The 109,350-nt window shown below is 68.0% G+C and carries 108 protein-coding genes and 3 pseudogenes (2 of these 111 only partly in view); 47 read left to right on the top strand and 64 right to left on the bottom strand.

Annotated elements, in window-relative coordinates:
- Positions 1–123, bottom strand: the 5' portion of a protein-coding gene (locus J8I82_RS08000) for a BON domain-containing protein (protein WP_209756049.1). The gene continues 999 nt to the left of window position 1, outside the view; the window shows 123 of its 1,122 coding nt (coding positions 1–123); it begins with the start codon at positions 121–123; the stop codon falls past the left edge of the window.
- Between the two features lie 331 nt (positions 124–454).
- Between J8I82_RS08000 and J8I82_RS07995 the strand changes: the two genes are divergently transcribed.
- The 3 genes from J8I82_RS07995 to J8I82_RS07985 all read left to right on the top strand — a co-directional run bounded on the left by J8I82_RS07995 (position 455) and on the right by J8I82_RS07985 (position 2,631).
- A complete protein-coding gene (locus J8I82_RS07995; RefSeq protein ID WP_209756047.1) occupies positions 455–1,312 on the top strand; it encodes an SDR family oxidoreductase in 858 nt (285 codons plus the stop codon).
- A gap of 196 nt (positions 1,313–1,508) precedes the next feature.
- Positions 1,509–1,970, top strand: a complete 462-nt coding sequence (locus tag J8I82_RS07990) for a hypothetical protein (RefSeq protein ID WP_209756045.1) — start codon at positions 1,509–1,511, stop codon at positions 1,968–1,970.
- Positions 1,963–2,631, top strand: a complete 669-nt coding sequence (locus tag J8I82_RS07985) for a ParB/Srx family N-terminal domain-containing protein (protein WP_209756043.1) — start codon at positions 1,963–1,965, stop codon at positions 2,629–2,631. The genes J8I82_RS07990 and J8I82_RS07985 overlap by 8 nt, the downstream gene beginning before the upstream one ends.
- 61 nt (positions 2,632–2,692) lie before the next feature.
- Here the strand turns inward: J8I82_RS07985 and J8I82_RS07980 are convergent, their stop codons facing one another.
- The 4 genes from J8I82_RS07980 to J8I82_RS07965 all read right to left on the bottom strand — a co-directional run bounded on the left by J8I82_RS07980 (position 2,693) and on the right by J8I82_RS07965 (position 6,049).
- The gene (locus tag J8I82_RS07980) at positions 2,693–2,881 is read right to left on the bottom strand and encodes a DUF3008 family protein (protein WP_209756041.1); all 189 of its coding nucleotides are present in this window, start codon (positions 2,879–2,881) and stop codon (positions 2,693–2,695) included.
- Between the two features lie 138 nt (positions 2,882–3,019).
- The gene (locus J8I82_RS07975) at positions 3,020–3,178 is read right to left on the bottom strand and encodes a DUF3309 family protein (RefSeq protein WP_133095985.1); all 159 of its coding nucleotides are present in this window, start codon (positions 3,176–3,178) and stop codon (positions 3,020–3,022) included.
- A gap of 229 nt (positions 3,179–3,407) precedes the next feature.
- Positions 3,408–4,064, bottom strand: coding sequence for a response regulator (locus J8I82_RS07970; RefSeq protein ID WP_063237447.1), 657 nt, complete (start codon positions 4,062–4,064; stop codon positions 3,408–3,410).
- Positions 4,061–6,049: a type IV pili methyl-accepting chemotaxis transducer N-terminal domain-containing protein gene (locus J8I82_RS07965; protein ID WP_209756038.1), complete on the bottom strand. Its 1,989-nt coding sequence runs from the start codon at positions 6,047–6,049 to the stop codon at positions 4,061–4,063. The genes J8I82_RS07970 and J8I82_RS07965 overlap by 4 nt, the downstream gene beginning before the upstream one ends.
- A 336-nt stretch (positions 6,050–6,385) precedes the next feature.
- Here J8I82_RS07965 and J8I82_RS07960 point away from each other — a divergent pair, with 336 nt between their 5' ends.
- From J8I82_RS07960 to J8I82_RS07950, 3 genes are read left to right on the top strand one after another with little or no spacing between them, the layout of a single operon-like run.
- Positions 6,386–6,811, top strand: a complete 426-nt coding sequence (locus J8I82_RS07960) for a hemerythrin domain-containing protein (RefSeq protein ID WP_209756036.1) — start codon at positions 6,386–6,388, stop codon at positions 6,809–6,811.
- A gap of 24 nt (positions 6,812–6,835) precedes the next feature.
- Complete coding sequence (locus J8I82_RS07955; protein ID WP_209756034.1) at positions 6,836–8,179, top strand: hypothetical protein; 1,344 nt, start codon at positions 6,836–6,838, stop codon at positions 8,177–8,179.
- The gene (locus tag J8I82_RS07950) at positions 8,151–8,864 is read left to right on the top strand and encodes a Crp/Fnr family transcriptional regulator (RefSeq protein ID WP_245179529.1); all 714 of its coding nucleotides are present in this window, start codon (positions 8,151–8,153) and stop codon (positions 8,862–8,864) included. Before J8I82_RS07955 ends, J8I82_RS07950 begins: the two co-directional genes overlap by 29 nt.
- A gap of 70 nt (positions 8,865–8,934) precedes the next feature.
- Here the strand turns inward: J8I82_RS07950 and J8I82_RS07945 are convergent, their stop codons facing one another.
- Entirely contained in the window at positions 8,935–10,110 is a 1,176-nt protein-coding gene (locus J8I82_RS07945) for an NAD(P)H-dependent flavin oxidoreductase (protein ID WP_209756032.1), read from the bottom strand.
- A 273-nt stretch (positions 10,111–10,383) separates the two neighbouring features.
- On the opposite strand from J8I82_RS07945, the gene ubiU reads away from it, so the two are divergent.
- From ubiU to ubiT, 3 genes are read left to right on the top strand one after another with little or no spacing between them, the layout of a single operon-like run.
- A complete protein-coding gene (gene ubiU / locus J8I82_RS07940; protein WP_245179527.1) occupies positions 10,384–11,442 on the top strand; it encodes a ubiquinone anaerobic biosynthesis protein UbiU in 1,059 nt (352 codons plus the stop codon).
- Positions 11,443–11,501: 59 nt separating this feature from the next.
- Positions 11,502–12,443 carry a U32 family peptidase gene (locus tag J8I82_RS07935; protein WP_209756225.1) on the top strand — a complete coding sequence of 314 codons (942 nt, stop codon included), beginning with the start codon at positions 11,502–11,504 and terminating at the stop codon, positions 12,441–12,443.
- Between the two features lie 8 nt (positions 12,444–12,451).
- Complete coding sequence (ubiT, locus tag J8I82_RS07930) at positions 12,452–12,910, top strand: ubiquinone anaerobic biosynthesis accessory factor UbiT (RefSeq protein WP_209756223.1); 459 nt, start codon at positions 12,452–12,454, stop codon at positions 12,908–12,910.
- A gap of 27 nt (positions 12,911–12,937) precedes the next feature.
- Here ubiT and J8I82_RS07925 read toward each other — a convergent pair whose 3' ends face one another.
- The 3 genes from J8I82_RS07925 to norR all read right to left on the bottom strand — a co-directional run bounded on the left by J8I82_RS07925 (position 12,938) and on the right by norR (position 16,841).
- Complete coding sequence (locus J8I82_RS07925; protein WP_209756030.1) at positions 12,938–14,515, bottom strand: histidine kinase N-terminal 7TM domain-containing protein; 1,578 nt, start codon at positions 14,513–14,515, stop codon at positions 12,938–12,940.
- A gap of 179 nt (positions 14,516–14,694) precedes the next feature.
- A complete protein-coding gene (locus J8I82_RS07920) occupies positions 14,695–15,129 on the bottom strand; it encodes a phasin family protein (protein ID WP_245179526.1) in 435 nt (144 codons plus the stop codon).
- 155 nt (positions 15,130–15,284) lie between these two features.
- Positions 15,285–16,841: a nitric oxide reductase transcriptional regulator NorR gene (gene norR / locus J8I82_RS07915; RefSeq protein WP_209756028.1), complete on the bottom strand. Its 1,557-nt coding sequence runs from the start codon at positions 16,839–16,841 to the stop codon at positions 15,285–15,287.
- Between the two features lie 153 nt (positions 16,842–16,994).
- Between norR and ytfE the strand changes: the two genes are divergently transcribed.
- Both ytfE and J8I82_RS07905 read left to right on the top strand, forming a co-directional pair.
- Positions 16,995–17,711, top strand: a complete 717-nt coding sequence (gene ytfE / locus J8I82_RS07910) for an iron-sulfur cluster repair protein YtfE (RefSeq protein WP_209756026.1) — start codon at positions 16,995–16,997, stop codon at positions 17,709–17,711.
- Positions 17,712–17,748: 37 nt separating this feature from the next.
- Positions 17,749–20,037, top strand: coding sequence for a nitric-oxide reductase large subunit (locus J8I82_RS07905; RefSeq protein ID WP_209756024.1), 2,289 nt, complete (start codon positions 17,749–17,751; stop codon positions 20,035–20,037).
- A gap of 75 nt (positions 20,038–20,112) precedes the next feature.
- Here J8I82_RS07905 and J8I82_RS07900 read toward each other — a convergent pair whose 3' ends face one another.
- Both J8I82_RS07900 and J8I82_RS07895 read right to left on the bottom strand, forming a co-directional pair.
- A complete protein-coding gene (locus tag J8I82_RS07900; protein WP_209756023.1) occupies positions 20,113–20,289 on the bottom strand; it encodes a hypothetical protein in 177 nt (58 codons plus the stop codon).
- Between the two features lie 40 nt (positions 20,290–20,329).
- Positions 20,330–21,643 (bottom strand): DUF3422 family protein, encoded by a 1,314-nt coding sequence (locus J8I82_RS07895; RefSeq protein WP_209756020.1) that lies wholly within the window; start codon positions 21,641–21,643, stop codon positions 20,330–20,332.
- Between the two features lie 152 nt (positions 21,644–21,795).
- Between J8I82_RS07895 and J8I82_RS07890 the strand changes: the two genes are divergently transcribed.
- Complete coding sequence (locus tag J8I82_RS07890) at positions 21,796–22,662, top strand: LysR family transcriptional regulator (RefSeq protein WP_209756017.1); 867 nt, start codon at positions 21,796–21,798, stop codon at positions 22,660–22,662.
- 145 nt (positions 22,663–22,807) lie between these two features.
- The gene (locus J8I82_RS07885) at positions 22,808–23,302 is read left to right on the top strand and encodes a DUF4440 domain-containing protein (protein ID WP_209756015.1); all 495 of its coding nucleotides are present in this window, start codon (positions 22,808–22,810) and stop codon (positions 23,300–23,302) included.
- 13 nt (positions 23,303–23,315) lie between these two features.
- On the opposite strand, the pseudogene J8I82_RS07880 reads toward J8I82_RS07885, so the two are convergent.
- Both J8I82_RS07880 and J8I82_RS07875 read right to left on the bottom strand, forming a co-directional pair.
- Positions 23,316–24,138 (bottom strand): annotated as a pseudogene (locus tag J8I82_RS07880) (c-type cytochrome).
- A gap of 125 nt (positions 24,139–24,263) precedes the next feature.
- Positions 24,264–25,178, bottom strand: coding sequence for a sterol desaturase family protein (locus tag J8I82_RS07875; RefSeq protein ID WP_209756013.1), 915 nt, complete (start codon positions 25,176–25,178; stop codon positions 24,264–24,266).
- Between the two features lie 254 nt (positions 25,179–25,432).
- Between J8I82_RS07875 and J8I82_RS07870 the strand changes: the two genes are divergently transcribed.
- The 3 genes from J8I82_RS07870 to J8I82_RS07860 all read left to right on the top strand — a co-directional run bounded on the left by J8I82_RS07870 (position 25,433) and on the right by J8I82_RS07860 (position 27,254).
- Positions 25,433–25,717 (top strand): hypothetical protein, encoded by a 285-nt coding sequence (locus tag J8I82_RS07870; RefSeq protein WP_209756012.1) that lies wholly within the window; start codon positions 25,433–25,435, stop codon positions 25,715–25,717.
- 96 nt (positions 25,718–25,813) lie between these two features.
- On the top strand, positions 25,814–26,113 hold the full coding sequence (locus tag J8I82_RS07865) for an EF-hand domain-containing protein (protein WP_209756220.1): 300 nt from the start codon (positions 25,814–25,816) through the stop codon (positions 26,111–26,113).
- 214 nt (positions 26,114–26,327) lie between these two features.
- On the top strand, positions 26,328–27,254 hold the full coding sequence (locus J8I82_RS07860; RefSeq protein WP_209756010.1) for an MBL fold metallo-hydrolase: 927 nt from the start codon (positions 26,328–26,330) through the stop codon (positions 27,252–27,254).
- A gap of 73 nt (positions 27,255–27,327) precedes the next feature.
- On the opposite strand, the pseudogene J8I82_RS07855 reads toward J8I82_RS07860, so the two are convergent.
- Positions 27,328–28,206: pseudogene (locus J8I82_RS07855) on the bottom strand (porin).
- A 417-nt stretch (positions 28,207–28,623) separates the two neighbouring features.
- On the opposite strand from J8I82_RS07855, the gene J8I82_RS07850 reads away from it, so the two are divergent.
- Positions 28,624–29,325 carry a TetR/AcrR family transcriptional regulator gene (locus tag J8I82_RS07850; RefSeq protein WP_245179525.1) on the top strand — a complete coding sequence of 234 codons (702 nt, stop codon included), beginning with the start codon at positions 28,624–28,626 and terminating at the stop codon, positions 29,323–29,325.
- On the opposite strand, the gene J8I82_RS07845 is transcribed toward J8I82_RS07850, so the two are convergent.
- From J8I82_RS07845 to J8I82_RS38250, 3 genes and pseudogenes are all read right to left on the bottom strand, one after another.
- The gene (locus tag J8I82_RS07845; RefSeq protein WP_284183040.1) at positions 29,322–30,461 is read right to left on the bottom strand and encodes a flavin monoamine oxidase family protein; all 1,140 of its coding nucleotides are present in this window, start codon (positions 30,459–30,461) and stop codon (positions 29,322–29,324) included. The two genes, J8I82_RS07850 and J8I82_RS07845, sit on opposite strands and share 4 nt — an antisense overlap.
- Positions 30,462–30,501: 40 nt before the next feature.
- The gene (locus tag J8I82_RS07840) at positions 30,502–30,792 is read right to left on the bottom strand and encodes a hypothetical protein (RefSeq protein ID WP_245179524.1); all 291 of its coding nucleotides are present in this window, start codon (positions 30,790–30,792) and stop codon (positions 30,502–30,504) included.
- Between the two features lie 124 nt (positions 30,793–30,916).
- Positions 30,917–31,099 (bottom strand): annotated as a pseudogene (locus tag J8I82_RS38250) (phytanoyl-CoA dioxygenase family protein); the annotation flags it as partial.
- A gap of 229 nt (positions 31,100–31,328) precedes the next feature.
- Between J8I82_RS38250 and J8I82_RS07835 the strand changes: the two are divergent.
- Positions 31,329–32,471 carry a 3-deoxy-7-phosphoheptulonate synthase gene (locus tag J8I82_RS07835; RefSeq protein ID WP_245179523.1) on the top strand — a complete coding sequence of 381 codons (1,143 nt, stop codon included), beginning with the start codon at positions 31,329–31,331 and terminating at the stop codon, positions 32,469–32,471.
- Between the two features lie 59 nt (positions 32,472–32,530).
- Here the strand turns inward: J8I82_RS07835 and J8I82_RS07830 are convergent, their stop codons facing one another.
- Positions 32,531–33,190, bottom strand: coding sequence for a DsbA family oxidoreductase (locus tag J8I82_RS07830; RefSeq protein WP_209756008.1), 660 nt, complete (start codon positions 33,188–33,190; stop codon positions 32,531–32,533).
- Positions 33,191–33,310: 120 nt separating this feature from the next.
- Positions 33,311–33,706 (bottom strand): hypothetical protein, encoded by a 396-nt coding sequence (locus J8I82_RS07825; protein ID WP_209756006.1) that lies wholly within the window; start codon positions 33,704–33,706, stop codon positions 33,311–33,313.
- A 157-nt stretch (positions 33,707–33,863) separates the two neighbouring features.
- Here J8I82_RS07825 and J8I82_RS07820 point away from each other — a divergent pair, with 157 nt between their 5' ends.
- Entirely contained in the window at positions 33,864–34,253 is a 390-nt protein-coding gene (locus tag J8I82_RS07820) for a c-type cytochrome (RefSeq protein WP_209756004.1), read from the top strand.
- Positions 34,254–34,277: 24 nt separating this feature from the next.
- Here the strand turns inward: J8I82_RS07820 and soxR are convergent, their stop codons facing one another.
- Positions 34,278–34,793, bottom strand: coding sequence for a redox-sensitive transcriptional activator SoxR (gene soxR, locus J8I82_RS07815; protein ID WP_245179522.1), 516 nt, complete (start codon positions 34,791–34,793; stop codon positions 34,278–34,280).
- 136 nt (positions 34,794–34,929) lie between these two features.
- On the opposite strand from soxR, the gene J8I82_RS07810 reads away from it, so the two are divergent.
- Positions 34,930–35,358, top strand: coding sequence for a RidA family protein (locus J8I82_RS07810; RefSeq protein WP_209756002.1), 429 nt, complete (start codon positions 34,930–34,932; stop codon positions 35,356–35,358).
- 25 nt (positions 35,359–35,383) lie between these two features.
- On the opposite strand, the gene J8I82_RS07805 is transcribed toward J8I82_RS07810, so the two are convergent.
- Together J8I82_RS07805 and J8I82_RS07800 are read right to left on the bottom strand one after the other, a co-directional pair.
- Entirely contained in the window at positions 35,384–35,779 is a 396-nt protein-coding gene (locus tag J8I82_RS07805) for a nuclear transport factor 2 family protein (RefSeq protein ID WP_209756000.1), read from the bottom strand.
- 107 nt (positions 35,780–35,886) lie between these two features.
- Positions 35,887–36,780, bottom strand: coding sequence for a LysR family transcriptional regulator (locus J8I82_RS07800; protein ID WP_209755998.1), 894 nt, complete (start codon positions 36,778–36,780; stop codon positions 35,887–35,889).
- 97 nt (positions 36,781–36,877) lie between these two features.
- On the opposite strand from J8I82_RS07800, the gene J8I82_RS07795 reads away from it, so the two are divergent.
- Entirely contained in the window at positions 36,878–37,654 is a 777-nt protein-coding gene (locus J8I82_RS07795; protein WP_209755996.1) for an NAD(P)H-dependent oxidoreductase, read from the top strand.
- A gap of 37 nt (positions 37,655–37,691) precedes the next feature.
- On the opposite strand, the gene J8I82_RS07790 is transcribed toward J8I82_RS07795, so the two are convergent.
- Positions 37,692–38,678, bottom strand: a complete 987-nt coding sequence (locus tag J8I82_RS07790) for a Bug family tripartite tricarboxylate transporter substrate binding protein (protein ID WP_209755994.1) — start codon at positions 38,676–38,678, stop codon at positions 37,692–37,694.
- A gap of 103 nt (positions 38,679–38,781) precedes the next feature.
- Positions 38,782–40,269, bottom strand: coding sequence for an amidase (locus J8I82_RS07785; RefSeq protein WP_431831533.1), 1,488 nt, complete (start codon positions 40,267–40,269; stop codon positions 38,782–38,784).
- 142 nt (positions 40,270–40,411) lie between these two features.
- Between J8I82_RS07785 and J8I82_RS07780 the strand changes: the two genes are divergently transcribed.
- Positions 40,412–41,335 (top strand): LysR substrate-binding domain-containing protein, encoded by a 924-nt coding sequence (locus J8I82_RS07780; protein ID WP_209755992.1) that lies wholly within the window; start codon positions 40,412–40,414, stop codon positions 41,333–41,335.
- A gap of 13 nt (positions 41,336–41,348) precedes the next feature.
- On the opposite strand, the gene xth is transcribed toward J8I82_RS07780, so the two are convergent.
- From xth to J8I82_RS07750, 6 genes are all read right to left on the bottom strand, one after another.
- Positions 41,349–42,158 (bottom strand): exodeoxyribonuclease III, encoded by an 810-nt coding sequence (gene xth / locus J8I82_RS07775; protein WP_209755989.1) that lies wholly within the window; start codon positions 42,156–42,158, stop codon positions 41,349–41,351.
- A gap of 98 nt (positions 42,159–42,256) precedes the next feature.
- A complete protein-coding gene (locus J8I82_RS07770; RefSeq protein ID WP_209755987.1) occupies positions 42,257–43,387 on the bottom strand; it encodes a BON domain-containing protein in 1,131 nt (376 codons plus the stop codon).
- Positions 43,388–43,614: 227 nt separating this feature from the next.
- Entirely contained in the window at positions 43,615–45,006 is a 1,392-nt protein-coding gene (locus J8I82_RS07765; RefSeq protein WP_209755985.1) for a COG3014 family protein, read from the bottom strand.
- Positions 45,007–45,014: 8 nt separating this feature from the next.
- Positions 45,015–45,809: a hypothetical protein gene (locus J8I82_RS07760; protein ID WP_209755983.1), complete on the bottom strand. Its 795-nt coding sequence runs from the start codon at positions 45,807–45,809 to the stop codon at positions 45,015–45,017.
- 48 nt (positions 45,810–45,857) lie between these two features.
- Positions 45,858–46,370 (bottom strand): hypothetical protein, encoded by a 513-nt coding sequence (locus tag J8I82_RS07755; RefSeq protein WP_209755981.1) that lies wholly within the window; start codon positions 46,368–46,370, stop codon positions 45,858–45,860.
- Entirely contained in the window at positions 46,351–47,109 is a 759-nt protein-coding gene (locus J8I82_RS07750) for a penicillin-binding protein activator LpoB (protein WP_284183039.1), read from the bottom strand. The genes J8I82_RS07755 and J8I82_RS07750 overlap by 20 nt, the downstream gene beginning before the upstream one ends.
- Before the next feature lie 286 nt (positions 47,110–47,395).
- Between J8I82_RS07750 and J8I82_RS07745 the strand changes: the two genes are divergently transcribed.
- Complete coding sequence (locus tag J8I82_RS07745) at positions 47,396–48,079, top strand: response regulator (protein WP_209755979.1); 684 nt, start codon at positions 47,396–47,398, stop codon at positions 48,077–48,079.
- 11 nt (positions 48,080–48,090) lie between these two features.
- Positions 48,091–50,004, top strand: a complete 1,914-nt coding sequence (locus J8I82_RS07740; RefSeq protein WP_245179521.1) for a sensor histidine kinase — start codon at positions 48,091–48,093, stop codon at positions 50,002–50,004.
- 68 nt (positions 50,005–50,072) lie between these two features.
- On the opposite strand, the gene J8I82_RS07735 is transcribed toward J8I82_RS07740, so the two are convergent.
- A complete protein-coding gene (locus J8I82_RS07735) occupies positions 50,073–51,404 on the bottom strand; it encodes an MFS transporter (protein WP_209755977.1) in 1,332 nt (443 codons plus the stop codon).
- 151 nt (positions 51,405–51,555) lie between these two features.
- On the opposite strand from J8I82_RS07735, the gene J8I82_RS07730 reads away from it, so the two are divergent.
- Entirely contained in the window at positions 51,556–52,596 is a 1,041-nt protein-coding gene (locus J8I82_RS07730) for a LysR family transcriptional regulator (protein WP_209755975.1), read from the top strand.
- 235 nt (positions 52,597–52,831) lie between these two features.
- A complete protein-coding gene (locus tag J8I82_RS07725; protein WP_209755973.1) occupies positions 52,832–54,784 on the top strand; it encodes a methyl-accepting chemotaxis protein in 1,953 nt (650 codons plus the stop codon).
- A 15-nt stretch (positions 54,785–54,799) separates the two neighbouring features.
- Here the strand turns inward: J8I82_RS07725 and J8I82_RS07720 are convergent, their stop codons facing one another.
- Entirely contained in the window at positions 54,800–55,009 is a 210-nt protein-coding gene (locus J8I82_RS07720) for a DUF2905 domain-containing protein (protein WP_116341694.1), read from the bottom strand.
- Between the two features lie 453 nt (positions 55,010–55,462).
- Between J8I82_RS07720 and J8I82_RS07715 the strand changes: the two genes are divergently transcribed.
- Positions 55,463–56,842 carry an MFS transporter gene (locus tag J8I82_RS07715; protein WP_209755971.1) on the top strand — a complete coding sequence of 460 codons (1,380 nt, stop codon included), beginning with the start codon at positions 55,463–55,465 and terminating at the stop codon, positions 56,840–56,842.
- 4 nt (positions 56,843–56,846) lie between these two features.
- Here J8I82_RS07715 and J8I82_RS07710 read toward each other — a convergent pair whose 3' ends face one another.
- A complete protein-coding gene (locus tag J8I82_RS07710; RefSeq protein ID WP_209755969.1) occupies positions 56,847–57,809 on the bottom strand; it encodes a LysR substrate-binding domain-containing protein in 963 nt (320 codons plus the stop codon).
- A 95-nt stretch (positions 57,810–57,904) separates the two neighbouring features.
- Between J8I82_RS07710 and pcaH the strand changes: the two genes are divergently transcribed.
- The 4 genes from pcaH (at position 57,905) to pcaDC (ending at position 61,876) form a co-directional block, all read left to right on the top strand.
- A complete protein-coding gene (gene pcaH, locus J8I82_RS07705; RefSeq protein ID WP_209755967.1) occupies positions 57,905–58,606 on the top strand; it encodes a protocatechuate 3,4-dioxygenase subunit beta in 702 nt (233 codons plus the stop codon).
- A 4-nt stretch (positions 58,607–58,610) separates the two neighbouring features.
- Positions 58,611–59,180 (top strand): protocatechuate 3,4-dioxygenase subunit alpha, encoded by a 570-nt coding sequence (gene pcaG / locus J8I82_RS07700; protein WP_209755964.1) that lies wholly within the window; start codon positions 58,611–58,613, stop codon positions 59,178–59,180.
- A 94-nt stretch (positions 59,181–59,274) separates the two neighbouring features.
- Positions 59,275–60,663: a 3-carboxy-cis,cis-muconate cycloisomerase gene (locus tag J8I82_RS07695; RefSeq protein ID WP_209755962.1), complete on the top strand. Its 1,389-nt coding sequence runs from the start codon at positions 59,275–59,277 to the stop codon at positions 60,661–60,663.
- A 28-nt stretch (positions 60,664–60,691) separates the two neighbouring features.
- Positions 60,692–61,876: a bifunctional 3-oxoadipate enol-lactonase/4-carboxymuconolactone decarboxylase PcaDC gene (gene pcaDC, locus J8I82_RS07690; protein WP_209755960.1), complete on the top strand. Its 1,185-nt coding sequence runs from the start codon at positions 60,692–60,694 to the stop codon at positions 61,874–61,876.
- Between the two features lie 4 nt (positions 61,877–61,880).
- Here pcaDC and J8I82_RS07685 read toward each other — a convergent pair whose 3' ends face one another.
- Positions 61,881–62,768, bottom strand: a complete 888-nt coding sequence (locus tag J8I82_RS07685) for a helix-turn-helix domain-containing protein (protein ID WP_209755958.1) — start codon at positions 62,766–62,768, stop codon at positions 61,881–61,883.
- A 127-nt stretch (positions 62,769–62,895) separates the two neighbouring features.
- Here J8I82_RS07685 and pobA point away from each other — a divergent pair, with 127 nt between their 5' ends.
- The gene (gene pobA / locus J8I82_RS07680) at positions 62,896–64,065 is read left to right on the top strand and encodes a 4-hydroxybenzoate 3-monooxygenase (RefSeq protein WP_209755956.1); all 1,170 of its coding nucleotides are present in this window, start codon (positions 62,896–62,898) and stop codon (positions 64,063–64,065) included.
- Between the two features lie 95 nt (positions 64,066–64,160).
- On the opposite strand, the gene J8I82_RS07675 is transcribed toward pobA, so the two are convergent.
- On the bottom strand, positions 64,161–65,075 hold the full coding sequence (locus J8I82_RS07675; protein ID WP_209755954.1) for a sterol desaturase family protein: 915 nt from the start codon (positions 65,073–65,075) through the stop codon (positions 64,161–64,163).
- Between the two features lie 251 nt (positions 65,076–65,326).
- Between J8I82_RS07675 and J8I82_RS07670 the strand changes: the two genes are divergently transcribed.
- The 5 genes from J8I82_RS07670 (at position 65,327) to J8I82_RS07650 (ending at position 69,862) form a co-directional block, all read left to right on the top strand.
- Positions 65,327–66,331, top strand: a complete 1,005-nt coding sequence (locus J8I82_RS07670; RefSeq protein WP_245179520.1) for a hypothetical protein — start codon at positions 65,327–65,329, stop codon at positions 66,329–66,331.
- Positions 66,332–66,403: 72 nt separating this feature from the next.
- On the top strand, positions 66,404–66,706 hold the full coding sequence (locus tag J8I82_RS07665; RefSeq protein WP_209755953.1) for an EF-hand domain-containing protein: 303 nt from the start codon (positions 66,404–66,406) through the stop codon (positions 66,704–66,706).
- Between the two features lie 77 nt (positions 66,707–66,783).
- Entirely contained in the window at positions 66,784–67,497 is a 714-nt protein-coding gene (locus J8I82_RS07660; RefSeq protein WP_209755951.1) for a response regulator, read from the top strand.
- A 14-nt stretch (positions 67,498–67,511) separates the two neighbouring features.
- Positions 67,512–68,864 (top strand): ATP-binding protein, encoded by a 1,353-nt coding sequence (locus tag J8I82_RS07655; RefSeq protein WP_209756201.1) that lies wholly within the window; start codon positions 67,512–67,514, stop codon positions 68,862–68,864.
- Positions 68,865–69,097: 233 nt separating this feature from the next.
- Positions 69,098–69,862 carry a DUF4410 domain-containing protein gene (locus J8I82_RS07650; RefSeq protein ID WP_209755949.1) on the top strand — a complete coding sequence of 255 codons (765 nt, stop codon included), beginning with the start codon at positions 69,098–69,100 and terminating at the stop codon, positions 69,860–69,862.
- A gap of 49 nt (positions 69,863–69,911) precedes the next feature.
- On the opposite strand, the gene J8I82_RS07645 is transcribed toward J8I82_RS07650, so the two are convergent.
- On the bottom strand, positions 69,912–70,373 hold the full coding sequence (locus J8I82_RS07645) for a potassium channel family protein (RefSeq protein WP_209755947.1): 462 nt from the start codon (positions 70,371–70,373) through the stop codon (positions 69,912–69,914).
- A 195-nt stretch (positions 70,374–70,568) separates the two neighbouring features.
- Here J8I82_RS07645 and J8I82_RS07640 point away from each other — a divergent pair, with 195 nt between their 5' ends.
- From J8I82_RS07640 to J8I82_RS07630, 3 genes are read left to right on the top strand one after another with little or no spacing between them, the layout of a single operon-like run.
- The gene (locus J8I82_RS07640) at positions 70,569–71,555 is read left to right on the top strand and encodes a Bug family tripartite tricarboxylate transporter substrate binding protein (RefSeq protein WP_209755944.1); all 987 of its coding nucleotides are present in this window, start codon (positions 70,569–70,571) and stop codon (positions 71,553–71,555) included.
- Entirely contained in the window at positions 71,548–72,453 is a 906-nt protein-coding gene (locus J8I82_RS07635; RefSeq protein WP_209755942.1) for a PhzF family phenazine biosynthesis protein, read from the top strand. The genes J8I82_RS07640 and J8I82_RS07635 overlap by 8 nt, the downstream gene beginning before the upstream one ends.
- Positions 72,450–72,917, top strand: a complete 468-nt coding sequence (locus tag J8I82_RS07630) for a RidA family protein (RefSeq protein ID WP_209755940.1) — start codon at positions 72,450–72,452, stop codon at positions 72,915–72,917. The genes J8I82_RS07635 and J8I82_RS07630 overlap by 4 nt, the downstream gene beginning before the upstream one ends.
- A gap of 28 nt (positions 72,918–72,945) precedes the next feature.
- Here the strand turns inward: J8I82_RS07630 and J8I82_RS07625 are convergent, their stop codons facing one another.
- From J8I82_RS07625 to J8I82_RS07575, 11 genes are all read right to left on the bottom strand, one after another.
- On the bottom strand, positions 72,946–73,719 hold the full coding sequence (locus J8I82_RS07625; RefSeq protein WP_209755938.1) for an AraC family transcriptional regulator: 774 nt from the start codon (positions 73,717–73,719) through the stop codon (positions 72,946–72,948).
- A gap of 95 nt (positions 73,720–73,814) precedes the next feature.
- Positions 73,815–74,576: a uroporphyrinogen-III C-methyltransferase gene (cobA, locus tag J8I82_RS07620; RefSeq protein ID WP_209755936.1), complete on the bottom strand. Its 762-nt coding sequence runs from the start codon at positions 74,574–74,576 to the stop codon at positions 73,815–73,817.
- 33 nt (positions 74,577–74,609) lie between these two features.
- A complete protein-coding gene (locus tag J8I82_RS07615; protein WP_209755934.1) occupies positions 74,610–76,109 on the bottom strand; it encodes a nitrite reductase in 1,500 nt (499 codons plus the stop codon).
- Entirely contained in the window at positions 76,106–77,269 is a 1,164-nt protein-coding gene (gene nirJ, locus J8I82_RS07610; protein WP_209755932.1) for a heme d1 biosynthesis radical SAM protein NirJ, read from the bottom strand. The genes J8I82_RS07615 and nirJ overlap by 4 nt, the downstream gene beginning before the upstream one ends.
- The gene (gene ahbB, locus J8I82_RS07605) at positions 77,269–77,784 is read right to left on the bottom strand and encodes a siroheme decarboxylase subunit beta (RefSeq protein ID WP_209756199.1); all 516 of its coding nucleotides are present in this window, start codon (positions 77,782–77,784) and stop codon (positions 77,269–77,271) included. Before ahbB (J8I82_RS07605) ends, nirJ begins: the two co-directional genes overlap by 1 nt.
- A 10-nt stretch (positions 77,785–77,794) precedes the next feature.
- Positions 77,795–78,286 (bottom strand): Lrp/AsnC family transcriptional regulator, encoded by a 492-nt coding sequence (locus J8I82_RS07600; protein WP_209756196.1) that lies wholly within the window; start codon positions 78,284–78,286, stop codon positions 77,795–77,797.
- A gap of 2 nt (positions 78,287–78,288) precedes the next feature.
- A complete protein-coding gene (gene ahbB, locus J8I82_RS07595; protein ID WP_209755930.1) occupies positions 78,289–79,275 on the bottom strand; it encodes a siroheme decarboxylase subunit beta in 987 nt (328 codons plus the stop codon).
- Between the two features lie 9 nt (positions 79,276–79,284).
- On the bottom strand, positions 79,285–80,526 hold the full coding sequence (locus J8I82_RS07590; protein ID WP_280906214.1) for a cytochrome D1 domain-containing protein: 1,242 nt from the start codon (positions 80,524–80,526) through the stop codon (positions 79,285–79,287).
- The gene (locus tag J8I82_RS07585; RefSeq protein WP_209755928.1) at positions 80,454–80,852 is read right to left on the bottom strand and encodes a c-type cytochrome; all 399 of its coding nucleotides are present in this window, start codon (positions 80,850–80,852) and stop codon (positions 80,454–80,456) included. The genes J8I82_RS07590 and J8I82_RS07585 overlap by 73 nt, the downstream gene beginning before the upstream one ends.
- Entirely contained in the window at positions 80,834–81,175 is a 342-nt protein-coding gene (locus J8I82_RS07580; protein WP_209755926.1) for a c-type cytochrome, read from the bottom strand. The genes J8I82_RS07585 and J8I82_RS07580 overlap by 19 nt, the downstream gene beginning before the upstream one ends.
- Before the next feature lie 68 nt (positions 81,176–81,243).
- Positions 81,244–82,929 carry a nitrite reductase gene (locus J8I82_RS07575; protein WP_209755924.1) on the bottom strand — a complete coding sequence of 562 codons (1,686 nt, stop codon included), beginning with the start codon at positions 82,927–82,929 and terminating at the stop codon, positions 81,244–81,246.
- Between J8I82_RS07575 and J8I82_RS07570 the strand changes: the two genes are divergently transcribed.
- Positions 82,928–83,191, top strand: coding sequence for a hypothetical protein (locus J8I82_RS07570; RefSeq protein WP_209755922.1), 264 nt, complete (start codon positions 82,928–82,930; stop codon positions 83,189–83,191). The two genes, J8I82_RS07575 and J8I82_RS07570, sit on opposite strands and share 2 nt — an antisense overlap.
- Positions 83,192–83,207: 16 nt before the next feature.
- On the opposite strand, the gene J8I82_RS07565 is transcribed toward J8I82_RS07570, so the two are convergent.
- The 12 genes from J8I82_RS07565 to J8I82_RS07510 form a co-directional block, all read right to left on the bottom strand.
- Positions 83,208–83,633, bottom strand: coding sequence for a universal stress protein (locus J8I82_RS07565; RefSeq protein ID WP_209755919.1), 426 nt, complete (start codon positions 83,631–83,633; stop codon positions 83,208–83,210).
- A gap of 10 nt (positions 83,634–83,643) precedes the next feature.
- Positions 83,644–84,660, bottom strand: a complete 1,017-nt coding sequence (locus J8I82_RS07560; RefSeq protein WP_209755917.1) for a TerC family protein — start codon at positions 84,658–84,660, stop codon at positions 83,644–83,646.
- Positions 84,661–84,711: 51 nt separating this feature from the next.
- Positions 84,712–87,600 (bottom strand): AMP-binding protein, encoded by a 2,889-nt coding sequence (locus J8I82_RS07555; protein ID WP_209755915.1) that lies wholly within the window; start codon positions 87,598–87,600, stop codon positions 84,712–84,714.
- Between the two features lie 230 nt (positions 87,601–87,830).
- A complete protein-coding gene (gene mobB, locus J8I82_RS07550) occupies positions 87,831–88,388 on the bottom strand; it encodes a molybdopterin-guanine dinucleotide biosynthesis protein B (protein WP_209755913.1) in 558 nt (185 codons plus the stop codon).
- Positions 88,385–89,092, bottom strand: coding sequence for a carbonic anhydrase (locus J8I82_RS07545; protein WP_209755912.1), 708 nt, complete (start codon positions 89,090–89,092; stop codon positions 88,385–88,387). Before J8I82_RS07545 ends, mobB begins: the two co-directional genes overlap by 4 nt.
- A 29-nt stretch (positions 89,093–89,121) precedes the next feature.
- On the bottom strand, positions 89,122–89,874 hold the full coding sequence (locus J8I82_RS07540) for a peptidylprolyl isomerase (protein ID WP_209755910.1): 753 nt from the start codon (positions 89,872–89,874) through the stop codon (positions 89,122–89,124).
- Positions 89,875–89,900: 26 nt separating this feature from the next.
- Positions 89,901–90,584: a respiratory nitrate reductase subunit gamma gene (gene narI, locus J8I82_RS07535; RefSeq protein ID WP_209755908.1), complete on the bottom strand. Its 684-nt coding sequence runs from the start codon at positions 90,582–90,584 to the stop codon at positions 89,901–89,903.
- A gap of 227 nt (positions 90,585–90,811) precedes the next feature.
- Entirely contained in the window at positions 90,812–91,477 is a 666-nt protein-coding gene (narJ, locus tag J8I82_RS07530) for a nitrate reductase molybdenum cofactor assembly chaperone (protein ID WP_209755906.1), read from the bottom strand.
- A 27-nt stretch (positions 91,478–91,504) separates the two neighbouring features.
- A complete protein-coding gene (narH, locus tag J8I82_RS07525) occupies positions 91,505–93,055 on the bottom strand; it encodes a nitrate reductase subunit beta (protein ID WP_209755904.1) in 1,551 nt (516 codons plus the stop codon).
- Complete coding sequence (locus tag J8I82_RS07520; RefSeq protein ID WP_209755902.1) at positions 93,052–96,813, bottom strand: nitrate reductase subunit alpha; 3,762 nt, start codon at positions 96,811–96,813, stop codon at positions 93,052–93,054. The genes narH and J8I82_RS07520 overlap by 4 nt, the downstream gene beginning before the upstream one ends.
- 187 nt (positions 96,814–97,000) lie before the next feature.
- On the bottom strand, positions 97,001–98,386 hold the full coding sequence (locus J8I82_RS07515; protein ID WP_209755900.1) for a NarK family nitrate/nitrite MFS transporter: 1,386 nt from the start codon (positions 98,384–98,386) through the stop codon (positions 97,001–97,003).
- A 53-nt stretch (positions 98,387–98,439) separates the two neighbouring features.
- Positions 98,440–99,720, bottom strand: a complete 1,281-nt coding sequence (locus tag J8I82_RS07510) for an MFS transporter (RefSeq protein WP_209755898.1) — start codon at positions 99,718–99,720, stop codon at positions 98,440–98,442.
- Between the two features lie 275 nt (positions 99,721–99,995).
- Between J8I82_RS07510 and J8I82_RS07505 the strand changes: the two genes are divergently transcribed.
- On the top strand, positions 99,996–101,219 hold the full coding sequence (locus J8I82_RS07505) for an NnrS family protein (RefSeq protein WP_209755896.1): 1,224 nt from the start codon (positions 99,996–99,998) through the stop codon (positions 101,217–101,219).
- Positions 101,220–101,228: 9 nt separating this feature from the next.
- On the opposite strand, the gene J8I82_RS07500 is transcribed toward J8I82_RS07505, so the two are convergent.
- Positions 101,229–102,470, bottom strand: a complete 1,242-nt coding sequence (locus tag J8I82_RS07500) for an MFS transporter (RefSeq protein ID WP_209755894.1) — start codon at positions 102,468–102,470, stop codon at positions 101,229–101,231.
- A 110-nt stretch (positions 102,471–102,580) separates the two neighbouring features.
- Between J8I82_RS07500 and J8I82_RS07495 the strand changes: the two genes are divergently transcribed.
- Entirely contained in the window at positions 102,581–103,501 is a 921-nt protein-coding gene (locus tag J8I82_RS07495) for a LysR family transcriptional regulator (protein WP_209755892.1), read from the top strand.
- A gap of 34 nt (positions 103,502–103,535) precedes the next feature.
- Here the strand turns inward: J8I82_RS07495 and J8I82_RS07490 are convergent, their stop codons facing one another.
- Complete coding sequence (locus J8I82_RS07490) at positions 103,536–104,546, bottom strand: AraC family transcriptional regulator (protein ID WP_209755889.1); 1,011 nt, start codon at positions 104,544–104,546, stop codon at positions 103,536–103,538.
- Positions 104,547–105,060: 514 nt separating this feature from the next.
- On the opposite strand from J8I82_RS07490, the gene J8I82_RS07485 reads away from it, so the two are divergent.
- Positions 105,061–105,666, top strand: a complete 606-nt coding sequence (locus J8I82_RS07485) for a hypothetical protein (protein WP_245179518.1) — start codon at positions 105,061–105,063, stop codon at positions 105,664–105,666.
- 66 nt (positions 105,667–105,732) lie between these two features.
- Here J8I82_RS07485 and J8I82_RS07480 read toward each other — a convergent pair whose 3' ends face one another.
- On the bottom strand, positions 105,733–106,047 hold the full coding sequence (locus J8I82_RS07480; RefSeq protein ID WP_209755887.1) for an H-NS histone family protein: 315 nt from the start codon (positions 106,045–106,047) through the stop codon (positions 105,733–105,735).
- Here J8I82_RS07480 and J8I82_RS07475 point away from each other — a divergent pair.
- On the top strand, positions 106,034–106,288 hold the full coding sequence (locus J8I82_RS07475; RefSeq protein WP_209755885.1) for a hypothetical protein: 255 nt from the start codon (positions 106,034–106,036) through the stop codon (positions 106,286–106,288). The genes J8I82_RS07480 and J8I82_RS07475 overlap by 14 nt on opposite strands.
- A gap of 39 nt (positions 106,289–106,327) precedes the next feature.
- Positions 106,328–106,738: a VOC family protein gene (locus tag J8I82_RS07470; protein WP_209755883.1), complete on the top strand. Its 411-nt coding sequence runs from the start codon at positions 106,328–106,330 to the stop codon at positions 106,736–106,738.
- Positions 106,739–106,862: 124 nt separating this feature from the next.
- Here the strand turns inward: J8I82_RS07470 and J8I82_RS07465 are convergent, their stop codons facing one another.
- On the bottom strand, positions 106,863–108,257 hold the full coding sequence (locus J8I82_RS07465; protein ID WP_209755880.1) for an NCS2 family permease: 1,395 nt from the start codon (positions 108,255–108,257) through the stop codon (positions 106,863–106,865).
- A 478-nt stretch (positions 108,258–108,735) separates the two neighbouring features.
- Between J8I82_RS07465 and J8I82_RS07460 the strand changes: the two genes are divergently transcribed.
- Positions 108,736–108,957: a hypothetical protein gene (locus J8I82_RS07460; RefSeq protein WP_209755878.1), complete on the top strand. Its 222-nt coding sequence runs from the start codon at positions 108,736–108,738 to the stop codon at positions 108,955–108,957.
- Positions 108,958–108,983: 26 nt separating this feature from the next.
- Here the strand turns inward: J8I82_RS07460 and J8I82_RS07455 are convergent, their stop codons facing one another.
- On the bottom strand, positions 108,984–109,350 hold the 3' portion of the coding sequence (locus J8I82_RS07455; protein WP_209755876.1) for an N-acetyltransferase. It continues 266 nt past the right edge of the window; only the last 367 of its 633 coding nucleotides appear in the window; the start codon falls outside the window, past its right edge; it ends in the stop codon at positions 108,984–108,986.

The following is a 109,350-nucleotide window of genomic DNA, read 5'->3' as shown; positions in this document are numbered from 1 at the left end:
TTCGCCCCATTCCTGGCCCCAGTCTTCCGAGCCGCTGCCCCGGCTCTCGTCGCGCCGGCCCGCTTGCTGGCGCTGGCCCTGATTTCCGCCGCGGCTGCCGCGGTCGTTGCGGAAGTTGAACATTGCTTGCCTCCTGGCTGAATGGTCCGGCTTTGCCGTCGCCTGCACAAAGGCTGGCGGCGGCACCGGGCCGTTGAAGTGCGTGGCTTCCGCAGAGGAAAGCCGCACAGCAAAGCCGCAAAATCCGTGCCCCTTCGCTACCGTGCCCGCACACCGCTACGCGTGCTGCGGCGCTGTAAGGATTGCCGGGCGATGTAAGGGTTACGGGCGGCTGCCACGTCACCGCAGTTGGCGCGGCGCATCGCCGAGGCAGCATGCCGAATGCAATCCAGCGGCATGGAACTTGCGCGGCACGCGCATGGGCCAGCGCGCCCTCCACCGACAGGAGTCAGCCATGTCCACGCCGAAGAGCGTCCCCCCCCAGCACCAGGATCGCCAACCCGGGCTGGAAGCACCCATGCGGCCGCAGCCGGACAGCGGCGCGGACGACTACGTCGGCAGCGGCCGCCTGCAAGGGCGCGTGGCGCTGATCACCGGCGGCGACAGCGGCATCGGCCGCGCCATCGCGGTGGCCTTCGCGCGCGAAGGCGCCGACGTTGCCATTGCCTACCTCGACGAGCATGCCGACGCCCGCGAAACCGTCGAACTGGTCGAAGCCTCCGGACGCAAGTGCCTAGCCGTCGCAGGCGATCTTGCCGACTGCAGCCATGCCGAAGGGGTTGCCCGCCAGACGCTGCAGCAATACGGCAAGCTCGATATCCTGGTCAACAACGCTGCCGAACAGCATCCCGAAAAGTCCCTGGAAGACGTCGACGAAAGCCAGGTCGAGGCCACCTTCCGTACCAATGTCTTTGCCATGTTCCACCTGACGCGCGCGGTGCTGCCGCACATGAAGGCGGGCGCGTCGATCCTGAACACCACGTCGGTGACCGCGTATCGCGGCAGCAAGCATCTGCTCGACTACTCGGCGACCAAGGGCGCGATCGTGTCGTTCACGCGATCGCTCGCGCTGCAGGTGGTCGAACGCGGCATCCGCGTCAATGGCGTTGCGCCCGGCCCGATCTGGACCCCGTTGATCCCGTCTACCTTTACCGCGGAGGAAGTCGCCGAGTTCGGCAAGAAGACGCCGATGGGCCGGCCGGGGCAGCCTTTCGAAGTGGCGGCGGGCTTCGTGTTCCTGGCCTCGGATGCGGCCAGCTATATCACGGGACAGATACTGCACATCAACGGGGGCGAGGTCGTCAATGGCTGAGTCGTTGACCTGGCCCGCGCACGCCGCTGGCGTCGTGCCCCACGCGCATGCCGCGCATGTAGTTCGGGTGCGGCGCTTGCAAATATTGCACGTGCCGCGCGCCCTCAGGACCGCTCCCCGGCAGAATCGGCGTGGGCGTGGCTCTTGCAAGCGGCGTGGGGAAGTACCGCATCCATTCTTCGATACAGGAGCCGCCATGTCACCGATCGTAGCGGGTCGCTTCGAATCCATCGCCAGCGCCGAAGAAGCGGCGCGGATCTTGTTCGCACGGGGTTTTTCGGTCTGGGACGTTTCCATCACGTCGGTACGGCCGCAAGGCGAGGCGCGGGCCGGGACGCAAGCCGAGGCCGACACCGGCAAGAGCGCCGGCAGCGTGATGCTGGCGGCCTGCGTCGGCAATGGCCTGTCGTCGGTCGTGGTCGACGTGCTGCGCGAAGCCGGCGCCAGCCACCTGGAGCGCGCGCAAGGCTGCTGGGAATGTGGCCAGTGGACCGACTTCGACCCGAACGTGCGCGGCGAGCCCGTGCAGGACGTCGAGGGCGAATACTGGCCGCGGCCGCTGGCACGGGAATCGGTGGCCGAGCAGTCCACGGGCAACGAGGACCCCGGCAGCGAGTTGGAGCATTTCGTCAACCAGAAGCGTGTCGAACATGACTGAGGAGCGCGACCGCGCCCGCCGCCGAAACGGCAATGCCATTGCCGAACTGGCGCGGCTGCGTCCCACGCAACTTACGCTGGGCTATGCCCACGTCCGCCACAAGAAGGAAGTCACGCAGCGCCACGCGGACCGCAACGACCGTGCGGCGCTGCGGCGCTTCATGCGCAGGCACCGAATCAAGACTGTGACGGGCCCCGGCGGCAGCCTCTATATCGTCGACCACCATCACTGGGTGCGCGCTTGGATGGAATTGGGATACCAGTGGGGACCGGTGCGGATTCTGCGCGACCTCAGCGCACTGAGTCCTCGAGCCTTCTGGAAGCGCATGCGCCGGCTCGGCCACGTCCATCCGTATGATGAGCACGGCAAGCTCCGGGCGCCGAAGGCGCTGCCGCCCACGGTGATGGGCATGTGCGACGACCCGTATCGCAGCCTGGCTGCATTTGCGCGCGCCGCCGGCGCCTATCGCAAGCCGGACGGTCCCTATGGGGACTTCTGCTGGGCCGGTTTCCTGCGCGATCGGGTAGTGCAGGATCTCGACAGCATCGCCGGCTTCGGGCTGGCGCTGTCCGAATCGATCAAGCTGGCGCGCAGCAGTAAGGCCAGGCGCTTGCCGGGATTTTGCGGCGGGCTGGGAGAGTGCGAGGAAGGAAAGAATTAAATTGGCGCACTGCGTTGCAGCCGTTCCCGCGGGAGCGGGAACGGCGCGAAGCGTGAACGCGTCAGCGCTCCGCTTTGTGCTTTGGCAGCTTCTTGGTCTTTGTCGATGCCATCTTGTCGAGTTCCTTCTCGCTCATCGACTTGTACATCGAGCGCGAAGCGCCCTTCAGCGATCCGGCCTTCTTGTCCCCGCGCTTGGCGGAGAGCGCCGCTCCCGCGGCTTGCTGTTGCGCCTTCGATTTGGCTGGCATGTCAGTCTCCTTGGGACAGGGTGGCTTAGTAAAACCGGGCGATGCGGCAGCAGGACCCCGGCATGGTCGGCAACGCCGCAGCGATGCCGCTCACGCGGGGGCCTGCCGGCCGCGGTCGCCCGCTGGACGGCCGGAACGCTATATCCGGCCGAGGACCACGAGCAACAGCACGATCAGGACGATCAGGCCCAGGCCGCCGCTTGGCCAGTAGCCCCAGCCGGAACTGTACGGCCAGGCCGGCAGGGCACCGACCAGCAGCAGGACAAGAATGATCAGAAGAATAGTGCCGATTCCCATGGCGTGCTCCTTGTTCGTGGATCGGGGAAGCCGGAGGCTTCCGTACCGAAGCGGCCCGCGCATCTGAAAGGCCACTGCTCAAGGTTCAGCCTAGGTCAAGGCCCGGCCGCATCCCTCCGGGCAGGGGCTGATAACGGTGTAGGAATCGGACGACGCCGTACGCAACGAGCCCCTTTGGCGCGCTGCACAACGCCTCGCGCGGCACATTGGTGCCGTGCTGGCGGCGCGCTCAGCCGGCCTCGGTCAGGCCATGCTCGACCGCGTACACCGCGACCTGCACGCGGCTGGCGAGGTTGAGCTTCTTCAGGATGTTCTGCACGTGGATCTTCACGGTACTTTCGGCTACGCCGAGATCGCGCGCGATTTCCTTGTTGCTCTCGCCGCGCGCCAGCCCCTGCACGATCTCGCGCTCGCGCGCGGTCAGGCGCGGCGCGTCGTCGTGGCGCGGCGCGGCGGCGGGCGCCGGCGTGCGGAACTGCGCCACCAGCTTGGCCGTCATGCTGTCGGAGATCACCGGCTCGCCCGCGGCGGCGCGGCGGATGCCGGCGATCAGCGCCTCGGTCTCGATGTTCTTGATCAGGTAGCCGCGCGCGCCACTGCGCAGCGCAGCGGCCAGTTCCTCGGCTTCCTCGGACACCGTCAGCACGATCACCGCCGTCTGCGGCAGGTCTTCCACCAGCAGCTGCAGCGCCTCCAGGCCCGACAGGCCGGGCATGTTGAGGTCCAGCAGGATCACGTCGGGGCGATGCTGCTTGGCGCGCTTGATGCCCTCCACGCCGTCGGCGGCTTCGTCGACGATCTCGAAATCGGTCTGGCGCTGCAGCAGCGCGCGGATGCCGGAGCGGAACAGGGTATGGTCGTCGATCAGCAGGATGCGAATGGTCATGGCTGGGTCTCGATGTTCTGTGGGGCGTGGCGCGGCAGCAGCAGTTCGATGCGCACGCCGCGGCCGGGGGCTGCCTGCACGTGCAGCTGCGCGCCCAGGCGCGCGGCGCGCTCGCGCATGATGTTCAGGCCGATATGCGCGTCGGCGCGCGTGGCGAGCTCGGCGGGATCGAAGCCTTCGCCGTCGTCCTCCACCACCAGGCGGAAGTCGCGGCCGTGGCTGAGCGCCACCGTCACGTGCGCGGCCAGCGCATGCTTGCGCACGTTGGAGAGCGCTTCCTGCAGGATGAAAAGGACCTGCAGCTGCTGTTCCGGCGCCAGCGGCCGGCCGGCGGCGCCATTGCCGTCGGCATGCTCGTCGATGGTGAGCGTGGCTTCGGTGCGGCACTGGCGGCGGAAGCGCGCCACGGTGTCTTCCACTGCCGGGCGCAGCTCGCCGCTGCCCAGGCGCGAGCGGAAATTGTTGAGCAGCTCGCGCACGTCCTGGTAGCTCTCTTCCACGCCGTGGCGCAGCATCGGCACGATCTCGCGGGTCTCTGCGAGGTCGTCGCGCGCGACCGCGTCGTCGAGCAGCTGCACCTGCAGGTTCAGGTAGTTCAGGCCCTGCGCGATGCTGTCGTGCAGGCCCTGTGCCACCAGGTTGCGTTCTTCCACCACTGCAAGCTGGCGCGCCGTCGCCGACAGGCGCAGGTGTTCCAGCGCCGTGCCGAGATGCTGGCCCAGCGTTTCGAGCAGTTGCCGGTCGGAGGCGGGCAGCGCGCGCGGGGCACGGAAATGCAGCGCGAACACACCGGTGGCGCCGCGCTGGCTTCCGATGCGGAAGGCCGCCAGCGCGCGGAAACCGTTGTGCGCGCACGGCGTGCCGTCCTGCATGGCCGCGGCGCCTTGCCCGCCGCGCAGGTCGGTGATGGTAATCACGGCCTCGCGCGTCGCATCGCCGCAGTGGCAGGCATCGGCGGCAGCACACGACGCGGCCTCGGCCAGCGCCGCGGGCAGGCCCGCGCTGGCCAGCAGGTGCATGCGGCCGTGGCGCGGGTCGAGCACGCGCACGCTGCCGCCCTCGGCGTCGAACTGCCGCATCACGCGCGCCAGGAATCCGCGCGCCATGGTGTCGGCGTCGCGGGCCTGGTTCAGGAACGCCGCCATGTCGTATAGCTCCTCCAGGTCGCGGTTCTGGCGCTCCAGTTCGGCGGTCTTCTGCGCCACGCGCGCTTCCAGGTCGTGATACAGGCTCTGCAACTCGCCGGCCATGCGGTTGAAGCCTTCGCTGAGGGTGCCGAACTCGTCGCGGGTCTCCACCGGCAGGCGCAGCGAGAACTCGCGCGCGGCCATGCGCCGCAGGCCGTCCTGCAGCCGCAGCACCGGGAGGATGATCCACAGGTAGAGCAGGTAGATCACGGCGACGGTGCCCACGCAGGCCATCAGCGCCAGCGCCGTCTGCGACAGGCGCAGCAGGTCGGTCTTGCGCGCGCTGTCGTGCTCGATCATGCCGACCAGCTTGTCGGCCTGCGCCACGAAGCCCGGCAGCGCGGCGATATAGCGCGCCGGCGCGGTGCTGTCGGCGCCGGCCATGGCGATCGGGCGCAGCTGCGTGTGCCAGTCCTGCGTCACGCGCGCGAGCTGGGCGTGGATGGCGGGTTCGTCGGGCAGGAACAGCGGGCGTGACGGGTTGCCGCGGCGCAGCTGCGCCAGCGTGCCGTCCAGCGCCTGCACCTGCATCGCCAGTGCGTTGCCGCGCTGCGCGTGCGCCAGCGCAAGTTCGATCGCGACACGGTTGGCGCGCATGCGCAGGCTGCCGGCGTCATTGATGGCGGCGCCCGCGCCTTCGAGCTTCCATGACAGCCACAGCGTGCCGGAAATCATGCCGAGCACCACCAGCAGCACGGCCAGCGACAGCGAGATGATGCGCGTGGAAAGGCGATGGCGCAGCGGGGTGGCGGCCTGCGCTTCGGCCGGGGGATCGGCCGGTAGATCGGTGTAAGGCATGGTTCGGTATCGGGGGCTACCTGTCAGGGAACGCCGGCGTGCTGTCGGTCGCGCGCGGGTCTCGAAGGCAATTCTCCGCGTGACAGGTGCCGCACTACCTGCGCCAGATCAATAAAACGCGATGTCGGCGGGTTTGCATGTGCGCGCGGCACCTCATTGTCCGGCCCGGTCAAGTCTGATGGGGATAAATGCGACACTCTTGACATATCACGTTGTGATATATCGACACGGCGATCCCCTTACACCGGCTATTGGCGCCCGACTTATTCCCGATCAAATCCCCACGCCGGGCCGCGCCCTAGCATCCGGTCAATACCGGTCCGGAGAATCCACACCATGTCTGATGGCATCGACACCCTGGTGCAGCAGCACCGCAGTTGCGACGCCGCGCTGGCACGCCTGGAAGGCGCGCTGCGCGAAGCTGACTGGACACAGGCCGCCGCGGCGTTCGCCGAGCTGGAGGCAGCGCTTGACGGCAACTTCGGCGCTGAAGAAGCCCGGCTGTTCCCGGCCTTCGAGCAGGCCACCGGCATGGTCGGCGGACCAACCGCCGTAATGCGCCATGAACACGACGAAGTGCGCGCGCTGATGGACAACGTGCGCGAATGGCTGTCGCTGTGCGACGTCAATGCGCTCGCGGCCGAGACCGACACGCTGGTTGTGCTGCTGCGGCAGCACAACATCAAGGAGGAGAACGTGCTGTTCCCGATGTGCCGCGCGCATGTGCCGGGTCTCGATGCCGTGCTAGACGGCATCGCATAGCGCTGGCGAGGCAGGGCAACCGACATGAAGGCCGCCAATCTCGACTACGAGCGCGCGCCGCGTCCCGCGGTGGTGTTCGGTTGCCTGGTACCGGCGCCATGGCTGGGCGCGGCGGCAGGTCTGCTGCTCGCGGCGGGGCCCGCCGACGGCTTGCCGGACCGCTTTGCGCCGTTGGCGCTGGTGGCGGTCCATGTGCTGGCGCTGGGCATGCTGATGCCGGTGATGGTGGGCGCGTTGTTCCAGATGCTGCCGGTGGTGGCGGGCGTGGCCGTGCCGGGTGCCGGAGTACTGGCACCGTTTGTCGCCGTCTGCGGTGCCGGCGTGGCCGCCGGACTGGGCTTCGGGCTGCTCGGCGGCATGCCGGAAGGCATGCAGGCCGCCGCCGCGGCGGGCGTGCTGCTGTTGCTTGCCGGCGCCGTGCTGCTCACCGCGGGACGGCGCGTAGTCGCGGTCGATGCCACCACGCGCACGCTGGCCGGCATCGGGGCACCGCTGCTGGCCGCGGCGCTGTGCGGCATCGCACTGGCCGGCACCTTCGGCGGCTGGTGGCAGGTGCCGGTGGCGCCGGTGCTCGGCATGCATATGGCCTGGGCGCTGGGCGGCTGGCTGGCGGCACTGGTGACCGGCGTGGCCACCACCGTGTTGCCGATGTTCTGGCAGACGCGCCGCCTGCCCGCGGCACTGGCGCGCGGCCTGCCGATGGCGCACTGGGTGCCGCTGGCGCTGTTCAGCGGCGCAACCCTGCTGTGGCCCGGGCAGCCTGCCCTGGGCCAGGCGGTGCTGCTGGCGTGGCTGGCGTTCGTCGCCATGGTGGCCGCCTTCGGGCTGGCCGGCACGCTGCGCGCGCGGCGCCGCCAGGACCCGCTGTGGCTGCTGTGGCCGGTGGCCGGCACCAGCATGCTGGGCGCCGCCATGCTGGGCGCGGCGGCGATCGTGTGGCCCGCATCGGATGCACCGCTGGCGTGGTGGGCCGGCACCATGGCACTCATCGGCACCGGCGTGCTGCCGGTCACGGCGATGCTCGGCAAGATCGTGCCGTTCCTGGTCTGGCTGCATCTGCGCCGGCTGCTGCCGCCGCGCGCGCGGGTGCCGGCCATGCAGGCCATCATCGTACCCGCCCGGCAGCGCCGCCAGGCGTGGCTGCTGCTGGCGGCCTACCTGCTGCTGCTGGCACTGCCGCTGGCGCCTGTGCCGATGGCGCGCGCGGCCGGCCTGCTGCTCGCCGCGGCCAATGCCTGGCTGGGCTGGCAATTGTTGTCCGCGTTGCGCTGCATGCGGGAGATGCGCCGCAGTGGCGGCCTGCCGCCGCGCCAAGCGGCGTGGAATGCTGAAGGCAGTCATGCCGAAGGAGGTCATCACCATGGGTGAAGCCATCAACCTGGAAGCGCTGCCGTTGTTCCGCGGCGTCGATGCGGCCGTGGTGGCGCAGTTGCGCGCCGCGGCAACGCTGCGCTGCCTGCGCAAGGGTGAATACCTGTTCCGCGGCGGCGAGCCGTGCGCCGGCCTCTATATCGTGGCGGAGGGCCTGCTCAAGCTGGCGCTGCAGCCCCGCGCCGGCGACGAAGCCACCGGCGAGCGCGCCATCGAGGTCTTCGGCCCGGGCGCGGCTTTCGGCGAAGACCTGCTCTGCCTGGATGTGCCGGGGCGCATGGCTTGCCAGGCGCAGACGCGCACGCTGGTGCTGCAGATCGGCAAGGCGGCGCTGTGGCAGGCCGTCATGCAGGAGCCGCTGCTGGCGGCGCAGATGCTGCGCAACCTGTCGGGCCGGCTGCACGGGCTGATGCGCGATATCGAGGCGATCAGCCTGCAGACCGCGCTGCAGCGCGTCGCGGGCTTCCTGCGCGAGCAGGCGTTTGCCACGCGGCGCACCTGGCTGGCGTGCACGCAGCGCGTGATTGCGTCAAAGCTGGGAATTACGCCCGAGACCCTGTCGCGGGTGATGCACCGGTTCTGCGCCGAGCAACTGGTGCGGATCGAGCGCGGCAAGATCTACCTGATCGATCCGGATGGGTTGGCGCGCCAGGCGGGCGTGGGGGAACTGGCGGTGGCGTGATTGCCGGCTCGGCAGGCTCTGCAGGCGCGTCAGGCACCGCGTGGCGGCGAACCGGACGCGGCAAGCAGGCTCAGGCCGTGGCGGCCACCCTGGCGGAGGCCAGCGCCGCTGGCTTTTCCCCTGTCATCAGGTAGTGGATCAGTTCGGCCACCGGGCGGATCGCCTCGCCGAACGGCAGTGCGCCCTTGCCGCGGAAGAACAGCCCGCGTTCTACGTCGCCACGCACCGCCTGCGCCAGCTTGAGGTCGATGCAGAACTGGCCGATGCGCGCAATGCCGTCGCGCAGGCCGCACGATTGCAGGCAATCGAAGCCTTCCAGGCACTCGCGTACCTTGGCGCGGCGCTGCAGCCTGGCCTCGCTCGACAGGTAGCGCGACAGCCACGGCGTCAGCACCGCGCGCGCCGGCAGGCCGGCCACGCTGGTGAACTCGCGCAGCGTCTCGGGGCGCGCCGTGGCCAGCACCTGCTTGAAGGCGGGATGCGCGTCACATTCCTCGGTGACGGCAAAGGCGGTGCCGAGCTGCACCGCGGCGGCGCCCTCGTTGAGCCAGTGGCGCACCTTGGCATGGCTGTCGATGCCACCGGCGAGAATCAGCGGGATGCTGTCCCATGCGATGCCCAGCGACTGGAACAGCTCGCGGCATTCGGCCAGCACGCGCGAGAACGAGAAACGCGCCTCGGACAGGTCCTGGATCGTGGCGGCGCCAAGGTGGCCGCCGGCATGGGCCGGGTGTTCGACCACGATGGCATCGGGCAGCCGGCCTTTCTTCATCCAGCGGCGCAGCACCAGGCCGATGCCGCGCGACTCGGACAGGATCGGGATCAGCGCCACCTTGGGGTGGCCAGCGGCCAGCTCGGGCAGGTCCAGCGGCAGCCCGGCGCCCATCACGATGGCATCGGCGCCGCTTTCGCATGCCTGGCGCACCAGCGAGGCGTGCGAGCCCACTGCCTTCATCACGTTGACCGCGATCATCCCCCGGCCTTCCGACAGCGTGCGCGCGGCGCGGATCTCGCGGTCGAGCGCCTCCAGGTTGGCGGCTTCGATGCCCGCCTTGTCGCGCTCGCCGCGGGTGCGCGCCATCAGGTCGGGGTGGTGGTGGCGCAGGTCGATGCTGGCGATGGTGCCCACGCCGTTCTCGCGTGCCACTGCGCCGGCAAGCCGGTGCGCCGAGATGCCGATGCCCATGCCGCCCTGCACGATGGGCAACAGGCGGCGGCCGGTCAGCTTCAGCCAGTGTTCGTTCATAAAAGGAATCTCCGGAAGGTGAATCGCGTGTGGCCGGCAGCCGGCCTGGCGCGGGGGGTGACTGGCGAAGCGTGGCACAGCGGAAAGCCCCTGCGTTTGCCGCAGGTCAAGCCCACGGGCGCTGCCTGCCATCGGCCTACGCCGACCGGCATACGCCCGCGCCGGCCGTGTGCCGTTGGTACCGGTTTGCGCGCGATCAAGCCCCTTCAGCCAGCGCGTGGCTAGCATCAGCCGCTGTTCTTGTCCTGTCTTTCTTGTCTTGCTTCCCACACCATGACAACTGCCTGTACTGGCCCGGATGCGGCCACCGTTGCGCCCGCCTGCGCGCCACGCCGGCCCCAGCTGGTCGCGCCGGCCGGCTCGCTGGCGGCGCTGCGCATGGCGCTTCAGCACGGCGCCGACGCGGTTTACCTGGGCCTGCGCGATGCCACCAATGCGCGCAACTTCGGCGGCCTGAACTTCACCGAGGCCGACATTCGCACCGGCGTCGCGGAAGCCCACGCGCGCGGCGCCGAAGTGCTGTTCGCGATCAACACCTTCGCGCAGATGGGCGCGGTGGCGCGGTGGCACCGCGCCGTCGATGCGGCCGCGGAACTGGGTGCGGACGCGGTCATCATGGCCGACGCCGGGCTGATGGCCTACGCCTGCGAACGCCATCCCGCGCTGCGCCTGCACCTGTCGGTGCAGGGCTCGGCCACCCATGCCGATGCCATCGAGCTGATGCGCGAGCGCTTCAATATCCGCCGCGTGGTACTGCCGCGCGTGCTGTCGCTGGCGCAGATCGGCAAGCTGGCGCGGCAGACCAGCGTCGAACTGGAAGTGTTCGGCTTCGGCAGCCTGTGCGTGATGGCCGAGGGGCGCTGCCTGCTGTCGTCGTACGCGACCGGCGATTCGCCCAACAACAAAGGGGTCTGCTCGCCCGCGCATGCGGTGCGCTGGACCGAGCAGGACGGCACCATGCAGGCGCGCCTGTCGGGCATCCTGATCGACAGCTACGCGCCGGGAGAGCCGGCCGGCTATCCGACGCTGTGCAAGGGCCGCTTCGAGGTGGAAGGCGAGCGCGGCTACGTGCTGGAAGAGCCCACCAGCCTCAACGCGCTGTCGCTGCTGCCCGCGCTGATCGGCATGGGCATCGCCGCGATCAAGATCGAAGGCCGGCAGCGCAGCCCGCGCTATGTCGCCGATGTGGTCGGCGTGCTGCGGGCCGCCATCGACGACGCGTGCGGCGATCCCGCCCGTTTCGCGCCGCGCCAGGAGTGGCAGGCCACGCTGGGCCGCCATGCCGAGGGCGACCAGGTGACCCAGGGCGCCTACGACCGGCCATGGCGGTGATGCGCATGAACGCGACCCGTCCCGATCCCGCCGCCACCCTTGCCACGATGGAACCTGCCATGCCCGACCCCGCCGCGGTGACCGCGCCTCGAGCTGTTTCCCTACCCACTGCACCGCATTTCGGCATTGCCCTTGGCCCGCTGCTGTACTACTGGCCGCGCGAGCGCGTGCTGCAGTTCTACGCCGCCGTCGCCGATGCCCCGGTGGACCGCGTCTACCTCGGCGAGACCGTCTGCACGCGGCGCCACGAACTGCGCCACGCGCAATGGCTGGAGATCGCGCAGATGCTGCGCGATGCCGGCAAGCAGGTGGTGCTGTCCACCCCGGTGCTGGTGGAGTCCGATACCGACATCGCCTGGATGCGCCGCGCCTGCGAGCAACACGGCTACCTGGTCGAGGCCAATGACCTTGGCGCGGTGCGCTGCATGGGCGGGCGGCCTTTCATCGCCGGCCCGCACCTGAACGTCTACCACGCCGACACGCTGGCCTGGCTGTCCGGACTGGGCGCGGCCGGATGCGTCGTGCCGGTGGAAATGGACGGCCGCACGCTGGCCGCGCTCGCCGCGGCGCGGCCGGGCGGCGTTGGCGTGGAAGCCTTTGTCTGGGGCCGCATGCCGCTGGCGTTCTCGGCGCGCTGCTTCACCGCTCGCCACCATCGGCTGCGCAAGGACAGCTGCGAATTCCGCTGCATGGACTACCCCGATGGCCTGGTCGCCGCCACCGGCGAAGGCCAGGCGTTTTTTACGCTCAACGGCGTGCAGACCCAGAGCGCGACCTGCCTGGACCTGTGCGGCGAGGCGCTAGCCATGGCCGCGATGGGCGTGGACATGCTGCGCGTCAGCCCGCACTCGACCGGCACGCTGGAAGTGGTGCAACAACTGGCGGCAATCCGGGCGCGCGAGCGCGCGCCGGCGCCCAGCGGTATCGCCCCGGCGGGGGCGCAGCCCTGCAACGGTTACTGGCGCGGCCACGCCGGCATTGCGTGGGAGGCACGGGCATGAATGCGAACCTGAGCCCATTGCACAAGCTGATGGCCGGCGTGCACCGGCGCATGCCGGCGCGGGCACGCGCGCTGCCGCTGGTGGCGGCGCTGGAGCTGGCGCGCCGCGCCGGCTGGCTCGAGCCGCCGGCCGCGCTGGAAGGCCATGTGTTCCTGCTGACGGTGCAGGACCTGGGGCTGGAAGTGCCGTTCCGCTGCGAAGGCGGGCGCTTCCGCACCGCCAGTGCCGGCAGCGGAGAACCCGCGCTGACACTGCGCGCCGCAGCGGTGGACTACCTGCGGCTGCTCGGGGGCGAGGCCGACACCGACACGCTGTTCTTCCAGCGCAAGCTGGTGATCAGCGGCGACACCGCGCTCGGGCTCGAGGTCAAGTACTGGCTCGATGCGGCGCCGCGGCCGGGGTGGGTCAGCCAGGCCGCGGCGCGGCTGGTGGCGCTGCAGGGCGCGCTGACGGTACGCGCGGGCTAGCCGGCGGCATGGCCAGGCCACGGCCGCTCAGGCCGCTTCGCCATCCAGCATGTAGCGGTTGCGGCCCGCGCGCTTGGCGCGGTACATCGCGCTGTCGGCACGGTGCAGCAGCGGCTCCAGCCGCGGCGACTCGGGCACGGCGCAGACCGCGCCCACGCTGATCGTCACCACGGGCTGCACCGGGGTGCCCCGGTGCGCGATGCCCAGCTCGCGCACCGCCGCGACCATGCGGCGCGCGACGTCGCGGGTCTCTTCGCGCGATGCGCCGGGCAGCACCGCCGCGAATTCCTCGCCGCCCAGCCGCGCGCAGAACTGCTCGCCCGCTACCGTGCCGGCCAGCGCGCAGGCAATCTGGCGCAGGCAGTCGTCGCCCGCCAGGTGGCCGTGCAGGTCGTTGTACTGTTTGAACAGATCGACGTCCAGGATCAGCAGTCCAAGCGCCTGGCCGCGCTCATGCGCGCGGGTCACCGCGGCGAGCGACTCGCGCTGGAAGTAGCGCCGGTTGAAGATGCCGGTGAGCGCATCGACGTCGAGGTCGGCCTGCACCTGCCACAGCTGCTCCTCGGTCTGGCCAAGGCGCGCGGTCAGCGCCAGCTCGCGCGACTGGAAGCGGCTGATGTCGCGCATGAACACCAGGCTGCCGATCTGCCTGCCATCCAGGCGCGCGACGCTTTCGACTGCCAGCTCGAACGGGGCGCCGGGCGGCACGAACGGCATGGCCGGTGCGAGGCCGGGCGCGGCCTGCGTCGATTCCAGTGCCGTCTCCCATCCCGCCGGCACCGGGCTGCCGCGATGCAGTTGCGGCCACAACTGGGCCGCAGCGGGGTTGAATTCCACGACCGAGCCCTTGGCGTCGACGATCACGCAGCCCTCGCGCAGCGCGTCGAACACGCGCAGCCGGGCGTAGTGGCCGATATCGTCGAGATGCGTGCGCAGCGCGCAGAACCACACCAGTACCGCCATCAGCGAAAACGTGGCCGGGGTCAGGTCGCCGCCCAGCGGCCCGGTCCAGCGGTTCAGGTAAGCGACATGGGCAATCAGCGGCAGGGCCAGGCCGCCGGCGAGGATGACGCGGCCGCGGCGCGACAGGGCGTCGTTGGGCACTTCGGCCGTCATAAGGAAATACCAGCTCAGCGCCAGCAGCGAGTAAGACCAGAACGCCACCACGACGTAGCCCGCGCCATGCTCGAACACCGCGCCGGGCGCGACCCCCGGCGGCATCAGCGTAATGCGCGTCCAGACCAGGTGGTGCCGCTCGTTGGTGAAGACCAGCACTACCGTCACCACTGCCGCGAGCACCGGCAGCCACAGCCGCGACCATGGCACCACATAGCGGGGGCGGCTCAGGTGCACCATCGCCACCAGCCAGCCGATCGGCACCGCGACGATGCCGATGTACTGGATCTTGGCCCACAGGATGCGCCCGGGCAGGTCGGTCGAACTGATCTCAAGCAGGCGTCCGCCGCTCCAGACCACCGCGCCGAAGGCCAGCACCAGGAACGCCTGGACGGTCGGGTCGTCGCGCCGGGGCCAGGTGGCAATGGCCATGCCGATGCAGCAGACGACGGCGACGGTGAGCAGCAGGACCAGGGGATATGAGGGCATGAACCAGGGCGCGTCCTGAACCAGTCCTGTGTGGAGATCCGCCAGCCGGGACGGCAGGGGTGGCGGATCGGGGTGTCATGATTTGCATGATACCGGCGCGCGCGCGTTGTCATGGCAAGGGACGAAGGAAAAATTGGCCGCGGCGTGCCGGCACGCAACGCCACGGCGCTTGTGCCTGCTCAGTTCGCGGGCTGACGCGGGGTCTCGCGGACCAGCCAGCCAGGAATGTCGGTGACAACCTTCGCGCCCGCGGTCCAGTCCGTCAGCGGGCCCTGCATGAACAGGTGGCCCCAGCCATCGATCCATTTCTGCTGGGCGCGCGCCAGCAGTTCCAGCATGGCGGAGGCATAGTGCAGCGGCCCGCCCAGCAGCGGCAGCTCGCTGGCGATCTCGCGCGCGTACAGGGTCTCGGGATCCTGCTCCACCAGCAGGCCCACGGCGTCGAAGCGCAGTTCCTCGGCCATGCTGCGGGCAAATTCCAGGTTCAGCTCGGCTATGCGGCGCCAGTTCTCGGCCAGGTCTGCCTGCATGGACTGGCACTGTTGCAGGCTGGCAAAGCCTGCCGTGAAGACGGCAGGGAAAGGCCAGAAGGCTTGCATTGCGGTCATCATCATGGGCATCTCCGGTACGGGTCGGGGCGGGTCGGGGGCTTGGTCAGCGCGCGCTGGCGGCAAGGTGGTGATGGCACCACATGTTGCACTGCAAACGACGCCTGACTAGCTTAGGCAGACCCGGCGAGCTTTGCCATCGCCGATGCCGCCCAGGCCCCTCACTTGCAGCCCAGGCGCCTGGCCAGCTTGTGCAGGTTGCTGGCATCGACCCCGAGCTGCCGCGCCGCCTGCGCCCAGTTCCCGCCGTGCGCCTGCAGGGCCTGCTCGATGCAGGCGCGCTGGATCTGGTCGACAGCCTCGCGCAGGCTGGTGCCTGGGACGATCGCGGGCAGCGAGGCGCGAGCGGCCTCGGGCAGCGCAGGCGGTGCCGCGTCGAGTCCGTCCAGGTCGAGCAGCTCCGTCTCCAGCGTGACGATGTCGTTGCGGCCGGCGCCCCGGCTGACCGCGCGCAGCGCGGCGCGGCTGAGCACGTGCTCGAGCTCGCGCACGTTGCCAGGCCAGCGATAGCGCCGCAGCGCATCCTGTGCCGCCGGTGACAGGCGCAGGCTGCGCAGGCCCAGCCGGGCGCGGTTCAGTTCCAGGAAGCGCCCCGCCAGCAGCAGCACATCGTTGCCGCGCTCGCGCAGCGGCGGGATGGGGATCGGGTAGACCGAGAGCCGGTGGTACAGATCGGCGCGGAACGAGCCGTCGCGCACATGTTCGCGCAGGTTGCGGTTGGTGGCGGCGATCACGCGCACGTTGACGCGGCGTGGCCGGTCCGAACCCAGCCGCTGGATCTCGCCATTCTGCAGCGTGCGCAGCAGCTTGGCCTGGATCGACAGCGGCAGCTCGCCGACTTCATCGAGAAACAGCGTGCCGCCGTCGGCGGCCTCGAAGCGGCCCGGGCGTTCGCCGGTGGCGCCGGAGAAGGCGCCGCGGGCATGGCCGAACAGCTCGCTCTCTGCCAGGGACTCAGGCAACGCCGCGCAGTTGACGTGCACCAGCGGCTGCGCGCGCCGGCGCGACTGCCGGTGCAGCCGGTGCGCGAACAGCTCCTTGCCGACCCCGGTCTCGCCCAGCAGCAGCACCGGCAGTTCGGTATCGGCAACCACTTCCAGCTCGTGCAGCAGGTTGGCGATGGCCTCGCTCTGGCCGACGATTTCGCCGGTGATATCGCCGTTGCCGGTGATGCCCTCGTCGGCAACGGGTTTGCCCCGTGCCACCTGCAGCGCCAGGATCTCGGCCTCGAGCCGGGTGGTGCGGATCGCCGCCTCCACCACCACGGTGAGCCGCTGCAGCTCGGCCTGCGCGGCGGCGTCGAAGGTTCCCACGGCGAGCGCATCGAGGGTGAGCACGCCCCAGGGCTGCCCTTCGACCTCCAGGCTGGTGCCCATGCAGTCGTGCACCGGCAGCGGCTCGCCCACGCGCTCGTCGATCAGGCCGTCGTACGGGTCGGGCAACACGCTGTCATGGTGGAAGCAGGTCACGCCGCGCCGCGCCAGGATCGCCGCCAGGCGCGGATGCAGGCCGACGGCGAAGCGCCGGCCCAGCGCGTCGCCAACCAGGCCGTCCACCGCCATCGGGCGCAGGTGGTCTTCTTCCAGCCGCAGCAGCGCCACGGCGCCGCAGCGGAAATGGGCCCGCAGGCCGCTGACCAGGCGCTGCAAGCGCACGGCGTGGGGCAGGTCGGCCACCAGGTCGGCCAGCAGCTCGCTAACGATCGCGGACATTGTCATGGTGAAAAACACCAGTTAGGGTTATTAGTACCACGAGAAGTTTAGGGTATTTAAGACCGCCTGTGTAGCAACTCATTGATCGGAAATGGTTTTTTTCAGGCACGCTCCTCGCGTCATGTCATGCGGACGCAACTTCCCACACAGGAGCACCTCATGACCTTCCAGGACCAATCGCTTGGCCAGCTGGCCCGCCGCATCCCCGGCGCGACGCGCATCTTCCATGACTACGCGCTCGACTTCTGCTGCGGAGGCAAGCAGACCCTGCGCGATGCCGCGCTCGAAAAGGGCCTCGATGCCGCCGCCATCGACAGCATCGAAGCGCGGCTGCATGCCCTGCACGACGATGCCGCACCCGCCGGACAGGACTGGAACACCGCCACGCCGGCCGCGCTGATCGACCACATCCTGACGCGTTTCCACGCCCGCCACCGCGAGCAGTTGCCTGAACTGATCCGGCTCGCGAGCCGGGTGGAGCAGGTCCACGGCGACCGGCCCGATTGCCCGGTTGGCCTGGCCGACCACCTGACCGGCATGCTCGGCGAGCTGGAAACCCATATGCAGAAGGAAGAGCAGGTGCTGTTCCCGATGCTGACCCGCGGCATGCAGGCCGCCGCCGGCCGCCCGATCGCGGTGATGCGCATGGAGCATGACGACCACGGCGTCGCGCTGCAGCGGCTGGCCGCGCTGACCAACGACATCACGCTGCCGCGCGCGGCCTGCAATACCTGGCGCGCGCTTTACCTGGGCCTGCGCGCATTGCGCGAAGACCTGATGGAACACATCCACCTGGAAAACAACGTGCTGTTCGAGAACGCGACCGTGGCCGCCACCGTGCCCGCCACCGGTTGCGGCTGCGCGGGCCACGCCTGAGCCGCGCACCAGCCATCACAACCAACGACTTCGCATCATGGGTTCCTACCGCAGACTCTGGTTCCTGCTGATCGCCGTGCTGGCGGTCACTTTCTCCCTGCTCGGCTACTACGGCGTCGAGGTATACCGGCAGGCCCCACCAATGCCGGCCAAGGTCGTCACGGCCGAAGGCCGCACCCTGTTCACCGGCGACGAGATCCTGGACGGCCAGACCGCCTGGCAGTCCGTTGGCGGCATGCAGCTTGGTTCGATCTGGGGCCATGGCGCCTACCAGGCGCCGGACTGGACCGCCGACTGGCTGCACCGCGAACTGACCGCGTGGCTCGAGCTGGCGGCGCAGGACACATACGGCCGTCCGTACGCCAGACTGGCCGCGTCCGAACAGGCTGCGCTGCGCGAGCAGTTGCGCACGGAATACCGCGGCAACGCCACCGATCCGGCCACCAACGTGCTGACCGTGTCGAAGCGCCGCGCGCAGGCCATCGCCAACACCGCGGCCTACTACGACCAGCTCTTCTCCGACGCGCCGGCGCTGCACACCACGCGTGATCACTTCGCCATGAAGGAGAACACGCTGCCCAGCGCCGAGCGGCGCCAGCAGCTGACGCACTTCTTCTTCTGGACCGCATGGGTCGCATCGACCGCCCGCCCCGGGCAGGAAGCCACCTACACCAACAACTGGCCGCATGAGCCGCTGATCGGCAACAAGCCGACCAGCGAAAACGTGGTGTGGTCGGTGATCAGCGTGGTGGTGCTGCTGGCCGGCGTGGGCTTCCTGGTGTGGGCGTGGGCCTTCCTGCGCGGCAAGGAAGAAACGCCGCCGCAGGCGCCCGCGCGCGACCCGCTGCTGTCGGTGGCGCTGACCCCGTCGCAGCGCGCGCTCGGCAAGTACCTGTTCCTGGTGGTGGCGTTGTTCGTGTTCCAGGTGTTCCTGGGCGGCTTTACCGCGCACTACACCGTCGAGGGGCAAAAGTTCTACGGCATCGACGTCTCGCAGTGGTTCCCGTACGCGCTGGTGCGCACCTGGCATATCCAGAGCGCGCTGTTCTGGATCGCCACCGGCTTCCTGGCCGCGGGCCTGTTCCTGGCGCCGCTGATCAACGGCGGCAAGGATCCCAAGTTCCAGCGGCTCGGCGTCGATGTCCTGTTCTGGGCGCTGGTGGTCGTGGTGGTGGGCTCGTTCGCCGGCAATTACCTGGCGATCGCGCAGAAGCTGCCGCCGCACCTGAATTTCTGGCTGGGCCACCAGGGCTATGAATACGTCGACCTGGGCCGGCTGTGGCAGATCGGCAAGTTCGCCGGCATCCTGATCTGGCTCGTGCTGATGATGCGCGGCATCCTGCCGGCGCTGCGCGCGCGCGGCACCGACCGCAACCTGCTGGCGCTGCTGACCTCGTCGGTGGTGGCGATCGGCCTGTTCTACGGCGCGGGCCTGGCCTACGGCGAGCGCACCAGCCTGACGGTGATGGAGTACTGGCGCTGGTGGGTGGTGCACCTGTGGGTGGAAGGCTTCTTCGAGGTCTTCGCCACCACCGCGCTGGCCTTCATCTTCGCCACGCTGGGGCTGGTGTCGCGCCCGATGGCGACCGCGGCCAGCCTGGCTTCGGCATCGCTGTTCATGCTCGGCGGCATCCCCGGCACCTTCCATCACCTGTACTTCGCCGGCACAACCACGCCGGTGATGGCGGTCGGCGCCGCGTTCAGCGCGCTGGAAGTGGTGCCGCTGATCGTGCTGGGCCATGAGGCATGGGAAAACTGGAGCCTGAAGCAGCGCGCGCCGTGGATGGCCGACCTGAAGTGGCCGCTGATGTGCTTCGTCGCGGTGGCGTTCTGGAACATGCTGGGCGCCGGCGTATTCGGCTTCATGATCAACCCGCCGATCGCGCTGTACTACATCCAGGGCCAGAACACCACGCCGGTCCACGCGCATGCGGCGCTGTTCGGGGTCTATGGCTTCCTGGCACTCGGCTTCACACTGCTGGTGCTGCGCTATGTGCGGCCGGCGTACCGGCTGAGCCCGGCACTGATGAAGACCGCATTCTGGGGCCTGAACGCCGGCCTCGTGCTGATGATCGGCACCAGCCTGCTGCCCGTCGGCATCATTCAGTTCCTGGCCAGCGTCGAGCACGGCACCTGGTATTCGCGCAGCGAAGAGTTCATGCAGCAGCCGATCCTGCAGACGCTGCGCTGGGTGCGCACGTTCGGCGACGTGGTGTTTATCGTCGGCGCGGTGTCGTTTGCCTGGCAGGTGGTGCTGGGGCTGGCGAATCGTACGCCTGCCGCGGCGGATGGGGCGGCCGTGAGGATGAAGGCGGCGGCGCGCTGAAGCGCGCGTAACGATGCAGCAAGAGGTAAGGAGAGGCAGTACTTGCCCGCCCGGTTTCCGGGCGGTTTTTTTTCGTCAGTTGTAGCCCAGGACCGCGATCGTCGCGACGTCTGGCCGGTCGTTCGAATTGTCCGTCAGCACTTCCGTGGGTGTCTTTTGCTGGCCCGCCCAATGCGGCCTGATCTGCGATGCCTGGCGGGTTGCGCCCGGCAACGATACGAGAGAGGGATCAATGCTGGTGGTGGCGTTCATTTGCGTTTCTCGGTAAGAAGCTCTTCAGGTCGGCGATTCTTCAGGCGCGGCCTGCCTGGGCAAGGCCATCGCGGGATTTCTGGGTCCGGCTGCGCTTGATGATGCCGAACACAATCAGCACCACGGGAAGGATCAGCAGGCCTTCCGCCAACTCGGGATCGACGGGTAGCTTGACGACATGCAACGCCTTCAACCCCGCTGCCGCGATGGACAGCACGTAATACGAGATCGCTGCGACGGACAGGCCCTCGACGGCATGCTGCAGATGCAGCTGGTTCCGCGCGGTACGATCCAGTCCCGCCAGCAGCCGGGTGACATCGCGTTCCTGGGTCAGGTTGACGCGGGTGCGGAGCAGGTCGACAGCACGCGCGACCCGTGCCGCGATCTGTTCGTGGCGTGACCAGACGCTGCGGCACGTCTCCATGGCGGGTCCGAAACGCCGCTCCATGAATTCCGAGATCGTAGGCATGCCTTCGATTCGCTGTTCCCGCAACTCCTGGATGCGCGCCAGCACGATTCGCTCATAGGCGCGCGAAGCGCTGAAGCGCCCGCTGTGCCCGGACAGTGATTCCACGCGCACGGCCAGTTCGGTGAGCCTGTCCAGCAGTTCCGCGTCGTCGTCACCGGCGCGACGGGTATCCATGGCCCGCATCAGTTCCTGGAGCGACGCGTGAATGTCGTCGAGCTCCCGGCCCAGCGTGCGTGCGACCGGCAACGCCAGCAACGCCATCATGCGATACGTCTCGATCTCGTAGAGGCGTTGCAGCAGCCTGCCGCCCTGTTCCTCGCGGAAGTCCTCATCGATGGCGAGGATGCGCATATAGCCGTCGGCCGGCACATTCCAGTCGCAGTAGACCTTGCCGCCGCCAAGGACATCGCTGCCGACGAGAACCGGCCCGTCGAGCCAATGGCGCAAGTTCGCCCTCACGCCGGCGGCAGCGTCTGCGGAGAGCAATTCCATCCGGACCGCATGGAATCGCTTGCCCGCCAGCAGGCTCAGCCAATCCGCCGGAACACCGCGGATCGCAAGGTCATTGAAGTAGTCGGTGTCGTCGCGCGGACTGACGAACGTGAACGTGGAGAACTCGGTATGCCGCTCCCATTTCAGATGCCAGCCGAAGGGCGATTGCACGGCGTGGTGAGTGACCCCGTCCACGGGTAGCGCCATGCCGGTCTGTTCGCACAAGGTGCGAACGAGATATTCGTGGATCGCAGGATCCTCGTCCGAGTAGATCGCGTAGTGGGTCAGTGACACGCTGCCGCTGAGCCGAAGAAAGGGGCGGGCGTGCAATTCAGCGACGAGCGAGGCGCGTAGCGGGTGGTCGACGAGTAGCGAAGCGGCTTTGTTGTCCATGCTCTGAGGGCGGATACCGAAATCCCGCGGTCAAGACGTGGCGCGAGTTTGCGGTCCACGTCTTTTTTGTTGTTGTTGTCGAATATCGCACGCCGTTTTCAAGAAGAAAAACGCATAATATTGATTGTTGTATTCAGTTTTTCTGATAGCCCATGAAGATGCTCGATCACGATGTCCTGGCCACGGTGGTCGCCGTCGCCGAGACCGGCAACATGACGCGGGCCGCCGAGGCGGTGAACCGCTCGCAGTCCGCCGTCAGCATGCAGATCAAGGCGCTCGAGGAAGCGCTGGGCCGGCCCTTGTTCGTGCGGCGGCCACGCAGCATCGTGCTGACGCACGAGGGTGAAGTGCTGCTGGGCTTCGCCCGGCGGATGCTGGCCCTGCACGACGAAGCCTGGGCCGCCGTGGTACGGCCGGAGGTGACGGGGAAGGTAGCGATCGGGGTGCCCGACGACTACGCGTCGTCGCTGCTGCCCTCGGTGTTGAAGAAGTTCTCGACGACCTATCCGAAAGTGCAGATCCAGGTAGTCGGCCTGCCCAGCAGCGCGCTGGCGCCACTGGTGAAGGATGGCACGGTCGACCTGGTCTGCGGCACGCGCGTAAAGGGACTGTCCGGCGACTTTATCCGGAACGAGCCCATGGCTTGGGCCGCCATGGCGAACGGGCCGCAAGTCTGGGAGGACAGGCCGTTGCCTATCGCCGTGTTCATGCCAGGGAGCGTGGCGCGCGAGAACGCGATCCGCAGCCTGGACCGCGCACGGATCGCGCATCGAACGTCGTACGAGAGCCCGAGCCTGCTGGGTTTGCTCAGCATGGTCGAGGCCGGGCTGGCCGTCGCGGCGCTGGCCCGATGCGCGATCCCGCCGCAACTGACCGTGCTCGGCCAGGCCCATGGTTTGCCCGACCTGCCGCCGCTCGAGCTCATCCTCGCCCGAAGCGCGAAGTCCAAGCGGCCGCCTTGCGATTTCCTTGCCGAACAGATCATGACCGACCTTCGGGCAGGGATAGCGCAGGCTTAGCGCCGGCCGCCGATATTAAGAAGGCGCTTAAATGGTGTTTTGTCCGTGCTATGCCGGCACGATGCGGACATGGCTAACGCCTGCCCGATGGTCCATACTGCATTGCGTGCATTCTGGCTCTAACCATAAATCCAAGGAGCTAGCCATGAAGCTGTCCTGCATTGCTGCCCTGGCCTCCGTACTTGCCGGATGCGCCATGAACCAGGGATCGCCAGCCAGTCCACAGGCCTCGTCCCAGGCGTCACGCACCGAAGCCTGCAAGCAAGCCTCAGAGCAGGAAATCGCCGCGTTGTTTGACCGATGGAACCAGTCCCTGCAGACCGGCGACCCCAACAAGGTGGTGGCCAATTATGCGGAACGCTCGATCCTGCTTCCGACGGTATCCAACAAACCGCGCATGACCCCCGCCGAGAAGCTCGACTATTTCAAGGAATTCCTGCAAAGCCGTCCTTCCGGGAAAATCGACTTTCGCAGCATCGAGCTGGGCTGCAATTATGCGGTGGATGCGGGGACCTATACCTTCACGTTCGCGCGGACCGGGGCCGTCGTGAAGGCGCGCTATACCTACACTTATCGCTGGACCGGCTCGCAATGGCTGATCACAAGCCACCACTCGTCGGCCATGCCGGAAAAGACCTGACGCGAGCCTGGCTTCAGGAACCCTTGCGCCCGGCCATGTGATGCAGGTACGCCAGCAGATCCTTCAGGTCAGCATCCGATAGCGTCCTTTCGTCGATGGCCGGCATGCGCGCGCCGGGCCACCAGCGCAGTGACTGCGGGTCGCGGATCAGCCTGGCCAGCTTGTCGTCGCCCATGTACTCCACCGCGCTGTAGGGCACATTGAGGTCCGGACCGAGGTGGGCATCGCCCACCTTGTTCAGCGAGTGGCATGAAAAGCAGACGCGCTGGAAGGTCGCAAAGCCGCGCATGACCGGGCCATCGACCGGCTGGTCGGAGGCAGGCCGGATGGCGGCAAAGCGCTCCCCGGGCGATGCGGTGATATCGATGCGCACGATGTTGTAGGTCCAATGGCTTTCATTGACCACGGATGCGGCGCGCCCCGATGGCAGCGTCCAGATCAGCCGAAACGGGCCGATGCCCTGGCCCTTGAGCTTGTACCGCCAGCCAGGCCCGCGGCTCGTTGGCGCTATCGGCCAGCAGCATCCGCAGCGGCAGGTGAGAGACGTAGCCATCGCTGGCTGCCGTCGTGGCAGTCGCGCCGGCTTCCGCAGGCATGCCGCGCAACAGGGAGGCCATGGGGAGCGCCTTGAATGTCAGGCGGCGTTTCAGGTTGTCGTCGTCGACCGTCACGTCGGTCAGCCGACGGTCCTTCAGCAGCGCATCGACCGTCCAGCTGCGTTGTTGCGTACCGGCCGAAATGACCAGCGTGGCCGGTTCGGCGCCGCTCGCCGGACTCGCAACAAATGCCATGGCACAGCCAAGCGCGCCAACTGCCTTTGCAATCCAGGCCTTCATGGGAGTCTCTCCGGAAGCGGGATAACGTATCGAAATTCGGGTACGAAATACGGATCGAAGGCTCAGTGTAATAAAAAAAACGGGCAGCCTGCGCTGCCCGCTTCCTCTTCGTCCGCCCCTGCCTGTTACCTCGCGCTGACCGCCACCGCACGCTCCATGGCTTGCTGCTGCCGCAGGACTTCCGTCGTTTGACCCTTGCCGTCCGGTGCCCAGCCCGGAGGCATCAGCAGGTAACCGATTGCATTCAGCAGGCTGCCGGCGCTCATCATGTCCTTGCCCAGGCCGATCCAGTGCTCGAACTGGTTGACGATCGGGTTGTGCGTGGTGGTCGGGTGGACCAGGCCGTAGCGGCATGGCTCGTCTTCACGCTCTTCCACATAGGTGCCGAACAGGCGGTCGAAGATGATCAGCACGCCGCCATAGTTGGCATCCAGGTAATCCACATTCGAGGCATGGTGCACGCGGTGCGCCGACGGGGTGTTGAATACTTTTTCGAACCAGCCAAGCTTGGGAATCCAGGTGGTATGCAGCCAGAACTGGTACAGCAGATTGAGGCTCAGCGTGGACAGCACGACTTCCGGACGCACACCAAGCCAGACCAGCGGGGCAAAGAACATCGACGCGCCAAGGATCTTGCCGGTCCAGCCCAAGCGATAGGCGGTACCCAGCGTCAGTTCGTTGGGCGAGTGGTGCACCGCGTGCGTTGCCCAGAAGAAGCGGATGCGGTGCGAGGCGCGGTGGTACCAGTAGTAGCAGAACTCTTGTCCGAGGAAGAGCAGCAACACCGCGAGCGCGCTGTTGATCTCGATGGTGAAGATGCGGTGTTGCCAGGCGAACGCGAAGATGGGCGTGGCCAGCGACAGCGGCAGCAGTGCCATCAGCTTGCGTCCGACCATGTCGGCCAGCGACAGTCCCATTTCGTGCCAGGGGTAGGCCTTGCCTTGCGTCCGGGCTTTGCGCGCCAGGAAGAAGGCTTCGACCAGTGAGACCGCCACGACGAAGACTGTGGCGAGAAGGGTGATCTTGTGGAGGCTGTGCATGATCGTCCTGTGTGGTGAGAGGTGACGCGTTGCTTTGCGGGGAGCCGGCTTGCTGCGTCGGTGAGGCCAATGTAGTGGTCGATCGCGGTTGGCGCCATGGTGGAAATATGTCGCCGCATGTCATGCCTTGCGGGGCCGCCGTCGTGTAATACCGCGACATGTTTTCCGCGTCGAAATTCGCCGGCCCCCGACCTATAGTTCGGTCCGTTGCCGCGCTGCACTGCCCGGCTGAAACCGAAACTGTAGGACTTGTGATGACTTCCCGCTTCCCCCGAATTCCCCGCTTCCTTGGCGCTGCCGCCGGTACGCTGATCCTGCTTGCAAGCAGCCAGGCCTTTGCCTCGACCGTGGTGGTCGCGCCGGCCAGCGTGTATGTCCGTCCGCCGGCGGTGGTGGTTGCGCAGCCTCCCAAGGTGGTGGTCAAGCCTGCACCCAGGGTGGTCGTTGCCTCAGCACCGCTTCCGACGGTGGTTGTGAAGGCCACGCCGCTGCCGCGTACCGTCTACGTCGCATCCCGCCCGGTCTACGTGGTGCGGTAATTCCACGGGTCACTGCGAAGGTGCGGTATGCGTAACCGCGAACAAGAGAAACAGAGTTCACAACGCCGGCAGACGCCGGCCAAACGGAGTAACACCATGAAGAAGATGATTGCAGTAGCCGCCATGTGCCTGGCTTCCGCTGGCGCATTCGCGCAAGGCGTCGACATGCCCGCAGCCGCCGCCGCCAACCCGCGAGTGGAGCATGCGATGCAGCAATTGCAGGGCCGCTTTGCCAACGCAAATACCACGCACGACGGCAAGCTGACGCGTGAGCAGGCGGCCGCAGGCATGCCGATGGTCGCAAAACATTTTGACCAGATCGACGCGCAGCGAACTGGCTACGTGACGCTGCCGCAGATCGAGGGTTTCATGGGGCAAATGATGATGTCGCGGTGACCGCTTCGATGCTCGGGATACACGCCGAGGCCAGGCGGAATGGCTTCGCCACAGATTGAAAGGAGCCGGCGCATGCGATGCCAGAGACTTCTTTATTATCATGACGAATGTTATGATTAAATGTTTGAAACTGAAGCGACAAAGCTGTATCTGCCCGCTTGCGGGACACCGTAGATGAAGGGATTTCAATAGACCGCCACAGGAGAAGACCAGCATGAAGACCGCTCTCAGCAGTGCCGACACGCACGGACCCATCCAACGGGCTGACTTCGGGCGCGTTTCGGTCTTCTTTGGCGAGAAGAGCGGCAAATATCCCGACGGAAACCAGATATTGGTGCGGGGCACGGATACCCGTGCGGCCTTCGACACGCCGATTGTCGCGAACCACATCGGAGCCGAGTTCGACGCGACCGAGCTAGTGGTGATGGGGCATGTGCATGAAGACCACATGGCCGGCTTGCACCGCCTCCCGGCTGCCTCGGTATATGTCCACGAAGCGGATTTGCCAGCGGCACAAAGCTGGGATGGGATGATCGCCGCTTTCGGCAATGCAGAGTACGCGTCGGAGACGCTGCTGAAGCTCCAGCGCAATTTCTTCTATGCGCCGCGGCCTGACGCACAGGGCTACGTGGACGGCGCCTCCTGGGATCTTGGGCAGAGCCGCATTCGCGCATTCCACATGCCCGGGCACACCGCTGGCCACTCCGTTCTTTTTGTCGAGCCGGAGTGCGTGGCGTTCACGGGGGACATCGACCTTACCGGGTTCGGGCCTTACTACGGTGACGCGTGTTCCAGCCTGGCGGACTTCCGTCGCAGCCTGGCGCGGCTCCCGGAGATTCCGGCAAAGGTGTGGGTCACGTCCCATCACCGGGGCGTCTACACCGATCGCGAGCACTTCCAGCGTGATCTCGCTGCCTATGCCGCCAAGCTTGACGAGCGCGAACAGCGCCTGCTGGCATGGCTGCGCGAATCGCCAAAGACCCTCGCGCAACTGGTCGATCAGAGATTGTTGTATCCGCCGGGCTATGAAGGCCTATGGGTGGAAAACGCCGAGACGCGAACGATTTCACAGCATCTGGCCGAACTGCTGGCTGACGGGCGGGTTGAGGAAAACGAAGACGGCGTCTACCGGGCCGGATAAAACTGGCGGCGCGCCGCGCAGGACACACCCTCGTGGCCTGCGCCGTTTGTCACGGCGCGGTGCGGCGTTACGCTCAGAAGTGGTGACGGATACCCAGTGCGGCGCCGTACATGCTGTTCTTGCCCGCGCCGAGCTGATAGCCGTTGGTAAAGGCAATGGACGCGGTGTCCAGGCACAGGCCGGCATTCTTTGAGTAGGCCGTGGTCAGGTACAGGTCGGTACGCCTGGAGAGGCGGTAGTCGGCGATAAACATCAACTGCCTCGGATTGCCGGGCGGCTTCAGCGCGGGCAAGGTCGAAGCGCGGAACACCTGGTAGTAGTAGTCCAGGGTCAGGCTCAGCGCAGGCGTTACATCGTAGTACACACCAGCCCAGTACAAGTTGTCGCGCACCAGTGTCTGCCCCGGCGCACTCGACCTGGCCCAGCGGTAGCCGCCCATGAAGATGGCCGGGCCGACCGCGTAGCTGACCGCAGCGGCGGCCTTCTTGAAGGTGCCGGTACCGAGGAAGGTGCCGTTGCTGATGATGCTCGGATTCACCTGCCATAGGTCAGGGCGGTGCCAAACGGGCCGGCGGTATAGGACACCCGCGCACCGTAGCCGGTGTCGCGTCGAAACTGGCCGGGCACCTCGCCCTTGCCACCAAGGCTGCTGCCGTTCACGGTGCCGCTGCTTCCACCGGTTCCGAACAAAGACGCCGCTCAGGCCGCCGCTCAGGTCTTCCACGCCGCGCAGGCCCCAGCGTGATCCCGACAGGCCCTCGCCATTGAGGGCGAACCTGTTATCAGCGCCTCCGCTCCGGTTCTTGAAGTTCGTGTCGAATTCAAGGTTGGTGTCCACCGTACCGTACAACGTCATCGAGGATTGCGCGCACGCCGCACCCGCAAAGGTAGCCAGCACCCCCAGCGCGATCAACGACCGGCTGCGCCAGTCGGGTGCCTTTCCGCATGGCATTCGCTGCCTCCCTTCAGGGCACTGTTTAACGACAGCGCCAGTCTCCTCCACGGCCCTGCGCCTGGATGCATCCATCAGCCATCTCCTGTTTTTCAGTTGCATGGCGGCCGCATGAAGAAACCTCTGCCGCACAAGCTTCCTGGACCGTACACGGTCATATGTTGGTGAATCGAGGAATTAAGATAACGGTCGCAATGGTAAATGGAAAGCCAGGTATTCCCTGCGTGCTCAGGGTAGGCCGAAGCCGCAGGTCTTGCCAGGTCGGTTCGAACGGGAACAGGCTGTGCGGTCGTGGAAAACAGGGCTGCACGGAGCTGTCTGGATACGCCTGGCGGAGTGGCCGCAAGACATAACGCGGATTCTGTAAAATCGGGTTTGCCGCACCCGGCGCCGTTGAATGGATTGGCGCCTGGCCGGATGGCATCCAGTAACGAAACCCTCAACAGGCAGATGAGAATGGGCAGTGATGGCGATATCGAGCAGGTCTCAACCCGGGGTCGCCCGATCGGCGATCGCGAAGGGAAGCGCAAGGCGCTGCTGAGGGCGGCATCGTCCGTGATTGCGGAGGAGGGATATGCCAATGCATCGCTGCGCAAGGTAGCCAGGCACGCGGGGTACACGACTGGTGCGGTGACCTATTACTTTGCGAACAAGGAAGAGCTGGTCGTTGCGCTGATGGAAAGTGCCTTTGACCGCTTCGAGGCAATGCTGGAGTCCGCACGGGAAAGCGGCGACATCCTGGCACCTTTCGAAAGCTGGTTGAGGCTGACGGATCGCAGCAGAAGATTCTGGCCGGCGACGTCGGAGTTGCTTGCCCAAGGGCGGCACGAGCCGGCCTTCGCTGAAGTCATCGCCAGGCGTTATGCGCGTTATCGCCGCATCCTCGCTTCCCTGGTCAAGGACGCTCAGGAGCGAGGGGCGGTCCGCAACGATATTCCGGCCGATATCCTCACCGACCAGCTCGTCGCCATGGGCGATGGGTGGATGATGATGTACCCGATCGAGCCCAAGCGATTCACGCCCAGGCGGATGCGGGCACTCATTGACGCGCTGGCGGTGTTGATCGCCCCGCTTCCCGGAGAGGCCCGGGATGCCGGGACTCGCTCCAGGCGGGGCTAGCAAGGCGTCAACCAGTCGCAATCAACGACTTGCCATGGCCAATGCGCGAGCGACGTCGACGGCGGCCCTCGCGCCGGTCTCGATGGCACCGTCGATGCCGCCGACACCGATCCCGGCTTGTCAGCGCCTGCGAAATGGATGCGGCCATGGGGTGTTCGCATCAGGGGTGCAGCCTGGGTCAGGTTGCCGGGTCGGTGATGCATCCACCCGCCCCTGGCAAAGGCGTCGTTGGCCCAATCCTGGCAGACCGTGTCCAATACTTCGATGTCCGGAACAAAGTCACGCAGTGCGCGCTGTACGGCCTCGCGATCATTGCCGTCAAGCGCCGACGTATCGCAGCAGAAGCACACCACCAGCGTATCGCCATTGCCGCGCCGTTCGGCATGCGCGGTATTGATGGGATGCTTGCCGACGGGCGCATAAATCACGAAGGGCTCGATCTCGCCCTTGACGCGTACCCAGATCTTGCTGGGCATGATCGGGTTCTTCTGCTCGATCATGGCACGCACGGGTTGCGGCAGCGGCGGCGTGACGGAGAGTTCGTGCAGCATGATGAGCGGCAACGCCACGACGACGTGGCGGGCCCGGATTCGTTGCCCGTCGCGAGTGGTCACCATGACTTCCCGTCCGTTGTCGTCGACAGCGGCCACCGGCGTTGAAAGGCGCAGCTCGGCTCTCGACTCGGCGCTGATGGCGTTGATCAGCCGGCCGGTTCCGCCTTCGATCGGCCAATGCCCGGAATTTTCCTTGAAGGCGTTCCAGTCGCCAAAGCAGATCGCGCACCAATACAGGAACTGCGCAAGTCCCTGCTCGTGTTCGGAGCAAACCAGGATGGACATCGCGTTGACCAGCAGATCCCGGTCGATGCGCTGGAGGAAGCGGTCATACTTGAGCCCCTGCGCTCCCGCGAGATAACCTGCATTGCGGCTGCTCGCGCCGGAGCCGGCAAAGTCGGGCTCGAGGACGACCACCTTCACCTTGTGCCGGGCCAGCTCCAGCGCCGCGCACAGCCCGGCAAAGCCGGCGCCGATGATGACCACGTCGGCATTCGTGTGGCCATCGAGCTGTGGCTGCAGGCCCGCCGGCCATTCTGTCCATCCGCCTAACGTTCGGTAAGTCTTGAGGTTCTTGGTCACTTTGCTGTTCTCCAATGGCTTGGTCGAACACCGCTGCCGGTCAGGCGGCCACGCGCGTGTCCTGGGATGAACGCATTCCCGCCCCAGCGGCGGAGTTTTCACCGGCGACGGCTTCGAGCGAGCGGTTGGTGGTACGCGGGCCGAACAGCGCGACGGGGATGGAAAAGACGATGTAGCAGGCGGCCGCCGCGAGCATCACGCCCCCCATGCCGCCCGCGGCGATCAGCACCCAGCTGGTGGCCGAGAGGCCCAGCACGACCAGCGGCAGGGCGCTGAGCACGGACACGGCCAGGATGGTCGACTTGCGCTCATACCGGTCCAGCGACGCCATGGCAAGGAACGGCGTGGCGCAATAGATCACGTTCCAGAGGAACGTGATGTAGTACGCATGCTCCTCGGAATATTTGAGGCTGTAGACCAGCGCGTAGGCGCCCCATTGCGCAAACAGGTAATAGGCCAGGGTGGATTTCCAGCGAATTCTTCTTCGGGATGGGCTGGAAGGTGATCCATGCGTTGCCCCAGTGCCTGCCGGCCCACGGCAGGTTCGCGGTGTCCTGGTGCCACGGCCCGCGGCCGCTCATGCCCCCATCCTTGGCGAACACCTACTCGGCGAAGTACCAGACGTGCTCCGAACCCCACGGACAATAACTCGCCACGCGAATTAAAACAACATGTGTTGTGTTAAATTGTGCGGGCGCGGCGCTGTCCTTGCAGCGGGCAGGGAAGCTTCTGCGGACCAGGGTGGCAAAGGCCGGCCAAATGTGCCCGTCAGCACAGATCGGGAGCCGGCCGGTCTTGCGCCTGCCTTGACGCCCCCGGCATTGGTGTAGCACCATCGTTTGCTAGCAAAACCTGGTCGACCTCGCCATGAACGAACCGCTCAAACCTTCGTCCGCCATCGCCAATGAATGGCAGTCACCGCCGGACCGCACCAGCGTGACTGACGACGCGCATGTCGAAGACATCATCCCGCTGCCGCCGCCCGAACACCTGATTCGTTTTTTCCCGATCCGGAACACGGCGGTCGAGTCGCTGATCACGCAGACGCGCCAGCGTATCGCGCGGATCCAGCATGGAGAGGACGACCGCTTGCTGGTGATCATGGGACCGTGCTCGATCCACGACCCGCAGGCGGCGCTCGAGTATGCGCGGCTGTTGCTGGCGCAACGGCAGCGCCATGCCGGGACGCTCGAGATCGTGATGCGCGTGTATTTCGAGAAGCCCCGGACTACGGTCGGCTGGAAAGGGCTGATCAATGACCCTTATCTGGACGAGAGCTATCGTATCGACGAAGGCCTGCGCATTGCGCGCAGCCTGCTGGTCGACATCAACCGCCTCGGCCTGCCGGCGGCCGGCGAGCTGCTCGACGTGATCTCGCCGCAGTACATAGGCGACCTGATCTGCTGGGGCGCGATCGGCGCCCGCACCACGGAAAGCCAGGTGCATCGCGAGCTGGCTTCGGGTATTTCAGCGCCGATCGGCTTCAAGAATGGCACCGACGGAAATATCCGGATTGCGATCGACGCGATCCAGGCCGCCTCGCGTCCGCACCATTTCCTGGGCGTGCACAAGAACGGCCAGGTCGCGACGGTGCACACCAAGGGCAATCCGGATTGCCACGTCATTCTGCGCGGCGGCAAGGTCCCCAACTACGATGCGGATTCCGTGGCGGCGGCCTGCCGCGAGCTGCAGGCGGCAGGGCTGGGCAACGCGCTGATGGTGGATTTCAGTCACGCCAACAGCAGCAAGCAGCATGAGCGGCAACTGGACGTGGCGCGCGACGTGGCGCAGCAGATTCGCAGCGGCAGCCGCTCCATCTTCGGGGTCATGGTCGAGAGCAATCTGGTGGCCGGCGCGCAGAAGTTCACCCCCGGGCAGCACAGCCCTTCCGCCTTGACCTACGGGAAGAGTATTACCGATGCCTGCATCGGCTGGGATGATTCGCTGGCAATGCTGGAATTGCTCGGCGAAGCGGTCAATGAACGGCGCGGGCACAAGCGCAGTTCTTAGCCCGCAAGCTCCCTCCCTGGCGGGCCATCCCACGCCGGCCGGTCAGCGCCCTCGTCGCTTCAACCGGCCGTACCCGCCTTCGCCTCGGCCGCGATCTGCCGGATCGCCTGCTCGAACGCTTCGACCGGCTGCCCGCCGGTTACCAGGTAGCGGTTGTTGAAGATCGCCGAGGGCACCGACTGGATGCCCATCTGCTGGTACTGGCGCTCTTCGGCGCGCACCTCGTCGGCGTACTGGCCGCTTTCCAGCACCTGGCGGGCACCGTCGGCATCCAGGCCGACCGACGCCGCCGCCTCGAGCAGCACGGCATGGTTGCCTGGATCCTTGCCATCGGTATGGTAGGCGCGCAGAAGCGCCAGCTTCAGCGGGACTTGCTTGCCCTGCAGGCCGGCCCAGTGCAGCAGCCGGTGCGCGTCGAAAGTGTTGTAGACGAAGGCGCGCTCGCCGAAGGTGAAGCCTACGCCGGCGCCGCGCTCGCGGATCATGGCCTGGGTTTCGGCGATCTGCGCGGGCGTGCGGCCATATTTCTTGCCGAGGTAGTCGACGATGGCCTGGCCTTCGGGGCCCATGTCAGGGTTCAGCTCGAAGGGATGCAGCACGATCTCGGCGTCGACCTCGTCGCCCAGGCGCTGCAATGCCAGCTGGAGCGAAGACAGTCCGATGGCGCACCAGGGGCAGGCGATGTCGGAGACGAAGTCGATTCTGAGGGGTTGGGTCATGGCGATTTCCTGGCAGGCTCAAACGGGATGTTGGCCGACAGGGTAGCCTGACTTGCGGATCTTCGCTGGAAGGGTCTTTTTGCCGCGGCCGGGCTGGCGGGCCCGGCCGGCAGCGGCGTGTCAGTCCCAGTGGCGGCCCGGACCACGGTGATCGTGGTGGCCGTCATGGCGACGGGCCCACTCGCGCTCGCGCCATTCGCGGCGGGCTTCACGGTATTCCGCGCGGTGATAGCCGGGCCGATAGTCGGCGTGATAGCCGGCATGATAGTCGGGGCGATAGCGCACCGGCACCGGGGCTACCACCACCGGGCGCGCCGGAGCATAGGCGACGGGGGCAGGGGCATACGCAACCGGCGCCGGCGCGTAGACCGGAGCCGGGCGGTACACCGGCGCCGGCTCGGCCACCACGACGGCGGGCGCGCCGATATTGATGCCGACGTTGACACCGGCATGGGCTGCGGCGCTCGCCGCCAGCAATGCACCGCCTGCTACTGCCATTGCTAGGATTCGTTTCATGGCTGCCTCCCAAGGGGCGTTGGACATGGGCTCACTGTAGGGGCAGGGTCCGTAATATTGGGCGCTCGAAGTGTTGCAAGTGTGACGTGGTGTAACCTGTCCACGCAGCCGCGGGCCTGTATCATGCAGCCTCGCAGTTCATTGCCCCGTGTTGCCCATGCGTCGTACCGTCTTGTCCGCCGTCCCCGTCCTGGCCTTATCCGTCCTTGCCGCAATGCCCGCCGTGGCGCACGCCGGGCCTGACCTGCAGGCGGGCAAGGCACTGTTTGCCACGCGCTGCGCGTCGTGCCACTACGTCGGCCGCAATGCGCGCGGCGCGTTCGGCCCGCAGTTGAATGGCATCTTCGGGCGCCAGGCGGGCAGCACGACGGACTTCCAGTATTCGGAAGCGATGCGCACATCCAGGGTGGTTTGGTCGCATGACACGTTGAGCGCCTTCCTGCGTTCGCCGGCCAAGGTCGTGCCGGGCACCAAGATGCGGTTCTGGGGCATGGGCAACGACAAGCAGATCGAAGACCTGCTCGGCTACCTGCAGACCTTCCGCTAGGGCGTTCGCCTATAAGGCGTCCGCTTATTCCTGTTCGCCGGGGAAATGCGGCCCCGGCCCTGCTCCGGCCAGCGCATCCTGCGGATTGCGCAGCGGGCACGCCTTCAGCGACAGACAGCCGCACCCGATGCAGCCATCGAGCTGGTCGCGCAGCATCGTCAGGGTGCGGATGCGTTCATCCAGGTCATCGCGCCAGCTGGCCGACAGCCGCCGCCAGTCCGCCACCGTCGGCGCGCGCCCATCGGGCAGCTTCTGCATTGCCGCCGCGATCACCGCCAGCGGCAGCCCCATGCGCTGCGCCACGCGGATCACCGCCAGCCGCCGCAGCACCGCGCGCGCATAGCGGCGCTGGTTGCCGCCGCTGCGCGTGCTGGCGATCAATCCGCGGGATTCATAGAAATGCAGCGCCGAAACCGCAATGCCGGTGCGTTCGGCCACCTGGCCGACCGACAGCAGTTCTTCGGCAGGTCCTGGCCGGCGCCGGCGCGGCGCACCGGCCGTGGCAGGGGCGGCGGAAACGGGTCTGGAAGTCTTGGGCATGGCCGGGAGCGGACGGTGGCAGGCGGCAGCGGGAATGCCCATGCTACCACCATGGCCGCGCTTGACCTTAACCTAACTTGAGGTTTGATACTTGCGGCTCCATTGTTCGCCTTTGCTCAACACAGAGTTGATGACCATGCTGACGCTTGCCCGCCCCAATGCTTCGCTGAACCTGATCAATCCCCCCGCGCTGTACGACCCGCGTCCCAATGGTTATTCGCATGTGGCCGTGGTGGAAGGGCCAGCCCGCATTGTCTACGTGGCCGGGCAGGGCGGCGAAGATGCGGCCGGCTGCCTGGCTGCGGATTTCCCCCGGCAGGTGGCGCGGGCCATGCAGAACCTGCGCACTGCGCTGCAGGCCGCGGGCGCCGACGTTGGCGATGTCGCCAAGCTGACGGTGCTGGTGGTCGACCACTCGCACGACCGCCTGCGCATCTTCGGCGCCGCGCTGCGCGAGATGTGGGGCGACCGGCCGGCGCCGGCCTGCACGCTGATCCCGGTGCCGCGGCTGGCGCTCGACAACATGCTGTTCGAGATCGAAGCCACCGCGGTGCTGCCCGGCTGAGCCGCGCGGGCAGCCGCCGCGTGCGTTACTGCTGCGCGCGTGGCGCCGCGCTGAAGGTCTTGTTGACGATCTTCCACGCGCCGTCGATCTGCAGCAGCGTCATGTAGTCGGTAAAGACCACGTCCGGATGCTCCAGTACGACCTTGGCCACGCCGGCATTGCCGACCACGTCGAACTGGGTGATGGCGCGCCGGCGCTGCGCTTCGTCGGCCGGCGGATGGCCGGGGCAGCGCGCGGCGATAAAGTCTTCCACCGTCAGCGAATGCAGCTTCCCGTCGCGGAACGAGACGATGCGGGCGTCGGCGTGGAAGGCGCGGCGCATTACCTCGGGGTTGCCGGTGGCGTGGCCTTGCAGGTAGTCCTCGATCGGGGCCAGGGCGGCGGTGTGGCGGGAAGTCAGGCCGGTTGCACTGTAGGTCATGGGTCTCCTCCAAGACTGGGGCGGCGCGGAAAGCACCCGGCCGCTGCATTGAAAGCCTTGATTGTATTCTAGTTTTGTATGCAAAAAAACAGCCGGGATTGCGCCCATCATAGCGACGCGGCGATCCGCTCCCGCAACCAGCGGTGTGCCGGGTCGCGATGCACGCGCTCATGCCACAGCATCGACATCTCGTAGCCCGGCACCTCGACAGGCGGTTCGACCACGCGCAGTCCCGGCGCGTCGCGCACCAGCCGCTGCGGCACCATTGCCACCAGGTCGGTGTTCGCCAGCACGGCGGTGACGAAGAGGAAGTGTGGCACCGACAGCACCACGCGGCGCTGCATGCCGGCCAGCGCCAGCGCCTCGTCGGTGACGCCGGAGAAACCGCCGCCGTCGGGCGACACCATCACATGCTCGAGCGCGCAGAACTGCGCCAGCGTCGGCCGCCGCTTCAGCCGGGGATGGCCGGTGCGGCCTGCCAGCACATAGCGCTCGGTGAACAGGGCGCGCCGGTGCAGCGCAGGCGGTGAGCCTTCGGTCGTGTGGAAGGCGAGGTCCAGCTCGCCCTGTTCGCACTGGCGGGCGATGCGCGACGGCACCATTTCCAGCACCGCCAGCCGCGCGCCCGGCGCGGCGGTGCGCAGCGCCTGCATGGCCGGCAGCACGATGGTCGATTCGCCGTAGTCGGTTGCCGCCACGCGCCAGGTATGCGTGGAGGCGGCGGGATCGAACGGGGTGTCGGGCGACACCGCGTGCTCCAGCGCGGCCAGCGCTTCGCGCAGCGGCTCGCGCAGGGACTCGGCCTTCGCCGTCGGCCGCATGCCGCGAGGTCCGGGCAGCAGCAACGGATCGCCGAAGTAGTCGCGCAGCTTGGCCAGGTGGACGCTGACCGATGGCTGCGAGAAGTGCAGGCGTTGCGCGGCGCGGGTCACGTTGTGCTCGGACAGCAGCACGTCCAGCGTGACCAGCAGGTTGAGGTCAAGCCGCCTGAGATTAGTCATGGCAATACCTGTGATATTGGATATTCATTTCCAATATACTTTGCCACGGCCTAAGCTGGCTTTTCCCGAACAATGCCTATGCAAGGAAGCCGCTGTCATGAACGTTCTGATCGTCTATGCACACCCCGAACCCACATCGCTCAACGGCGCCATCCGCGATTTCGCGGTGCAGCGGCTGAGCGATGCCGGACACCAGGTCCAGGTATCCGACCTGTACGCAATGCAATGGAAAGCCCAGCTCGATGCGGCCGACAGCAAGGCGCGCCGCGGCGACGCGCCGTTCCATCCGTCGTTCGATTCAAAGCATGCGTTCGAGAACGGCCTGCAAAGCGACGACATTGCGCGCGAGCAGGACAAGCTGCGATGGGCCGATACGGTGATCCTGCAATTCCCGCTGTGGTGGTTCTCGATGCCGGCGATCCTGAAAGGCTGGATCGAGCGTGTCTACGCCTATGGCTTCGCCTACGGCGTGGGCGAGCACTCGGACGAACGCTGGGGCGACCGCTACGGCGAAGGCATGCTCGCCGGCAAGCGCGCGATGCTGGTCGTCACCACCGGCGGATGGGCATCGCACTACAGCGCGCGCGGCATCAACGGGCCGATCGACGACGTCCTGTTCCCGATCCAGCACGGCATCCTGTACTACCCCGGCTTCGACGTGTTGCCGCCGTTCGTGGTGTACCGGACCAGCCGGGTCGATGACGCGCGCTTCGCCGCGATCCGCGAAGAACTGGGCCAGCGCCTCGATACGCTGGCCACCACGGCGCCGATTGCGTTCCGGCCGCAGAACGCTGGCGACTATCAGATTCCGGCGCTGACGCTGCGCGAAGACGTGGCGCCCGGCCTGGCAGGGTTTGGCGCGCACGTCGCATAAGCCGCGCGCTGCAACGGCAGGCACGGGGCCTGCGCCATCATTCCGCGCGGATATCCGCGCGCGCGGCCACGGCGCGCATCTCCGGCAGCTCCTTCTCGACCCGCGCCCGCGCCGCGGCGCCGCTGCCGTAGGCCGGCGTCAGCGCCAGCTCGACCATGCGAGCGCGCGTGGCCGGCGCATTGGCGACTTCGGCCAGCGCCTTTTCCAGCTTCTGCTGCACCGGCGCGGGCAGTCCGGCCGGCGCCAGCAGCGCGAACCAGGTGCCCATCTGGAAGCCGGGGTAGCCGCTTTCCGCCACCGTTGGCACCTGCGGCAGCGCCGGCAGCCGCTGGGGCGACAGCACCGCCACCGGCCGGATCTTGCCACCCTTGATCAGCGGCAGGCTGGCCACCACGGTATCGACCGCCACCTGCACCTGCCCGCCGGTGAGCGCGGTCAGGCTCGGCGCGCTGCCATTGAAGGGAACGTGGACCATGCGGATCCCGGTGGCGGACTTGAGCATTTCGCCGCCGAAATGCACCGACGAACCCGTGCCGAACGAGCCATAGGAGAACTTGTCGGGATGGGCTTTGGCCTGCGTCACCAGGTCTTTCAGCGAGTTGATCTGCGCATCGGGATTGGCAACCAGCACGAGGCTCATGTCGGCGACCAGGCCCAGCGGCGTGAAGCTCTTGATCGGGTCATAACCCAGGTGCTGCCGGATCGCCGGGTTCAGCGTCAGCGTGGTGCTGGCCGCCAGCAGCAGGGTGTAGCCGTCGGGCGCGGCCTTGGCGACCTGGCTGGCGCCGACCACAGTGCTGGCGCCGGGCTTGTTCTCGACCACCACCGGCTGGCCCAGTTTTTCGCCGAGGCCGACGGCGAGCAGCCGGCCCAGGAGATCGGTGGCGCCGCCGGCGGCGAACGGCACCACCAGCCGCAGCGGGCGCTCGGGCCAGGCCGGCGCTTGCGCCATGGCAGGCGCCGTGGCCATTGCCGCGCTGAATGCGGCACAGGCGAGGAACAGCTTCGGGGGCATTGCGGTCATCGGAATCACTCCTGCCGGCAGTTGTAGGAAAGCGAAGCGTGGGCGCTGGCCCGGATCAGGCCGGGCCGCGTGGTGTCGTGATGGTGGGTGGTGTGATGTGGTACTAGGCTGCGCGGTCCAGCCACGGGCTGCGCACGCGCGAGAAGCCGCCGGCCTGGTCGTAGGCATGGCCCAGCTGCAGCACCGCCGCGTCGGCCTGAGCCGGCCCGATGATCTGGATGCCCGCGGGCAGCCCCTGCGGGCCAAAGCCTGCGGGCGCGGCCAGCGCCGGCAGCCCGGCCATGGTGGCCGGCACCACGACCTGCATCCAGCGGTGGTAGGTGTCCATGTCGCGGCCGCCGACCGTGCGCGGCCACTCCCATCCGGCGTCGAACGGGAATACCTGCGCTGCCGGCAGCACCAGATAGTCGAAACGCTCGAACAGCGAGCGCAGCGCCTGGTACCACGCGCTGCGCTCGCACAGGGCTTCGTAGACGCGCGTGCCGGGCAGCGCCAGGCCGCGCTCGATTTCCCAGGCTGCCTCGGGCTTGAGCAATGCGCGCGTGGCCGGGTCGCGGTACAGCGCGGCATTGGCGCCTGCCACCGAGAAGCTGCGCAGGTCGATCCACGCATGCCACAGGCGCTCCAGCTCGAAATCCGGCAGTGCGGCGTCGACGTCGCAGCCGAGCGCGCGGAAGTGGTCCAGCGCCTGCGCGCAGGTTTCGAGCACACCGGGCTCGGTCGGCAAGTGGCCGCCCAGGTCGCCAAGCCAGCCCACGCGCACACCTTTCCAGTCGCGCGCGGGCGGCAGCTTGAAGGCGCCGGGCGCTTCGGCGCGGCGCGTCAACGGCATGCGCGCATCGAAGCCGGCCTGCACCGACAGCAGCAGCGCCAGGTCGGGCACGTTGCGCGCCATCGGCCCGGCCACGCTGAACTGCTGGAAGAAGACCTCGTCGGCGGGGCCATGCGGCACGCAGCCGACCGAGGTGCGCAGCCCATACACCTGGTTGAATGCCGCCGGCGTGCGCAGCGAGCCCATCATGTCCGAACCATCCGCCACCGGCAGCATGTGCAGCGCCACGGCCACCGCGGCGCCGCCGGAGCTGCCGCCGGCCGAGCGCGCCGGGTCGAAGGCATTGCGGGTGGTGCCGTAGACGGAGTTGTAGGTATGGCCGCCCAGGCCGAACTCGGGCGAGTTGGTGCGGCCGATAAAGACCGAGCCCGCGGCGCGCATGCGCTCGAAGATCGCCGCATCGCTCTGGGTGACCTGCCCGGCAAAGATCGGCGAGCCCTTGGTGGTTACCATGCCCGCCGCCGGGCTGATGTCCTTGGGCGCTTGCGGAAAGCCGTGCAGCGGGCCGCGGCTGTCGCCACGCGCCAGTTCGGCGTCGAGCGCTTGCGCCTGCGCGCGCACTGCATCACGGTCGGCCGGCGCGACGATGGCATTGACGCGCGGGTTGTGGCGGTCGACCTGGCCGAGGAAGGCGTCCAGCACCTCCACGCAAGAGACCTCGCGGGCATGGATGGCGCGCGACAGGGCGACGGCATCGAGTTCGGTGATCGGGTCGGTGGAAAGCGCGGTGGAAGGCGCGGTGGAAGGCATATTCGCCATGGGTTCTCCCGATGTCTCCTGTGGTGTCGGGAAAAAGCATACGGGCGCGGCGGGGCTTTACGCAATCGATGATTTTTTCAAATATCCTTGCGTAAAACGCAAAGCAGCGGAGCGCTGCACCGCCGCAATCCAGGAGCCGCCCATGCTGTCGCACCGCCTGCAAGACACCTCGTTGCGCTACTTCCTGGAGGTGGTGCGCAGCGGCTCGCTGACCGAGGCGGCGCAGCGCCTGAGCGTGACTGTGTCGGCGGTCAGCCGGCAGGTCGCGGCACTGGAGGCGCTGCTGGGCGTGCCGCTGTTCGACCGGCGCCCGCGCGGCATGGTCGTCAGCGCGGCCGGCGAACTGCTCGCCGCCTATGCGCTGCGCGGCGCCCTGGAAGCGGACCGCGTGGTGGCGGAGATCGCCGCGCTGCAGGGGCTGCGCCGTGGCCGCGTGCGCGTTGCGAGCTCCGCCGGGTTTGCCATCGAGTTCCTGCCGCGCATCATCGCAGAGTTTCGCCAGCGCTATCCGGGGCTGCAATTCCATGTGCGCGTGGCGGCGCCGGCGGAGGTGACCGGCATCGTGCTGCATGGCGACGCGGACATCGGCATTACCTACAGCCGCGCGGCCGAGCAAGGCATCCGCATCGAGCATCGCCAGCCCGCGCCGGTCATCGCCATCATGCCGCCCGACCACCCGCTTGCGCGCTTTCGCAGCATCACGCTGGCGCAGATGCAGCCGTACCCGCTGGCGCTGCCGGAAGGCGACAACACCGTGCGCCAGCTGTTCGACATTGCCTGCGGCGAGCGCGGCATCGTGTTCGAGCCGGTGTTGGTGACCAACCACTTCGAGACGCTGACCAGCTTCGTGCTGCACGGCGGCGGGCTGTCGATCTCGGGCACGGTGACCGTAGGCGAACGCCTGCGGCGCGGCGAACTGCATGCCGCGGCCATCCGCGAGCGCGGCATGCGCAGCCGTGCGGTCGAATTGCAGACGCTGGCTGGCCGCACGTTGCCCGAGGGCGTGCGCGCCTTCCTGGGCTTCGCCCGGGAGCGCCTTGCGGCCGAGATGGGCGCGGCGGCCTGAATCCTGCGCTGGCCTATGCCGGGCGCTTGCGCCGGGCGGCGGGCCGGTTCAGCACCACCCACGCCGGTGCATGATCGCTGGGATGATCCTCGCCTCGGACCCAGGTGTCGACGCCCGCATCGCGCAGCCGCGGAGCCAGGTCCGCGCTCAGCAACAGGTGGTCGATGCGCAGCCCGGAATTGGTCTGCCAGTGCTGGCGGAAATAATCCCAGAAGGTGTAGATGCGTTCCTCGCCATAGTGCGTGCGCAATGCATCGGTCCAGCCTTGCGCCAGCAGGCGTGCGTAGGCCTCGCGGCTTTCCGGCTGCAGCAGCGCGTCCTTGCGCCACGAGCGCGGGTTGTAGATGTCTTCGTCGGTGGGGACCACGTTGTAGTCGCCCGCCAGCACCACCGGATGGCCGCTGTCGAACAGCGTCTGCGCATGGTCGATCAGCCGCGCGAACCAGGCCAGCTTGTAGTCGAACCTGGGGCCGGGCTGCGGATTGCCGTTGGGCAGGTACAGGCAGCCGACCAGGATCCCGTGCACGGCTGCCTCCAGGTAGCGGCTGTGGCTGTCGTCGGGATCGCCGGGCAGGCCGCGGCGCACTTCCACCGGCTCGGCGCCGCGCGCCAGGATGGCAACGCCGTTCCAGGACTTCTGGCCGTGCCAGATGGCGCCGTAGCCGGCCTCGCGCAGTTCGCGCGCGGGAAAGCTCTCGTCGGCGGTCTTCAGTTCCTGCAGGCACGCCACGTCGGGCGCCTCGCGCTCCAGCCAGTGGCGCAGCGCGCCGATCCGGCTGCGGATGCCGTTGATATTGAACGTGGCGATCTTGATGGCGGGCATGGGCACCTTGCGCGTTGGAACGAGGCCGGCCGGCACAAGTGCCGGCCGGGGCATCTGCGGCGCGCGCCGGCACTACGCCGGCGCGCTGCTGCGGCACATCACGCGCGCCACGTGCTGCCGGTCGCCTCGGACGTGGCCGTGCTGCCGGCGCTGGTGCCGTGGCCCTCGCGCCGCACCCGGATGTCGTTGTTGACTTCCTTCACGCCGTAGGTGCCGTCGGCCAGGTCCTCGATGTAGTACTTCTGGCCGCGTTCGCGCACAGAACCCGTCAGCGACACCACGCCTTCCTTGACGTCGACGCTGACATCGCTGACGTCCACGCCGCGCGCGTAGCTGAGCCGCTCGCAGATCTGGTCGCGGATGCGGTCGTCGCTGCGCTGGTAGCCGCGCGGGCCAGCCTTGCGCTCGTGCTCGCGCTGGTCGGTGCCGAACAGGTCGCCGACCGCCTCGCCGATGCGGCGGCCAAGGTTGTAGAGCACGCCGTGGTCTTCGCGGTCGTCGTCGCGATAGCCTTCCCGGTCATCGGTTTCCCAGCCACGCTGGCGCGCCGCCTCGCGGCTGTAGCGCTGGCCAAAGCGCCGTTCGTCTTCGCGCTCGTCGCGGTCCTCGGTCCAGTAGCGGGTGTCGCTGCGCAGGTCGCGGAAGTAGCGGTCGCGGTTGCGGTCGCGAGCCGACTCATACGGGTCGCGGGCGCGGTCAGCGCTTTCCCGCCACTGGCGCTCGGCGTATTCGTCATCGCGCTTCCAGGCTTGCGGGTCGCGCCATTCGCCGGCGCGTTCCCAGCCATAGCCACCGTTCAGGCCGTAGCGCAGGCTGCTGCCGGCACGGCGGCGATAGCGATCTTCGTTCTCGTCGCGCTCATACCGGCGCCCTTCATAGCCTTGGTATTCCTGAGACCCCTGGTAGCCCTGCTGGCTTTGATAGTCCTGGCCACCGCGCCGGGCGCGCTGCTGGAGCTGGCCGCGGTACTCGCTGCCGTAACTGCCGCGGTAGTCGCCGCGGCTGCTGCCGTACTCACCTTGCGTCGGCCGCTCCGGATACCGGCCGGCGCCGTACTCTCCACTATAGCCGCTGCCCTGGCGCGCAGGACCGCCGTAGCTGGTCTGGCCCGGCGTCAGTTGCTGGCGACGGCGCTGCGCCTCCTGCCAGCGATCGCGTTCGGATTCCGGTTGCCAGTCGTCGTCGTCCCACGCCTGGCGGCGTTGGCGTTCGTCGTAGTAGTAGCTCATGCTGGTTTCCTGATATGTGAATGGCGCCATACGCGGACGGGCGCAACAATGTCCGCATTCCGCTGGCGGGTTATCAGGAGCGGCAAGATTCATACCGTGCGGCAGGCCCGCGCCTGCGGCGCAGTTGGCGCCGCAGGCCATGCAAGCCTTGCAGACCTTGTAAGGGATGCAGGCGCGAAACGGGAAAAAATGCCGCGATGTGCACAACGGCGTGGACTGGTGGGGGACTAGCGGACGAAAGGCAGCGTCAGCAACTCATTTCGCAGCGCGGCGTTGGCGCGCTCGCGGCCCGACTCCACAGGTTCGGCTGGCCAGGGCGACGGATTCGCCACGCCGCCATGTTCGGCATCGAAGGCGGGATACTCGCGGCTCCAGGCGAGGGAGCATTCGCCGTGGCGCGCCTTGAGCAGCGCCGGCCGCGCCTTGCTGCCAGTGGAGAATTCCGCGCCGGGGTCGACCAGCGGCGCGGCCAGCCCCTGAACATAGATGGTCTTGGGCAGCGAAGCCCAGTAGCGCGTGTCGGCCTCGGCATTGGCCGCACGCGACAATGCGCCCGCGGCCACGCCGAGCAGCGAGCCGGCCGCGCCCGCGGCGCCAAGTCCCTGCGCCAGCGAGGCATTGGCGCCGTTGGCGCTGCCGGCCGCGGACATGGCCGCGTTCATCAGGCCTGCCGACAACGCGCCGGCTGCGTCGGCGACGGTGGCGGCGTTTTCCTTGAACACGGCCTTGCCGTCCAGGATGCCCTGTATCGGCCGCCCGCCGCGCGTCATGGCGACCTGGTCAAGATCCGCCGCCGTGCCGGCAGCCAGCGCCCCCGCATTGCCGGCCGCCGCGTAGGCAATGCGCGGCGCTCCGCCAGCGCTGCCCTGCGGCAGGAAGCCGAGGATGCTTTTAGTATCGCCGAGCGTTACCTTTTCCGGCCCGATGCCTTGCTCGAACACGCTCAGGTGTCGGGGCAGCGCCGTGCGCGCCTGTGCAAGGAAAGGCGATGTGCCCCTGGCTGCGCGGCCCGCCAGTTCCGCGGCGCGGGCGCCGTCACCATCGCACTGCGACGCCCACGCGGCCAGCCATACCATCAGCGAGAAGCCACCCTGGCCGCCGTCGTAGCGCTCGTACTGGCCGAAGGCGTTCTGGATATCGGCCTGCAGGAAGGCCGCGCGCGCGTTCTGGTAATCGCCCGCGGCAGCATAGAGCAGGCCGCGGTAGTAGAAGGTCATGGCGCGCTCGTACGGCTCGCCCTTGAAGTCCTTCACGCTTTCCGCCGACCACAGCGACCTGGCCTGCTGCGCATGGGGATCGTCGGCGTAGATGCGCAGGATGCGCGCGGCGGCCATGTCGAAGGCGCGCTCGGCCACGCGCGGCTGGCCGGCTTCGAGCGCGGCGAGGCCGAGCAGGTCCAGGTTCAGCACCGCATTCCATTCGCCCTCCATGTAGAGCGTATGCAGGATGCGCTGCAGCCCGGCGGGTTTGTCGGCGACGTAGCGGTCGGCTTCGGCGGCAAGCCGCTGCTCGTCGCCGCCGAACCATGCCGCCGCGGCCGGCACCGGTGCGGCGAGCGCAAGCGCGAGCACGGCGGCGCCGGCGCGGCGCAGCGCGTGCAATATCGGGCGGGGTCGCATGGCCGTGCTTAGTGGTGGCCAGGCTGGACCAGCGGCGCCGCGTTCTCGCGCAGGTCGGCGAGTTCCTGCTCGCTGGGCAGCTGGTAGCGTACGTTCATGGTGAAGCCGATGGCCTGGCCCGGCTCGAGCACCACCCGCTGGAAGGTGTACTTCTGCACCTGGTCCAGGCGCTCATGCCGCATCGGCACCTGCTCGTCGGAGCGCGAATAGTTGTCCATCGCCAGCGTTACCAGCGACAGGAAAGGCAGTCCGCTGAGCACGCCCTTGACCATGGTCTGGTCGGTGTACTTGTTGGCGGGGCCCAGTCTGACCAGCTCGAGTTCAGCCGGGAGCAGGTCGTAGACCGTCAGGTCGCCGCGGAAGGCCTTCTCGCCGCGGTTGAAGGCCAGGAAATGGATGGTGCGGTTGAATTCGTTCGGATCCTTGCTGTGCAGGTCGAGCAGGATCTCGCGCCGGACAAAGTCGCCGCGATGCAGTTCGCCCTTGAGGAACTCGATCCTGGGCGCGTCCTTGCGGTTGACCGTCAGTTGCCGCTTGATCTCGGCGTGGGTCACGGTGCTGTCTTCATACAGCGTATAGACCAGCGGCGACGAGGCCACCACGATCTTGCTGTTGCCGGGCGACACCGCCACGGTATCGCCCACGTTGAGGCTGGACAGGTCAGCCTTGCCGGCCATGTCGGCGCGCACCAGCGGTGCGCTGTCGCCGCCGGTGCGGGTTGACTTGAGCGCCATCTGCGGGGCGGCGCAGCCGGCAAGCAGCGCCGCCAGGCAGGCGGCAGCGGTCAGTTGGAGTCGGGGCATGAAAAGCATGGATGCACTCAGGGTCGGGATCCTGCGGTGGGATGGAATTCAGGGGCGCGCGGGGCCGGGCAGCACCGGATAGCGCTCGCCGGGGCGATATGGCTGCTGCGCGCGCTGCGCGTCGAGGATCTCGAGCGCGGCGGCCACTGACGCGGCAGCGACGGCGTTCTCGCCGTAGTCGGCCTGCGTGCGGGGCGCCAGCACCAGCGTGCGCCAGGCACTGGGCGGCTCGGCCGGCCCCGGCTGTGCCGCGCTGCGGAAGCGTGTGCGCACCAGCAGCACCACGTCGGTGTCGGTGCAGTTGTAGAAGGCGGCGTGCACCGCGCCCAGCCCGCTGCCGGTGCGGAAGGTGCCGATCTGCTGCACACCGACCATGTCCGCCAGTTCGGGCGACAGGAACGACACCGGCAAGGCCGGGCGGTCCTGCTGCTGCCGCCATGGCGTGCAGCCGGTGTAGGCGGGCGGCGTGGCGGCGCAGCCGGCCAGCGCCAGCACGGCCGCGGCCAGCGCGGCAGCGGCGCGGTGGCGCCGCCGCGCCGCTTCAGCGATAGACGACGTCATCGGCGGCCGCGCGCTGGAATTCATAGATGCCGCTCCAGACCACTTCGCCGGTCTCGACTTCCACCAGCTCGAACGAGATCTGCATGTAGCGCTGCACCATGCCGGTGGCGGCGCTGCGGCTGTCCAGCGAGCCGATGCGCCCCGTCAGCCGGTAGTCCGCCCCGAGCCGCGCGCGTGCCAGGCCCAGCGTGCCGGCATCGGTTGCGCCGCTGCGCTTGAGCTGGCGTTCGCGCTCCACCATGCCGGCCTGCGCACTGATGAACTGGATGCGCGCCTGGGCGGCGCGGTTGAGGTTGATGCGCAGCCGGTCGACGATCAGTTGCCGGTCCATGGGCTGTGCGCTGTCGTTGACGAAGTAAGCGCTGTCCAGCGCAATGCGCGGGCGCTTGCCGTCCGGGCCCGGGGCAAAGCGCGGCTGGGCCAGGATGTCGCGCATCATCAGGTCGGACATCGAGACGATGTCGTGGCCTTCCAGGCCGACGCCTGAGACCGCACCCTTGCGGCCCACGTCCAGGTCGGTGGCAGCCACCCCGGCGGCGTTAGGCGCCGCGGCAAGACAGCCGGCGAGCAGCGCCGGCAGCATCAGTGCCATCCCGCAAGCGGCCATCCCGGCAAGCGGCCGCGTCGCGGCGGCTGCCGGGATGGTGCCCGCGGGTCCCCCCCTGCCTTCCCTGCCGCCTTTGGCGCATGCCTTGGCGGCTCCCCGTGTTGCCGGTGTACCGGCGTTTTGCTTGTCCACGGTTCTTTCCCCGTATTTCCCGATGTCTGCCGCGTGCGTCGTTGGCTGCCCTGCGGCTCTTTTACGGCGATGATAGGAGCGCGTGTTCGGCCGCGCCTCCCTAAAACATGGGATGGGCAAGCGCCGGCGGCTGTGCCATGGATAGGGCTGGTGCAGGCCCGCCGCGGCGGCGCTTGTGTTTACCCTGAAAACCAGACCGTGCCACGCCCGCGACCCCGGGGGATATGTCAGAATCCGCCGGCAACCGTCGCGCCGACGCAACGGCCAGTCCTTCAATCAAACTGGCATGACAAGTACAACCAGAGTCCTGATCGTCGAGGATGACCCGGCGGCCCAGAGCCGCCTGGTCCAGGCCGTCGAGATGCATGCGCCCGCCAGCACCGTGGCCGGATGCGCCGGCAGCGTCGCCGATGCGCTTGCCTGGCTGGCGCTGCACCAGCCCGACGTGCTGCTGTGCGACCTGGGCCTGCCGGACGGCAGCGGCATCGCGGTGATACGCCAGGCGCGCGAACGCTATCCCGCGTGCGAATGCATGGTGGTTACGGTCTTCGGCGACGACCAGCACGTGCTGGCCAGCATCGAGGCCGGCGCCATCGGCTACCTGCTCAAGGACGAGACCACCGACCGCATCGCTGCCTCGATCGGCGAACTGCGCGCCGGCGGCTCGCCGATGAGCCCGCTGATTGCGCGCCAGGTGGTCAACCGCCTGCGCGGCGAGCCAGCCGAGCCCGCCGACGGCGCCGGGCGAGACCACGCCGCTCAGCGCAGCGTGACGCTGTCGGCGCGGGAGAGCGAGATACTCGACCTGATCTCGCGCGGCTACACCTATGCGGAGACCGCGCGCTACGTCGGCCTGAGCGTGCATACCGTGCAATCGCACATCAAGAACATCTACGGCAAGCTGGCGGTGCGCTCGCGCGGCGAAGCCGTGTTCGAGGCGGCCAAGCTAGGCCTGCTCAAGTCCCTGTAGCTTCCCACGCCATGCCGCCGACCTGGCTGCGACTCACCCGGACCGTGCTTGCCGTGCTCGCGGTACTGCTGCCGCTGTCGTGGCTGGCGGCGCCGGCCCGTGGTGCCGCGCCGGACGCGAGCGAAGGGCTGGCGGAACTGGCACAGGCCGTGCGCAGCGCCACGCTGAGCGACGGCAGCGTGCTGCCGGCGCAGCCCCTGACGCTGCCGGACTATTGGGACCGTGCGCTGCCGGGCAAGTCCGGCATGGCAGTCTACGACCTGCGCTTCGACCGCGCCTGGCCGGCGGCGGCAGCGGCAGGCTTGTTCGTGCCGTGGGCAGGCGGCAGCTACGAGGTGCGCCTGAACGGCATCCTGGTGGCGGCTGGCGGCAGCCTGAGCGCGCCGTCATCCGCGCTGGCCAAGCGCCCGTACTATGTGCCTTTGCCGCCGGAGCTGGTGCGTGAGCACGGCAATACGCTGCGCATCACGGTGGCGGCGCGCGCGTTTTCGCGAGCCGGCCTGCTTCCGGTCACGGTGGGGCCGGCCAAGGCGGTGCGCGCGCGCTACCAGGACGCATTCATGGTGCGTGTGGCCGGGCCCTTCATCGTTGCCGTGCTCAGCGCCGTGCTCGGCGCCATCGCGCTGCTGATCTGGTGGCGCCAGCGCGATCCGCTCTTCGGCCTGTACGGACTGGCCGAGATCGCCTGGAGCGTGCGGCTGCTCGACTATTTTGTCGACGACCTCGCGCTGCCGCCGGAACTGCGCGGCTATATCGTTGCCGCCGCGCGCGAGGTCTTCCTCGGCGCTATCGGCAAGTTCTGCCTGCTGGTGATCCGCGTGCCCTGGCGCTGGCTGCACCGCATGCTTAACGCCTACCTGTGGCTGGCGCTGCCGGTGCTGGCGCCGCTGGCGGCGCTGTCGAGCCATCCGCTGGTGTTTCCGCTGAGCTGGCTGGCCAAGGTCGGCATCATCCTGACGGTGGCGGTCGCGCTGGTATGGGCCGCGCTGCGGCATCCGAGCCGCGAGGCCAGGCTGCTGGCCGCCACCGTGGGCGTGTCGGCGGTGCTGTTCCTGGGCGACTGGCTGCGCGTATGGCTGACCGGCGACTACTACTGGGTGCGCTCGATGACCCGCTATGTCTCGGTGCCGTTCAGCGTGGTCATGGCGTGGATGCTGGTGGAGCGCTACACCAGCGCGGTACGCAGCCTGCAGCGCTCCAACCAGGTGCTGAGCGAGCGTGTGGCGCAGCGCGAGGCCGAGTTGCGCGCGGTCTTCGCTCGCGCGCAGAAGGTCGCCGCCGAGCAGACCGCGCTGCGCGAGCGCAGCCGTATCCTGCGCGACATGCACGACGGCCTCGGCAGCCAGCTGGTCACCACGCTGTCGATGCTGGAGTCAGGCCAGCCCAGCCGCGCGGAGATCGCCGGGCAGGTGCGGCATGCGCTGGACTCGCTGAAGCTCTCCATCGATGCCATGCAGGACACCGGAGGCGACCTCGCGGCGGTGCTGGGCAACCTGCGCTACCGGCTGGGGCCGCGTATCGAAGAGGCCGGCATCGCCATCCACTGGCAGGTCGAGCGGCTGCCGGTGCTGCCCCACTTCACCGCGCGCAAGGTGCAGGAACTGCAGTACCTGCTGCTCGAGGGCATTACCAACGTGCTGCAGCACGCCGGCGCCGGCGCGATCACGCTGGCGGCGCATGCCGACCCGGTGGCGCAGGTGATCCGGATCACGCTGGCCGATGACGGGCGCGGCTTCGACACCGGCGCCACGCGCGGCGGGCGCGGGCTGCGCAATATGCAGGTGCGTGCGGCAGCGATCGGCGGGCGGCTGCAACTGCAATCGGTGCCGGGCCAGACCACGCTGACGATCGAGTTGCCGCTGGCGCCGCCGGCGGGAGAAAAGGAAGACGGCGAGGAAGGGGAGGGGCTGGCACCCCCGGCATGATCGGGCCGTGGCGTCCGTGGCGGCTCATGCCAGGGCGCAGGCCGGGCGATGATCGGAGCGGCCCGCCGTCACCGCCCGCTGGAAGCCTTGCTGACGACTTCCTGGCGGCAGTCTTCGTTGACGAGGTCTTGGCCGGCTTGCTGCTGGCCGCCGTCCTGTCCGGCGCTGCGGCGCTCGCGGTGTTCCGACGGCAGCATCCGCACCGCCAGCGCGGCCAGGGACGTGGCCGTGGCGAGCGCTGCCACGCCCGTCCAGCCGGCATGCGCCAGCGCCAGGCTGCCGAGCGCTGCACCCGCCGCCATGCCGGCGAACATGCAGACGAACAGCACCGCGTTCAGCCGGCTGCGCGCGCCCGGGTCGATGCCATAGACGATGGTCTGGTGCGCGACCAGCGTCACCTGCACGCCCAGGTCGAAGCCGACGGCGGCGGCCACCAGCAGCCCGAGTTGCGCCTGCGGCGACAGCCATGGCGCCAGCAGCATGGCGGCAAAGGACAGCGCGGCGCCGAGCAGGGTCACCGCCTGCGGGCCGCGGCGGTCGGCGATGCGGCCGGCAATCGGGGCGCCCAGCGCGCCTGCCGCACCGGCCAGCCCGAACGCGCCGGCGGCTTCGCTGCCAAGGTGGAACGGGGCGCCATGCAGCATTACCGCCAGCGTCGACCAGAACGCGCTGAAGCCGACCGACAGCAACGCCTGCGCCAGTGCGGCGCGGCGCAGGTCGCCATGCCGGCGCCACAGCGTCAGCAACGAGCCGAGCAGTGCGCGGTAGGGCATCACCGCGGTCGGGGCGAAACGCGGCAGGCTGCGCTGCGCCACCAGCGCCATCGCGGCGATGCTGCCGGCTGCGGCGATCAGCATCGCGCGCCAGCCGAAATGCGCGGCGACAAAGCCGCTGACCACGCGCGATAGCAGGATGCCGAGCAGCAGCCCGGTCATGACCGTGCCCACCACCTTGCCGCGCTGAGAGTCGGGCGCCAGCGTCGCCGCGGCGGGCACGATGTCCTGCGCCATCGTGGCGGACAAGCCGACGGCCAGGCTCGCCGCCAGCAGCATGCCGATGCCGGGCGCCAGCCCGGCCAGCAGCAGGGCGGCCGCCAGTGCCGCCGACTTGGCCAGGATGATGCGGCGGCGGTCGAAGCGGTCGCCGAGCGGTGCCAGCAGCAGAATGCCCAGCGCGTAGCCAAGCTGCGTCAGCGTCGGGATGGCGCCAACGGCCGTGCCGGAGGTGTGCAGGTCCGGCGCCATGATGCCGAGCATGGGCTGGCTGTAGTACAGCGAGGCGACGGCGAGGCCGGCGGCAGTGGCAAGCATCAATACCAGGCGCGCCGGCAGTGGCGCCGGCGACGCGGCCGGCAATGGCGTCGCGGCCGCAGTGGCGGACGAGGTGGAAAGGCAGGACATGGTCGGTATCCCTGAATCTGGTGATTTCGTTGAAAAAGGCAGATCCGCAATCGATGCAATCGGTGCAATGGATGCGATGGATGCAGATCTTGTCCGGCCCTCGCCTTTTCTGGTAGAGGTGTGCGGTGAACAACGGCTATACGAGGCGCGTATGACCAGACCGCGAACCATCGCACGGACCAGGGCACGGGCCGGCAGCCTGGAACCCGCCCCGGCCAGCGCCGGTGCCGACCGCATCGAACTGCTGCAGACCTTCGTGCGCATCGTCGAGGCGGGCAGCCTGTCGCAGGCCGCCGCGCAACTGCGGACCACGCAGCCCACGGTCAGCCGCCGCCTGCAGGCGCTGGAGCGGCAACTGGGCGTGCGCCTGCTGCAGCGCTCCACGCATGCGATGAAGCTGACCGAGGACGGCGAGCGCTGCTACGAACGCGCCAAGGCGCTGGTCGGCGACTGGGCGACGCTCGAGGCCGACCTGCGCGGCGCCGGCTACGCGCCCGAAGGCACGCTGCGCGTGGTGGTGCCGCATGCCTTCGGCCAGGACCTGATGGTGCCGCCGCTGGCGGCCTACATGCGCCAGTACGACCAGGTCGCGGTGGAGTGGCTGCTGCATGACCGCACTCCGGACTTCATCGCCGAGGCCATCGATTGCGCCGTCCATGTCGGCGAAGTGCGCGAGCCTGGACTGGTCGCCGTCAGGCTGGCCGAAGTGCCGCGCCTGGCGGTTGCCGCGCCGGCACTGTTCGCAGGCCGGCGGCTGCCGCGCCAGCCCGAGGAGCTGGAGGCGCTGCCCTGGCTGGCGCTGCACACCTTCTACCGCCAGGCGATGACGCTGTCGCACGCGGCCAGCGGCGACTGCCGCGAACTCCGGTTCCGGCCGCGGCTGAGCACCGACAGCCTGTACGCGTTGCGCGCTGCCGCGCTGCAAGGGCTGGGCGTCGGCGTGGGCTCGGCGTGGATCTTCGCCGCCGACATCGCGCGCGGCGATCTGCTGCATCTGTTGCCCGAGTGGCAGGCCGAGCCGCTGCCGGTCTACCTGGTCTATCCCTACGCCAGCTTCTACCCTGCCAGGCTCAGGTTGTTCATCGATGCGATGCGCGAGGCGGTGCCGGCCATGGCCGGCGTGCAGCCGCCGCGCGCGCGGCGCAAGCAGGCACAGGCCGGGGCCGGCAAATCCAGGGCCGGAAAGCGATAGGCGACGCGCGCGGCGACTGCGCGAAGCGCTCCGGCGGCATCGCCGTCGCTGCGCGTGCAAGCGCGAATTCCTGCCTCCGGCGCGTGCATTTTGCCCTGATGCAGGGCATTTTCTGCACCCCGTTTGCGCATCGTCAAAATGATCGGAATTCGTGCTTCAGGCCTGGAAAACGCAACCGATAGCCGGGGGAAGGCCAATCCCTTGTCAGCCCTTTCCTGCCAGTCCAGCCGAGCCAATGACCGCCTTTTTCCGCCCCGCCGAGCGCCTGATGGCGCGCCTGAACATCAACCAGAAACTGACCCTGATCGCAGTGCTGTTCCTCGTGCCGCTGTGCGGGGCGATGTACGTCGTGCTGCATGGCGCGGCGCAGTCGATCCGCACCACCGACAGCGAACGGCGCGGTCTGGTCATCGTCGGCCACGCGCTCGACTTCATGCGCGAGACGCAGGTCCGGCGCGGTGCGGCGAATACCGTGCTGGCCGGCAACGCCGGCTTCCGGCCGACCTTCGACGCGGCCGACGGCAAGGCCGCGGCCAACCTCGCCGAACTGCTGCGTGCCACCGCCGCCAATCCCGGCTTTGCGCTCGAGCCAGCGGCGCGCAAGCTGGAGCAGGACTGGCAGCACATCCTCGGCCTCGGCCTGAACACCACGGCCGGGCCGCTGTTCGAGCGTCACAGCGCGCTCGTCAGGCAGACGCAGCTGTTCATCGCCGACGTGGCCGACCGCTCGGCGCTCGCGCTCGACGGCGAGGCCGGCGCCTATTACCTGCTCAACCTGTTGGTTGGCCCGATGCCGCGCCTGGCGGAGCACAGCGCGCTGGCGCGCGGGCGCGGCGCCGGCATCATCGCGCAGGGCGGCTATGCCGCGGCCGCGCAGCAGGCCGACCTGGGCGCGCTCGCCGAGCAGATCCAGGAGGGACTGGAAGCCATCCGGCGCGATGTCGCGCGCGTGCGCAGGAATGCGCCGGCACACCAGCCGCAGCTCGATGCGGCCATGCAGCAGCTGACGGCGATGGACAACTTCTACGGCACGCTCAAGGCGCGCATGCTTGGGGCGGGCGGCATCAGCATCGATGCCAAGACCTATTTCGACGAGGCGACCGCGGCGATCAACGGCGTGCTGGCCGCCAACAAGGCGTTCTCCGCAATTGCCGGCGCCATGCTGGCGCAGCGCATCGCCGCGCAGCAGCGCCAGTTCGCGCTGCTGGCGGCGCTGGGCGTGGTCGCGCTGGCCCTTGCCTTCTATTTGTTCGGCGGCTTCAGCCGCGGCATGCGCGGCGACGTGCGCACCGTGGGTGACATGGTCGACCGCATCAATGCCGGCGACCTGAGCCTGCGCATGGCGGTGCACGGCCGCGACGAGTTCAGCGAAGTCAAGCGCCACCTGCTGTCGCTGGTGGACAGCTGGCGCGGGCTGATCGGCGATACCAAGGCCGGCGCGCACAACGTGCTGGCTGCTGCCGGCGAGATCGCGCAGGGCAATATCGACCTGTCGCAGCGCACCGAGGAACAGGCCTCGTCGCTGGAGCAGACCGCGGCCAGCATGGAGCAACTGACCGCCACCGTGCAGCAGAACGCCGGCAGCGCCGGGCAGGCCAGCGAGCTGGCGCGCGAGGCGTCGGACATCGCGCTGGCCGGCGGCGCCGCGGTGGGGCGCATGCAGCAGACCATGCTGGACATCGAGGCCGATTCGCGCCGCATCGTCGACATCATCGCGGTGATCGACGCGATCGCCTTCCAGACCAATATCCTGGCGCTGAACGCCGCGGTGGAAGCGGCGCGCGCGGGCGAGGCCGGGCGCGGCTTCGCCGTGGTGGCGTCCGAGGTGCGCGGGCTGGCGCAGCGCGCCGGCAACTCGGCCCGGGAAATCGGCACGCTGATCTCGCAGTCGGCCCAGCGCGTGGCATCCGGCACGTCGCTGGCGGTGGATGCTGCCGCCAGCATGGACAGCACGGTAGCCGCGATCCGTCGCGTGACGGCGATGATGGACGAGATCAGTCACGCCTCGCGCGAGCAGAGCAGCGGCATCGCGCAGGTCAACCAGGCGGTGGCGCAGATGGATCAGGTCACGCAGCAGAACGCCGCGCTGGTGGAGGAGGCAGCCGCCGCGGCGCAGTCGTTGCAGGCGCAGGCGCAGCAGATGCAGCGCGCGATGGCGGTGTTCCGCACCGAGGCGCAGGCGGCCTGATGACGCTGGCGCGGGTCAGCGCCGCAGTAACCAGATCACGACCGAGACCACCACCGAGACCAGGATGCAGGTCGTGATCGGCAGGTAGAAGCTGAAGCCGTCGCGGACGATATGGATGTCGCCGGGCAGGCGGCCAAGGCGGTCGAACGGCAGCCTGGACAGCCAGGGCCAGGCGGCGCCGGCGGCAAGCAGCACGGCGCCCAGGATGAGGAGCAGGCGTTGCATGGGATGGAGGTCGCGAGGCCATCTTTGAGGCGTTTGACCGGCGGATCGACCCATTGATTCCGGCCTGCTGCGAACGCCCGGCTGGTGAGCACTCTGGGATTTCCAGCGATTCTGGAATGTAAATTGAAGGTTGGCAGTTTTTATATGAAATTTCCTTATTCATATAAGCGAGCCATCTGTAAAATTTCACAGATCTGCGAATTTTTGGAAAAAAATATCATCAGACGCGTTGAAACTTGTTTATAGGACGGTTTAACTGGCAAACCATGGTGAATCCAGTCTCGTCGGGTCACGCATTTTTGCCGGGTTAACGCCAATTCTTGGCCCCGATGCCCGTTGCCTAAGATTCGTTCAAACAGAGAACGTGAGTTCGCTGTTAGAACAATATCGTAGCGCGCCGTACCGCCTGCTTGCGGGTGGCGCGCGCGATTGCCAAGGCAGACGGAGACAACAGTGCCCCAATCCCTCCAATCCAAGGCTGGCGTCGCGGACGTCCAGGCCCTGATCGACGGACAGCGATTCACTGGCTACCAGTGGCTCATCCTTGTGCTTTGCTTCCTGGTGGTCGCCGTCGACGGCTTCGATACCGCCGCCATCGGGTATATCGCGCCGGCGCTGGTGCAGGACTGGGGGATCGAGAAATCGGCCCTCGGCCCCGTCATGAGCGCGGCCCTGTTCGGCCTCGCCTTCGGCGCGATCGTTGCCGGCCCGCTGGCTGACCGCATCGGCCGCAAGAAGGTGCTGGTGCTGTCGGTCTTTTTCTTCGGCGCCTGCAGCCTGGCCACGGCCTTCGCGCCCACGCTGGGCTGGCTGACGGTGCTGCGCTTCCTGACCGGCCTGGGTTTGGGCGCCGCCATGCCAAATGCCGTGACGCTGACCGCCGAGTTCGCGCCGCAACGCCGCCGCGCCGTGCTGGTGAACACCATGTTCTGCGGCTTTCCGCTCGGCTCCGCCGCCGGCGGCTTTGTCGCCGCCGCGATGATCCCGCACTTCGGCTGGCACAGCGTGCTGCTGCTTGGCGGCATCGTGCCGCTTGCGCTCGCGCTGCTGCTGGTGGTGCTGCTGCCTGAGTCGGTGCGCTACATGGTGTTGCGCAACTATCCGGCCGACCAGATCCGCCAGCTGCTGCGGCGCGTGACCGGCGCGGACGTGGGTGAGGCGAACGCCTTCGTCATCGGCGAACAGGCGCCCGCGACCCGCTCCGCCGTCGGCACCGTGCTGGCACCCGGCTATCGCCTGGGTTCGGCGATGCTGTGGTGCACCTACTTCATGGGACTGGTCATCTTCTACCTGCTCACGAGCTGGATGCCCACGCTGATGAAGGACGCCGGCTTCTCGATCCAGCACGCGTCGTTCCTGACGGCGCTGTTCCCGCTCGGCGGCGGCATCGGCACCATCGCGGCCGGCTGGTTCATGGACCGCTTCAATCCGAACAAGGTGATTGCCGTCACCTACGCGGCCACCGGCGTGCTGATCTACGCCGTGGGGCACGGGACCGGCAGCCAGGTGCTGCTCGGCGTGCTGATCTTCCTCGCCGGCACTGCCATGAACGGGGCGCAGTCCTCGATGCCTTCGCTGGCCGCGGCGTTCTACCCGACGCAGGGCCGTGCCACCGGGGTGGCGTGGATGCTTGGCATCGGCCGCTTCGGCGGCATAGCCGGGGCCTTGCTCGGTGCCGAACTGCTGCGCCTGCATCTCGGCTTCGACACCATTTTTACGCTGCTCGCCGTGCCGGCATTCGTGGCCGCCGGTGCGCTGGTGGTCAAGCATTTCAGCGGCAGTCGCGCGCCGGGTGCCGACACCGCCGGCAGCGCAGGCGTGGCGGCTCACTGAACATTCACTGAGCGGCAAGCGGGCGGGCCGCGGCGCGGATGCAGTCCGCCAGCGCTTCGGCCATCGGGCTGAGCGTGCGGTCGCCGTGCCGTAGCAGCCCGATCGGCTCCTCCGTGCCCTGCGTATCGAGCGGCAGGAGGATCAGTTCATCCTCCGCCACCGCGCGCTGCGCGGCGGACAGCGGCGCTGCCCACACGCAGTCGCTGTTGCGGGCCAGCAGCCGTCCGAGGTAGGCATCCGACGTTTCCACGCATCCGCCCGGCAGGGGCAGGCCGTGGCGGGCGAGCAGGCTTTCGGTGTTGTGGCGGGGGATCGAGCCCGCGGCGGGAATCACCAGCGGCCACGCCAGCACGTCAAGCAAGGTTGGCCGCCGCGATACGGCTATGGCGGCAAGAGGATGCCCGGGGCGCACCGCCAGTGCCAGCGAGTCCGGGCCCAGTGATTCGAACCACAGGCTTTCCATGGCAACCGGGTCATCCATCCGGCCAATGACAAGATCCAGCACATCGGCCTTGAGCTGGTCGATCAGGCTGCGGTTCATGCCAGTCTGCACGGCAAGCCCGACCTCGGGGTGCGCGGCGCGAAATCGCAGCAAGGCATCGGTCAGCACCGCCGGCACGACGCTGGGCAGGGCGCCCAGCCGGATGCGCTCCTGTGGCTGCGCCTGCTCGCCGGCCATGCTGTCGGCCGCCGCATCGATATCCGCAAGGATGCGCAGGGCGTGGCGCAGGAAGCGCGTGCCGGCGGTGGTCAGTTCGGTGCCCGCGCGCTGGCGCACCAGCAGGCGTGTGCCGGTCAGTTCCTCGAGCTCGCTCAGGGTCTTGGACACGGCTGGCTGCGTCAGCCCCAGGCGGTCGGCGGCGCGGCCCAGGTGCTGGGTCTGCGACACCGCCACGAAGCAATAGAGATGCCGCAGCCGCACGCGGTTGCGGAAGATTTCGAGCGCGGGCGGGGCGGGGGCTTTCATGCTGAAAAGTTATCGTAATTCTTGAAAATCTCAATTTACATGACTTTCTGTGTTGCTTAAAGTCAATGCCATGCCAACGACAAGGAGACTGCGCAATGACCCGCCCTGCCCAGTATCGCCGTCCCTACTGGGACACCCAGCCCGAATACCGCTTCGACCCGTACGCTTCCACGCAGAAGCGCTCGCCCGGCCAGCCGCTGATTGCGCTGCCGCAGTCGCTGTCCGAAGTGACCGGTCCCACCTTCGGCGCCGAGTTCGTCCGCGAAGGCGATAACGACCTCACCGTCGGCAACGGCGGCGAGCCCATCGGCGAGCGCATCCTCGTGACCGGCCGCGTGCTGGACGAGAATGGCCGGCCGGTGCCGAACGCGCTGATCGAGGTATGGCAGGCCAACGCCGCCGGCCGCTACGTGCACAAGCGCGACCAGCATGACGCGCCGCTGGACCCGCATTTCTCCGGCGAGGGCCGCACCGTCACCGACGCCAGCGGTCACTACCGGTTCAAGACCATCAGGCCCGGCGCCTATCCCTGGCGCAACCACCACAATGCCTGGCGGCCGCAGCATATCCACTTCTCGCTGTTCGGCAACGCCTACGCCACGCGGCTGGTGACGCAGATGTACTTCCCCGGCGATCCGCTGCTGCCGTTCGACCCGATCTTCAACTGCGTGCCGGACGAGAAGGCGCGTGACCGGCTCATCGCCAGCCTCGACTGGGAGACCACCCAGCCCGAATACGCGCTCGGCTACCGTTTCGATATCGTGCTGCGTGGCCGCGATGCCACGCCGATGGAGTAAGACCATGCTTTACGCCACCGCATCCCAGACCGTCGGTCCTTATCTCCACATCGGCCTGAGCGGGCTGAACTGCGCCGACCTGACCGCCAGCGCACCGGCACTGGCCGGCCAGCGCATCGTGATCGAAGGCCGCGTCACCGACGGCAACGGCGAGCCCGTGCCGGACGGCATGGTCGAGATCTGGCAGGCCAATCCCGCCGGCCGCTACCGCCACGCCGAAGACACGCGCGAGCTGCCGCTGGTGCCCGGCTTTACCGGTTTCGGCCGCGTGCCGACCGAGGCTGACGGGTCGTTCCGCTTCGTCACTGTCAAGCCGGGCGCCGTGCCCGGTGCCGACGGCCGGCCGCAGGCGCCGCACATCATGGTGTCGGTGTTCATGCGCGGGCTGGTCAAGCACGTTGCCACGCGCATGTACTTCCCGAACGAGGCCGCGGCCAATGGCGCCGATCCGGTGCTGGCGCTGGTGCCGGCCGAGCGGCGCGGCACGCTGGTCGGCAACGATGCCGGCAACGGCACGCTGCGCTGGGACATCGTGCTGCAAGGCCCGGACGAGACTGTGTTCTTCGATATCTGACACGCCGCGCCGGCGGCCGGGGAATCGCCCGGGCCGCCGGCGGCAGACGCATAATCAGGCGGTCGTCATCGCCACGACCCCTCCGATCGCCCCCATGCCAACCGTCACGCGTCTTACCGATCCCATGTTCGGCAGCCCCGCGGTGCTGGACATTTTCTCAGACCCCGGCACCGTGCAACGCATGCTTGCCGTCGAGGCCGCGCTCGCGCGCGCCGAAGCGCAATGCGGCGTGATCCCGGCCGCCGCCGCGAGAGTCATCACCGAAGTCTGCCGCGACGTCGGCGCCATCGACCGCGATGCGCTGGCACAGGCCGCGGTCGCCGCCGGCAATTTCGCCATTCCCTTCGTCAGGCAACTGACCGCCGCCGTGGCTGCGCGCGATGCCGATGCGGCGCGCTTCGTACACTGGGGCGCTACCAGCCAGGACATCATCGACACTGCGCTGGTCCTCCAGCTAGGCGACGCGCTGCGTGTGCTCGATACCGGTCTGATACGCCTGGGTGAAGCCTGCGCCGCGCTGGCCACCGCGCATCGCGCCACGCCGATGGTGGCGCGCACCTGGCTGCAGCATGCACTGCCGACCACCTTTGGCTGCAAGGCCGCCGGCTGGCTCGACGCGCTGCGCCGCGACCTCGTCCGCCTTGACGCGGCGCGCGCGCAGGCCCACGCGCTGCAGTTCGGCGGCGCCGCGGGCACGCTCGCCAGCCTCGGCGACGCCGCGCCCAACGTAGCCGCTGCACTGGCCCGCGAACTGGGCCTGGCCGTACCCGTGCTGCCGTGGCATGCGCATCGTGACCGCGTGGTCGAAGTTGCCACCACGCTTGGCATGCTGACCGGCACGCTCGGCAAGATGGCCCGCGACATCTCGCTGCTGATGCAGACCGAGGTGGCGGAAGTGGCCGAGCCCGCCGGGCCCGGCCGCGGCGGTTCCAGCACGATGCCGCACAAGCGCAATCCGGTCGGCTGCGCGGCGGTGCTGACGGCATCGGTGCGCGTGCCGCCGCTGGTGGCCACCATGCTGTCAGGCATGGTGCAGGAACACGAGCGCGCGCTTGGCGGCTGGCAGGCGGAATGGGACACGCTGCCGCAGATCGTCACGCTGGCCGCGGGCGCGCTGCGCCAGATGGGCGAGGTGGTGGCAGGGCTGCAGGTCGATGCGGCACGCATGCGTGCCAACCTCGATCTCACGCATGGGCTGATTCTCGGCGAGGCCGCGATGCTGGAGCTCGGCGGCAGGATCGGCCGGCTGCAGGCGCACCACGTGGTGGAGCGCGCCTCGCGGCGTGCCGTGGCCGATGGCACCAGCCTGCGCGATGCGCTGGCCCGCACGCTGCAGGAGGAGCCTGCCCATGCGGGCCTGCTCGACGATGCCATGCTCGACCGCCTCGCCAATCCCGCCAACTACGCGGGCCAGTCAGCGGCCTTTGCGGACGCTGCCGTGCAGGCGTGGCAATCCGCGCTGGCCGGACGTGCCACACGCTGACTGGCCTGAAGATTCTCAGGAGACTGCATTGCCCTATCTCGATCACGCTGGTGCCCGGCTTTTCTACACCGTCGACGGCCCCGAGTCCGCACCGGCCATCGTTTTCTCCAACTCGCTCGGCACCGACCACACCATGTGGGAGCCGCAGGCCGCCGTGCTGGCCGGGCGCTTTCGCGTGGTGCGCTATGACACGCGCGGGCACGGCCTGTCGACCGCACCCGGCGATGCCTTCACGGTTGAACAGCTCGGTCAGGATGTGATCGCTATCCTGGACGCATTGGGGATCGGGCAGGCCGTGTTCTGTGGCCTGTCGATGGGCGGCCTGACAGGGATGTGGCTGGGCATCCATGTGCCCGAGCGCTTCTCCCGCATCGTGCTGGCCAATACCGCCGCAAAGATCGGCAACGCGCAGGGATGGAACACCCGCATCGACACCATCCTGCGCGACGGCATGGGCGTGATGGTCGCGCCTTCGGTCGAGCGCTGGTTTACCCCCGGGTTTGCCGCCACGGCAGACCGCGCGCTGGACGGCCTGCGCAGCGTGCTGGCAGGGCTCGATCCTCGCGGCTATGCGGCCAACTGCGCGGCGGTGCGCGACGCCGACTTCCGCGAGACAGTGTCGTCGATTACGGTGCCGGTGCTGGTCATTGCCGGGCGCCACGACCCATCGACCACGGCGCAGGAGGGCCGCGCGCTGGCCGATGCGATTCCCGGCGCGCGATTTATCGAATTGCCTGCCGCGCATATCTCCAGCTTCGAGCAGCCGGGCCGCTTCACCGCCGCACTGGTCGATTTCGTGCGCGGACGCCTGCCCGTGACCGACGACCACGCTCGCTACGACGCCGGCCTCTCCGTGCGGCGCGAGGTGCTCGGCAGCGCCCACGTCGATCGTTCGCTGGCGCGGCTGACGCCGCTCAACGAAGAATTCCAGAACCTGATCACGCGCTATGCCTGGGGCGAGATCTGGACGCGCGAGGGCTTGCCGCGCCATACGCGCAGCCTGCTGACCATCGCCATGATGGTGGCGCTGAACCGCTCGGAAGAACTGAAGCTGCATCTGCGCGCAGCCGCCAACAACGGCGTGACGCGCGACGAGATCAAGGAAGTGCTGTTGCAGACGGCGATCTATTGCGGTGTGCCGGCGGCGAATTCGGCCTTCCACATGGCTGAGGAAATCTTTGCCGCGATGGACCAGATAGACAAGCCAGCCTGATCAGTCAGCGTACCGCGAACGCCGGGAGCCGCGCCCGCCCGGATTGCCGGAACTCCGTGGGCGCCTGCCCCACCTGCCGTGCGAAGAAGCGCGAGAAATACGCTGCATCGGAAAACCCGAGCGACAGCGCGATGTGCTTGATTTCCAGGTCGCTGAAGAGCAGGTCGCGCTGCGCCTCGGCGAGCACGCGCGCGTGGAGCATCTGCAGCGCGGACTGGCCTGAGGCCTGGCGGCACACGCGGTTGAGCTGCGTGGGCGTGATACCGATTGCGCCGGCGTAGTGGCCGATCTCCTTCTGCTCGCGGTAGTCCGATTCCAGCAGTTGCTGGAAGTGCTGGAAGTGCCGCGCGGGGCGGCTGCTGCTGCGCGCGGCCGGCGGCTGCGAGGCATTGGCCAGCCGCGCAATGCCGATCAGCACCAGCGTCAGCAGCGCTGACAGCGAAGCCCCGCGCCAGGCGGACACGGCTTCCATCTCCCCACGAAACAGCGCCAGCGCATCCGCCAGCGCGTGACCGCGCCGCACGCGGTCGTGCCGCGGGTGATCGAACAGCGGCAGCGCATCCGGCACACCCGCCAGCAGCGTGCGCAGGTGGCTGTCGGTCATGGTGACAACCATGCCGTCAGTGTCCGGCGTAAACACGAAGCCGTGGATGTGCCGTGGCGGCATCGTCACCAGCGAACCGCCGCGCAACGGCTCGCGGCGCTCTTCGAGCAGGGCTTCGCCGCCACCCGCATGGATGTACAGAATTTGCAGGAAGCGCTCATGCCGGTGGGGCTTGATCTCCCACCCGTGCAGCCGGCTGCGTGCGGCAATGGACTCGAAATGCAGCTGGTCGGACAGCGGCTCGGACGAATTCACGCCGTACAGGGAATAGGTCGGGACAGGTTTCACAGGGGGCGTCGGTGTTTACCAGCAATGTTCCGATTGTCCTGTCATCGGTTCGGTCTGTCCATTCCATAGCGGACCTCCGGCGACTATCGTTAGCGCCGGTAGATCGCTATCCACAAGGAGACAAGACATGCGCACCCAGGTTGCCATCATCGGCGCCGGCCCCGCCGGCCTGTTGCTCGGGCAGTTGCTCGCCAAGGCGGGCATCGACAACGTTATCGTCGAGCAACGCAGTCCCGAATACGTGCTGGGGCGGATCCGCGCCGGCATCCTCGAAAGCGTGACCGTCGATGCGCTGGAACGCGCCGGCGTGGCGGCGCGGCTGCATGAGGAAGGGCTGGTGCACGACGGCATCGAGCTGTCGTTCGATGGCCAGCGGCATCGCATCGACCTGCACGCGCTGGTCGGCCGCAGCGTGACCGTCTACGGCCAGACCGAGGTCACGCGCGACCTGATGGCGGCACGGCAGGAAGCGGGCATCACCACGGTCTATGAGGCGCAGGATGTCAGCCTCCATGACTTCGATGGCGCGAGGCCGGTGGTCCGCTATCGCAAGGATGGCGTGGCGCACGAGCTCCACTGCGACTACATCGCCGGCTGCGACGGCTTTCATGGCGTCAGCCGCCAGAGCGTGCCGCAAACCGCCACGCAGTTGTTCGAGCGCGTCTATCCGTTCGGCTGGCTTGGCATTCTCTCGGACACACCGCCGCTGGCCGACGAACTGATCTATGCCAGTCACGAACGCGGCTTTGCGCTATGCAGCATGCGCTCGCGTACGCGTAGCCGCTACTACGTGCAGGTGCCATCCAGCGAGCGCGTGGAGGACTGGTCCGATGACCGCTTCTGGGACGAACTGCGCCGCCGTCTCGATCCGTGGTCGGTGCAGTCGCTGGTGACGGGTCCGAGCATCGAGAAGAGCATCGCGCCATTGCGCAGCTTTGTGTGCGAGCCGATGCGCTTCGGCAACCTGTTCCTGGCTGGCGATGCCGCGCATATCGTCCCGCCTACCGGCGCCAAGGGGCTGAACCTCGCGGCCAGCGACGTGCTGACCCTGGCCGACGGGCTGATCGCCGCCTACCGGCATGACGACAAGCGCGAACTGGATGCCTATTCGGCGCGCTGCCTGCGCCGCATCTGGAAGGCCGAGCGCTTTTCATGGTGGCTGACTTCGCTGATGCATCGCTTCCCGGATGCGGATCCGTTTGCGCTGCGCATGCAGCGCGCCGAGCTCGATTACCTGGTGGGTTCGGAAGCGGCGTGCCGGGTGCTGGCGGAGAATTATGTGGGGTTGCCTTACTGAATGAACGCAAGCCGGCGGCGCGCGGGTGTTGCGTTGCCAGCAGCAGGAAAAAGCGCGGCCTTTGCCGCGCTTTCCAATCCTGCATCTCGCAGGTATTACCTGACTTGCACCGCCACCGCACGTTCAGCCTGCGCCTGCAGCTGCAGACTCTCCGTGGTTTCCCCTGACCCATCCGGCGTCCAACCCGGGGGCATCACCAGATAGCCAATCGCATTCAGCAGGCTGCCGGCGTTGATCATGTCCTTGCCCAGGCCGATCCAGTGTTCGAACTGGTTGACCAACGGGTTGCGCGTGGTGGTCGGGTGGACCAGGCCGTAGCGGCACGGTTCGTCTTCACGCTCTTCCACATAGGTGCCGAACAGGCGGTCGAAGATGATCAGCACGCCGCCGAAGTTGGCATCGAGGTAGTCGATGTTCGAGGCATGGTGCACGCGGTGCGCCGACGGGGTGTTGAACACGTATTCGAGCCAGCCCAGCTTGGGAATCCACGTGGTGTGCAGCCAGAACTGGTACAGCAGGTTCAGGCTCACCGTGGCCAGCACCACTTCGGGACGAACGCCCAGGAAGACCAGCGGCGCGAAGAAGATGGCGGTGCCGGTGATCTTGCCGGTCCAGCCCAGGCGATAGGCGGTACCCAGCGTCAACTCGTTCGGGGAGTGGTGCACGGCATGCGTCGCCCAGAAGAAGCGGATGCGGTGCGACGCGCGGTGGTACCAGTAGTAGCAGAATTCTTGTCCGAGGAAGAGCAGCAGCACGGCCAGCGCGCTGTCGATCTCGACCGTGAAGATACGGTGTTGCCAGGCAAACGCGAACACCGGCGTGGCCAGCGACAGCGGCAGCAGCGCCAGCAGCTTGCGGCCGACCAGGTCGGCCAGCGAAAGGGCGACTTCATGCCAGGGATAGGCCTTGCCTTGACGGTTCGCCTTGCGTGCCAGCACGAAGGCTTCGACCAGCGAGACCGCCACGATAAACGCCGTGACGTAGAGGGTGAATTTTCCGAGGTTGTGCATGTCGGGTCCAGTGCGGTGAGGTGGGACGCTTGGCTTGCCGGGTTGCTGCTTGCTGCGTCGGTGAGGCCAATGTAGTGGCCGGGCCCGTGCGGCGCCATCCATCAATTATTTCGCCGTATGTCATGCCCGGCGGGCCGCGGGCGGTGTAACACCGCGACATTTTTCCACCGCGAAAAGCCGCCGTGCCTTTCCTATAGTTCGACCGTCGCCGCGACACGTTGCGCGGCATCACCGAACCAGAAGGAACTGCCATGACGAAACGCCCTGCCAATACCGAAAGCTCCCAGCGCCCGAAGCGCGGATTGCGCCTGCCCCGCCTGCTCGGCATCGCCGGCGGCGCGCTGGTGATCCTGGCGAGTACGCCCGCCTTTGCCGCATTCGGCGGACACAGCACGGCCTATACGCCGCGCGGCACGTTCAACAGCGGGCATTTTGGCGCCTGCGGTGGCGGCAGCTGCTCGCACGCCGGCGGCATCGAGGGCCCGCATGGCGGCCTGGCCACCAACACCGGCACCGTCACCCGCACCGCGCCGGGCCAGTTCAGCAACAGCGGCACCGCCGTCGGGCCGAACGGGCGCTCGGTGCAGCACGACGGCAGCACCAGTTGCGCCAGCGGCACCTGTTCGCACAGCGGCGACCTGACCGGCCCCAACGGCCAGACCGCCACGACTTCCGGGAGCGTGACCCGCGATGGCGTGGGCCAGTACTCGTCGTCGGGCACCGTCACTGGCGCAAACGGCAATACCTACGGGCACGCCGCTTCGACCAGCTGCGCCGGCTCGACCTGCTACCGCTCCGGCACCGCGACCGGTGCGCAGGGCGGCACTGTCACACACTCGGGCAGCGCCACCAGCGTGGCGCCCGGGGTGGTGACCGCCGGCGGCAGCACTACCGTGGTCCACGGCGCGGCGGTTACAACGGGCGGCACTACCGTCACCACGGTCGGAACCGTCGGTACGGTGGCAGCCGTCGGTACGGTGGGTACGACGGTGGCCGTCAGCACGCCGCCGGTGGTGGTCACGCCGCCGCCCCCGCCGCCGGCGCCTGTCTACGTGCCGGCCCCGGCGCCCGCCACGGTGTACGTGCCGCCGCCTGCCAAGGTCGTGGTTGCCCCGCCGCCGGTCCGCGTCGTGGTCGCCGCACCGGTGCCGCGCACGGTCTATGTCGCGCCGCGCGCGGTCTACGTCGCCCGTCCGGCAGTCATGATCCCCGGCCACTGGGCCGGCGGCGTGTGGGTACCCGCCCACGTGGTCTGAGCGCGATGAGGCTTTCGCGTCGATTTCCCCTTACCAATTGCCGGCAAGGCCGGCTGTCCCACGGAGTCCATCATGAAGAAGATGATTGCAGTGCTTATGTTGTGTATTGTTTCTGCAGGCGCCTATGCACAAAGTGCCGAGATGCCGGCAGCGGCGGGTGCCGGTGGTGCGCGGGCCGAGCGTGCGCTGCAGCAGTTGCAGGAGCGTTTCGCCAGCGCGAACACCACGCGGGACGGCAAGCTGACCCGCGAGCAGGCGCAGGCCGGCATGCCGATGGTCGCGAGCCACTTCGACCAGATCGACACGCAGCGGCTGGGCTACGTGACACTGCCGCAGATCGAGGCGTTCATGAAGCAGAGGATGCAGTCGCGCTGAAGCCATGCGCTGAAGCCTGGCGCCGAAGTTGGGACAGCAAGCCGGCGCCGGCACGCCGGCGTCGCCGGAGACCCGTGATGGAACAGGTGAACAGGATTGTCGTGCTCGACGATGAAGCCGAGCTGCGCAACATGCTGCAACGCTTCCTGACCGGGCACGGCTTCCGCGTGCGCGCGGTGGCGGACGGCAAGCAGCTCGACAAGTACCTGCAGCGCGAGCCGCACGACCTGCTGGTGCTCGATCTGATGATGGAGCCCGAGGACGGCCTCACCATCTGCAAGCGCCTGCGGGCCGAGGGTCATACGCTGCCGATCCTGATGCTGACCGCCAAGGGCGACCCGATGGACCGCGTCGCCGGCCTGGAAACGGGCGCCGATGACTACCTCGCCAAGCCCTTCGTGCCGGATGAGCTGGTGGCGCGCATCCGCGCGCTGCTGCGCCGGCAGAAGATGTCGGCCGGCGATCCCACCGTGACCACGCAGAGGCTGCGTTTCGGCGACTTCACCTTCGATGTCGGCAAGCAGACGCTGCTGCGCGGCAGCGAGCCGGTCGAAGTGCATTCGGCGCAGATGCTGCTGCTGCACGCGCTGGGATCGTCGCCGAACCGCGCGGTCAGCCGCGAGAACCTGCTTGCGCGGGCGCGCGGGCGCGACCATGACGCGCTCGATCGCAGCATCGACGTGCAGATCCTGCGGCTGCGCCAGATCGTCGAAGACGACCCGTCCAAGCCGCGCTTTATCAAGACCGTGTGGGGCGTCGGCTACATGCTGGTCGCCGGCGTGGATTCGTGACCCGCTCGTCGCCCATGCTCAGGCGCCTGCTGCCGCGCTCGCTGCTGGCGCGCAATATCGCGCTGCTGGTGGCGCTGGTGGCTATCACCCAGGCGTGTTCGCTGACGGTGCTGATGCACTACGTGCAGCGCCCGCGCATCGAGCGCGCCGCCATCGTCTTCGCCGATTACGTGCGCACCCTCGACCGCGTGGTGGCGGCGCTGCCGCTTGATCCCGGCGGCGTCGCGGCCACGCGCATAGGCGCGCAGGCGCAGGAACCCGCGCACGCCGCCGAGAAGCCGGCGCCAGACCTGCATCACCTGCTGCGCAGCTGGCAGCGCGACGTCTTCATGGAAGCCCTGCGCCGCCACCTTCCCGCCGACATGCCGGTGCGATGGCAGACCGGCGAGGCCGAGCAACTCTGGATCCGCATGCATGTGGGCGGCGCGCCGCGCTGGATCGGCCTGCCGATCAACGAGGACGTGCGCGCCGGCGGCATCACCACGGCGCTGGCGCTGTCGACCGCGCTGGCGCTGCTGGCGGCGCTGACCGGCTATCTGATCCAGCGCCATCTGAACCGGCCGCTGCAGGACCTGGCGCATGCCGCGCAGGACCTGGCGCATGCCGCGCAGGACATCTGCGCGGGTTCGACACCGCCGCCGCTGCCGACCGACGGCCCGACCGAGATCGCCCAGGTCAGCAGCGCCTTCAACCAGATGACGCAGGCATTGCAGCAGGCAGAGCAGACGCGCGCGCTGATGCTGGCGGGTGTCTCGCACGACATCCGCACGCCGCTGACCAAATTGCGCCTGGCCATGGCCATGTCGATTCCGCGCGGCGCCGACGACGCTTTCGTGGCTTCGGCCGAGGGCTACCTGGACCACATCGAGACCATCCTGCAGCAGTTTATGGACTACGCCGGCAGCGGCGAGAAAGAGCAGCCGCAGCCCGGCGACGTCAACGCGCTGGTATCGCAGCTCGCCGCCGACTTCGCTGGCCTGGGCCATGAGTTCGAGCTGTCGCTGGCGGAGTTGCCGCCGGTTCCCTATCGCCCGGTCAGCCTGATGCGGCTGCTGATGAACCTGATGCAGAACGCTGTCGTCTACGGCAAGTCGGGCTTCAGCGTGCGCACGTGGCGCGATGCCGCGTGCGCTTACGTGGCCGTGGGCGACCGTGGCACCGGCATCTCCGCGCACGAGCTGGAGCAGCTCAAGGCGCCCTTCAGCCGGGGCGCCAACGCGCGCGGCCACGCGGGCGGCACAGGGCTCGGGCTGGCCATCGTCGAGCGCATTGCGCGGCTGCACGGCGGCTCTCTGCAGTTCCGCCCGCGCGATGGCGGCGGGCTTGAGGCGGTAGTGGCGCTGCCGCTGCAGGCACCTGCGGCGTAGCGCCGCGCCTCCTCGTCCCCCCGGCGCCGTGACATGGCGCGAAATAATTCCCGCATGGCGCTGCGCGCGGGTTTTTCCCATACTTCCGTCACCGCAACGCCACGCACGGAAACACCGAAGCAGGCAGCGCGGCAAGAAGCTCCCGATGGTTTGCGATCCCCCCTGGTGCAACGATGTCGGCGACAGCTTTCCACTACCGACCGGCAACGACCTGCCAATCCAAAGGAACCCATATGCACAACGCTCTCCAGACCATCGCCAAGCAAACCAAGCGCCTGACCATCGCCGCACTTGCCGCCACCGCCATGCTGGGTGCCGGCTACGCCAACGCTGGTGTCACCGGCATCAACCAGATGGGCCTGACGCAGGCGGTGCACGCCGACGTGATCTACGTCCACGCGTTCGACGCCGATGCCGGGCAGGTAAAGCTTGACGGCGGCCTGGCGCAGAAGGTCAGGATGATGGCAGCTGGCGGCTCGTCGGCCAGCGCGCAGGACCAGACCGCTGCCGAAGCGCGTGAGCAGGTCGCCAACGAGATCGTGCGCGAACTGCGCGGCATGGGCCTGAACGCAGTGCGTTCCGATGCGCCGGCGCCGGCTGGTGCCAACGCGCTGATCGTCGAGGGCGATTTCCGCAAGATCGACGAAGGCAGCGGCCGCCGCCGCCTGCTGATCGGCCTGGGTGCGGGCAAGAGCGAGGTTGGCGCCGACGTGCGCATCTCGTACAAGCCTGCCAACGGCGCTCCGATCCCGCTGCAGAGCTTTGTTGCCAACGCAGATTCTGGCCATGTCCCCGGCGTGGCGGAAACCGCCGGCATCGGTGCCGCGGCCGGGCATGTGGCGATGGCGGCAGCCGGTGGCGCCGGCGTGCACGGCGCCACGGAAATGACGCGAGATTCGATTTCCGCCGATGCCACGCGCCTGGGCAATTCGATCGCCACGCAGGTTGCTGCCGCGAGCACCGAAGAAGGCTGGCTGACCGCCTCGGCGGCTCGCTAAGCGGCGGGCGCGTGAGGCGGGACGGATCGCGCCGCGCCGCTTTCGACCATCAAGCCCGGGCCCCGCCTTGCGCGGGGCCTTCGCTTTCCCGGTGGCGCAGCACGTTGGTCATCACCCTGGAAAAGAACGCGAAGTACAAGCCGGTCGACAGCCCGCACATCAGGATGCCGGTCAGCGCTTCCACGCTGCCCACCAGGCGCCATGGTTGCGGCAGCACCACGTCGCCATAACCGGTGGTGGTGTAGGTCACGGCGCTGAAGTAGAGCGCCGTAAGCACATCCGGCATCCCGGTGCGCCAGTAGTAGAACAGGCCCCATGCCACGATCTGCAACAGGTGCAGCAGGATCGTGCACGCCGCCAGGCTGATCAGCGCGTGCGTGGCGCGCCAGAAGTACCGCGGACCCGGCGGGATCCGCCATTTGAGCCAGTGAAACGCAGCCATGATGCCGATCGCGTGGATCGATACGCAAAGCGCCATCAAGAGGAATGCGAAGAGAGCCTTGGTCAGCATGGTTGTGCCTGTTGTTGTCGCGCGGCCCCATGCTACTCCAGCGGGGCGGCTGCATGTTTGGGCAACCTGATGGAGCAGGATGACGAGGCGCCAATTGCGCTGGTCCGATTTCGGATCAAGGCCTGTCGCCTGCCGGTTTGGCCGCAGGGTGCGCCATCCCTAGACTCAAGGCGTTCGAGTCAAGGAGAACGCCCCATGGCAACCTTGCCACCCTTCCTTCCCAATCTACCCGCCTGCATGCTCGGGATCCTTTGTCTGGCCCCGGCCGGCGCTGTCGTCGCACAGGGCTGGCCCACCAGGCCGGTCACGCTGGTGGTGCCGTTTCCGGCCGGCGGCGGCACCGACCTGCTGGTTCGCACCATCCAGCCCAAGCTGCAGGCGGCGCTCGGCCAGCCCGTGGTGATCGACAACCGCAGCGGCGCGGGGGGCACCATCGGCTCGACCTTCGTGGCGCGTGCCGCGCCGGACGGTTACGTGGTCGGCGTGGCGACTACCAGTACGCATGCGGTCAGCGCCAGCGTCTATCCCAGGCTGCCGTACAGGCCGGCCACCGACTTTGCCTACGCCGGCTTTATCGGCACGTCGCCTTATGTGCTTGCGGCCAATCGCGCGCTGCAGGCACCCGACGTGAAGACGCTGCTCGACCGGTTGCGCCACGCCAAGCTTGCGCAGCACAGCTTTGCCTCGGTCGGCGTGGGCACGGTATCGCACCTGATCGGTGTGCAATTCCAGGCCTGGTCCAGGGTGCCGCTGACGCATGTGCCGTATCGCGGCGCGGCGCCCGCCTATACCGACCTCATCGGTGGCCAGGTACAGCTGATGTTCGACAACCCCGCGGGACTTGTGCCGTACCTCCGCGCCGGCAAGCTGGTCGCCGTCGCGACGACCGCGCCGACGCCACTGCTGCCCGACGTGCCGACCTTCGCCAGCCAGGGCGTGCCGGGCTTTGCGCAGCAGCTCTGGTATGGACTGGCATTTCCGCGCGGGACGCCGGCGCCGGTGGTCGCGCGCCTGAACCAGGCGCTCAACCAGGTGCTGGCGGACAAGGACACCATCCGCGAACTCGCCGACAAGGGCGTGACGGCGCGCCCGGGCACACCTGCCGAGATGCTCGGCGCCGTGCAGCACGACTTGTCTTACTGGGGCGAGATTGCCCGGTCCGTGGGAGCGACGATTGAATAAGCCACAGCAACCCAGCGCGCCCGCGCGCGGCCGCGTAGCGCTGATCGACGTCTTTGTGCGTGGCCCCGGCGGCGGCAACCCGGTACCGCTGGTGGCCGATGCGCACGGCATGTCCGAATCCGACATGCAGCAAGTTGCTGCACTCCACGGGCATGAATCCGCCTTTGTGCTGCCGCCGTCGGCCGATGGGGCGGACCTGCGCCTGCGCTTCTTTGTGCCGCGCCACGAGATGGAGATGTGCGGCCATGCCACGGTAGGCGCGTTGTGGGCGCTGCGCCAATGGGGCCGCTGGACCACGCGGGCCGCGCGCGTCGAGACGCTGAGCGGCATCGTGACGGCGCGCTGGGACGACGCGGCGCAGCGGGTGTGGATTTCGCAACCGCCGGTGCAGGCGAGCGCGCTGGGTGCGGCACAGCGCCAAGCGGTTGCCGCGGTGCTGGGCCTGCCCGGCGATGGCGCCGGCCATGCCATGACCAATGCCTGCACCAGCCGCGTCAAGACACTGGTGGCGATGCCGGATGCAGCGGCGCTGGCCGCACTGCAGCCTGACTTCACACGGATGGCGGAGCTGTGCGATGCGATCGGGTCCACCGGACTGTACCCGTACGCGGATGCGGCAACCGACGACCCGGCAGCCCCGCCGGCCACGCGGGTGGTGCATGCGCGGCAATTTCCGCGGTCTTCCGGCTATCCGGAGGACGCCGCCACCGGCATTGCCGCCGCGGCGCTGTGGGGACACCTTGCCGGCAACGCCCGGGGTGTCGCGCCAGTGCTCGCGGTACGGCAGGGCGAAACCATGGGCCGCCCCTCGGAAATCGTGGTGGCACCGCGCACGGCGGCCGACGGCGCGGCGCAGGGGTGCTGGCTCAGCGGCGCGGTCCAATGGAGCCAGTCATGAGCGCCACAACGCCGGAAGCCCGGCTCGCGGCCGCGGGCTTTGCGCTGCCGAACGCGCCCGTCCCGCGCGGCAGCTACGCGCCGGCCTGCGTGATCGGCGGCCGCGTCAGCATCAGCGGCCAGACGCCGCGGCGTGCCGGCATCGCCATGGCCGGCTGCTGCGCCACCGAAGCCGATATCCCGGCGGCTTCCCTTGCAGCCGAGGTGGCGATGCTGAACGCGCTGGCCGCGCTGCGCGCAGCCGCCGGTGGCGAACTGGCGGCGGTGCGGCAGGTCACGCGGCTGCGCGGGTTCGTGCGCGCGCATGGCGATTTCACCCGGCACTCGCTGGTGGTGGACAGCGCCTCGGCGTTGCTGGCACTGGCGTTCCCCGATCAGGCGTTGCCGGCCCGCACCGCGGTGGGCGTGGCAAGCCTGCCGGACCGTGCCTGGATCGAGATCGAACTGGAGGCCTGCCTGGCGTGAATGGCAGGTAATGACCCGGGCAGTGCGCTCAGCCCGCAGGCGGCACCTCGCGCAGCAGGCGCGCAAGATGGCCGCTGCTGGCAAAGCCAAGACGCTCGCTGACGCGGGCCAGCGGCAGCCCTGCAGCCAGCAGCCCGCGCGCATGCGCGGCGAGCACCCGCCGGCGGACAGCGACCGGACTGGCGCCGAATTCGAGCTGGCAGGCGCGCTGCAGCTGCCGCGCCGAGACGCCCAGGGTACAGGCCGCGGCATCGATCGACGGGAGCGCTTGATCGCGCTCTAGCGCCGCGCTGAAGCATCGGACCAGCCTGAGCGCGAGCGAGGCCGGCTCCTGCGGCAGCGCCAGCAGCGGGCTGGCCATGATCTGGCCGACGATGGCGCGCACCAGCAGGTCCGCGCTGGCCGGCGCAAGCCCGGGTGTCAGCAGCGCTTCGAGCATCGTCAGCGCAGCGCCATCGAGCCGCAGCGCGCCGTAGGGCGCTGCGCCGCGCAGCCTGTCAGGAGGCAGGTAGAGTTCGCCGTGATGCTGGCGACCGGCTTCGGCCGCGGTGAAATGGCGCGTCGATGCCGGCAGCAGGACCGCGCCGCCGCGTACCAGCGTGGTCGCGACCGGGCCGGGCTGCTGCGCGTCGGGCTGGTTTTCCCATACGCTGCGCAGCCGGCCGGCGCGCGTCCACAGCAGCATGCTGCAGTCGTGCGTATGCCATTCGCGCCGGAAGCCCGCGTGGCGGCTTTCATGCAAGGCAAAGCCTCGCCCGGCGGTCAGGTGCAGCTTGGGGGAGTGATGTGTCAGGGCAGCCACTTTCGGCAATGGCGGGCGCTTGCGTGTGATTTAGGCGGGCGTGCCGAGGATGGTGCCATATCCCGGGCGGGACGGGGGAGTCCCGCCAGCAAGCGCTAAGGCGCGGCGGACGACAAGGCCATCGCCGGTGGCATCGCCTCTGCGACCACGCCGCCCACCAGCACCACCGCCGGGCTGGCCATCCCGGCGGACAACGCTTCGGCAAGCGTTTGCACCGTGCCGGCCCAGCAGCGTTCTTCCGCCCCGCCGGCATGCATCACCACCGCCGCCGGCATGTCGGCGCGCATGCCGGCCGCCAGCAGCCCGTCGCGGATCGCCGCGAGCCGGCTCATGCCCATGTAGATGACCAGCGTGGTGCCGCCGCGCACCAGCGCGTCCCAGTCGGGCGAGCCGTGTTCGCTGGTGTGCCCGGTGACGAAGGTTACGCCGTGGCAGTGGGCGCGGTGGGTCAGCGCGATGCCCAGGGCCTGTGCCGCCGCCACGCCGCTGCTGATGCCGTTGACCACTTCCACCGGCACCCCGTGCGCGCGCAGGAAGGCGGCCTCTTCGCCGCCGCGGCCGAACAGCAGCGGATCGCCGCCCTTGACGCGCGCCACGGTGCGGCCGGCCAGCGCATGCTGCAGCGTCAGCTGCTGGATGCGCGCCTGGGTGACCGAACAGCGGCCGCCGCGCTTGCCGACCCACTCGACATGGGTGCCGGGCCGGGCATAGCAGGACATCTCCGGCGCGACCAGGTCATCGACCAGCCATACGTCGGCGCACGCCAGCGCGCGCATCGCGCGCACCGTGACCAGGTCGGGGCTGCCGGGGCCGACGCCGACCAGCCAGACCTTGCCGGGCTTGAGGGGGGAGTTCATGCGTAGGACTCCTGCGCGCGCAGCGGCATGGCGTCAATGACTGGTGCCGGCCGAACGCGTGGTCTTGTTGAACACGTTGTACTTGCCGATGGGCTTGTCCATCGGGATGCGCTTCACTTCCTGCAGCGTGGCGGCGTCATAGACTACGAGCGCGCCGTCGCGCTCCATCAGGCTGACCAGCGCATAGCGCCCGTCGCGTGTGAATTCGACATGCGCGGCAGTGCGGCCCGGGCTGGGCGTGACGCTGCCGGCGACCTGCAGGGCCTGCTTGTCGATCACCTGCAGGGTGTCGCGCCGCGGGCTCATCATGGCGTCGGCCCAGGCGTACCGGCTGTTCTCGTGGCTGCGCAGGAAGAAGCCGGGGCCGTTGGTCGGGATGGTGGCGACGGTGTGCCAGTCCTGCATGTCGATCACCGAGATACGGCCCTGCCCGAGGTCGGGCGACGCCATCACTTCATGGCCGTCCCGTTGCCACGTGATGCCGCTGCCGAGGTGTGGCATGCCGCCGAGCGCCAGCGAGGCCACCTTGCGACCCCGGCCGAGGTCGATCACCTGGCCGCCGCCGCTGCGCGATGCACCGAGAATATGGCGGTAAGGCTGGTCGAAGAAAAAGTCGTCGAGCACATCGTCCAGTACGATCGCACGCGGCGCCAGCGGCGCCAATGGTTTGCCCGCGGCATCCGCATACGGGATTTCCCAGACCTCGGCGATGTCCTTCAGCGCCGCGATAAAGCTGTGGCGCGGTGCGGCGTCGTAGACCGCCGATACCCGCGAAGCGTCGCCACTGCGGCCCCTGACGTCGATCACCCGCGCCAGCGACAGGTCGTCGGCGCGCAGCAGCACCAGCGTGCGCGGCAGCGTGTTTCCGGCCAGCACCCAGCGCCCGTCGTCGCTGACGGCAACGTTGCGCGTGTTGATGCCGACGCGGATTTCGGCGACATAGACCAGGTTCCAAAGGTCGTATTTGCTGACCCAGCCGTCTCGGCTTGCCATGTAGACATAGCGGCCATCGCGGCTGAACTTGGGACCGCCGTGCAAGGCGAAGCGCGTGGCAAAGCGATGGATCGGTGCCAGCCGGTCGCCGTCGAGCACGGTCATGTGATGGCTGCCTGCCTCCACCACCACGAACAGGTTCTGCGGATCGGCGCTGAACGCTGGACGTGCCGGCAGCGTGCCGGGTGCATGCATGACCACGTGGCTGGCACGGATCGCATCGGCGCTCCATTGCGGCGCGGCGGCGGGCGCCGTGCGCAGCCAGCGCGCCAGCGCCTGCAGTTCCGGCGCCGCCAGCGTGGCGCCGAAGGCCGGCATCTGCGTCGCGGCGCGGCCGTCGCGCAGCACGGTGTCGAGTTCGCTGGCGCGCAGCCGTTCCAGGCTTTCCGGCAGCAGCGCGGGGCCCATGCTGCCGAGTCGGTCGGCCCCGTGGCAGGCGGCGCAGTGCTGGCCATAGAGCGCGGCAGGATCGAGCGCGAACGCGGATTGCATCCAGCCAGCCAGCGCCACGGACAGGAGCCATCGGACGATGCGCATCATGCCGCCACCTGCGTGCCGGGCGCGGCGGCAATTTCGGCGTCGCTGAGGTAGCAGCCCGGATCCTCCGCCCATGCGTTGCCGGTCAGCGCAAGTGCGCGCACGCGGGTATTGCCGTTGCAGATGGCGCGGTGCGCGCAATCCGCGCAGCGCCCCTGCAGCGGGCGCGGGCGGCTTTTCAGGCCCGCCATCAGCGGATCGGCGCGGCTTGTCCAGATCTCGCCAAAGGGCCGCTCGCGCACGTTGCCCAGCGACACGTGCCACCACATCGTGTCGGGATGCACGTTGCCGAGGTTGTCGATATTGGCGACACCGACCCCGGTGGCATTGCCGCCCCACTGTTCCAGCCGCTGGCGCATATCAGCAACGCGGTGCGGGAAGCGCTGCGCGATCCAGTACAGCAGGTATACCCCGTCGGCATCGTTGTTGCCGGTGACGAAGTCGCCGGCATGGCCCGCGCGCGTGCGTTGCCAGACATGGTCGAACAGCCAGTCCAGCGCGGCGCGCGTGCGCGCATGCCGCGCGTCCTCGTCGCGATGGCTGCGCGCGCGGCCGGCGTAGTTGAAGTGGGACAGGTAAAACTTGTCGATGCCTTCGCGTTCGGCCAGCGCGACCAGATCGGGCAGCTGCGCGGCGTTGGCTTCGGTCAGCGTCATGCGCACACCGACGCGCAGGCCGGCGGCGCGCGCGACGCGCAGGCCCGCCAGCGCCTGCGCGAAGGCGCCGTCGCTGCGGCGAAAGCGGTCGTGCGTGGCAGGCAAACCGTCCAGGCTGACGCCGACATAGTCGAAACCCGCCGCGGTCAGCCGTGCGGCGTGGCCGGCATCGAGCAGCGTGCCGTTGGATGACAGCGACAGGTGGAAGCCGAGCGCGCGCGCATGGGTGGCAATGTCATACAAGTCCGGCCGCAGCAGCGGCTCGCCACCGGACAGGATCAACGCGGGCACGCGCGCGTCGCGCAATTGCCCGAGCACGCGAAGCGCCTCGCCGGTATCCAGCTCGCCCTTGAAATCGGTATCGGCCGAAGTGGCATAGCAATGCCGGCAGTTGAGATTGCAGCGGCGGATCAGGTTCCAGATCACGACCGGCCCGGCGGCCTTGCGGGCACGCGGCACCGGTCCTGCGTCGCGCAGGGCTTCCATGAAACGGGACAGGCGGAACATCAGCGTGGCTCCTGTGAAGCGGCGCCGTCCGGGGGGAGGCGCAGGCCGGTTTTCTTCAGGATGCGGGTGGACCACAGCACATCCTGCGCGCGGCAGGCGTCGCCCAGCAGCGCAGCGATGCGGGCGATCTGCGGCGCCGCGTCGGCGCGCGTATGCGCGTGGACCATCGCGAACAGGTTGTAGGGCCAGCGCGGCAAGCGGCGCGGGCGCAGGTAGCAGTGGCTCACGAAGGGCAGGGCACCCACGTGCTCGCCGAGCGCATCGACGCGGGCGTCGTCCACGTCCCACACCGTCATGCCATTGGCGCGCCAGCCCAGCCGGTAGTGGTTGGGTACCGCGCCGATGCGGCGCAGCGTGCCGCGCGCCTGCATGGCAGCCAGCCGGGCGATGACTTCGGCTTCATCGAGTGCCAGCGTGGCGGCGAGCGCGGCGAACGGTGCCGGTTCCAGCGGCAAGCCCGCCTGGGTGGCGCGGATCAGGGCGAGATCGATGGCATCGTGGGCGGTGGTGGGCATCATGCAAGCATCATGCGGGCAGAAAGAGGTTGACGAAGAACTCGCGTTCCTTGGGAAACGGCAGGATCTCGACGCCCGCCGCGGCAGCGATGCGCGCGAGCGCCGGGGCCGCGTCTTCGGCTCGCGCGACCGCCAGCACGAACCACAGGTTCAGGTGATGGGTGCGCTGGTAGTGGTGTGCGACCTCCGGGAAGGCATTGATCGCGCCGGCCACCGCATCGAGCCGCTGTGCCGGCGCGTGGCAGGCGCACAGCACGAAGCGGCCGCCCGCGCGCTCGATCTGGTAGAGCGGGCCGAAGCGTGTCAGCACACCGTGGTCGAGCAGCCGCCGCAGCCGCGCCAGCAAGTCATCCTCACCGATGCCGAGGGCAGCGGCAGCCACGGCATAAGGCCGCGGCACCAGCGGCAGGCCGCGCTGCAGCGCATTGATGATGCGGCGATCAGTGGCGTCAATGGTATCGATGGTGTCGGAAAGCGCTGCGCCGCTGGCATAGGCTGTCATGTTCATGCCGTCCCCTGCGTGGCATAGCGCGTGCCGCGCTGCTTGTAGCAGCGGGTGCCGACCAGCACCGCGCCGGGGGTCTGGTCCAGCCCCACGGTGGCGCGGATGTGGTCGAGTGCGGGCTGCAGGTCGTGCGCATCGCGCGCATGGACCATCGCGAACAGGTTGAAGGGCCAGGCCGGCAGGCGCCGCTCGCGCCGGTAGCACAGCGTCACGCGCGGCTGGCGTGCCAGGCGCAGTCCGATGGCGTCGACGCGGGCGTCCGGCACGTCCCATACGCACATGGCGTTGTGGCCGTAGCCGAAGCGGCCGTGGCGCAGCACCACGCCGAGCCGCCGGATCACGCCCTGCGCCGACCATTGCGCAATCCGCTCCAGCACCCGGGGCATCGGCAGCCGCGTGCGCAACGCCAGCTCATGGAACGGTCGCGGCGTCAGCGGCAGGCCCGCCTCCAGCGCCGCCACGAGGCGCCAGTCCTCCGCATCCAGCGAGACCGGCTGCACGGGGCTGGCGATCCGGCGGCGAACAGTCGCGCCGCGGCCGCTGGTACCGAGCGCAAAGCCCAGGTCGATGTGGTACTCGCGCGCCATCGGCAGGTCCAGCGGCACTTGCCCGGCCATGCCGGCAATGGCGGCCAGTGTGCCGTCCAGCGTGCCGCGCTCGCGCGCGCCCGCGACAAACCACAGGTTGTACGCGTGGCCGCTGCGCGCATAGTTGTGGCTGACCGGCGCGCAGCTGCTGACGCACGCGGCCACGCGATCGAGCTGCGCCGTCGGCACGCTCAGCGCGGCCAGCGTGCTGACGCCGATCACGTTGGGCGCGAACACGGCGCCGATGCGGCTGATCCGGCCAGCACCCAGGTCGCGCGCGAGCAGCGACAGCAGCGTGTGCTCGCACAGGTCCAGTCCTTCCGCGAGCGCCTGGTAGGGGCGGGGCTGCAGCGGAAAGCCATGCTGCAGCGTGTCGTACAGGGTGCTTTCGTCGAGCATGGCATCCCCTTACATGCCGAAGCGCTGCGCCCGCGCGGTGAAGAAGATGCCGCTGGGATTGTCGGCCGGCAGCGTGGCGATGCGCGCCAGGCTGGCGGTGTCATAGACCTCGACGCGGTTGTCGTCGCGGCAGGACAGCCACAGCGCCTCGCCCTTCGGGGTGAATTCCATATGCAGCACGCCGCGGCACGGGCGCAGCGTGCGGACCACCTCGCGCGTGGCGGTGTCGATGACCTGGACGGTGTCGTTGTGCGGGAAGGCGAAATTGACCCATACCTGTCGTCCGTCCGGACGTGCCATGACAAAGACCGGCTGGCCGGCCAGCGCCACGCGCGCGGTCTGCTGCCAGCCGTGCGCCGGATCGGCGACCAGCAGTTCATGGCGGCCGATGGCGGGCAGCCATGCCTGGCCCTGCGCCATCGCCCAGCCGCGCAGATGCGGCATCTTGTAAACCGGCAGCGGCTGGCTGCCGCGGCCGTAGCCGGAGAGGACGCGGCGTGCCTGCAGGGGCGCCTGCCACAGGTCCACCAGCGCCAGCCCGTCCTCGCCGAACAGGCCGGCCAGGTACCAGCGTCCGTCGGGTGTGACCAGGCCATCGTACGGCTCGCGCCCGGCCGGCACGCGCGTCACCTGCGGATCGCGCGGATCGGCGGCATCCACGATCCAGATCTCGCCGGATTCGAACAGGCTGGCGGCAAAGCGCCGGCCCGGCAGGTCGGCCAGGCCTACCACCTTGGCGCGGCGCCCGTCCTGGCCGATGGCCGGCAGGTCTGCCAGCGGCTCAAGCGTGCGGGCATCGAACAGCCGGATCCCGCCCGGCGCGTAGTTCTGCGCGGCCACCACGCGGCCATCCTGGGAGATCGCGCCGCCAATGCTGTTGCCGGCTTGCAGGATGCGGTGCGTGATGCGCGCGTCCAAAAGATCGACGCGCGTGAGCCCGCCATCGCGGCCGAACACGTAGGCGTAGCGCGCATCGCGCGAGAACACCACGCTGGCGTGCGACAGGTCGCCCAGTCCGTCGACCGTGGCCAGCTGCGTCATGCCGGTGGTTTCCACGATCTGTAGCCGCCCGGCGGCACGTTCCACCACCACGCCGAGATCGCCGGTGCCGCGCACCGCGCCGGCACAGCCGGCCAACAGCGCGGCGGCACAGGCGAGCGCGGCGGCGAGGCCGCGCATCAGCGTGCCGGCGGCGCGGTGGCTGGCATGACGGGCGGCGGGTCGCCGGCCCGGAGTCGTTCGATCAGCCATAGGGCTTCATCCTGCGTCATGAAGGGTTGCCAGGGCGGCATGGCGGTGCCGGGCCGCCCGTACAGCACGGTGGCGACGAGGCTCTCCGGCGGCTTGTCCGCCAGCGCCTCGCGCGTCAGCGGCGGACCCAGGCCGCCGCGCAGCGTCATCCCGTGGCAGGCGCCGCAGTCGTCGCGCAGCCAGTGCGCCAGTTGCGCCTGCCGCGCGAGCGTGGGCGTGGGCGTGGGCTGCGCGGGCGCCATTGCCGGCACGGCCAGCAGCGCCGCGGCCAGCACCGTTACCGTGGCGTCATGCCACGCCCGTGTCATCAGAGCGACAGGATCCATTTGGCCAGCGTATTGGCCTCGGCCTCGCTGACCGCGTTGGCCGGCATCGGCATTGCGCCCCACTGGCCATTGCTGCCCTTCATGATCGACTGGACCATATGCGGCAGCCCGTCTTTCTTGCCGGCGTATTTGGCCTTGACGTCCTTGAAGGCCGGCCCGATCAGCTTCTTGTCGACGCCGTGGCAGGACAGGCAGGCCTTGCTGGAGGCAAGCTGCTGGTTCGCATGGGCCACGCCGGGGATGGCGGCACCGAACGACAGAACACAGCCGGCGGCTGCGAGCAGCGCGGGCAGGCGGGCAGGCAGGTGGATGGGGAGCTTCATCGTGATTTCTCCGTTGGGGGGAATGGAACCGGGCACCGCACCGGGACAGCGGTGCGGTGCCGCGGGATTTAATAAACGTCGTGTTGCGTGTTGTAGGCGTTGAACTTGCCGGTTGGCGTGATCAGGCGCTTGTCCTTGATCACCGTCTTGAGCGTGCGGGTCTTGTCATCGACCACCACCAGCGCGGACTCGCCGTCCTTGGTGCCCCAGACCGAGAACCACACCTCGTCGCCGGCCTTGTTGTACTCGGCCTGCACCACGCGTTTGGCGCCTGCGCCCTTCAGGCCGGCCCAATCGGCGATCGGCAGCACCTTGAAGCCGTCTTCCAGGTTGCGCGTATCGAACACCGCCACCGACTGGTTCAGCTTGGCATCGGGATTCAGCGGTGTATCGACCCACAGGTTCGAGGACTTGGGATGCGTCTTGATGAACAGCGAGCCGCCGCCCTGGCCCTTGAGCGTCTGCACCACCTTCCAGGCCTGCGCCGGATGACCGGCGGGATCCGTGCCGATCAGGCTGATGGTCTCGTCGCCCAGGTGGCTGGTGGCCCAGACCGGACCAAACTTCGGATGCGTGAAGTTGGCGCCGCGGCCCGGGTGCGGGGTCTTGCCCACCTCGATCAGTGCGGCAAGCTTGTCTTCCTTGGTGTCGACCACGGCGATCTTGTCCGACGCATTGGCCGCGACCAGGAAGTAGCGCCCTGTGGAATCGAAGCCGCCGTCGTGCAGGAACTTGGCCGAATCGATGGTGGTGGTCTTCAGGTTGGACAGGTCCGAGTAGTTGACCATCAGGATCTTGCCGGTCTCCTTGGCGTTGATCACGAACTCGGGGTGATAGTGGCTGGCGACGATCGAGGCGACGCGCGGCTCGGGGTGGTACTCGTTGTCGACGGTCATGCCGCGCGTGGACACCACCTTCAGCGGCTTGAGCGTATCGCCTTCCATGATCACGTACTGCGGCGGCCAGTACGAGCCCGCCACCGCGTACTTGTCCTCATAGCCCTTGTACTTGGAGGTTTCGACCGAGCGCGCCTCCATGCCGATCTTGACCTCGGCGACGATGTCCGGCCTGGGCAGCCACAGGTCGATCAGGTCCAGCCGCGCATCGCGCCCGATCACGTACAGGTAGCGGCCCGACGCCGACATGCGCGAGATATGCACCGCATAGCCGGTCTTGACGATGTTGATGATCTGCTTGCTGTCGCCGTCAATCAGCGCGACCTCGCCGGCGTCGCGCAACGTGACCGAGAAGAGGTTGTCCAGGTTGTACTGGTTCATCTTCTTTGTCGGCCGTTGCGCGACGGGCAGGATGTCCTTGCGGCTTTTCTCGATGTCGGCCAGTGAAAACTCCGGCGGCGTCGGCGGATCGAGCTGGATGTAGCGGGCCATCAGGTCGACTTCCTGGTCGGAGAGATCGCCGGAAGTGCCCCAGTTCGGCATGCCGGCCGGGCTGCCGTACTTGATGAAGGTCTTCAGGTATTCGGAGCCGCGCGCGCGGGTGATGTCAGGCGTCAGCGGCTTGCCGGTCGCGCCCTTGCGCAGCACGCCGTGGCAGCCGGCACAGCGCTCGAAGTAGATCTGCCTGGCGTGGTCGAACTCGGACGCGGTGAGCGTGGGAACTGCCGCCTTCTGTTCAGCCTTTGCTTCAGGCTTTGGTGCGCCCCTGGCGGTGTTGGTGGCTGCCTGGGGAAGACCCAGCCAGAGCGAGAGCGGCAATGCCGCGAATGCGGGGTAAAGCCATTTTCTTGCTTTCATGGTGCCGTGGTTCAGCGGGTTGTGGAAAGCTGTTGTCGCGGTGCTGTGGGGCGCGAACTGGCACCAGGCGCTTGCAGTGATGATGCGGACACACTGCGAGAAGGGGATTGACTGGCATCAAACCGTGCTGGATGTCACGCAACGGATTTTTTTTGAGAAGACGCGCTTGCGCGCCGCGCAGGCGCGCGCGTTCCCCGGGGCGGCGCCATCGCGTGGAAACGCGCGCCGCCCTCACGTCCTCATGAAAAAGGGCCTTGCGTAGGGGGGACGACGCGCCGCTAATCCTTGATCAGCAGCACGGGACAGTGCGCATGCGCGAGGACCCGCCTTGCCACCGACCCGACGATGGCATCGAGGAAGCCGCCGCGGCCATGCGAGCCCATCACGATCAGGCTGGCACCGATCTGGCTCGCGTACTCGACGATGCGGGCCGGCGCGAAGCCGGTGAAGCCATGGCGCTCGAACGGGATCCCGGCTTCGCCGAGGATGGTGGCCACCGAGCCCATCGCCTTCTCGTTCTGTTCGCGATGCCAGTCGTCGAGCGTGCCGCGATCGATGAAAGACTTGATATCGCCGGGCACATCGGGTTCGCAATGCACCACGTGCACGACGAAGTCGCGGGTCAGCAACGGGCTTTGCGCCAGGTAGCGCGCGGCCGCATCGCTATAGGACGACCCGTCGGTTGCCAGCAGGATCTTGTTCATGGTTTGCTCCTCATGTGCGCCGGTTACCGGCCTCGCGTTCGCGCGGTGCGCCGCTGCGGCCCGGCTGATCGCCCGCTGCGGTGGCTCGCCTGGTCCTGGCCTGGCTGAGCAGGACGGAGACGAACAGCGTCATGGCGACCGCGCCCAGCGACCAATGCACCGGTACGTGGAACCACGGCTCGACCAGCATCTTGGCGCCGATAAAGGCGAGCACGATGGCGAGGCCGTACTTCAGGTACTGGAAATGCGCCGCCAGGTTGGCGAGCAGGAAATACAGGGCCCGCAGCCCCATGATCGCGAAGATGTTCGAAGTGAAGACGATGAACGGATCGGTGGTCACGGCGAAGATCGCCGGGATGCTGTCGACCGCGAATACCAGGTCGGTGGCCTCGACCATCAGCACCACCACGAACATCGGGGTGGCATGACGCAGGCCGTCGATGCGCACGAAGAAGCGTTCGCCGTGATACTCCGAGGTGATCCGCATGTGCGCACACAGGAAGCGCACGATGGGATTGCGCGAGAGGTCGGGCGCGTGCCTGGACATGAACAGCATCTTGATGCCGGTGATGACGAGAAACACGCCGAACACGTAGAGAATCCAGGCGAACTGGCTGATCAGCCATACGCCCACCAGGATCATGGCGGCGCGCATCAGGATCGCGCCGAGCACCCCGAGCAGCAGCACCCGGCGCTGCAGTTCCGGCGGCACGGCAAAATAGCTGAAGATCATCGCGAACACGAACATGTTGTCGACCGACAGCGACAGCTCGATCAGGTAGCCGGTGTAGAACTCCAGCACCTTGCGATAGGCGGCGTCGTGGCCGGCGTCTTCGGCCACCACCCACCAGAGCGCGAGGCCGAACAGCGCGGCGAGAGTCATCCAGGTCAGGGTCCATCCCAGCGCCTCGCGCGAGGAGACCCGGTGTGCATGCCGCCCGCCAAGGACGAAGATGTCCACGAGCAGCGTGCCCAGCACCAGGACGAAAAATCCGGCCCACATCGGGGCGGTGGCAAAGGTCTCCATTGCCTTAAGGTATGACGGCCGGCGGCTGGCGCCAGGTCCGGCCTGCAGGGATCATGGCAGCTGCCGCGCGAGGTGGGGCCGCCGCGCAGGCGGCGCCTTCACGCGCAGTGCGTCGGATTCGCCGCAGTAGTGCAGGATCTCGGCGCGGGCCGCATTGCGCAGCCGCATTGCCGCCGGCCAGTCGTGCCCGTCAGGCGACAGGGGCTGGCCGATGACGACGCTGATCGGTCCCCGGCGCGGCAGCCACTGGCCATCGCGCAGCACCGAGCGGGTGCCCCGCAGCGCAATGGGAACCACCGGAGCGCCGGCACGGGCGGCGGCGACGAAGGCGCCCGAGCGGAAACGTTGCAGGCCGGACTCGCGGCCAAAGGTGCCTTCCGGGAACAGCAGGGCCGATCGCCCGGCGCGCACTGCCGTGACCAGTCGCTCGATGGCCTCGGATTCGCGCACGTTGTCGAAGCGGTCAATGAAGTCGGCACCGATGCTGGACAGGTAGGCGCCCGGGATGCGTTGCGTTTGCAGCTCGCGCTTGGCCACGACGCACGCCGGCATCGGCAGCGCGGCGATCAGCACGATGCCGTCCAGGTAGCTGGCATGGTTCGATACCAGCACGCAGGCGCGATTGCGCGGCAGGTGCTCCAGCCCCTGCACGAACCATGGCACCGCGGCCAGCCGCAGCAGCAGCCGGGCGGCGTGGTGGCTGAGTGCCCATCCCATGGCAGGCCGGTGCATTGCCACCGATGCCAGGCACGTCACGGGCGCCATCGCGGCGAACAACAGCCACGCGTACAGCGAATAGGACAGCCCGGCGGCGGCATGCCGGCCGCGCCGCAGCTGCGGCAGCAGCGCCTGCCAGCCGAAGCGCGCAATCTGCAGCCATGGCGCAGATTCACCAAGGCCGGTGCCGCCATGCTCGAATCGCTCGCGGCAAGCGGCGCGCCGGATCTTGCCGCTCGACGTCTTCAGGATGGTGTGCGGCGGCACCAGTACGACATGGTCCGGCGGCATGCCGAGTACATCGAGCGCGGTCTTCAGCGCCTGCCGTTGCAGCGCGCCGCGCGCCGCCTCGTCCGTTGCCGCGGTTTCCGCCATCACTACGATATGCTCGGTGCCGCTGTCCGGATCGGGGCTGCCGAACACCGCGACGCAGCCCTTGCGGATGCCGGGAATGGCGCCGATGGCCTGCTCCACTTCGTAGGGATAGAGATTGCGGCCGCCGCGAACGATGGTTTCCTTGGCGCGTCCGGTGATGAATAGCTCGCCGTCGGCGAGATAGCCGTAGTCGCCGGTGTTGAGCCAGCCGCGGTCGAAGAGCTGGCGCGTCTGTGCCGGGTTGCGGAAATAGCCGCCGGTGGCCGAAGGCCCGCGGAACTGCAGCAGGCCCTCCCGCCGCTCGGGCAGTTCGCAGCCGCTGGCGTCGACAATGCGGATATCGTGGCCGGGCAGCGGCCGGCCGCACGAAGGGATCTCCATGGCGTCCCCTTCGCCTGCCAGGTTTGACCCGTCCCCGTCGACGGGAACGGCCCGCGATGTGCGTACGAATGCGGCGCGGTCGATGCGGTCGGCAGTCAAGTTGCGTCCCGGCGGCGGGAAGGTCAGGCCCACCGATGCTTCCGCCAGCCCGTAGACCGGCGCTGCCGCCTGCGCGCGCAGTCCATGCCGGGCAAAGCGCGCGGTGAACTTGCGCATGGTCTGCAGGCTCACCGGCTCGGCACCGTTGAAGGCGAAGCGCCAGCTCGACAGGTCCAGCCCCGACAGGTCCGCCTGCGCCAGCCTGTGCAGGCACAGTTCATAGGCGAAATTGGGGCCGCCCGAGAGCGTGCCCCGGTACTTGTGGATCGCCCAGAGCCAGCGCTCGGGCCGCGCCAGGAAGGTGAGCGGCGACATCACCACCAGCGGGAACGCGTAGTACAGGCTGCCCAGCCAGGCGCCGATCAGGCCCATATCGTGATACAGGGGCAGCCAGCTGACAAAGACGTCGCGCGCGTCGACCGACAGCGCCATGCCCATGGCGCGCAGGTTGGCGAGCAGGTTGGCATGCGTCAGCACCACGCCCTTGGGCGATCCGGTGCTGCCGGAGGTGTACTGCAGCAGCGCGATGTCGTGCGCGCGCAGCATCGCATGGACCGGCGCGGCGGCGGTGTCCTCCACCTCTTGCGGCGTCAGCACGCTTTGCAGCGTGCCGGTGCCGGCCTTGAGCAGGGTGGCGAGCGGGCGGGCTTCGGCCACCGTGATCAGGATCGGCGCCTGCGCATTGGCCAGGATGCCGGCGTGGCGCTGCAAGTGGTCACCAATCTGCGCCAGCCGCGCTGGCGGGTAGAGCGGCACGGGGATCCCGCCTGCCATCAGGATGCCGGTAAAGCAGTAGAAATACTCCGGGCTGGTTGGCAGCATCAGCGCCACGGTCGTGCCGGCGCGCACGCCACGCGCGGCCAGGCCGGCGGCCACGCTGCAGGCGCGCCGGTGCAGTTGCGCAAAGGTGATCGGCGTATCGTCGCCTTCGCCGCTGTGCAGGATGATGTGAGTACGGTCAGGGTGGCGGTGCAGGTGCCAGCGCAGCACGTCCGTCACCGTGGCGGCGCCTTCCGGCGCCTGCGCCGCAGCATCTGCCGGTGCCGGGCTGGCCAGCCGTGCGGGCCCGTCCTCGGCGCCCGGCGGCAGGTCCCTGGCGGCGAGCACGGCGCGCAGCAGCGCGCGCGGGGTGTCCGCCTGGGCCAGCACCTGCTCCGGCAGGCTGACGCCGAAACGCTGCTCGATGCGGGTCAGCAGTTCGGCGCGCGTCAGGCTGTCGAAGCCCAGTTCGGCTTCAAGCGCGCTGTCCATCGAAGGGGCGGCCGCCGCACCGGATTCGGCCTGCGGCCGCATAGCGGTAGACATCTCCCCCACGATGCCGAGCAAGGCATCCTCGTAGTTCTGCCGCGGGGGCGAGTCCTCGTTCATTCGCTTATTGCTTGTGTCCGCGCAAATCAGTGGCTGCCGCCTGCCGCGTAGGGGCAGGCGGCAGCACCGACGGCGACGGTACTGACACCCCTAAAGATAGGCGGCGTGCGGAAATTGTCGAGGCGGGTGGCGGGGCGGGCACTGGCGCGGGCGTTCCGGCGAGGCACAGACGCAGCATCCCGCACATGCCGCCAGGGCCGCCAGGGCCGCAAGGGCCGCCGGGGCCGCCGTCAGACGGCGATCATCTCCATCGCTTTGGAGAAAGCGCCAGAGCCGAGCGGATCCAGGTGGTTCCGACCGCGCATGGCGAGGATGAACCGCCCCACCTGCGCAATATCGTCCAGCGGCAGGCAGGGCAGCAAGGTGTCGAGCGGCGCATCGGTAGCCACCGCAACGATCGAAGGATCGCAGGGATAGTAGGGCGCACGCCCATGCGCCGGGCGATACACCTCGATGCGCGGAATATCCTCCCGGCGGAAGCCTTCGACCAGCGTGATATCCGCGGGACGCAGCCGCGCCACCTGTTCGGCAAGCGTCGGCTCGGCTTCTTTGGCGAGCTCGCGCACGATGGCGTAGCGATAGGGCGAGGCCACCATCACTTCCGTGGCGCCGGCCGCGCGAAAACGCGCGCTGTCCTTGCCGGGGGGCTCGAGTTCCAGCGGATGGTGGCTGTGCTTGATCACGTTGACGGTCAGGCCGTGCTTGCGAAACCACGGGAGCAGCGCGGTAATCAGCGTGGTCTTGCCGCTGCCTGAGGTGCCGGTGATGCCGAAGATAAAGGGATTCATGTCGAGACGGATTCGGTTTGTGCGGCGGTAATGGGCAAAGGGCATACCAGCGGCAGGAAGGCGTCGGCGCGCTGCGAGTAGGCCAGCAGCGCACCGGCCTGCAGGTCGAAGTACCAGCCGTGCAGCGTCAGCTTTCCTGCTTCCAGCGCGCGCCGCACGAACGGGAAGGTCTGCAGGTTGCGTAGCGAGACCAGGATCGCCGCCTGTTCGCAGGCGCGCTGGCGCTGCGCCGGGCTGGCGTCGGCAAGCGTTTGCTCCACCTGCCGGCGCGCCGGCGCGGCGATGCGCACCCAGGCGCCGAGGTAGTCGGCTTCGTCGCCTTCGTCGGGCGGATGGTCGCCGGCGTCGGCCGGCTGCGCCAGCAGCGCGCGGATGCCACCACAGCCGCCATGGCCCATCACGATGATGCGGTCGACGTGCAGCTGTTCGACGGCAAACTGGATCGCGGCGGACACGCCGTGCAGGCTGCCTTCATGGCGCCCGGTGCAGGGCGGTACCAGGTTGCCGATATTGCGCACGGTGAAGAGATCGCCCGGGTCGCATCCCAGCAGCAAGGCCGGGTCCACGCGCGAGTCGCAGCAGCCGATCAGCAGGGTGGGCGGTTGCTGCCCGGTGCGCAGCGCGTCGAACAGGCTCGGCGCATCGTCGAAATAGCGTTGCTGGAACCGCTCGAAGCCTTTCAGTAGATGTTCGATCTGATGCATGGCGGTTTCCGTTGGTCAGGATGGCGGCGCTACTGCACCAGCGGGCTGTCGGCGCCTTCCAGTTCGATGCCTTCGATGCGGGCGCGGCCGATCAGCAGGCTGGCGTATTGCTTCCAGGCGCGGTCCCGCGCCGCCGTGGCCAGCGCACAGGCGATATCGCCGCGCACGGCGTCGAAGGGCAGGCGGGTGCCAGGGCAGCGCTCCAGGATGCGCACGATATGCAGTCCGAAGCGGGTCTCGACCAGTTGCGGCAATACGCCGTCATGCTGCACGGCAAAGATCGCGCGCTCGAACTCCGGCGCGGTTTCGCCGCGAAACACGCGGCCCAGGCGGCCGCCGTTGCTGCCGCTCGGGCAGTTCGACAGCGCGCGGGCATGCTGGGCGAAGCTCGACGGATCGCCGCGCACCAGCGCCAGCGTCTGCGCCGCGATTTCGCGCAGCGCGTCCAGCGGCACGCGCGGCGTTATCTGGAACAGGATGTGGTCGGCCTCGACCCACTCGCCGTCGCAGAAGCGCTCTGGTCGGCTGTCGTAGTGGCGGCGGCAGCTGGCTTCGTCCGGCTCGGGGATGCCGGCCTCGCGTTCCAGCAGCGCCATGGCGAGCGCATCGTCGTCCTGGCCGGGCACGTTCAGGCCGATGCGGCCGGCCTCTTCGCGTACCAGCAGGCGCAGGATGGCCGAGATCGTTGCCATCTTCGCGGGATTGGCCGCGTTGTGATGATGGTCCAGCTCGCGTTCGATATCGGCGTCGCGCAGTTCCACGCCGTTGACGGTGACAGGCATGTCGGTTCTCCTTGGGGCGGCGTGATTCAGCGGCCGCGTACCAGTTGCCAGGCTCGGGCGACGTAGCCGACCGAGGCAAAGCCGCTCCACACATGCACCAGCCGCGTGAACGGGAAGATCGCGAACAGCGTGATGCCCATGAACAGGTGCGCCTTGAACAGCAGCGGGGCGTCGGCGATATAGCTGGCGGCGTCGCCGCGCAGCGTGACGAGGCGCTGGGCCCAGGTCATCAGCTGCACCATCATGTGGCCGTCCATGTGGCCGGCCGATTCAAAGATGGTGGACAGTCCCAGCAGCAGCGTCACCAGCAGCCACAGCAGCAGCACCTTGTCGCCGGTGCGGGTCACGGCGGACACGCGTGCGTTGGTCAGGCGGCGATGCAGCAGGATCAGCAGGCCGGCCAGGCACATGGTGCCCATTACGCCGCCGGCGGCCATGGCCACGCCTTGCTTGAAGCCGTGCGAGACGCCCAGCGCGTCCCATACCGCCACCGGCGTCAGCAGGCCCACCAGGTGGCCGAAGAACAAGCCCAGGATGCCGACGTGGAACAGGATGTTGCCCATGCGCAGGTTGCCGCGGTAGAGCACCTGCGAGCTGTCGGTCTTCCACGTGTACTGCTCGCGCTCGAAGCGGGCCAGGCTGCCGAACAGGAAGATGGCGGCAGCGATGTAAGGGTAGATGCCGTAGAGGAATTGATGAAGGGTGGCCATGGTGTGCTAGCTCGATAAATGGGCAACAAGGGCTGGGTGATGGGCTTGCTTCGGTAGGGCTTGCTTCGGTGTCTGAATCTGCTAACTGTGTTTCCCTCTCCCCTCAGGGAAGAGGGCAGGGTGAGGGGTGGTTTAAGCACCGGCGCTTCGTCGAAGCTCCTGCCCTCACCCCCGCCCCTCTCCCGCGAGCGGGAGAGGGGCGAAAACAGTCGGCTCGCGAAGGCATATCAGCATGTAGCGGGAACCGGCGCCGTGCCGCGCGGATAGAACTTCACCGCCTGCGGCCCGGTCTGCGGCGCCAGCAGCGGCTCCACGCCATCGGCGCCCGGACCGAAGGTCTCCAGCGCCTCGTCCATGTCCCGTACCGGCGGCTCCTGCCGCGGTTGCGGCTGCACGTCGGTCAGGGTGCGCAGCACGGCGAACACGCCGGCGTACGGGCTCTGGTTGCGCGCGAGCCGGTCGCCGATCGCGGCCAGCACGTGGATTGCCTCGCCCAGCAGGTGCTCGGCGCGTTCGTCCTTGCCATCGGCGCTCAGCGCGCCGAGGAACTCCAGGAACAGCGGCACGTAGTCCGGCAGCTCCGACGCCGCCGGCTCGAAGCCGTCGCGCCGGTATTCGTCGATCAGGTCGACCATGGCCTGCCCGCGGTCGCGGCTTTCGCCGTGCACATGCTCGAACAGGTGCAGCGAGTGCGATGGGTTGCGGTCGAAGGTGGCGACATAGTTTTCCTGCAGCGCGATCAGCGATTCGCCGCGCAGCATGCCGGTCACCGGCGCCAGCATGTCGCGCGCCTGCGGCCATTCGGCCAGGAGGGCGTCGATCTCGGGCAGCGCGTCGATCAGGTCCTGCTCGGGATAGCCGAGCAGCGCGCTGAGGATGGGATAGAGGGGCATGTTCTTCTCCGGTTCGTTCGCGAGCGCTCAGCTCATCACGGCCTTCTTGCGCGACCTGGGCATGTCGACGAAATGCACGCTGCCCTGCGGCTTCTTGCCGAACAGCGCGCCATCCGAGGTCCCGCCCGAGCAGCCGTTGCCGAAGGTGAAGCCGCAGCTGGCCTTGTCGTTGAAGCTGTCCTCGACCAGTTCCTTGTGCGAGGACGGGATCACGAAACGGTCCTCGTAATTGGCGATGGCCATGGTCTTGTACATGTCCTCGACCTGCGCGGGCGTCAGGCCCACTTGCCTGAGCACGTCCAGGTCCTGCACGCCGTCCACCACCTGCGAGCGCTTGTAGGCGCGCATCGCCAGCATGCGGTCCAGCGCCGACAGCACCGGCATCACATCGCCCGCGGTCAGCAGGTTGGCCAGGTACTTGACCGGGATGCGCAGGCTCTTGACGTCGGGGATGATGCCGTTCATGCCCATGTGGCCCGCTTCGGCCGCCGACTGGATCGGCGACAGCGGGGGGATGTACCAGACCATCGGCAGCGTGCGGTACTCTGGGTGCAGCGGGAAGGCGACCTTCCACTCGCACGCCATCTTGTAGACCGGCGACTTGCGCGCGGCGTCGAGCCAGCTTTGCGGGATGCCCTGGCGCAGCGCCTCGGCCTGCACTGCCGGGTCGTGCGGATCGAGGAAGACGTCGAGTTGCGACTGGTACAGGTCGCGCTCGTCGGCCACCGACGCGGCCTGCTCGATGCGGTCGGCGTCGTACAGCATCACGCCGAGGTAGCGGATGCGCCCGACGCAGGTCTCGGAGCAGACCGTAGGCTGGCCGGCCTCGATGCGCGGATAGCAGAACAGGCATTTCTCGGCCTTGCCGCTCTGCCAGTTGAAATAGATCTTCTTGTACGGGCAGCCCGAGATGCACATGCGCCAGCCGCGGCACTTGTCCTGGTCGACCAGCACGATGCCGTCGTCCTCGCGCTTGTAGATCGAGCCGGACGGGCACGAGGCTACGCAGGCCGGGTTCAGGCAGTGCTCGCACAGGCGCGGCAGGTACATCATGAAGGTGTTCTCAAAGGTCGAGTACATCTCCTTCTGCACGTCATCGAAGAGCTTGTCGCGGCCGCGCGAGCTGAACTCGCCACCGAGGTCATCTTCCCAGTTCGGGCCCCACTCGATCTTTTCCATCTTGCGGCCGGTCAGCACCGAGACCGGGCGCGCGGTGGGCGGGGTCTGCGACAGCGGCGCCTTCTGCAGGTGCTCGTAGTCGTAGGTGAACGGCTCGTAGTACTCGTCGATCTGCGGCAGGTTGGGGTTGGCGAACAGGTTCGCCAGGATCTTCAGCTTGCCGCCCTGGCGCGGCTCCAGCGTGCCGTCGGCATTGCGCTTCCAGCCGCCCTGCCACTTGTCCTGGTTCTCCCATTCCTTGGGATAGCCGATGCCGGGCTTGGTCTCGACGTTGTTGAACCACGCGTACTCGACGCCGTCGCGGCTGGTCCAGACGTTCTTGCAGGTCACGGAGCAGGTATGGCAGCCGATGCACTTGTCGAGGTTCAGCACCATGGCCACCTGGGCGCGGATCTTCATTGCGTTGCTCCTTCATTCACACGAAACTGCGTCGATTCCACGAGCGGCCCTTCGAGCCAGTCGACCTTCTTCATCTTGCGCAGGATCACGAATTCATCGCGGTTGCTGCCCACGGTGCCGTAGTAGTTGAAGCCGTAGGCCAACTGCGCGTAGCCGCCGATCATGTGCGTGGGCTTGGTCACGGCGCGCGTGACCGAGTTGTGGATGCCGCCGCGCATGCCGCTGGTCTCGGCACCGGGAACGTTCACGATCTTCTCCTGGGCGTGGTACATCAGGCACATGCCCTTGGGCACGCGCTGCGACACCACCACCCGCGCGGTCAGCGTGCCGTTGACGTTGAACACCTCGACCCAGTCGTTGTCGCGGATGCCGTTGGCGCGGGCCTCGGCTTCGGAGATCCACACGTGCGGGCCGCCGCGCGACAGCGTCAGCATGCGCAGGTTGTCCGAATACGTGGAGTGGATGCCCCACTTCTGGTGCGGCGTGATCCAGTTCAGCACCAGCTCCGGGTTGCCGTTGGGCTTCCTGCCCAGCATCGGCGCCACGGTCTTGGTGTCGATGGCCGGCTTGTACACGCAAGCGCCTTCGCCAAAGTCCAGCATCCAGCGGTGGTCCTGGTAGAACTGCTGGCGGCCGGTCAGCGTGCGCCAGGGGATCAGTTCATGCACGTTGGTGTAGCCGGCGTTGTAGCTGACTTCTTCCGATTCCAGTCCCGACCACGTCGGCGCGGAGATGATCTTGCGCGGCTGCGCCTGCACGTCGCGGAAGCGGATCTTGTCGTGCTCGCGCCCTTCGGCCAGATGGGTGTGGTCGCGGCCGGTGATCTTCGACAGCGCTTCCCACGCCTTGACGGCGACGTGGCCGTTGGTTTCGGGCGCGAAGGTCAGGATCATCTCGGCGGCGTCGATTGCCGTTTCGAGCTTCGGGCGGCCCTGGCTCACGCCGGGCTCCGTCACCGTGTGGCTCAGCTCGCCGATTTCCTTCACCTCATGCTGGGTGTTCCAGTTGATGCCCTTGCCGCCATTGCCGAGCTTGTCGAGCAGCGGGCCGATCGAGGTAAATTTCTTGTAGATGTCCGCGTAGTTGCGCTCGACCACGGTCATCGACGGCGCGGTCTTGCCGGGGATCAGGTCGCACTCGCCGGCCTTCCAGTCCTTGGGCTCGAACGGCTGGCCCAGTTCGCCCGGCGTGTCGTGCAGCAGCGGCGTGCAGACCAGGTCCTTGCGCGTGCCCAGGTATGGGCCGGCGATCTCGCTGAACTTCTTCGCGATGGCCTTGTAGATTTCCCAGTCGGTCTTGCTTTCCCACAGCGGCTGCACGGCTTCGGACAGCGGGTGGATGAAGGGGTGCATGTCGGACGTGTTGAGGTCGTCCTTCTCGTACCAGGTTGCCGTCGGCAGCACGATGTCGCCATACAGGCAGGTGGTGCTCATGCGGAAGTCCAGCACGGTCAGCAGGTCGAGCTTGCCTTCGGCGGCCGGGCGCACGTTGACTTCGCTCGGCATGATCGCGTCATTCTCGTCGCCAAATACGGCGTTCTGCGTGCCGAGCAGGTACTTCAGGAAGTACTCATGTCCCTTGCCAGAGCTGCCCAGGATATTGGAGCGCCACACGAACATGTTGCGCGGGAAGTTGGCCGGATTGTCGGGGTCGTCGCAGGCAAACTGCAGCGCGCCCGACTTCAGTTGCTCGACGGTGTAGGCCACCGGATCCTTGCCGGCTTGCTCGGCCGCGTCGACCACGTCGAGTGGATTGGTGCCGAGCTGCGGCGCCGACGGCAGCCAGCCCATGCGCTCGGACCTGGCGTTCAGGTCCAGCAGCGACAGGCCGTCATAGCGCTTGCGGTCGGCGGTCGGCGACAGGATCTCGTCGACGGCCAGCTTCTCGTGGCGCCACTGGCTGGTGTGGTTGTAGAAGAACGAGGTGCCGTTCATCTGGCGCGGCGGGCGCGACCAGTCCAGGCCGAAGGCCAGCGGGGCCCAGCCGAACTGCGGGCGCAGCTTTTCCTGGCCGACATAGTGGGCCCAGCCGCCGCCGCTCTTGCCAATGCAGCCGCACATCATCAGCAGGTTGACGATGCCGCGGTAGATCATGTCGTTGTGGTACCAGTGGTTCAGCGCGGCACCGACGATCACCATGCTCTTGCCTTGCGTGCGGTCGGCGTTGTCGGCGAACTCGCGCGCCACCTGGGTCACCAGGCGGGCCGGGACGGAGGTGTGCTTTTCCTGCCAGGCCGGGGTGTAGGGCACGTCGTCCTCATACGACGACGCCACGTTGGGGCCGCCCAGGCCCTGGTCGACACCATAGTTGGCCATCTGCAGGTCGTACACGGTCGCCACCAGCGCGGTGCTGCCGTCGGCCAGCGTGATGCGGCGCGCCGGCACGCGGCGGCGCAGCAGTTCGTCGTGTTCGCCGCCGAAATAGGGGAAGCCGACTTCCACCACCACCTCATCGTGGTGGCCGACCAGCGACAGGCGCGGCTCGACCGTGCGGCCGCTGCCGCCGTCCTTCATTTCCAGGTTCCAGCGGCCCACCTTCTCGCCGCCGTTGTGCGCGGCCTCGCCCCAGCGGAAGCCGATCGATCCGTTGGGCGCGACGATCTCGCCGGTGGCGTTGTCCACCACCAGCGTCTTCCACTCGGGGTGGTTGGCTTCGCCGAGGTTGTCGGCCAGGTGCGAGGCGCGCAGGAAGTGGTCGGGCACCAGCGTGCCTGCGTTGTCCTGGTTCTCGCGCAACAGCACCAGCATCGGCATGTCGGTGTACTGCCGGATGTAGTCGCGGAAGTAGGCGGACTTGCCGTTGGCGTGGAATTCCTTCAGCACCACATGGCCCATGGCCATCGCCAGCGCGGCATCGGTGCCTTGCTTCGGCGCCAGCCAGATATCGCCGAACTTGACCATCTCGCCGAAGTCGGACGAGACGGCGACGGTCTTGGTGCCCTTGTAGCGGACTTCGGTGTAGAAGTGCGCATCGGGCGTGCGCGTCTGCGGCACGTTGGAGCCCCACACCATCAGGTAGGTGGAGTTGTACCAGTCGGCCGATTCGGGCACATCGGTCTGCTCGCCCCAGATCTGCGGGCTGGCCGGCGGCAGGTCGCAGTACCAGTCGTAGAACGACAGGCAGGCGCCGCCGAGCAGGCTCAGGTAGCGCGCGCCGGCGGCGTACGAAACCATCGACATGGCCGGGATCGGCGAGAAGCCGATCACGCGGTCCGGGCCGAACTTCTTCACGGTGAAGGCGTTGGCCGCGGCGATCATCTCGGTGGCGGTGTTCCAGTCGGCGCGCACGAAGCCGCCCTGGCCGCGCACGCTCTTGTAGCGTGCCGCCTTCTTCGGGTCCTGGCTGATCGATTCCCAGGCGGCGACCGGGTCCATGGTCTTGCGGGCCTCGCGCCACATCTCCATCAGGCGGCCGCGGATCATCGGATATTTGACGCGCTGCGCGGAGTAGACGTACCAGCTGTACGACGCGCCGCGCGGACAGCCGCGGGGCTCGTGGTTGGGCAGGTCCGGGCGCGTGCGCGGGTAGTCGGTCTGCTGCGTTTCCCAGGTGATCAGGCCGTTCTTCACATAGACCTTCCAGGAGCAGGAGCCGGTGCAGTTCACGCCGTGGGTGGAGCGCACGATCTTGTCGTGCTGCCAGCGGCTGCGGTAGCCGTCTTCCCACTTGCGGTCTTCGTTCACCACCGCGCCGTGGCCGTCCGCATAGGTGGACTTGACGCGCGACATGAACTTCAGTCGATCCAGGAAATGACTCATTTGCTTGTTCTCCGCGAGGCTTTTCTGCGGCGCTCCGGGGATTGCGGGAGCGTTTGCAGGGACACCTTGAGCTTATGGGGGAGCGGGGCGGCAGCCAATTCGCTGGTGGAACAGCCGCCGCATGGCGATCGGGGGAGGTGCCGGGCGCCGGACTAGTTCCGAAGAACTAGTCCGGCCGGCAAGGCGGTCAGCAGGGCATGGGCGCGTTGCGGCGCGCGTAATACCACCACGTCACCAGCACGCAGCTGACATAGAAGGCAATGAAGCAGTACAGCGCGGTATCCGGTGCGCCGGTCAGCTCCAGCGAGGTGCCGAAGCTCTTGGGGATAAAGAAGCCGCCGTACGCGCCGATCGCGCCGGAGAAGCCAAGCACGGCGGCGGACTCCTTGCCGGCTTCCTGCAGCGCCTGGCGTTGTGCGGCGTCGCCCTTGCCCTTCGCGGCGCGCTGGCGCTCGGTCAGGAAGATCACCGGGATCATGCGGAAGGTCGAACCGTTGCCGATGCCGGTCAGCGCGAACAGCGCGATGAAGGCCGCGAGGAACCCGGTGAAGTTGCCGCCGGCGCCGTCATGCGGCAGCGCTGCCAGCACGGCGAATACCGCCGCGATCATGCCGATGAAGGTCCACAGCGTGACGCGCGCACCGCCGAGCTTGTCGGAGATCCAGCCGCCCACGGGACGCGTCAGCGCGCCGACCAGCGGCCCCAGGAAGGCATAGGCGGTGGGGTTCACGCCCGGGAACTGCGACTTGGTCAGCAGCGCCAGCCCGGCCGAAAAGCCGATGAACGAGCCGAAGGTGCCCACGTACAGCCAGCACATCAGCCAGTTGTGCTTGCGCTTGAAGATCACGGCCTGTTCTGCAAACGATGCCTTGGCATCGGCGATGTCATGCATGCCGAACCACGCGGCCAGCGCCGACACCACGATGAACGGCACCCAGATAAAGCCCGCGTTCTGCAGCCACAGGTCCTGTGTGGCGCCGTTCGCCTGGTATTGCTGCGGCTCGCCGCCGAGCGCGCCGAACACCGCCAGCGAGACCACCAGCGGCGTGACGAACTGCACCACCGACACGCCCAGGTTGCCGATGCCGGCATTCAGCCCGGTGGCCAGGCCCTTCTTCGCCTTGGGGAAGAAGAAGCTGATGTTGGCCATCGACGAGCTGAAGTTGGCGCCGCCCAGCCCGCACAGCAGCGCCAGCACCAGCAGCGTGGGATAGCCGGTGGACGGGTCGCGCAGCGCGAAGCCCATCCCCAGCGCGGGGATCAGCAGCAGCGCGGTGGAGATCGCGGTGAAGCGGCGCCCGCCGAACACTGGCACCAGGAAGGAATAGAAGATGCGCAGCGTGGCGCCCGACAGCGCCGGCAGCGCGGTCAGCCAGAACAGCTGGTTCTTGGTGAACTGGAAGCCGGCGCGGTCCAGGTTGACCGCGACCACGCTCCACAGCATCCAGACCACGAACGCCAGCATCAGCGCCGGGATCGAGATCCACAGGTTGCGATAGGCGATGCGCTCGCCCTCGCTTTGCCAGAATGCCGCGTTCTCGGGCTCCCAGCGGGTGAGTACGGATGAGGTCATGATTGGTATGCCTTGGTTGAAAGAGCGCGGAGGCGCGCTTGAGAGGTGAGCTATCAGGCTGCCTGCGTGAGCCCGACGGCCTGTGCCTTGCGCTGGCGTTCAGCGCGGTGGCTGTAGTGCATCCACACCAGGCTCACGCATACCGTGCCGTACATCAGCATGAAGCAGCTGCTGCGCACGCCGGTCAGGTCGGCCAGCATGCCGAACAGGATCGGCAGGATGAAGCCGCCCAGGCCGCCGGCCAGGCCGACCACGCCGGAAACCGCGCCGATGTTGTGCGTGAAATCGTTGGAGATGAACTTGAAGACCGAGGCCTTGCCGATGGCGAAGGCGATGCCGACCACGAACAGCAGGATGGTGAATACCGTCGGCGTCAGCGCGATGCGGAATGCCTGCGGGCCGCCGGTGGTCTGGACGATGAAGTCGGTCTGCGGATAGCTCAGCAGGAAGAAGCCGACCCAGCTCACCCACATCACCCACCAGGTGGTGCGGTGTGCGCCGTAGCGGTCGGAGATCCAGCCGCCAATGGCGCGCAGCACGCCGCCGGGCAGCGAGAAGCACGCGGCCAGGAAGGCGGCGGTCTTGATGTCGAAGCCGTATTCGCCGATGTAGTACTTGGTCATCCACAGCGACAGGCCGACATAGCCGCCGAATACCACCGAGTAGTACTGCGAATAGCGCCACACGCGCGCGTCGCGCATCACCGCCAGCTGCTCGCGCCAGCCCACGCTGGACTTGACCATGTGCGCCGGATTGCTGCGCGAGAACACCCAGAACAGCAGCGCGGTGACGAGCATCGCCACCGAATACACGCGCGGCACCACGGTCCAGGTGCCGGCCGCCAGGATCATCGCCGGCGCGACGAACTTGGTCAGTGCCGCGCCCGAGTTGCCGGCGCCGAAGATGCCCATTGCCAGGCCCTGGCGCGAGCGCGGGAACCAGCGCGCCACGTAGGGCGTACCAACCGAGAATGAGCCGCCCGCCAGGCCGACGAACAGGCCCAGCACCAGCAGTTGCCACAGGCTGTGCGCATAGGAGATCAGCCAGATCGGGATCACCGTGGCCAGCATCAGCGCGAAGAAGACGATGCGGCCGCCGAAGCGGTCGGTCCAGATGCCCAGCGGCACGCGGATCAGCGAGCCGCTCAGCACCGGCGTGGCGGCCAGCAGGCCGAATTCGGTGTCGTTGAGGCCGAGTTCCTGCTTGAGCGGGATGCCCAGGACGGCGAACAGCATCCAGACGGCAAAGCAGATGGTAAATGCGAAAGTACTGGACGCCAGCGTGATTGCCGCGCCGGCTGGAACGGGTTCCGGCGCGCGTGTTTGGGTGGCCATGGCCATGCTCCTGTGTCAACTTTGGCGGGGGTGATGCCAGAGTAGGGGCGGCCACTGGTGCTGCCTATTCGCCGGCAGCACAGCGCGCCACATGGAGCGATCTGTCGTTGGAGGTAGTTCCACCGGCGGAGGTTGGCGGCGCGGCGCCGGTGCTATCGTGATTGCGGCACGCATGGCACCCGCTTGCGTGCTTGCGGCAATCCTGCGCCAGATCAAGAATCTGCCGTACGTTGCCCGGGCACTGCCCGATTCACCAGATTCCGACCCATTCCGCCATGGAAACCATCCCCATCCTTCCGTCCCGGCCATCGCCATCCGGCAAGACACCGGCCGGGCCGCCGCCGCGCGGCTTCGCCCTGTTCGCGCTGGGGTTCCGGCCCTTCTACCTGGGCGGCGCGATCTTTGCCGCGCTGGCGATTGCGGCATGGTCGGCAATGCTCGCGGGCATGCAGTCGGTCGGGCCGGCGGCGGTGCTGCCCGGGATGTTCTGGCACGCGCACGAGATGGTGTTCGGCTTTGCCGCGGCGATCGTGGTGGGTTTCCTGTTCACGGCGGGCCGCGCCTGGACCGGCCAGCCCACGCCGACCGGCGCCGCGCTGGCCGTGCTGTTCCTGCTGTGGCTGGCGGGACGCGTGGGCATGTGGCTGGCGCCGGGCACCGTTGCCTTCGCCATCGAAGGCGTATTCCTGCCGCTGGCGGCACTGGCCTTCACGCGCACGCTGGCCCGGGCCGGCAACCGGCGCAACTACCCGCTCGCGCTGGCGCTGTGGCTGCTCGCCGTGGCCGATATCGCCGCATTGTGGCTGCAGGCCGGCGGCCATGACGTCTCGGCGCTGCGTGCCTGTCGCGCCGGCGTGGCGCTGGTGACCCTGTTCGTGGTGGTGATCGGCGGCCGCGTGATCCCGATGTTTACCACCAACGCGATTCCCGGTTTCCGCCTGCGGCAGTACAAGCAGGTCGATCGGATGGTGATCCCGGCGACGGTGCTGGGGCTGGCCTCGGGACTGCTGCCGTTGCCGGGGTGGCTGGCCGCGGCGCTGTCGCTGCTCGCCGCCGGCGTGCTCGCGGTGCGCGTGGCGGGATGGCGCGGCTACGCGGTCGGCAACCGGCCACTACTGTGGGTACTGCACCTCGCCTATGCGTGGCTGCCGCTGGCGTTGCTGCTGCAGGCACTGGGCGCGCTGCGCCTGGTGATGGCCGGGCTGGCGACCCATGCGTTCACGGTAGGCGTGCTCGGCATGGCCATCATCGCCATGATTACGCGCACCGCGCTGGGCCACACCGGGCGCATGCTGGTGGCCGGCCGCACGGAAACGGTGGCGTATTGGCTGATTGCGATGGCCGCGGTATTGCGTGTGTTCGGTCCGATGGCGTGGCCAGCCGGCTACCTGCACTGGATCTGGGGCGCGGGGGCGTGCTGGGTGGCAGGGTTTGGCCTTTATGCGATGACCTACGCGCCGCGGCTTGCGCGTCCACGGGTGGACGGCAAGCCGGGCTGAGCGAATGGGTCAGGGGCAGGCTTGCGCCACCGGTGCGGCGGCGCCGCGGCCCTGCTCGAGCCTGATGCTGAGCCAGGCCACTGCCAGCGCCGCCAGCGGTGCCAGTGCCGCGATCCACGGCAGCGCGTTCAGCCCCGGCCCGTGATCGACCACGACGCCGCCCATCCACGCACCGATGCCGTTGCCAAGGTTGAACGCCGCGATATTGAAGCTCGATGCCAGGTTCTCGCCTGCGCCGCTGGCATGCCGCAGCACGCGCAGCTGCAGCGGCGACACGGTGGCGAACGCGGCGACGCCGAGGATGCCGACGAACGCCACTACCGTCACCTGGCTGTGGATGGCCAGCGTCATCGCCGCCAGCACCAGCACCAGCGCAGCGAGCGAGCCGAGCAAGGCGCGCGTCGGCGCACGGTCGGCGAGGCGGCCGCCAAGGATATTGCCGACGATCATGCCGCCGCCGAACAGCAGGAGGATCGGCGACACCGCGGCCTCGCCAAAGCCCGAGACGCGCGTCAGCAGCGGCTGCACATAGGTAATCACGGCAAAGGTGCCCATCGATTGCAGCACCGTCATCAGCAGACCCAGCAGCACCTGCGGGCGGACCACGGTGGCCAGTTCGTCGCGCAGCGCCACCGGGGCGCGCTGGTCGCGGCTCTTCTGCACCAGCAGCGCGATGACAGCCAGCGACAGCAGCCCGATCAGCGTCATGGCCCAGAACGTTGCGCGCCAGCCCAGGTGCAGGCCGAGCCAGGCACCGGCGGGCATGCCCAGCAGCGTGGCCAGCGTCAGGCCGGAAAACATCACCGAGATTGCCGAGGCACGCCGGTGGGGCGGCACCAGGCCCGTGGCGACCACCGCGCCCACGCCGAAGAACGTGCCGTGGGTGAGCGAGGTCAGCACGCGCGCGAGCATCAGCGTGGTGTAGTCGGGCGCCAGCGCGCAAGCGGCGTTGCCGACGGTGTAGATCACCATCAGCGCCAGCAGCACGGCCTTGCGCGGCATGCGCCGGGTCAGCAGCGTCAGCACCGGTGCGCCGGCGAACACGCCGAGCGCGTAGCCGGATACCAGCATGCCTGCCGCGGCAATGGTCACCTTCAGGTCGGCGGCGACTTGCAGCAGCAGGCCCATGATGACGAATTCGGCACAGCCGATGCCGAACGAGCCGGCGGTCAGCGCATAGAGGGCCAGGGGCAACCGGCCGCCGCGCGCGGCGGCGGCGTCAACGGGGGTAGCAGGGGACAGTGGGGCCATGGTTGGTTCGGAAAAGTGCAGTGAAGAAAAGAGGAAGGCAGTCTGCGCCTTTCCGTCTTTCGCAAAAACCGGCATGATCCATAATCAGTTTCAATGGTTTCTTGATAATCATGGATCGCATCGGGGATATCGGCCTGTTCCTGCGCGTGCTCGACCTGGGCTCGATCAGCGCCGCGGCGCGCAGCCTGGACCTGTCGGTGGCCGTCGCCAGCCAGCGCCTTCAGCGGCTGGAGCGCGACCTCGGCGTGCGCCTGCTGCACCGGACCACGCGGCGGCTGCATGCCACCCCTGAAGGCGCGGTGCTGGCCGGGCAGGGGCGTGCGCTGGTCGATGACCTGGAAGCGCTGGGGGCATCGCTGCGGCAGGCAGGCACCGGGATCTCCGGCACGCTGCGGGTCACCACGTCGTCATCGTTTGGCCGGCTCTATGTGTCGCCGCTGCTGCCGCGGTTCCTGGAGCAGCATCCCGGGCTATCGGTCAGCGTGAACCTGACCGACAACGTGCTCGACCTCGTCAGCGCCGGCTTCGACCTGGCCATCCGCATCGGAGCGCTCGACGATTCCACGCTGGTGGCGCGCCGCCTCGCCATCAACCGGCGCGTGCTGTGCGCCGCGCCGGATTACCTGCGCCGGCGCGGCACCCCGCGCACGCCGCATGACCTGGCACGGCACGATTGCCTGGTGCTGGTGGGCAGCCAGGGCCGGCAGGATGTCTGGAGACTGGGGGACGGCCAGGGCGGGGAAATCGCGGTACGGGTGCGTGGGCGCATCGAAGCCAATACCGGCGAGCTGCTGTCGGACGCGGCACTGGCCGGCTTCGGCATCGCGCTGCATTCGACCTGGCATGTCGGCGGCGAGCTGCGCGCCGGCAGGCTGGTCCAGGTGTTGCCCGATTTCCCGATGGCTGACACCGGCATCTACGCGGTGATGCCGCAAAGGCGGCTGGTGCCGCCGCGGGTGCGCGCCTTTGTCGATTACCTTGCGCAGGCGTACGGCGAGAATCCCCCGTGGGACGCGCCGGCCGGCGCATGAAGCCGGCCGTGGGAGGCGAATCAGGCCGTATGCCCTAACCCGGCGGGTGCGCCGCCGAGCGCCGGTAATCGCCCGGTGTCATGCCGGTCCAGCGGCGGAAGGCGCGGAAGAATGAATTGGCATCGTCGAAGCCGAGCCGGAAAGCGATTTCTCCCAGCGACATATTGCCTTCGGTCAGGTATCGGCCGGCCAGTTCGCGACGCACATCTTCGCACAACGCGCGGAAGCCCGTGCCTGCCGCCATCAGCCGGCGCTGCAGCGTGCGTTCGCTGATGTCGAGGTGGCGCGCCACCGCGGCCAGGCTCAGCGCGCGCTCGCCGGCCAGCTGGTGCAGGGCGGCTCGCACGTCGTCGAGCGATGCCGCCGCGTGTCGCGCGTCGCGCATGGCGGCGGGCGCCGCCGGACGGCGGTGGGCGCGTGCGACCATGCGCAGCGACAGGTCGCGCCGGCCGAACACGATCGCGTCTTCCGGTTCGCCAAAGCGCACCGGGCAATCGAAGGCTTCGGTATAGCGCAGGTGCCAGTCGGGCTGGCCGATGCGTAGCGAGACCCGCAACGGATGCAACGGCTTGCGCGTGAACTGGCGCCCGAAGGCTAGCAGCGAGCACAACTCCATGTCGATGCGCGGGCGGGTGTCAGGCGCCTCCGGCTCGCTCGGGCGGATACAGACCCAGGCCTCTTCGCCCTGCCGGCGCAGTTCGATGCGGTCGCCCATCATCAGCTTCTGGTAGCGCGCGATACGCCGCAGCGCCGTGCCCAGCGACGGGCCCGCCATGGCCGGCATGCCTGCCAGGCCGAGCAGGTCAGGCTGCATCCGGCTGCCCAGCCACAGGCCGATGGCGGGATCTCCGGTGGCCCGGTAGACCGCGCACAACAGGTGGCTCGCCTGCTGGGGCCCGGTCTCGGGCGTGTCCGGGGTGGAAAAAGTCTCAGGATCGGAATCAGGAGCAGGCACGAGCGCCGACACGTCGTAACCACCTTCACGCAGCGCGTGCAGCAGGTCACGAGGGAACGGCCTGGCCTGGATTGGCTCTTGTAGTGGCATTGTTATTGGCTGGCAAATTGGCGCAAGGCGCCTGTGCTAGCCCCCGGTAAGACTGAGATTACGCGGTGGTGGCGGCGCCTTCAAGGGCACGCGGGGGGAGGATGTGTGGTCAAGGCAGCGCAAGCGTCGGGCCGGACATGGGCGTGTCGCAGCACTGCGGGAGGTATCGGCGGGCTAACGAGGGTCGATGCGCGGCCGATGCAACGCGTTGCCTAAAATTTGTGCGGTCCGGTGCGTTGCTGCACAGACCAAGGCTTCCGGGGAGGGTAATGGCAGGATATCCACAGATTCTGTGGATATCAGGCCAGCGTTTTCAACATGGGTTTGTGCGGCTGCCGCAATGTGCCGGAAACCGGTATGCTGCACGGTCTTGGGAGCAGGCCAACGCAGCGCAAGCCGCAACGGTGTCACCGCCGGATGCCGTGCATGCCGATATCGCCCAGGATTCGTGGTCTATCTCCGCCGATGTTGCCGCTTACCCGCTGCCAGCTATCGCCCGGCTGGCGTAACCGCAATGCCAAAGCTGCCTGCCGCCATGCGTCATGACCGGTCGTCCGCAGTCCCCTTCCGCCTGACATGCCTTGCCACACTGGCCGCCACCACGGCGCTATGCGGCTGCGTGGCGCAATACCGGGTGCCATCAGGCGCCCCCACCGCCAGCGTGCGGCTGCTGACCAATACCGAAGAAATCACCTCTTTCGCTGTGGTCGACCCGGCCAAGTGCCCGGTGCCGGCACGGCCGCTGATCCTGGCCGGCACGGGCAAGCAGTTGTCGGCAATGGGCCGGGATCGCGAACTGGGCCTGCCGGGGCGCTCACCCGAGCCGCCGGAGCGCACGCGCGAACGGCTGGTCGAGGCAGGCCGGCGCATCTACGTGGCCGTGACGTCCGCTGCCGAGCCGCCGTTGCCGGAGCAGCGTTGCGCCGCCGGGGTGTCGTTCGTGCCCGCGCCGGGGGCCCTCTATGAAATCCGGTATCAGCGTGACGAGGCCGCGAGCCAGTGCTCGGCGCAGGTATTGCGGATGCAGCCGCTGGAAGCCGGCGGCGCACGCCTGACGACGGAGCCGACGCAGAAGGGCTTCCGCGCGCTGCGCAAGGAGTATGTGTGCCAGGCGCTGTGACGGTGCCCGGGGCCGGGTCGGAACGATAGCGTATCGGGCAGGCCCCCGCCTGCCCGATGGGCGGACTTACTGCTCGATCAGGAAGCGCTCCGGGCGCTTGCCCAGCCATGCCGGGGCGCGGCCGCGGCCGGACCAGGTCTTGCCGGTCTTGGGATCCATGTACTTGGGGGGCAGCGCCGAACCCGAAGCGGCCTTCGTGCCGGCGGACCCCGCGGGGCGGCCGCGCTTGCGCCGGGGCATGATGTCTTCCGCGGCCAGGCCATATTCGGTCATCAGTTCGCGGATTTTGTCGATCACGCCGGCGACTTCCGTCGCGCGCACTTCATTCAGCTTGGCTTCCAGCGCTTCCTTCTCAGCCAGGAGTTGCTTGTATGTCGCCATTTATTTCCCCTTTCTGCAATTAGGCCGCTGCATGGTACTAGAACTTCAACTGTCGGTTGACATAAAAATTTTACAAAAAATAACGGGGATTGCACGGATTGATTTGTGTTTGCCCACAGCCTCATTGTTTTACAGCGCACCGTTGCGTGCCATTGCGGGGCCGTTACTGCGGCAAATGGCAATGCCGCCGCTCCAATTTCCGGCAAAGGAAAAAGCTGGCGCTGCCGGCTTTTGCATCTAGACTGGTTCTCTGCGTTGCAAAACGCTTTCCGGAGACGCCATGAGCCAGCAGATCTTTGTCAATTTGCCAGTACGCGACCTGCAAGAGTCGATCGGGTTCTTTACCAGTCTTGGCTTTACCTTCAATCCGCAATTTACCGATGACACCGCCACCTGCATGATTGTTGGCGAGAACATATTCGTGATGCTGCTGACCGAAGCCAAATTCCGTGGCTTCTCGCCGAATGACATCTGCGATGCGCGCAAATTCACCGAGGTACTGGTTTGCCTGTCGATGGACAGCCGTGCGCGCGTCGATGAAATGGTGAATGCGGCGGTCACCGCGGGCGGCAATACCTACAAGCCGCCGATGGACCTCGGATTTATGTACGGGCATGGCTTCCAGGACCTTGATGGCCATGTCTGGGAGCTGGTGTACATGGATACGGCGGCAATGCAGGAGGCCCAGTAAGGCGCGCAAAAAAAACAGCCCGGGAAAGCAGGAAGCCCGGGCTTGAAATCCACCTGGATCGCGGTGGAGGAGACAACTTGTCGTGGACGTCCCGGGCCAGTTGCCCGGGATGCGTCAGGCAGGATCAGATCGCCCAGCCGCCGGCATAGAAGGCAGCCAGCACTATCGCGATGGCGACGGTGCCGACATTGAGCTTGCGCCATTCGCCGGCGATCACGCGGCCGACCACCAGGGTGCAGAAGCCCAGCATGATGCCGGTGACGATATTGCAGGTCAGCACGATGAACACCGCGCAGACCAGGCCGGCCAGCGCGTCGACCAGGTCATCCATATGCAGGCGGCTGACGCTGGACAGCATCAGCAGGCCCACGTACATCAGCGCCGGTGCGGTGGCGTACGACGGCACCAGTCCCGCCAGCGGCGAGAAGAACATCACTGCCACGAACAGCAGGCCCACCACCACCGCGGTCAGGCCGGTCTTGGCGCCCGCGGCCACGCCGACGGTCGACTCGATATAGGCCGCGGCCGGAGCGCCGCCAAAGAACCCGGAGAAGATCGAGCTCACCGAGTCCGCCGTCAGCGCGCGCCCGCCGTTGTGGATATGGCCAGCGGCGTTGAGCTGCCCGGCCTGTCCGGCCACGGCGCGGATGGTGCCGGTGGCGTCGAACACGGCGGTCATCACCAGCGCCAGTACGCTCGGCAGCACCGCCGCAGTCAGCGCGCCGCGCAGGTCCATGGCGCCGATCAGCGAAGCATGGCCGGGTGCACTCAGCGACGGTAGTGCGAACACGCCGGTGAACTTCACCGCCGGATCGAAGATGAGGCCCAGCGCCGAGATCGCGATGATCACCAGCAGGATGCCGCCCGGCACCTTGCGCCGTTCCAGGCCAAAGATCGCGGCCAGGCCGAGCACCGACATCACCACCGGGAACGAGGTAATCTTGCCCAGCGCCACCGGCAGGCCGGCGTGGGTGTTCTTGACCACCAGGCCGACTTCATTGGAGGCGATCAGCAGCAGGAACAGGCCGATGCCGATGCCCGTGCCATGCGCGACGCCTGCCGGCAGGTTGCGCAAGATCCAGGAACGCACGCCGGTCACCGAGATCGCGGTAAAGATCAGGCCCATCAGGAACACCGCGCCGAGTGCGACCGCCGGCGACAGGCCCTGGCCCAGCACCAGGCCGAAGGCCATGAACGCAGTCAGCGAAATGGCGCAGCCGATCGCGATCGGCAGCTTGGCCCACAGGCCCATCAGCAGCGAGCCGAAGGCGGTGGTCAGGCACACGGCAACAAAGACCGCGCTGGTGTCGAAGCCGGCCTTGCCCAGCATGCCGGGCACGACGAAGACGGCGTAGACCATTGCCATGAAGGTGGTGATGCCCGCCACCACTTCCTTGCGCTGGGTGCTGCCGCGCGCGGTGATCTCGAAATAGGCGTCGAGCCGGTTCCGGACCTCGGGGACGTTGGGGCGTGCCGCATCGGCTTCCGTCGCTGATGACGGATAGGGCTGCTCGATCATGATGAACTGTCTCCTTGCAGGGCGCTGCAACGTCCGTCGTACGGCGCGTCGTCAGGCTTGTCTCACGTGGTTCTGGCTGTTTTGGGCGGCAGGCCTGGGGGGCCTCGCCAACCCGCTGTTATCGGTGTGCCGGCTTGTCGTTGCCTTCTAGTGCGGGCGTGATCTGGGCAAGGCTGAAGGCTAGGTGAGTGCGAGGGACTCGTCATAACCGCAGCGGAATGCGCGGCATGCGCGATGGGGAATACTGAATGTGGAGGATAATTATCTTCGAAGCGGCGGCGGTCGCCAGGTGGCGCTTTGGGCGCTGTGAATTATCACGAACGCCATATACGGCCTATAGGTACTGACCCGGATGCCGGACGAGGTACTTCGTTATACTAGGGATAACCCTGAACTGCCTCGCGCGGCTGACTGGAACCCGGTCAGATATGCATTGCGAGGCACCTGACATTGCTTCGCTCCGGAAAGAAAAATTGCCATGCAAGTGCTCGCTGATACGCTTCACCGTCAACCCCGCCAGGCCAAGTCGCAGGCCAAGTCCAATGTCCGTGCTGCCGCAGAACCGGCGCGCGAGGTCGACTATTACGCCCGCATGGGCAGCGGCCGCTCGCTGTCGGCCCGCGTTCGCGTCTATTTTGCCCGCGGCTGGAAGCTCTACCTCGACAACGCCCGCGCCGTCGCGCCGCTGATCCACCCGTAAGGCCGCTTCCGTGGCGCGGCCGGCGCTCAGTACATGCCGGTACGTGCCATGAATTCCTGCAGGGCCCAGCCGCGGCCCAGCAGCAGCCGGCGCGTATGCAGCGCATCGCGCTCATGCGGGCTGACCGTCTCGCCCAGCCAGGTCAGCGTCTTCTGGCGCAGGTCGACATAACCGCCGGCGTAATCCGCGCCAAGCCCCTGCCATAGCGCGTGCGCGCCTGCCGACTGGCGGGCGCCGCTCAGCAGGCACAGTCCGCCGTCCAGCGCCCAGCGGTACAGCGCCCTGGCCAGGCCGCGGCGCTGGTAAGCGGGCGCAAACTTCGTATGCGGCGCGCGCACCCATGGGTCGGCGCGCCGGCCCACCTCGATCAGCCGGTTGAACACGGTATAACCG

Origin of the sequence: Cupriavidus consociatus (assembly GCF_017814975.1) — a bacterium.
In the GTDB taxonomy this organism is placed as follows: Bacteria; Pseudomonadota; Gammaproteobacteria; order Burkholderiales; family Burkholderiaceae; genus Cupriavidus; species Cupriavidus consociatus.
This window is presented reverse-complemented; position numbering and strand designations above follow the sequence as displayed.

Excerpts from the sequence above, each read along its gene's own strand:
- J8I82_RS07995 (WP_209756047.1), top strand. The coding sequence starts at position 455 with ATGTCCACGCCGAAGAGCGTCCCCCCCCAGCACCAGGATCGCCAACCC.
- J8I82_RS07990 (WP_209756045.1), top strand. The coding sequence starts at position 1,509 with ATGTCACCGATCGTAGCGGGTCGCTTCGAATCCATCGCCAGCGCCGAA.
- J8I82_RS07985 (WP_209756043.1), top strand. The coding sequence starts at position 1,963 with ATGACTGAGGAGCGCGACCGCGCCCGCCGCCGAAACGGCAATGCCATT.
- J8I82_RS07980 (WP_209756041.1), bottom strand. The coding sequence starts at position 2,881 with ATGCCAGCCAAATCGAAGGCGCAACAGCAAGCCGCGGGAGCGGCGCTC.
- J8I82_RS07975 (WP_133095985.1), bottom strand. The coding sequence starts at position 3,178 with ATGGGAATCGGCACTATTCTTCTGATCATTCTTGTCCTGCTGCTGGTC.
- J8I82_RS07970 (WP_063237447.1), bottom strand. The coding sequence starts at position 4,064 with ATGACCATTCGCATCCTGCTGATCGACGACCATACCCTGTTCCGCTCC.
- J8I82_RS07965 (WP_209756038.1), bottom strand. The coding sequence starts at position 6,049 with ATGCCTTACACCGATCTACCGGCCGATCCCCCGGCCGAAGCGCAGGCC.
- J8I82_RS07960 (WP_209756036.1), top strand. The coding sequence starts at position 6,386 with ATGTCTGATGGCATCGACACCCTGGTGCAGCAGCACCGCAGTTGCGAC.
- J8I82_RS07955 (WP_209756034.1), top strand. The coding sequence starts at position 6,836 with ATGAAGGCCGCCAATCTCGACTACGAGCGCGCGCCGCGTCCCGCGGTG.
- J8I82_RS07950 (WP_245179529.1), top strand. The coding sequence starts at position 8,151 with ATGCCGAAGGAGGTCATCACCATGGGTGAAGCCATCAACCTGGAAGCG.
- J8I82_RS07945 (WP_209756032.1), bottom strand. The coding sequence starts at position 10,110 with ATGAACGAACACTGGCTGAAGCTGACCGGCCGCCGCCTGTTGCCCATC.
- ubiU (WP_245179527.1), top strand. The coding sequence starts at position 10,384 with ATGACAACTGCCTGTACTGGCCCGGATGCGGCCACCGTTGCGCCCGCC.
- J8I82_RS07935 (WP_209756225.1), top strand. The coding sequence starts at position 11,502 with ATGCCCGACCCCGCCGCGGTGACCGCGCCTCGAGCTGTTTCCCTACCC.
- J8I82_RS07925 (WP_209756030.1), bottom strand. The coding sequence starts at position 14,515 with ATGCCCTCATATCCCCTGGTCCTGCTGCTCACCGTCGCCGTCGTCTGC.
- J8I82_RS07920 (WP_245179526.1), bottom strand. The coding sequence starts at position 15,129 with ATGATGATGACCGCAATGCAAGCCTTCTGGCCTTTCCCTGCCGTCTTC.
- norR (WP_209756028.1), bottom strand. The coding sequence starts at position 16,841 with ATGACAATGTCCGCGATCGTTAGCGAGCTGCTGGCCGACCTGGTGGCC.
- ytfE (WP_209756026.1), top strand. The coding sequence starts at position 16,995 with ATGACCTTCCAGGACCAATCGCTTGGCCAGCTGGCCCGCCGCATCCCC.
- J8I82_RS07905 (WP_209756024.1), top strand. The coding sequence starts at position 17,749 with ATGGGTTCCTACCGCAGACTCTGGTTCCTGCTGATCGCCGTGCTGGCG.
- J8I82_RS07900 (WP_209756023.1), bottom strand. The coding sequence starts at position 20,289 with ATGAACGCCACCACCAGCATTGATCCCTCTCTCGTATCGTTGCCGGGC.
- J8I82_RS07895 (WP_209756020.1), bottom strand. The coding sequence starts at position 21,643 with ATGGACAACAAAGCCGCTTCGCTACTCGTCGACCACCCGCTACGCGCC.
- J8I82_RS07890 (WP_209756017.1), top strand. The coding sequence starts at position 21,796 with ATGAAGATGCTCGATCACGATGTCCTGGCCACGGTGGTCGCCGTCGCC.
- J8I82_RS07885 (WP_209756015.1), top strand. The coding sequence starts at position 22,808 with ATGAAGCTGTCCTGCATTGCTGCCCTGGCCTCCGTACTTGCCGGATGC.
- J8I82_RS07875 (WP_209756013.1), bottom strand. The coding sequence starts at position 25,178 with ATGCACAGCCTCCACAAGATCACCCTTCTCGCCACAGTCTTCGTCGTG.
- J8I82_RS07870 (WP_209756012.1), top strand. The coding sequence starts at position 25,433 with ATGACTTCCCGCTTCCCCCGAATTCCCCGCTTCCTTGGCGCTGCCGCC.
- J8I82_RS07865 (WP_209756220.1), top strand. The coding sequence starts at position 25,814 with ATGAAGAAGATGATTGCAGTAGCCGCCATGTGCCTGGCTTCCGCTGGC.
- J8I82_RS07860 (WP_209756010.1), top strand. The coding sequence starts at position 26,328 with ATGAAGACCGCTCTCAGCAGTGCCGACACGCACGGACCCATCCAACGG.
- J8I82_RS07850 (WP_245179525.1), top strand. The coding sequence starts at position 28,624 with ATGGCATCCAGTAACGAAACCCTCAACAGGCAGATGAGAATGGGCAGT.
- J8I82_RS07840 (WP_245179524.1), bottom strand. The coding sequence starts at position 30,792 with ATGGCGTCGCTGGACCGGTATGAGCGCAAGTCGACCATCCTGGCCGTG.
- J8I82_RS07835 (WP_245179523.1), top strand. The coding sequence starts at position 31,329 with ATGAACGAACCGCTCAAACCTTCGTCCGCCATCGCCAATGAATGGCAG.
- J8I82_RS07830 (WP_209756008.1), bottom strand. The coding sequence starts at position 33,190 with ATGACCCAACCCCTCAGAATCGACTTCGTCTCCGACATCGCCTGCCCC.
- J8I82_RS07825 (WP_209756006.1), bottom strand. The coding sequence starts at position 33,706 with ATGAAACGAATCCTAGCAATGGCAGTAGCAGGCGGTGCATTGCTGGCG.
- J8I82_RS07820 (WP_209756004.1), top strand. The coding sequence starts at position 33,864 with ATGCGTCGTACCGTCTTGTCCGCCGTCCCCGTCCTGGCCTTATCCGTC.
- soxR (WP_245179522.1), bottom strand. The coding sequence starts at position 34,793 with ATGCCCAAGACTTCCAGACCCGTTTCCGCCGCCCCTGCCACGGCCGGT.
- J8I82_RS07810 (WP_209756002.1), top strand. The coding sequence starts at position 34,930 with ATGCTGACGCTTGCCCGCCCCAATGCTTCGCTGAACCTGATCAATCCC.
- J8I82_RS07805 (WP_209756000.1), bottom strand. The coding sequence starts at position 35,779 with ATGACCTACAGTGCAACCGGCCTGACTTCCCGCCACACCGCCGCCCTG.
- J8I82_RS07800 (WP_209755998.1), bottom strand. The coding sequence starts at position 36,780 with ATGACTAATCTCAGGCGGCTTGACCTCAACCTGCTGGTCACGCTGGAC.
- J8I82_RS07795 (WP_209755996.1), top strand. The coding sequence starts at position 36,878 with ATGAACGTTCTGATCGTCTATGCACACCCCGAACCCACATCGCTCAAC.
- J8I82_RS07790 (WP_209755994.1), bottom strand. The coding sequence starts at position 38,678 with ATGACCGCAATGCCCCCGAAGCTGTTCCTCGCCTGTGCCGCATTCAGC.
- J8I82_RS07785 (WP_431831533.1), bottom strand. The coding sequence starts at position 40,269 with ATGGCGAATATGCCTTCCACCGCGCCTTCCACCGCGCTTTCCACCGAC.
- J8I82_RS07780 (WP_209755992.1), top strand. The coding sequence starts at position 40,412 with ATGCTGTCGCACCGCCTGCAAGACACCTCGTTGCGCTACTTCCTGGAG.
- xth (WP_209755989.1), bottom strand. The coding sequence starts at position 42,158 with ATGCCCGCCATCAAGATCGCCACGTTCAATATCAACGGCATCCGCAGC.
- J8I82_RS07770 (WP_209755987.1), bottom strand. The coding sequence starts at position 43,387 with ATGAGCTACTACTACGACGAACGCCAACGCCGCCAGGCGTGGGACGAC.
- J8I82_RS07765 (WP_209755985.1), bottom strand. The coding sequence starts at position 45,006 with ATGCGACCCCGCCCGATATTGCACGCGCTGCGCCGCGCCGGCGCCGCC.
- J8I82_RS07760 (WP_209755983.1), bottom strand. The coding sequence starts at position 45,809 with ATGCCCCGACTCCAACTGACCGCTGCCGCCTGCCTGGCGGCGCTGCTT.
- J8I82_RS07755 (WP_209755981.1), bottom strand. The coding sequence starts at position 46,370 with ATGACGTCGTCTATCGCTGAAGCGGCGCGGCGGCGCCACCGCGCCGCT.
- J8I82_RS07745 (WP_209755979.1), top strand. The coding sequence starts at position 47,396 with ATGACAAGTACAACCAGAGTCCTGATCGTCGAGGATGACCCGGCGGCC.
- J8I82_RS07740 (WP_245179521.1), top strand. The coding sequence starts at position 48,091 with ATGCCGCCGACCTGGCTGCGACTCACCCGGACCGTGCTTGCCGTGCTC.
- J8I82_RS07735 (WP_209755977.1), bottom strand. The coding sequence starts at position 51,404 with ATGTCCTGCCTTTCCACCTCGTCCGCCACTGCGGCCGCGACGCCATTG.
- J8I82_RS07730 (WP_209755975.1), top strand. The coding sequence starts at position 51,556 with ATGACCAGACCGCGAACCATCGCACGGACCAGGGCACGGGCCGGCAGC.
- J8I82_RS07725 (WP_209755973.1), top strand. The coding sequence starts at position 52,832 with ATGACCGCCTTTTTCCGCCCCGCCGAGCGCCTGATGGCGCGCCTGAAC.
- J8I82_RS07720 (WP_116341694.1), bottom strand. The coding sequence starts at position 55,009 with ATGCAACGCCTGCTCCTCATCCTGGGCGCCGTGCTGCTTGCCGCCGGC.
- J8I82_RS07710 (WP_209755969.1), bottom strand. The coding sequence starts at position 57,809 with ATGAAAGCCCCCGCCCCGCCCGCGCTCGAAATCTTCCGCAACCGCGTG.
- pcaH (WP_209755967.1), top strand. The coding sequence starts at position 57,905 with ATGACCCGCCCTGCCCAGTATCGCCGTCCCTACTGGGACACCCAGCCC.
- pcaG (WP_209755964.1), top strand. The coding sequence starts at position 58,611 with ATGCTTTACGCCACCGCATCCCAGACCGTCGGTCCTTATCTCCACATC.
- J8I82_RS07695 (WP_209755962.1), top strand. The coding sequence starts at position 59,275 with ATGCCAACCGTCACGCGTCTTACCGATCCCATGTTCGGCAGCCCCGCG.
- pobA (WP_209755956.1), top strand. The coding sequence starts at position 62,896 with ATGCGCACCCAGGTTGCCATCATCGGCGCCGGCCCCGCCGGCCTGTTG.
- J8I82_RS07675 (WP_209755954.1), bottom strand. The coding sequence starts at position 65,075 with ATGCACAACCTCGGAAAATTCACCCTCTACGTCACGGCGTTTATCGTG.
- J8I82_RS07670 (WP_245179520.1), top strand. The coding sequence starts at position 65,327 with ATGACGAAACGCCCTGCCAATACCGAAAGCTCCCAGCGCCCGAAGCGC.
- J8I82_RS07665 (WP_209755953.1), top strand. The coding sequence starts at position 66,404 with ATGAAGAAGATGATTGCAGTGCTTATGTTGTGTATTGTTTCTGCAGGC.
- J8I82_RS07660 (WP_209755951.1), top strand. The coding sequence starts at position 66,784 with ATGGAACAGGTGAACAGGATTGTCGTGCTCGACGATGAAGCCGAGCTG.
- J8I82_RS07655 (WP_209756201.1), top strand. The coding sequence starts at position 67,512 with ATGCTCAGGCGCCTGCTGCCGCGCTCGCTGCTGGCGCGCAATATCGCG.
- J8I82_RS07650 (WP_209755949.1), top strand. The coding sequence starts at position 69,098 with ATGCACAACGCTCTCCAGACCATCGCCAAGCAAACCAAGCGCCTGACC.
- J8I82_RS07645 (WP_209755947.1), bottom strand. The coding sequence starts at position 70,373 with ATGCTGACCAAGGCTCTCTTCGCATTCCTCTTGATGGCGCTTTGCGTA.
- J8I82_RS07640 (WP_209755944.1), top strand. The coding sequence starts at position 70,569 with ATGGCAACCTTGCCACCCTTCCTTCCCAATCTACCCGCCTGCATGCTC.
- J8I82_RS07630 (WP_209755940.1), top strand. The coding sequence starts at position 72,450 with ATGAGCGCCACAACGCCGGAAGCCCGGCTCGCGGCCGCGGGCTTTGCG.
- cobA (WP_209755936.1), bottom strand. The coding sequence starts at position 74,576 with ATGAACTCCCCCCTCAAGCCCGGCAAGGTCTGGCTGGTCGGCGTCGGC.
- J8I82_RS07615 (WP_209755934.1), bottom strand. The coding sequence starts at position 76,109 with ATGATGCGCATCGTCCGATGGCTCCTGTCCGTGGCGCTGGCTGGCTGG.
- nirJ (WP_209755932.1), bottom strand. The coding sequence starts at position 77,269 with ATGTTCCGCCTGTCCCGTTTCATGGAAGCCCTGCGCGACGCAGGACCG.
- ahbB (WP_209756199.1), bottom strand. The coding sequence starts at position 77,784 with ATGCCCACCACCGCCCACGATGCCATCGATCTCGCCCTGATCCGCGCC.
- J8I82_RS07600 (WP_209756196.1), bottom strand. The coding sequence starts at position 78,286 with ATGACAGCCTATGCCAGCGGCGCAGCGCTTTCCGACACCATCGATACC.
- ahbB (WP_209755930.1), bottom strand. The coding sequence starts at position 79,275 with ATGCTCGACGAAAGCACCCTGTACGACACGCTGCAGCATGGCTTTCCG.
- J8I82_RS07590 (WP_280906214.1), bottom strand. The coding sequence starts at position 80,526 with ATGGCTGATCGAACGACTCCGGGCCGGCGACCCGCCGCCCGTCATGCC.
- J8I82_RS07585 (WP_209755928.1), bottom strand. The coding sequence starts at position 80,852 with ATGGATCCTGTCGCTCTGATGACACGGGCGTGGCATGACGCCACGGTA.
- J8I82_RS07580 (WP_209755926.1), bottom strand. The coding sequence starts at position 81,175 with ATGAAGCTCCCCATCCACCTGCCTGCCCGCCTGCCCGCGCTGCTCGCA.
- J8I82_RS07570 (WP_209755922.1), top strand. The coding sequence starts at position 82,928 with ATGGTGCCGTGGTTCAGCGGGTTGTGGAAAGCTGTTGTCGCGGTGCTG.
- J8I82_RS07575 (WP_209755924.1), bottom strand. The coding sequence starts at position 82,929 with ATGAAAGCAAGAAAATGGCTTTACCCCGCATTCGCGGCATTGCCGCTC.
- J8I82_RS07565 (WP_209755919.1), bottom strand. The coding sequence starts at position 83,633 with ATGAACAAGATCCTGCTGGCAACCGACGGGTCGTCCTATAGCGATGCG.
- J8I82_RS07560 (WP_209755917.1), bottom strand. The coding sequence starts at position 84,660 with ATGGAGACCTTTGCCACCGCCCCGATGTGGGCCGGATTTTTCGTCCTG.
- J8I82_RS07555 (WP_209755915.1), bottom strand. The coding sequence starts at position 87,600 with ATGAACGAGGACTCGCCCCCGCGGCAGAACTACGAGGATGCCTTGCTC.
- mobB (WP_209755913.1), bottom strand. The coding sequence starts at position 88,388 with ATGAATCCCTTTATCTTCGGCATCACCGGCACCTCAGGCAGCGGCAAG.
- J8I82_RS07545 (WP_209755912.1), bottom strand. The coding sequence starts at position 89,092 with ATGCATCAGATCGAACATCTACTGAAAGGCTTCGAGCGGTTCCAGCAA.
- J8I82_RS07540 (WP_209755910.1), bottom strand. The coding sequence starts at position 89,874 with ATGCCTGTCACCGTCAACGGCGTGGAACTGCGCGACGCCGATATCGAA.
- narI (WP_209755908.1), bottom strand. The coding sequence starts at position 90,584 with ATGGCCACCCTTCATCAATTCCTCTACGGCATCTACCCTTACATCGCT.
- narJ (WP_209755906.1), bottom strand. The coding sequence starts at position 91,477 with ATGCCCCTCTATCCCATCCTCAGCGCGCTGCTCGGCTATCCCGAGCAG.
- narH (WP_209755904.1), bottom strand. The coding sequence starts at position 93,055 with ATGAAGATCCGCGCCCAGGTGGCCATGGTGCTGAACCTCGACAAGTGC.
- J8I82_RS07520 (WP_209755902.1), bottom strand. The coding sequence starts at position 96,813 with ATGAGTCATTTCCTGGATCGACTGAAGTTCATGTCGCGCGTCAAGTCC.
- J8I82_RS07515 (WP_209755900.1), bottom strand. The coding sequence starts at position 98,386 with ATGACCTCATCCGTACTCACCCGCTGGGAGCCCGAGAACGCGGCATTC.
- J8I82_RS07510 (WP_209755898.1), bottom strand. The coding sequence starts at position 99,720 with ATGGCCACCCAAACACGCGCGCCGGAACCCGTTCCAGCCGGCGCGGCA.
- J8I82_RS07505 (WP_209755896.1), top strand. The coding sequence starts at position 99,996 with ATGGAAACCATCCCCATCCTTCCGTCCCGGCCATCGCCATCCGGCAAG.
- J8I82_RS07500 (WP_209755894.1), bottom strand. The coding sequence starts at position 102,470 with ATGGCCCCACTGTCCCCTGCTACCCCCGTTGACGCCGCCGCCGCGCGC.
- J8I82_RS07495 (WP_209755892.1), top strand. The coding sequence starts at position 102,581 with ATGGATCGCATCGGGGATATCGGCCTGTTCCTGCGCGTGCTCGACCTG.
- J8I82_RS07490 (WP_209755889.1), bottom strand. The coding sequence starts at position 104,546 with ATGCCACTACAAGAGCCAATCCAGGCCAGGCCGTTCCCTCGTGACCTG.
- J8I82_RS07485 (WP_245179518.1), top strand. The coding sequence starts at position 105,061 with ATGCCAAAGCTGCCTGCCGCCATGCGTCATGACCGGTCGTCCGCAGTC.
- J8I82_RS07480 (WP_209755887.1), bottom strand. The coding sequence starts at position 106,047 with ATGGCGACATACAAGCAACTCCTGGCTGAGAAGGAAGCGCTGGAAGCC.
- J8I82_RS07470 (WP_209755883.1), top strand. The coding sequence starts at position 106,328 with ATGAGCCAGCAGATCTTTGTCAATTTGCCAGTACGCGACCTGCAAGAG.
- J8I82_RS07465 (WP_209755880.1), bottom strand. The coding sequence starts at position 108,257 with ATGATCGAGCAGCCCTATCCGTCATCAGCGACGGAAGCCGATGCGGCA.
- J8I82_RS07460 (WP_209755878.1), top strand. The coding sequence starts at position 108,736 with ATGCAAGTGCTCGCTGATACGCTTCACCGTCAACCCCGCCAGGCCAAG.